91 protein-coding genes, 1 tRNA gene and 1 other RNA gene (2 of these 93 only partly in view) are annotated in these 115,110 nt (G+C 72.4%); 50 read left to right on the forward strand and 43 right to left on the reverse strand.

Going from position 1 to position 115,110, the window contains the following annotated elements; translation table 11 throughout:
- Positions 1-344, forward strand: the end of a protein-coding gene (locus Bra3105_RS08565) for a low temperature requirement protein A (protein WP_228359457.1). 832 nt of this gene lie to the left of the window's left edge; 344 of the gene's 1,176 nt are visible here — the last part of the coding sequence; its start codon lies off the left edge, out of view; the stop codon is at positions 342-344.
- Between the two features lie 101 nt (positions 345-445).
- Here Bra3105_RS08565 and Bra3105_RS08570 read toward each other — a convergent pair whose 3' ends face one another.
- The gene (locus tag Bra3105_RS08570) at positions 446-2,041 is read right to left on the reverse strand and encodes a mannitol dehydrogenase family protein (RefSeq protein WP_228359458.1); all 1,596 of its coding nucleotides are present in this window, start codon (positions 2,039-2,041) and stop codon (positions 446-448) included.
- Positions 2,042-2,131: 90 nt separating this feature from the next.
- A complete protein-coding gene (locus Bra3105_RS08575; protein WP_228359459.1) occupies positions 2,132-3,061 on the reverse strand; it encodes a sugar-binding transcriptional regulator in 930 nt (309 codons plus the stop codon).
- Positions 3,062-3,447: 386 nt separating this feature from the next.
- Between Bra3105_RS08575 and Bra3105_RS08580 the strand changes: the two genes are divergently transcribed.
- From Bra3105_RS08580 to Bra3105_RS08595, 4 genes are all read left to right on the forward strand, one after another.
- A complete protein-coding gene (locus tag Bra3105_RS08580; RefSeq protein ID WP_228359460.1) occupies positions 3,448-4,881 on the forward strand; it encodes an ABC transporter substrate-binding protein in 1,434 nt (477 codons plus the stop codon).
- Between the two features lie 3 nt (positions 4,882-4,884).
- A complete protein-coding gene (locus Bra3105_RS08585) occupies positions 4,885-5,850 on the forward strand; it encodes a carbohydrate ABC transporter permease (protein WP_228359461.1) in 966 nt (321 codons plus the stop codon).
- Positions 5,847-6,773: a carbohydrate ABC transporter permease gene (locus tag Bra3105_RS08590; RefSeq protein WP_152352502.1), complete on the forward strand. Its 927-nt coding sequence runs from the start codon at positions 5,847-5,849 to the stop codon at positions 6,771-6,773. The genes Bra3105_RS08585 and Bra3105_RS08590 overlap by 4 nt, the downstream gene beginning before the upstream one ends.
- 201 nt (positions 6,774-6,974) lie before the next feature.
- Positions 6,975-7,898 carry a hypothetical protein gene (locus Bra3105_RS08595; RefSeq protein ID WP_228359462.1) on the forward strand — a complete coding sequence of 308 codons (924 nt, stop codon included), beginning with the start codon at positions 6,975-6,977 and terminating at the stop codon, positions 7,896-7,898.
- A 290-nt stretch (positions 7,899-8,188) separates the two neighbouring features.
- Here Bra3105_RS08595 and Bra3105_RS08600 read toward each other — a convergent pair whose 3' ends face one another.
- The 3 genes from Bra3105_RS08600 to Bra3105_RS08610 form a co-directional block, all read right to left on the reverse strand.
- The gene (locus tag Bra3105_RS08600) at positions 8,189-8,728 is read right to left on the reverse strand and encodes a type 1 glutamine amidotransferase domain-containing protein (RefSeq protein ID WP_228359463.1); all 540 of its coding nucleotides are present in this window, start codon (positions 8,726-8,728) and stop codon (positions 8,189-8,191) included.
- Between the two features lie 215 nt (positions 8,729-8,943).
- Positions 8,944-11,406 (reverse strand): heavy metal translocating P-type ATPase, encoded by a 2,463-nt coding sequence (locus Bra3105_RS08605; RefSeq protein WP_228359464.1) that lies wholly within the window; start codon positions 11,404-11,406, stop codon positions 8,944-8,946.
- 144 nt (positions 11,407-11,550) lie between these two features.
- Entirely contained in the window at positions 11,551-11,763 is a 213-nt protein-coding gene (locus Bra3105_RS08610; RefSeq protein WP_200501594.1) for a heavy-metal-associated domain-containing protein, read from the reverse strand.
- A 210-nt stretch (positions 11,764-11,973) separates the two neighbouring features.
- Between Bra3105_RS08610 and Bra3105_RS08615 the strand changes: the two genes are divergently transcribed.
- Complete coding sequence (locus Bra3105_RS08615) at positions 11,974-13,059, forward strand: LacI family DNA-binding transcriptional regulator (RefSeq protein ID WP_228359465.1); 1,086 nt, start codon at positions 11,974-11,976, stop codon at positions 13,057-13,059.
- Between the two features lie 74 nt (positions 13,060-13,133).
- Here Bra3105_RS08615 and Bra3105_RS08620 read toward each other — a convergent pair whose 3' ends face one another.
- Together Bra3105_RS08620 and Bra3105_RS08625 are read right to left on the reverse strand one after the other, a co-directional pair.
- Positions 13,134-13,817, reverse strand: coding sequence for a metal-dependent transcriptional regulator (locus Bra3105_RS08620; RefSeq protein ID WP_200501596.1), 684 nt, complete (start codon positions 13,815-13,817; stop codon positions 13,134-13,136).
- 49 nt (positions 13,818-13,866) lie between these two features.
- Positions 13,867-15,195 carry an Nramp family divalent metal transporter gene (locus tag Bra3105_RS08625; RefSeq protein ID WP_228359466.1) on the reverse strand — a complete coding sequence of 443 codons (1,329 nt, stop codon included), beginning with the start codon at positions 15,193-15,195 and terminating at the stop codon, positions 13,867-13,869.
- Between the two features lie 421 nt (positions 15,196-15,616).
- Between Bra3105_RS08625 and Bra3105_RS08630 the strand changes: the two genes are divergently transcribed.
- The 5 genes from Bra3105_RS08630 to Bra3105_RS08650 are packed head-to-tail and all read left to right on the forward strand — an operon-like array spanning position 15,617 to position 22,261.
- The gene (locus Bra3105_RS08630) at positions 15,617-17,290 is read left to right on the forward strand and encodes an ABC transporter substrate-binding protein (RefSeq protein ID WP_228359467.1); all 1,674 of its coding nucleotides are present in this window, start codon (positions 15,617-15,619) and stop codon (positions 17,288-17,290) included.
- The gene (locus Bra3105_RS08635; RefSeq protein ID WP_228359468.1) at positions 17,287-18,267 is read left to right on the forward strand and encodes an ABC transporter permease; all 981 of its coding nucleotides are present in this window, start codon (positions 17,287-17,289) and stop codon (positions 18,265-18,267) included. Before Bra3105_RS08630 ends, Bra3105_RS08635 begins: the two co-directional genes overlap by 4 nt.
- Complete coding sequence (locus Bra3105_RS08640; protein WP_228359469.1) at positions 18,264-19,235, forward strand: ABC transporter permease; 972 nt, start codon at positions 18,264-18,266, stop codon at positions 19,233-19,235. Before Bra3105_RS08635 ends, Bra3105_RS08640 begins: the two co-directional genes overlap by 4 nt.
- Positions 19,232-21,037: an ABC transporter ATP-binding protein gene (locus tag Bra3105_RS08645; protein WP_228359470.1), complete on the forward strand. Its 1,806-nt coding sequence runs from the start codon at positions 19,232-19,234 to the stop codon at positions 21,035-21,037. Before Bra3105_RS08640 ends, Bra3105_RS08645 begins: the two co-directional genes overlap by 4 nt.
- A 24-nt stretch (positions 21,038-21,061) precedes the next feature.
- The gene (locus Bra3105_RS08650; RefSeq protein WP_228359471.1) at positions 21,062-22,261 is read left to right on the forward strand and encodes a glycoside hydrolase family 1 protein; all 1,200 of its coding nucleotides are present in this window, start codon (positions 21,062-21,064) and stop codon (positions 22,259-22,261) included.
- 72 nt (positions 22,262-22,333) lie between these two features.
- Here Bra3105_RS08650 and Bra3105_RS08655 read toward each other — a convergent pair whose 3' ends face one another.
- Positions 22,334-23,014 (reverse strand): DedA family protein, encoded by a 681-nt coding sequence (locus tag Bra3105_RS08655; protein ID WP_228359472.1) that lies wholly within the window; start codon positions 23,012-23,014, stop codon positions 22,334-22,336.
- A 436-nt stretch (positions 23,015-23,450) separates the two neighbouring features.
- On the opposite strand from Bra3105_RS08655, the gene map reads away from it, so the two are divergent.
- Both map and Bra3105_RS08665 read left to right on the forward strand, forming a co-directional pair.
- Positions 23,451-24,236, forward strand: a complete 786-nt coding sequence (gene map, locus Bra3105_RS08660) for a type I methionyl aminopeptidase (RefSeq protein WP_228359473.1) — start codon at positions 23,451-23,453, stop codon at positions 24,234-24,236.
- A 74-nt stretch (positions 24,237-24,310) separates the two neighbouring features.
- Positions 24,311-26,863 (forward strand): family 78 glycoside hydrolase catalytic domain, encoded by a 2,553-nt coding sequence (locus tag Bra3105_RS08665; protein WP_228359622.1) that lies wholly within the window; start codon positions 24,311-24,313, stop codon positions 26,861-26,863.
- A 208-nt stretch (positions 26,864-27,071) separates the two neighbouring features.
- On the opposite strand, the gene Bra3105_RS08670 is transcribed toward Bra3105_RS08665, so the two are convergent.
- The 4 genes from Bra3105_RS08670 to Bra3105_RS08685 form a co-directional block, all read right to left on the reverse strand.
- On the reverse strand, positions 27,072-27,923 hold the full coding sequence (locus Bra3105_RS08670) for a metal ABC transporter permease (protein WP_228359474.1): 852 nt from the start codon (positions 27,921-27,923) through the stop codon (positions 27,072-27,074).
- A complete protein-coding gene (locus Bra3105_RS08675) occupies positions 27,920-28,783 on the reverse strand; it encodes a metal ABC transporter ATP-binding protein (protein WP_228359475.1) in 864 nt (287 codons plus the stop codon). Before Bra3105_RS08675 ends, Bra3105_RS08670 begins: the two co-directional genes overlap by 4 nt.
- Positions 28,780-29,718: a metal ABC transporter solute-binding protein, Zn/Mn family gene (locus Bra3105_RS08680; protein WP_228359476.1), complete on the reverse strand. Its 939-nt coding sequence runs from the start codon at positions 29,716-29,718 to the stop codon at positions 28,780-28,782. The genes Bra3105_RS08675 and Bra3105_RS08680 overlap by 4 nt, the downstream gene beginning before the upstream one ends.
- Positions 29,719-29,858: 140 nt before the next feature.
- Positions 29,859-32,012 carry an NAD(+) synthase gene (locus Bra3105_RS08685; protein WP_228359623.1) on the reverse strand — a complete coding sequence of 718 codons (2,154 nt, stop codon included), beginning with the start codon at positions 32,010-32,012 and terminating at the stop codon, positions 29,859-29,861.
- 522 nt (positions 32,013-32,534) lie between these two features.
- Here Bra3105_RS08685 and Bra3105_RS08690 point away from each other — a divergent pair.
- The gene (locus Bra3105_RS08690; protein ID WP_228359477.1) at positions 32,535-33,692 is read left to right on the forward strand and encodes an ATP-binding cassette domain-containing protein; all 1,158 of its coding nucleotides are present in this window, start codon (positions 32,535-32,537) and stop codon (positions 33,690-33,692) included.
- Entirely contained in the window at positions 33,689-34,876 is a 1,188-nt protein-coding gene (locus Bra3105_RS08695; protein WP_228359478.1) for an ABC transporter permease, read from the forward strand. The genes Bra3105_RS08690 and Bra3105_RS08695 overlap by 4 nt, the downstream gene beginning before the upstream one ends.
- 51 nt (positions 34,877-34,927) lie before the next feature.
- Here the strand turns inward: Bra3105_RS08695 and Bra3105_RS08700 are convergent, their stop codons facing one another.
- Positions 34,928-36,733, reverse strand: coding sequence for a hypothetical protein (locus Bra3105_RS08700; RefSeq protein WP_228359479.1), 1,806 nt, complete (start codon positions 36,731-36,733; stop codon positions 34,928-34,930).
- Between the two features lie 10 nt (positions 36,734-36,743).
- Positions 36,744-37,337, reverse strand: a complete 594-nt coding sequence (gene recR / locus Bra3105_RS08705) for a recombination mediator RecR (RefSeq protein ID WP_228359480.1) — start codon at positions 37,335-37,337, stop codon at positions 36,744-36,746.
- A gap of 108 nt (positions 37,338-37,445) precedes the next feature.
- Between recR and Bra3105_RS08710 the strand changes: the two genes are divergently transcribed.
- Entirely contained in the window at positions 37,446-37,964 is a 519-nt protein-coding gene (locus Bra3105_RS08710) for a GyrI-like domain-containing protein (RefSeq protein ID WP_228359481.1), read from the forward strand.
- Between the two features lie 9 nt (positions 37,965-37,973).
- On the opposite strand, the gene Bra3105_RS08715 is transcribed toward Bra3105_RS08710, so the two are convergent.
- Entirely contained in the window at positions 37,974-41,477 is a 3,504-nt protein-coding gene (locus Bra3105_RS08715; RefSeq protein WP_228359482.1) for a DNA polymerase III subunit gamma and tau, read from the reverse strand.
- A 94-nt stretch (positions 41,478-41,571) separates the two neighbouring features.
- Positions 41,572-42,273 carry a TetR/AcrR family transcriptional regulator C-terminal domain-containing protein gene (locus Bra3105_RS08720; RefSeq protein WP_228359483.1) on the reverse strand — a complete coding sequence of 234 codons (702 nt, stop codon included), beginning with the start codon at positions 42,271-42,273 and terminating at the stop codon, positions 41,572-41,574.
- A 129-nt stretch (positions 42,274-42,402) separates the two neighbouring features.
- On the opposite strand from Bra3105_RS08720, the gene Bra3105_RS08725 reads away from it, so the two are divergent.
- Both Bra3105_RS08725 and Bra3105_RS08730 read left to right on the forward strand, forming a co-directional pair.
- The gene (locus tag Bra3105_RS08725; RefSeq protein ID WP_228359484.1) at positions 42,403-43,872 is read left to right on the forward strand and encodes an MFS transporter; all 1,470 of its coding nucleotides are present in this window, start codon (positions 42,403-42,405) and stop codon (positions 43,870-43,872) included.
- A gap of 101 nt (positions 43,873-43,973) precedes the next feature.
- Positions 43,974-45,824, forward strand: coding sequence for a Na+/H+ antiporter (locus Bra3105_RS08730; protein ID WP_228359485.1), 1,851 nt, complete (start codon positions 43,974-43,976; stop codon positions 45,822-45,824).
- Between the two features lie 52 nt (positions 45,825-45,876).
- Here Bra3105_RS08730 and Bra3105_RS08735 read toward each other — a convergent pair whose 3' ends face one another.
- From Bra3105_RS08735 to ffs, 5 genes are all read right to left on the reverse strand, one after another.
- Positions 45,877-46,998 (reverse strand): hypothetical protein, encoded by a 1,122-nt coding sequence (locus Bra3105_RS08735; RefSeq protein WP_228359486.1) that lies wholly within the window; start codon positions 46,996-46,998, stop codon positions 45,877-45,879.
- Between the two features lie 38 nt (positions 46,999-47,036).
- Positions 47,037-48,518 carry a TIGR01777 family oxidoreductase gene (locus tag Bra3105_RS08740; protein ID WP_228359487.1) on the reverse strand — a complete coding sequence of 494 codons (1,482 nt, stop codon included), beginning with the start codon at positions 48,516-48,518 and terminating at the stop codon, positions 47,037-47,039.
- A 194-nt stretch (positions 48,519-48,712) separates the two neighbouring features.
- Positions 48,713-50,263, reverse strand: a complete 1,551-nt coding sequence (locus tag Bra3105_RS08745; RefSeq protein WP_228359488.1) for an alanine/glycine:cation symporter family protein — start codon at positions 50,261-50,263, stop codon at positions 48,713-48,715.
- A 144-nt stretch (positions 50,264-50,407) separates the two neighbouring features.
- Positions 50,408-51,556 (reverse strand): FAD-dependent monooxygenase, encoded by a 1,149-nt coding sequence (locus Bra3105_RS08750; RefSeq protein ID WP_228359489.1) that lies wholly within the window; start codon positions 51,554-51,556, stop codon positions 50,408-50,410.
- 27 nt (positions 51,557-51,583) lie between these two features.
- An RNA gene (gene ffs / locus Bra3105_RS08755) (signal recognition particle sRNA small type) lies at positions 51,584-51,680 on the reverse strand.
- 227 nt (positions 51,681-51,907) lie between these two features.
- Here ffs and exaC point away from each other — a divergent pair.
- Together exaC and Bra3105_RS08765 are read left to right on the forward strand one after the other, a co-directional pair.
- The gene (gene exaC / locus Bra3105_RS08760) at positions 51,908-53,431 is read left to right on the forward strand and encodes an acetaldehyde dehydrogenase ExaC (RefSeq protein ID WP_228359490.1); all 1,524 of its coding nucleotides are present in this window, start codon (positions 51,908-51,910) and stop codon (positions 53,429-53,431) included.
- Between the two features lie 187 nt (positions 53,432-53,618).
- Entirely contained in the window at positions 53,619-54,188 is a 570-nt protein-coding gene (locus tag Bra3105_RS08765; RefSeq protein WP_407650905.1) for a DUF779 domain-containing protein, read from the forward strand.
- A 71-nt stretch (positions 54,189-54,259) separates the two neighbouring features.
- Here the strand turns inward: Bra3105_RS08765 and Bra3105_RS08770 are convergent, their stop codons facing one another.
- The 5 genes from Bra3105_RS08770 to Bra3105_RS08790 form a co-directional block, all read right to left on the reverse strand.
- Positions 54,260-54,925 (reverse strand): MerR family transcriptional regulator, encoded by a 666-nt coding sequence (locus Bra3105_RS08770; protein ID WP_228359491.1) that lies wholly within the window; start codon positions 54,923-54,925, stop codon positions 54,260-54,262.
- Positions 54,926-55,010: 85 nt separating this feature from the next.
- Entirely contained in the window at positions 55,011-55,721 is a 711-nt protein-coding gene (locus Bra3105_RS08775; protein WP_228359492.1) for an LrgB family protein, read from the reverse strand.
- Positions 55,718-56,233: a CidA/LrgA family protein gene (locus Bra3105_RS08780; protein WP_228359493.1), complete on the reverse strand. Its 516-nt coding sequence runs from the start codon at positions 56,231-56,233 to the stop codon at positions 55,718-55,720. Before Bra3105_RS08780 ends, Bra3105_RS08775 begins: the two co-directional genes overlap by 4 nt.
- A 4-nt stretch (positions 56,234-56,237) precedes the next feature.
- Positions 56,238-57,881, reverse strand: coding sequence for an AbgT family transporter (locus Bra3105_RS08785; protein ID WP_228359494.1), 1,644 nt, complete (start codon positions 57,879-57,881; stop codon positions 56,238-56,240).
- 107 nt (positions 57,882-57,988) lie between these two features.
- Complete coding sequence (locus tag Bra3105_RS08790; protein WP_228359495.1) at positions 57,989-59,425, reverse strand: amidohydrolase; 1,437 nt, start codon at positions 59,423-59,425, stop codon at positions 57,989-57,991.
- Between the two features lie 235 nt (positions 59,426-59,660).
- Here Bra3105_RS08790 and Bra3105_RS08795 point away from each other — a divergent pair, with 235 nt between their 5' ends.
- From Bra3105_RS08795 to Bra3105_RS08815, 5 genes are all read left to right on the forward strand, one after another.
- On the forward strand, positions 59,661-61,517 hold the full coding sequence (locus tag Bra3105_RS08795; protein WP_228359496.1) for a sodium-dependent transporter: 1,857 nt from the start codon (positions 59,661-59,663) through the stop codon (positions 61,515-61,517).
- The gene (locus Bra3105_RS08800; RefSeq protein WP_200501628.1) at positions 61,517-61,636 is read left to right on the forward strand and encodes a methionine/alanine import family NSS transporter small subunit; all 120 of its coding nucleotides are present in this window, start codon (positions 61,517-61,519) and stop codon (positions 61,634-61,636) included. Before Bra3105_RS08795 ends, Bra3105_RS08800 begins: the two co-directional genes overlap by 1 nt.
- Before the next feature lie 132 nt (positions 61,637-61,768).
- Positions 61,769-61,853 (forward strand) — tRNA-Ser (locus Bra3105_RS08805).
- 69 nt (positions 61,854-61,922) lie between these two features.
- Complete coding sequence (locus Bra3105_RS08810; protein WP_228359497.1) at positions 61,923-62,357, forward strand: HEAT repeat domain-containing protein; 435 nt, start codon at positions 61,923-61,925, stop codon at positions 62,355-62,357.
- A 100-nt stretch (positions 62,358-62,457) separates the two neighbouring features.
- Positions 62,458-62,676, forward strand: coding sequence for a hypothetical protein (locus tag Bra3105_RS08815; protein WP_228359498.1), 219 nt, complete (start codon positions 62,458-62,460; stop codon positions 62,674-62,676).
- A gap of 43 nt (positions 62,677-62,719) precedes the next feature.
- Here Bra3105_RS08815 and Bra3105_RS08820 read toward each other — a convergent pair whose 3' ends face one another.
- A complete protein-coding gene (locus tag Bra3105_RS08820; RefSeq protein WP_228359499.1) occupies positions 62,720-63,355 on the reverse strand; it encodes a cysteine dioxygenase family protein in 636 nt (211 codons plus the stop codon).
- A gap of 168 nt (positions 63,356-63,523) precedes the next feature.
- Between Bra3105_RS08820 and Bra3105_RS08825 the strand changes: the two genes are divergently transcribed.
- Positions 63,524-64,027, forward strand: a complete 504-nt coding sequence (locus tag Bra3105_RS08825) for an OsmC family protein (protein WP_228359500.1) — start codon at positions 63,524-63,526, stop codon at positions 64,025-64,027.
- Positions 64,028-64,079: 52 nt separating this feature from the next.
- On the opposite strand, the gene Bra3105_RS08830 is transcribed toward Bra3105_RS08825, so the two are convergent.
- A complete protein-coding gene (locus tag Bra3105_RS08830) occupies positions 64,080-64,961 on the reverse strand; it encodes a sugar phosphate isomerase/epimerase family protein (protein WP_228359501.1) in 882 nt (293 codons plus the stop codon).
- 332 nt (positions 64,962-65,293) lie between these two features.
- Positions 65,294-67,390: a S9 family peptidase gene (locus Bra3105_RS08835; RefSeq protein WP_228359502.1), complete on the reverse strand. Its 2,097-nt coding sequence runs from the start codon at positions 67,388-67,390 to the stop codon at positions 65,294-65,296.
- A gap of 127 nt (positions 67,391-67,517) precedes the next feature.
- Between Bra3105_RS08835 and Bra3105_RS08840 the strand changes: the two genes are divergently transcribed.
- The 9 genes from Bra3105_RS08840 (at position 67,518) to Bra3105_RS08880 (ending at position 76,218) form a co-directional block, all read left to right on the forward strand.
- Positions 67,518-68,612 (forward strand): hypothetical protein, encoded by a 1,095-nt coding sequence (locus tag Bra3105_RS08840; protein ID WP_228359503.1) that lies wholly within the window; start codon positions 67,518-67,520, stop codon positions 68,610-68,612.
- Positions 68,613-68,759: 147 nt separating this feature from the next.
- Positions 68,760-69,914 (forward strand): LLM class flavin-dependent oxidoreductase, encoded by a 1,155-nt coding sequence (locus Bra3105_RS08845; RefSeq protein WP_228359504.1) that lies wholly within the window; start codon positions 68,760-68,762, stop codon positions 69,912-69,914.
- Positions 69,915-70,002: 88 nt separating this feature from the next.
- Complete coding sequence (locus Bra3105_RS08850; RefSeq protein ID WP_228359505.1) at positions 70,003-70,716, forward strand: CE1759 family FMN reductase; 714 nt, start codon at positions 70,003-70,005, stop codon at positions 70,714-70,716.
- Positions 70,717-70,831: 115 nt separating this feature from the next.
- Entirely contained in the window at positions 70,832-71,695 is an 864-nt protein-coding gene (locus Bra3105_RS08855; RefSeq protein WP_228359506.1) for an SMP-30/gluconolactonase/LRE family protein, read from the forward strand.
- Positions 71,688-72,794, forward strand: coding sequence for a hypothetical protein (locus Bra3105_RS08860; protein WP_228359507.1), 1,107 nt, complete (start codon positions 71,688-71,690; stop codon positions 72,792-72,794). Before Bra3105_RS08855 ends, Bra3105_RS08860 begins: the two co-directional genes overlap by 8 nt.
- Positions 72,791-73,963 carry a hypothetical protein gene (locus Bra3105_RS08865; protein ID WP_228359508.1) on the forward strand — a complete coding sequence of 391 codons (1,173 nt, stop codon included), beginning with the start codon at positions 72,791-72,793 and terminating at the stop codon, positions 73,961-73,963. Before Bra3105_RS08860 ends, Bra3105_RS08865 begins: the two co-directional genes overlap by 4 nt.
- A complete protein-coding gene (locus Bra3105_RS08870) occupies positions 73,960-75,000 on the forward strand; it encodes a Sir2 family NAD-dependent protein deacetylase (RefSeq protein ID WP_228359509.1) in 1,041 nt (346 codons plus the stop codon). The genes Bra3105_RS08865 and Bra3105_RS08870 overlap by 4 nt, the downstream gene beginning before the upstream one ends.
- Positions 75,001-75,013: 13 nt before the next feature.
- Complete coding sequence (locus Bra3105_RS08875; protein ID WP_228359510.1) at positions 75,014-75,439, forward strand: VOC family protein; 426 nt, start codon at positions 75,014-75,016, stop codon at positions 75,437-75,439.
- Positions 75,436-76,218 carry a sugar phosphate isomerase/epimerase family protein gene (locus Bra3105_RS08880; protein WP_228359511.1) on the forward strand — a complete coding sequence of 261 codons (783 nt, stop codon included), beginning with the start codon at positions 75,436-75,438 and terminating at the stop codon, positions 76,216-76,218. Before Bra3105_RS08875 ends, Bra3105_RS08880 begins: the two co-directional genes overlap by 4 nt.
- Positions 76,219-76,240: 22 nt before the next feature.
- Here the strand turns inward: Bra3105_RS08880 and Bra3105_RS08885 are convergent, their stop codons facing one another.
- Positions 76,241-77,668 (reverse strand): MFS transporter, encoded by a 1,428-nt coding sequence (locus Bra3105_RS08885; RefSeq protein ID WP_228359512.1) that lies wholly within the window; start codon positions 77,666-77,668, stop codon positions 76,241-76,243.
- A gap of 183 nt (positions 77,669-77,851) precedes the next feature.
- Here Bra3105_RS08885 and Bra3105_RS08890 point away from each other — a divergent pair, with 183 nt between their 5' ends.
- Positions 77,852-78,844 (forward strand): hydroxyacid dehydrogenase, encoded by a 993-nt coding sequence (locus Bra3105_RS08890; protein ID WP_228359513.1) that lies wholly within the window; start codon positions 77,852-77,854, stop codon positions 78,842-78,844.
- Positions 78,845-78,901: 57 nt separating this feature from the next.
- Here Bra3105_RS08890 and Bra3105_RS08895 read toward each other — a convergent pair whose 3' ends face one another.
- On the reverse strand, positions 78,902-81,271 hold the full coding sequence (locus tag Bra3105_RS08895; RefSeq protein WP_228359514.1) for a glycoside hydrolase family 3 C-terminal domain-containing protein: 2,370 nt from the start codon (positions 81,269-81,271) through the stop codon (positions 78,902-78,904).
- On the opposite strand from Bra3105_RS08895, the gene Bra3105_RS08900 reads away from it, so the two are divergent.
- Positions 81,270-81,491, forward strand: a complete 222-nt coding sequence (locus tag Bra3105_RS08900; protein ID WP_228359515.1) for a hypothetical protein — start codon at positions 81,270-81,272, stop codon at positions 81,489-81,491. The two genes, Bra3105_RS08895 and Bra3105_RS08900, sit on opposite strands and share 2 nt — an antisense overlap.
- The gene (locus Bra3105_RS08905; RefSeq protein ID WP_228359516.1) at positions 81,484-82,911 is read left to right on the forward strand and encodes an APC family permease; all 1,428 of its coding nucleotides are present in this window, start codon (positions 81,484-81,486) and stop codon (positions 82,909-82,911) included. The genes Bra3105_RS08900 and Bra3105_RS08905 overlap by 8 nt, the downstream gene beginning before the upstream one ends.
- On the opposite strand, the gene Bra3105_RS08910 is transcribed toward Bra3105_RS08905, so the two are convergent.
- Positions 82,823-83,674, reverse strand: coding sequence for a sugar phosphate isomerase/epimerase family protein (locus Bra3105_RS08910; RefSeq protein ID WP_228359517.1), 852 nt, complete (start codon positions 83,672-83,674; stop codon positions 82,823-82,825). The genes Bra3105_RS08905 and Bra3105_RS08910 overlap by 89 nt on opposite strands.
- Before the next feature lie 288 nt (positions 83,675-83,962).
- Between Bra3105_RS08910 and Bra3105_RS08915 the strand changes: the two genes are divergently transcribed.
- Genes Bra3105_RS08915 through Bra3105_RS08930 form a run of 4 tightly spaced genes read left to right on the forward strand, consistent with a single transcriptional unit; the run spans position 83,963 to position 87,791 of the window.
- Positions 83,963-85,267 carry an extracellular solute-binding protein gene (locus tag Bra3105_RS08915; protein WP_228359518.1) on the forward strand — a complete coding sequence of 435 codons (1,305 nt, stop codon included), beginning with the start codon at positions 83,963-83,965 and terminating at the stop codon, positions 85,265-85,267.
- A 10-nt stretch (positions 85,268-85,277) separates the two neighbouring features.
- Positions 85,278-86,234, forward strand: coding sequence for a carbohydrate ABC transporter permease (locus tag Bra3105_RS08920; protein WP_228359519.1), 957 nt, complete (start codon positions 85,278-85,280; stop codon positions 86,232-86,234).
- Positions 86,224-87,159: a carbohydrate ABC transporter permease gene (locus tag Bra3105_RS08925; RefSeq protein ID WP_228359520.1), complete on the forward strand. Its 936-nt coding sequence runs from the start codon at positions 86,224-86,226 to the stop codon at positions 87,157-87,159. The genes Bra3105_RS08920 and Bra3105_RS08925 overlap by 11 nt, the downstream gene beginning before the upstream one ends.
- Complete coding sequence (locus Bra3105_RS08930; protein ID WP_228359521.1) at positions 87,156-87,791, forward strand: hypothetical protein; 636 nt, start codon at positions 87,156-87,158, stop codon at positions 87,789-87,791. Before Bra3105_RS08925 ends, Bra3105_RS08930 begins: the two co-directional genes overlap by 4 nt.
- A 42-nt stretch (positions 87,792-87,833) precedes the next feature.
- Here the strand turns inward: Bra3105_RS08930 and Bra3105_RS08935 are convergent, their stop codons facing one another.
- Together Bra3105_RS08935 and Bra3105_RS08940 are read right to left on the reverse strand one after the other, a co-directional pair.
- Positions 87,834-88,808 carry an alpha/beta hydrolase gene (locus Bra3105_RS08935; RefSeq protein ID WP_228359522.1) on the reverse strand — a complete coding sequence of 325 codons (975 nt, stop codon included), beginning with the start codon at positions 88,806-88,808 and terminating at the stop codon, positions 87,834-87,836.
- A gap of 200 nt (positions 88,809-89,008) precedes the next feature.
- Positions 89,009-89,989: a dienelactone hydrolase family protein gene (locus Bra3105_RS08940; protein ID WP_228359523.1), complete on the reverse strand. Its 981-nt coding sequence runs from the start codon at positions 89,987-89,989 to the stop codon at positions 89,009-89,011.
- Between the two features lie 197 nt (positions 89,990-90,186).
- Between Bra3105_RS08940 and Bra3105_RS08945 the strand changes: the two genes are divergently transcribed.
- From Bra3105_RS08945 to Bra3105_RS08965, 5 genes are all read left to right on the forward strand, one after another.
- Positions 90,187-91,527: an MFS transporter gene (locus Bra3105_RS08945; RefSeq protein WP_228359524.1), complete on the forward strand. Its 1,341-nt coding sequence runs from the start codon at positions 90,187-90,189 to the stop codon at positions 91,525-91,527.
- A 43-nt stretch (positions 91,528-91,570) separates the two neighbouring features.
- On the forward strand, positions 91,571-92,923 hold the full coding sequence (locus Bra3105_RS08950; protein ID WP_228359525.1) for an MFS transporter: 1,353 nt from the start codon (positions 91,571-91,573) through the stop codon (positions 92,921-92,923).
- 113 nt (positions 92,924-93,036) lie between these two features.
- Complete coding sequence (gene rhaI, locus Bra3105_RS08955; protein WP_228359526.1) at positions 93,037-94,215, forward strand: L-rhamnose isomerase; 1,179 nt, start codon at positions 93,037-93,039, stop codon at positions 94,213-94,215.
- Positions 94,216-94,273: 58 nt separating this feature from the next.
- The gene (locus Bra3105_RS08960) at positions 94,274-96,316 is read left to right on the forward strand and encodes a bifunctional aldolase/short-chain dehydrogenase (RefSeq protein ID WP_228359527.1); all 2,043 of its coding nucleotides are present in this window, start codon (positions 94,274-94,276) and stop codon (positions 96,314-96,316) included.
- Complete coding sequence (locus Bra3105_RS08965) at positions 96,313-97,962, forward strand: rhamnulokinase (protein WP_228359528.1); 1,650 nt, start codon at positions 96,313-96,315, stop codon at positions 97,960-97,962. The genes Bra3105_RS08960 and Bra3105_RS08965 overlap by 4 nt, the downstream gene beginning before the upstream one ends.
- A 7-nt stretch (positions 97,963-97,969) precedes the next feature.
- Here the strand turns inward: Bra3105_RS08965 and Bra3105_RS08970 are convergent, their stop codons facing one another.
- Both Bra3105_RS08970 and Bra3105_RS08975 read right to left on the reverse strand, forming a co-directional pair.
- Positions 97,970-98,542, reverse strand: coding sequence for a hypothetical protein (locus Bra3105_RS08970; protein WP_228359529.1), 573 nt, complete (start codon positions 98,540-98,542; stop codon positions 97,970-97,972).
- A gap of 94 nt (positions 98,543-98,636) precedes the next feature.
- On the reverse strand, positions 98,637-99,680 hold the full coding sequence (locus tag Bra3105_RS08975) for a LacI family DNA-binding transcriptional regulator (RefSeq protein ID WP_228359530.1): 1,044 nt from the start codon (positions 99,678-99,680) through the stop codon (positions 98,637-98,639).
- A 272-nt stretch (positions 99,681-99,952) separates the two neighbouring features.
- On the opposite strand from Bra3105_RS08975, the gene Bra3105_RS08980 reads away from it, so the two are divergent.
- Positions 99,953-102,268, forward strand: a complete 2,316-nt coding sequence (locus Bra3105_RS08980; protein ID WP_228359531.1) for an alpha-L-rhamnosidase — start codon at positions 99,953-99,955, stop codon at positions 102,266-102,268.
- Here Bra3105_RS08980 and Bra3105_RS08985 read toward each other — a convergent pair.
- Positions 102,256-103,293, reverse strand: a complete 1,038-nt coding sequence (locus tag Bra3105_RS08985; RefSeq protein WP_228359532.1) for a LacI family DNA-binding transcriptional regulator — start codon at positions 103,291-103,293, stop codon at positions 102,256-102,258. The genes Bra3105_RS08980 and Bra3105_RS08985 overlap by 13 nt on opposite strands.
- A gap of 263 nt (positions 103,294-103,556) precedes the next feature.
- On the opposite strand from Bra3105_RS08985, the gene uxaC reads away from it, so the two are divergent.
- Both uxaC and Bra3105_RS08995 read left to right on the forward strand, forming a co-directional pair.
- Positions 103,557-104,984, forward strand: coding sequence for a glucuronate isomerase (gene uxaC, locus Bra3105_RS08990; RefSeq protein WP_228359533.1), 1,428 nt, complete (start codon positions 103,557-103,559; stop codon positions 104,982-104,984).
- 80 nt (positions 104,985-105,064) lie between these two features.
- Positions 105,065-106,387 carry a mannitol dehydrogenase family protein gene (locus Bra3105_RS08995; RefSeq protein ID WP_228359534.1) on the forward strand — a complete coding sequence of 441 codons (1,323 nt, stop codon included), beginning with the start codon at positions 105,065-105,067 and terminating at the stop codon, positions 106,385-106,387.
- Between the two features lie 50 nt (positions 106,388-106,437).
- Here Bra3105_RS08995 and Bra3105_RS09000 read toward each other — a convergent pair whose 3' ends face one another.
- The 6 genes in view from Bra3105_RS09000 to Bra3105_RS09025 are tightly spaced (at most 58 nt apart) and all read right to left on the reverse strand, a layout consistent with a single transcriptional unit that may run on beyond the window.
- A complete protein-coding gene (locus tag Bra3105_RS09000) occupies positions 106,438-109,188 on the reverse strand; it encodes a glycosyl hydrolase (protein WP_228359535.1) in 2,751 nt (916 codons plus the stop codon).
- Positions 109,189-109,199: 11 nt separating this feature from the next.
- Positions 109,200-110,675 carry a tagaturonate epimerase family protein gene (locus Bra3105_RS09005; RefSeq protein WP_228359536.1) on the reverse strand — a complete coding sequence of 492 codons (1,476 nt, stop codon included), beginning with the start codon at positions 110,673-110,675 and terminating at the stop codon, positions 109,200-109,202.
- Positions 110,672-111,955 carry a Gfo/Idh/MocA family protein gene (locus Bra3105_RS09010; RefSeq protein WP_228359537.1) on the reverse strand — a complete coding sequence of 428 codons (1,284 nt, stop codon included), beginning with the start codon at positions 111,953-111,955 and terminating at the stop codon, positions 110,672-110,674. The genes Bra3105_RS09005 and Bra3105_RS09010 overlap by 4 nt, the downstream gene beginning before the upstream one ends.
- On the reverse strand, positions 111,952-113,310 hold the full coding sequence (locus tag Bra3105_RS09015) for a Gfo/Idh/MocA family oxidoreductase (RefSeq protein WP_228359538.1): 1,359 nt from the start codon (positions 113,308-113,310) through the stop codon (positions 111,952-111,954). Before Bra3105_RS09015 ends, Bra3105_RS09010 begins: the two co-directional genes overlap by 4 nt.
- Before the next feature lie 58 nt (positions 113,311-113,368).
- Entirely contained in the window at positions 113,369-114,313 is a 945-nt protein-coding gene (locus Bra3105_RS09020) for a carbohydrate ABC transporter permease (RefSeq protein ID WP_228359539.1), read from the reverse strand.
- On the reverse strand, positions 114,306-115,110 hold the 3' portion of the coding sequence (locus tag Bra3105_RS09025) for a carbohydrate ABC transporter permease (protein ID WP_228359540.1). 134 nt of this gene lie beyond the right edge of the window; 805 of the gene's 939 nt are visible here — the last part of the coding sequence; the start codon falls outside the window, past its right edge; it ends in the stop codon at positions 114,306-114,308. Before Bra3105_RS09025 ends, Bra3105_RS09020 begins: the two co-directional genes overlap by 8 nt.

The raw sequence follows: 115,110 nt of genomic DNA on the forward strand, positions 1-115,110 counted from the left end.
GCTCCCTGCTCTATGGATACGGCCACTACGTGATCTTCGCGGCCGCCGGCGCGTTCTCCGTGGGCATCGAGCTCGAGGTCGACGTCGCCATGGGCGAGTCGGAGATCGGTCCGACGGCCGCCGCATACGCGGTCTCACTGCCGATCGCGATCTTCCTGGTGGGCATGTGGCGCGTAGTCATCCGACGCTCGGCCGACGCCGTGGTGAGCGCTTCGATCGCGCTCGCGGTGCTCGTGGTGCTGGTCGATCCGCTGGTGCCCCTGCCGATCGCCCTCACGACGATCGTGATGGCGCTGCTCGTCGCGGTGATGGTCTGGCGCAGGCCGCGGGCCTCGGTCCGCTGACCCGTCGGCCCGCGGACCCACTGACCCACGGACCCACGGACCCACGGACCAGCTGACTCGCTCTCACCTCAGGACGTTCCCGTCGAGCGGCCCCACCGCACTCACGCCTGCGCGTGCAGCTCCTGGAGCAGCGCCCGGGCGCCGCGGGTGCGCAGCACCTCGAGCGCGTGGAGATACGGCGTCGTGAAGGCCTCGTGCTCGACGAGGTCGCCGAACAGCTCCGCGTCGCGCAGGAACGCGAGGGGGTCCTCGTCGTGCTTCGCGGCGGCGGCCATGACGCGGTCGTGCAGGCGGTCGACGACGGGCCACTCCTCGCCGTTCTCCCCCCTGCCCTCGGCGTAGCGGGCCCAGGAGGCGACGATCGCCGCGCATGCGCTCACGTCGCGCCCGGCCTCGAGGTTCTCCTGGATCACGGGCACCATCCAGGTGGGGATGCGGTCGCTGGACTCGGCGGCGAGGCGGGCGAGGGTGTCGCGCACGTGCGCGTTGGAGAAGCGCGCCATGAGCTCGTCCTTGTAGGCGTCGAGGTCGATGCCGGGGACGTCGGGGACCGTGGGCGTCCCCTCCCGGTCCATGTACAGGGTGCGGGTGAAGGGGGCGAGGTCCTCGTCCTGCGCGGCCTCGTGGGCGAAGGTCTGCCCGAGCAGCAGCCCGAAGTAGGCGATCGCCTGGTGGGAGCAGTTCAGAAGGCGCAGCTTCATGAGCTCGTAGGGCTCCACGTCCTCGACCATCTGCACGCCCACCTCCTCCCAGGCCGGGCGCCCCAGCGGGAAGGAGTCCTCGAGCACCCACTGCACGAAGTCTTCGCTGACCACGGGCCAGGCGTCCTGGACGTCGTACTCGCGCGAGATTATCTCGATGTCGGACTCGGCGGTGACCGGGGTGATGCGGTCGACCATGCAATTGGGGAAGGCGACGTGCTCGTCGATCCACGGGGCCATGGGCGCATCGCCGTGCAGACCGGCCTCGTCGCGCAGCTGCGCGTAGGCGAGGATCATGCGCTTGGCGAGGTCGCCATTGCCGCGCACGTTGTCGCAGGACATCAACGTGAACGGGGCCGTGCCGGCCTCGCGGCGGCGACGCAGCGCCTCGACGACGAAGCCGAACATCGTCTGCGGGTGGCCGACGGGCGCGTCCCCGCCGTCGGCCGCTCCGTCGGCCCCATCCCCGGCCCCGCCGGTTCCGCCGGCCCCGCTCCCCTCGCCGCCGAAGGCGGTGCGCAGGTCCTCGGCGACGGCGGGCGTCTCGCGCTGGAACTCGCCGGTCGAGGGGTTGTAGTTGTAGCCGCCCTCGGTGACGGTGAGGGAGACGATGCGGGTGCTCGCCTCGCTCATGCGCGCGAGCACGGCCTCCGGGTCGTCGGGCGCGAAGAGGTACTCGGCGATCGAGCCGATCACCCGCGGGTCCTGGGTGCCGTCGGGCGCCTTCGTGACCAGGGTGTACAACCCGTCCTGCGCGCCGAGGGCGTCGCGCATGCGCGCGTCGCCGGGCAGCAGGCCCACGCCGCACAGCGCCCAGTCGCGGGCGCGCCCGGCGCGCATGAGGCGGTCCAGGAACATCGCCTGGTGGGCGCGGTGGAAGCCGCCGACGCCGAAGTGGACGATGCCGACGGACCTCTCCTCGAGCGGGAAGCCAGGGACCGGGATCTGGCCGGCGGCCGCGATCTGGGGCAGGGCGGCGGCGTTCAGGGATGTCATGACGCATCCTTCGTCATCGGCGGATGGAGACGGGGTCGACGATACCAGCGCCCGGATCAGATGAGCAGCCCCCGCTCTCAGCCGAGCGGATCAGCCGAGCAGATCAGCGACCTGGGCCGCGAGCTCGGCGGAGAGCACGAGGTCGTCGACGAGCCCCGCACGGGCGGCCGCGACCACGGCCTCGGGGTGGCCCACGGCCGGGGCCACCGCGACCACGTGGGCCCGCCTCAGCTGCTCGGCGCCCACCCCGATCACGCGCTCCTCGATGCCGGCCCGCGCGACCCGCCCCTCGGCGTCCACGAGGACGCCCGCGCACTCGGCGACCACGCCCGCCTCGCGCGCCCGCCCGCGCTCGCCATCGGAGAGCCGACTCCACAGGGTCGAGGCGCCGGGCCACCAGGCACCGATCGAGACGGTCGCGACGTCGATCTCCTCGGCCGCCTCGAGAGCGGAGCGCACCTCGTCCATGCCGCGCAGCGAGGCCGCGACCTCGGGCGAGTCGACGATCAGCGGAGTCGGCAGCGCCCAGATGCCGCCGCCCGCGAAGGATCCGAGCGTGTGGATGAGGGCCGAGGAGTGCGCGCTCGAGTAGCCGGGGGCGCTGAGGGGGCCGACGAGCTGGACGACATCGACCCTGGGCAGGGCGTCGAGCGAGTCGGGAAGGTGCATGAGCGTGCGCGACCAGGCGACCCCGAGGCGCCCGCCGTCGTGCAGGAGGTCCGGCAGCAGCCGTCCGACCTGCCGGGCCAGCGCCGCGCGCATGGTCTCGTCCACGCGCGGCGAGGCGACGACGACGCGGGAGATGCCGAGCTTCTCGGCGAGCGGAGCGAGATCTCGGCCCGACTCGGCGGGGTCGTGGATCTGGATCCGCACGATGCCCTGCGCACGCGCCTCCTCGAGCATCCGCGCAACCTGGAAGCGCGAGAGCCCGTGCTCCTTGGCGATGTCCACCTTCGAGCGGTTCTGGAGGTAGTACTCGGTCGCCAGATGCGCCTTGAGGGAGCCGTCGTCCGCGGGCATGGAAGCTCCTGTGGGTGGTCGAGGGGGCGTGATGGTCGTGGCAGTCGTGATGGTCATGGTGGGCGACGTCGTGTCGCGCCGGATCGGCGCGGCTGGTTCCGGGGAGGCCGGCCGACGCCGGGCGCCGCGCCCTCGTCCCGATTCCGTTCCGCCTGTTGCTCCGCGAAGCGTATATGACTACGCTCACGAATCAGATGAGCGCGGCCGCCCATCAGATGTGCGGCCGCTCGCGACGGCCCATCGACCGCACCGACCACCTGCGGGTCCGACTCCGACGTCGGCCCGCGACCCCGGACCCGGACCCGGACCCGGACCCGGACCCGGACCGACGTTCCAACGCGAGACCCGTCGACACCGACGCCGACACCGCCCAGAGGGGACAGCCCATGCCGCACCTCCGATCCCGCACCTCACAACCGCCGCCGTCGGCCGACCCGGCCCCGTCGGCCCTCCGCACCACCTCCTCCCGTCCGAGCCGGCGCACGGTCCTGGGCGCGGGCGCGCTCGGCGCCGGCGCGGCGAGCCTGGGCCTGGCCGGCTGCGGCTCGGGCAGCAGCGGCGGCAAGCAGTCCATCGTCGTCGCGATCGTCTCGAACCCGCAGATGCAGGACGCGATCGGGCTCGTCGACCACTTCCGGGCCGACCACCCCGACGTGGACGTGCGCTTCGTGTCCCTCCCGGAGAACGAGGCCCGCGCGAAGATCACCGCGTCGGTGGCCTCGGGCGGCGGCGAGTTCGACGTCGTGATGATCTCCAACTACGAGACCCCGCTGTGGGCGAAGAACGGCTGGCTCACCGACCTGCAGCCCTTCATCGACAAGACCGAGGGCTACGAGCCCGAGGACTTCATCCCCACCATCCGCGAGGCCCTCACCTCCGGGAAGTCCATGTACTCGGTGCCGTTCTACGGCGAGAGCGCGTTCCTCGTCTACCGCAAGGACCTCTTCGACGAGGCCGGGCTGACGATGCCCGGCCACCCCAGCTGGGACGACATCCGCTCCTTCGCGAAGACCCTGCACGACCCCGAGAACGGCATGTCCGGCATCGCCCTGCGCGGACTCGCCGGCTGGGGCGAGAACCTCGCGCCCATCAACACCGCCATCAACACCTTCGGCGGCTGCTGGTTCGACATGGACTGGGCGCCGCGGCTGGACTCCGAGGAGGTCCACGAGGCCGTCTCCACCTACGTCGACACCGTGCGCACCTGGGGCCAGCCGGGCGCGGCGACCTCCGGCTTCGGCGAGTGCCTCACCCAGTTCGCCCAGGGCAACGCCGCCATGTGGTTCGACGCCTCCTCGATGGTCTCCGGGATCGAGAACCCCGACTCCTCGACCGTGGTCGGCAAGACCGACTACACGCTGGGGCCGACGGTCGACACCGAGTCCACCGGCTGGCTCTACTCGTGGGCGCTCGCGATCCCCGAGACCTCCACGAAGAAGCAGGCCGCCTGGGACTTCATCGCCTGGATGACCCACCCCGACTACTTCCAGCTGGTCGGGAAGGAGGTGGGCTGGGAGGCGCTTCCCCCGGGCTCCCGCAGCTCGACCTACGAGATCCCCGAGTACAAGAAGCTCGCCGCCCACTACGCGACCCCCACCCTCGACTCCATGGACAACGCGACGCAGGAGAAGGCCATGACCCAGGAGGTCCCCTACCCCGGACTGCAGTTCGTGGGCATCCCCGAGTTCCAGGACCTGGGCACCCGGGTGGGCCAGCAGCTCTCGGCCGCGATCGCCGGCGGGCAGAGCGTCGAGGACGCCCTCTCCCAGGCGCAGACCTTCGCCGCGTCCGTCGCTCGCACCTACGGATGGGAGGGCTGAACGATGACGACCGCCGCCGCAACCGGGACCCCGCAGTCCCGCGGGAGCTCGCAGCCCCGTCGCACCGCGCCGCCGCGAGGCGCCGCGCAGTCCCGGGCCGACGGGTGGAGCCGGCGCCTGCCGCTCCTGCCCGCCTTCGTGTTCGTGGTGATCTGCACGCAGATCCCGTTCCTGCTGACCATCTGGTACTCGCTGCGCTCGCGGAACCTCCTGCGCCCCGAGGGCGAGGAGTTCGTGGGCCTGCAGAACTTCCTCGACATCTTCCGCGACTCCACCTTCCGCGGCGCCGCCCTGAACTCGATCCTCATCACGCTCGCCTGCGTGGCCGTCGCCCTGCTGCTGGGGCTCGGGCTCGCCCTGCTTCTGGACCGCAAGTTCCTGGGCCGCGGGATCGTGCGCACCCTGCTCATCACGCCGTTCCTCATCATGCCGGTCGCCGGCGCGATGCTCTGGTCGATCTCGATGTTCGACCCCACCTACGGGCTCGTGAACTGGCTGATCTCCCTCGTGGGCGTCGACCCCGTGGACTGGACCAGCCAGCTGCCGGTGTTCTCCATCGTGGTGGCGCTGGTGTGGCAGTGGACGCCGTTCATGATGCTCCTGCTGCTCGCGGGCCTGCAGTCCCAGACCGGCGACGTGCTCGAGGCCGCTTCGATGGACGGCGCCTCCCCGTGGCAGACGTTCCGCCACATCACGCTCCCCCACCTGCACTTCTACATCGAGCTGTCGGTGCTGCTGGGCGCGATCTACGTGGTCAACACCTTCGACCAGATCTACCTGATGACCGCGGGCGGACCGGGCACGGCGAGCGCGAACCTGCCGTTCTACATCTACCAGCGCGCGTTCCTCGGCTTCGACATCGGCCAGTCCGCCGCGATGGGCGTGGTCACCGTCGTCGCCACCATCATCATCTCGACGCTCGCGCTGCGCCTGATCTTCCGCAGCATCAACGCCAAGGAGCAGTCATGAGCACCGTCGCCGACGCCTCCCCCGCCCCGTCGCCGCGGCCCTCGCCCGCGGGGTCCGCAGCCACCCGCACGTCGGCCCCCGGCGCCCCCGCGATCCGACCCAAGCGCGCCCGCGGCACCACGACCGGACGCCTGCTGGGCATCCTCGCCTGGATCGTCGGGCTGATCTTCTTCGCGCCGGTCGCCTGGATGGTGCTCACGAGCTTCAAGCAGGAGTCGCAGGCCGCCTCGAACCCGCCCACCTTCCTGTTCACCCCGACCCTCGACCAGTACAAGGCGGTGCTCGCCTCCGGCGCGGGCAGCTACCTGCTGAACTCGGTGATCGCGACGGCCTGCTCGACGCTGCTGGTGCTCGTGCTCGCCATCCCCGCCGCCTACGCGCTCAGCATCCGGCCGGTGAAGAAGACCCAGGACGTGCTGTTCTTCTTCATCTCCACCAAGATGCTTCCGGTGGTCGCGGTGATCATGCCGATCTACGTGATCGCCGGACAGCTGCGGATGCTCGACAACCTGCTCACGCTGATCGTGCTCTACACGGCGATGAACCTGCCGATTGCGGTGTGGATGATGCGCTCGTTCTTCCTCGAGGTGCCCGGCGAGGTGCTCGAGGCCGCCTCGATCGACGGCGCCTCCCTCGTGCGCACGATGCGCACCGTGCTGCTGCCGATGGTGGCGCCCGGCGTCGCGGCGACCGCGCTGATCTGCGTGATCTTCGCGTGGAACGAGTTCTTCTTCGCCCTGAACCTCACCGCCGCCAACGCCGCCACGGTGCCGATCTACCTCATGAGCACGATGACCTCCGAGGGCCTGTTCCTCGCGCGGCTCTCCGCCGCCTCGGTCATCGCCTCCCTGCCCGTGGTGCTCGCCGGCTGGATCGCCCAGAAGCAGCTGGTGCGCGGCCTCTCGATGGGCGCGGTGAAGTAAGGGGGCGTTGAGGGGCTGCATTTCGGTCGGGGCTCTCTCACGCGGAGGACGTCCGTCGCGTGTCGGGTGCGGCGCGTGTCGGGTGCGGCGCAAGGGCGGCCGCGGAACCCGGTCGGGTAGGACCAGAGGCGCGACCCGGTCTGACCAGGGGAATGTGGATGATCGGCCGACGCTCCGCCCCGCCGCGTGCACCCTGGGGCGATGACACGGACCCCGGAACCGCTGCCGAGCAGCCTCGGGCCCGTGTTCACCGCTGCCGAGGCGTTCGCGGCCGGCGTCAGCGCTCGCCGGCTGCGGGCGCCCGACCTGGGACGGGTGCAGCGTGGCCTCTACCGGCGGGGTCGACGGTTCACTGCCGAGGACGTCGCGCGGGCACTGCGCTGGTCGGACGCGAGCGTGATGCTGTGCGGCCCCACCGCCGCGCAGGTCCTCGGCATGCCGCTCCCCTCAGCCCTCGATATCGCAAACACACAGCAGATCCACCTCACCAGCGTCCATGCACGGCGCAGCTCGAGGATGCTGGTCTGGCACCGCTTCACGATCGACCGTGACGATGTCTTCGACGCGCAGGGATGCCGCCTCACCGGTCGGGTCCGCACGGCGATGGACCTCGTCGAGCATCTGACGCCCGACGACCTCGTCTCCGTGCTCGATCACCTGATCCGCCACCCGCGCCCCCGCTTCGAGGGCCGCTCTGCTCCGTACGCGACCCCCGAAGATCTGCGCCTCGCGATCGACTCCTCCCGACGCACCGGGCGGGCTCCCCTGCGCGCAGCGCTCGCGCGAGCCCGGGTCGGCAGCGACTCCCCGGCCGAGACGTCGCTGAGGCTGTCGCTCGTGCGCGCCGGCATCCCCGATCCCCAGCTCAACGTCAGGGTCTGGGAGAGCGGCGTCGACCTGGGGGAACCAAATCTGAGCTGGCCGGAGTGGAAGGTCTGCGTCGAGCACGAGGGGCCCAGCCACCTCACGCCCGAGCAGCTGGCGAAGGACATCTGTCGCGCCAAGCGGCGCGCGGCCCACGGGTGGCTCGAGATCCGCACCGTCGCCGAGCACCTCCGCGCCGGCGGACGGCTCGCAGTGCACGAGGTGCGAGGCGCCCTCCGCTCGCGCGGCTGGGAAGGCTGAGCTTGGGGTGTGGAAATTGGGCCTTGGCCCCTGGGTCCTGGCTCCTGGCTCCTGGTTCGACGCGAACAGTGCTGCGCAACGGTCGTTATGAGCCTCCAAAACGACCACTACGCAGCACTCAAACTCCGAGCGCCACCCCGGAGCACCCCAAAACAGGGTCCACACACGAACAGTGCTGCGAAACGGTCGTTATGAGCCTCCAGAACGACCGTTACGCAGCACTCAAACGCAACGCGCAGTGGGAGGCACGGTGCGCTCCGCGCCCCGCGCCCTGAGCCCCGGGGCCCACCTCAGCCGGCGAGGCGCGCGATGACCTCGGCGTTGAAGGCGTCGAGGTCGCCGGGGTTGCGGCTCGTGGTGATGCCGCGGTCGGTGACGACCTGCTCGTCGACCCAGTCGGCCCCCGCATTGCGCAGGTCGGTCGCGACCGAGGCGAAGCTGGTCATCCGCAGACCGTCGACGAGGCCCGCCTCGATGAGGATCCAGGGGGCGTGGCAGATCGCGGCGATGGGCTTGCCCGCAGCGGCGAAGGCCTTCACGAGGCCCACGGCGTCCTCGTCGATCCGCAGGGAATCGGCGTTCAGGGTGCCGCCGGGCAGGACCAGGGCGTCGAAGTCGTCGGCGCTCGCGCCCTTGATGGGGCCGTCGACGGGGAACTCCTTGCCGCGGTCCCAGTCGCCGTTCAGGGCGACGACCGTTGCGTCCTCGGCGGAGAGCAGGACGGTCTTCGCGCCGGCCTCCTGGAAGGCGGCGAGGGGCTTGGCGAGCTCGGGCTCCTCGACGCCGCGGTTCGCGATGAGTGCGATGGTGCGTCCGGTCAGGTCGGTCATGATGCTTCCCTTCGCTCGGGGGTTCCCGCGAGGCGGGACTCGACGTCCACGTTATGCCCGGCGGGGGCGGTCGTGAAGTGGTCGCGCCAGGAGCGAACAGGGCGCCGCATTCCGGAAGCCGCCCCTTCGCCATGCGCCCCGGGAGCGAACAGGCGCACCACCGGCACTGCGCACGCCTTGCACGCCTCGCACTCCCCGCACCCCGACCCGACCTCTCAGCGCGCGTCGGCGCGGAAGGTGCGCAGGCGCAGGCTGTTGAGCACCACGAACACGCTCGAGAAAGCCATGGCCGCGCCGGCGAGCATGGGGTTCAGCAGGCCGAGTGCGGCCAACGGGATCGCGGCGACGTTGTAGGCGAAGGCCCAGAACAGGTTCCCGCGGATCGTGCGCAGGGTGCGGCGTGCGAGGCGGACAGCGTCGGCCGCGGAGCGCAGGTCGCTGCGCACCAGGGTGATGTCGGCGGCCTGGATCGCCGCGTCGGTGCCGCCGCCCATGGCCAGGCCCAGGTCGGCCTGGGCGAGGGCGGCCGCGTCGTTCACGCCGTCGCCGACCATCGCGACCTTCCGCCCCTCGCCCTGCAGGCGGGCGATCACGGAGACCTTGTCCTCGGGCATGACCTCGGCGATCACCTCGTCGATGCCGACCTCGGAGGCGACGCGCTCGGCGACGGTGCGGCCGTCGCCGGTCAGCAGCACGGGGCGCAGTCCCAGCTCGCGCAGTCGCGAGATGGCGTCGGCGCTCGAGGGTCGCAGGGCATCGGCGACCGTGAGGACGCCGCGCGCCTGGCCGTCCCAGGCGACGAGCACGGCGGTGCGCCCCGCGTCCTGCGCGCTCTCCTGGAACGCGGCGAGCTCGGAGGGCACGCGGATCGCGTCGGCCCCGTCGGCCCCGTCGGCCCCGTCGACCCCGTCGACCCCGTCGACCCCGTCGGCCCCGACCACTCGTCCCACGCTCACGAGCACGCCGTCGACGATCCCGCGAGCGCCGCGGCCGGGCAGGGCCTCGAAACCGGTCGCCTCAGGGATGTTCCCGATGTGCTCGCCGGCGCCGCGGGCGATGGCCTGGGCGATCGGGTGCTCGGAGGAGTCCTCGACGGCGCCCGCGCGTCGCAGCAGCGTCTCTGTGTCGACACCGTCGGCCGGATGGACGTCGACCAGGGTCATCCTCCCCGTGGTCACGGTGCCGGTCTTGTCCAGGACCACCGTGTCGAGGTCGCCGGTGCTCTCGAGCACCTCGGGACCCTTGATGAGGATGCCCAGCTGGGCGCCGCGGCCGGTGCCCACCAGCAGAGCCGTGGGGGTCGCGAGGCCCAGCGCGCAGGGGCAGGCGATGATGAGGACGGCCACGGCCGCGGTGAACGCGGCCTCCGCTCCGTGCCCGGTGAGCAGCCAGACGACGAGCGTAACCAGCGCGATCCCCAGCACGATCGGCACGAACACGCCGGAGATCCGGTCCGCCAGGCGCTGCACCCGCGCCTTGCCGGACTGGGCGTCCTTGACGAGCTGCGCCATCTGGGCGAGCTGGGTGTCGGCGCCCACGCGGGTCGCGCGCACCACGAGCCGTCCGCCGCTGTTGACGGTCGCGCCGGTGACCGCGTCGCCCGCGGCGACCTCCTGGGGCACCGACTCGCCGGTGAGCATGGAGGCGTCCACGGCGCTGTGCCCGGAGACGACCTCGCCGTCGGTCGCGATCTTCTCGCCGGGCCGCACCACGAACTCGTCGCCCACCGCGAGGTCACCGATCGGCATGCGCACCTCGGTGCCGCCGCGCAGCACGGCCACGTCCTTCGCGCCCAGATGGAGGAGCGCCCGCAGGGCGGCCCCGGCCTCGCGCTTCGAGCGCTTCTCGATGTACCGGCCGGCGAGGATGAACAGGATGACCCCGGCGGCGACCTCGAGGTAGATCGTGGACGCACCATCGGACCGGGCGATGGTGAGGTCGAAGCCGTGGTGCATGCCCGGCATGCCGGCGTCCCCGAGGAACAGGGCGTACAGCGACCACAGGAACGCGGCCGTGGTGCCCATCGAGATCAGGGTGTCCATCGTCGCCGCGCCGTGGCGCGCGTTGATGAGCGCCGCGCGGTGGAAAGGCCAGCCGGCCCAGACGATCACCGGCGCGGCGAGCGCGAGCGAGGCCCACTGCCAGTACGTGAACTGCAGCGCCGGGATCATGGCCAGGGCGATCACGGGGATCCCGAGCACGGCCGCGCCGATCAGGCGCTGGCGCAGGGTGACGAGCTCAGGGTCGACGGGTTCGGCATCGGAAGGTTCGGGATCGGCGGGACCCTCGCCGGCGGAACCGGTCGAAGATCCCGGGGTGCCCGACGGACCGGCTGCGCCGGATCCCGCAGGGGCCGACGGCGCGCGGCTCGAGACCTCCCCGCCCGATGGCGCTGCGCCCGCCACACCCGCCGCGCCCGCGGGCACAGTGGCCGTGTATCCGGCCTTGGCCACGGTCCCCACCAGCACCTTGGGGTCGAGGTCCACGGGGGCGGTGACCCTCGCGGACTCGGTCGCGAAGTTGACGCTCGCCTCCACGCCGTCGAGCTTGTTGAGCTTGCGCTCAATGCGGTTCGCACAGGAGGCGCAGGTCATCCCGCCGATGTCGAGGTCGATCCCGCGCAGCGGACCGACGGCGCCGCTCGGCGTGCTGCGCGCATCGGAGTCGGCGGATGTCATCGAAGCTCCTTCGGGGCGGAATCGATTCGGGGCGGGATCGATTCGGGATGGGATCCGTTCGGGACGGGATCGGAGGGGGCGGGCAGCGGCGCGGGCCGGGCCGGACCGGACGACCGGCTCGGGGCGCCGCCTCAGGTCGCCGCGTCAGCCGACGCGGCTGGCCTCGTACCCGGCCTCCTCGACGGCGGCGAGCACGGCGGTCTCGTCGATCGACTCGGGGCCGGTCACGACCAGACGGCCGGTCTCGTGGCTGACCTCGATGCCCTCGACACCGGGGACCTCGCCGACCTCCTCGCGCACGGACATCTCGCAGTGCCCGCAGGTCATCCCGGTCACCTGGAACTCGGTCGTGGTCATGGGCTCCTCCTCGGTACGTGGGTGCCCGCTCGGGCACATCCCGAATCTATACCCCTAGGGGGTATAGGTGTCAACGGGCCCGAGAGGCCGTACCGCCTCGGTCCGACCCCGCTCTCGGGTACCCTGCGGACACCCGTCCCCATCGACCCCGTCACGTCCGCCCCGTCCCCGACCCCGTCGAGCCCTCCGCCCGACGCCTGGAGGTTCCCCGTGCCACCCAGGAAGCCGCCGACCGTCTACGACGTCGCGACGCGCGCAGGGGTCTCGATCGCGACGGTCTCGCGCGTGCTCCGCAGCCCGCAGAAGGTCACCGAGTCCACGCGCGAGCGGGTGCTCGCCGCGATCGACGAGCTCGGCTACGTCCCCAATGCGAGCGCCCGGGGGCTCGCCGGTCGGCGCACCGGCGTGCTGGGCCTGCTGATCCCCGGCCACGACGCCCCGCCGATCGCGCCGCCGGGCTCCGCGGAGGAGCACGCCGTGGAGTTCATCGACGACATGGACCGCAGCTTCGTCGACCCCGAGCGCAACCACTACTTCGAGCAGCTCGTGCGCGGCTGCGAGATCAGCGCCTGGAGCAGCGGCTACGCGCTCCTGGTCGCCTCCGGCCCCGACCTCAGCCGGAGCGTGGTGCTCGACGACCTCGAGGGCCGGGTCGACGGGATCATCGTCATCTCCCGCACCGTGCCCGACGACCTCATCGCCCGCTCGGCGCGGCGCGTGCCGCTCGTGGTGGTCGCGGGCCGCGCCGCCGGGACGGCCGATTCGGTGCGCGTGGACAACGCGGGCGGGATGGCGGCGGTGACCCGCCATGTGCTCGCGCGCAAGCCGTCGGGCCCCGTGCTCTATCTGGGCGGGCCCGCAGATTCGCCCGACGGGGTCGAGCGTGAGGAGGGCTTCCGCCGAGAGGTCGACGGCAGCGGCGAGTCCTGGCGCATCGCGTCCACCGACTTCACGACCGAGGGCGGGGCGCGCGAGATGCGCCGAGCCCTCGCGGAGATCCGCCCGGGCGCGGTGATCGCCGCGAACGATCAGAGCGCGCTCGGGGCGCTCACGGCGCTGTCGGAAGCAGGCATCGGGGTCCCGGACGACTGCGTGGTCACCGGGTTCGACGGCATCGAGGACGCGCGCTGGTCGCAGCCGGCGCTCACCACCGTGCGCCAGCCGATGACGGACGTCGGCGTCCAGGCGGTCCAGATGCTGCTGCGCCGGATGGCCGATGCGGACGCGCCCGGCCAGGACCTGCAGCTCCCCGTCGACGTGCTGCTGCGCGAGAGCTGCGGGCCGCTCGGGCACTGAGCGCCCGGCGGGCCCGTCGGCCCGTCGTCCCCTCGAGCCGAGGCGCCTCCGACGCCCTCGCCGACCCCGCGTCCTCAGACGATCGGCCGCACGAGCATGCCCTCGGCGACGCTGCCGGGCACCTCGACGCCCTCGCGCCCGAGCACCCGCACCAGCGGACCCGCGCCCGCCGCGCCGCTCTCCCCCGCGTCGACGTCGAGCTCCACGCCCGGCACGAGCCCCAACTCGCGGGCGGTGCGCAGCACCTCGGGGTCGGCGTCGGACACCACGAGGACGCGGAAGCGGCCGCTGCCGGTGACGCTCGCGAGGCGCCGCGCGTCCTCGGGGTGGGCCCAGCGGTGGTCGGCATCGGGGATGGGGTCGCCGTGGGGGTCCGCCGTCGGATGCTCGAGGATCGCGTCGATGCGGGCGATGAAGGTGTCGCTGACGGCGTGCTCGAGGCGCTCGGCCTCGTCGTGCACCTCGTCCCAGTCGTAGCCGAGGGCCTCCACGAGGTAGGTCTCCAGCAGGCGGTGACGGCGCACCATCGCGATCGCGCACTGCGCGCCGGCCTCGGTGAGCTCGACGGGCTTGTAGGGGATGCGGGCCACGAGGCCCTGGGCATCCAGGCGCTTGAGGGTCTCGGTGACGTTGGCGGCGGAGGTCCCGAAGCGCTGGGCGAGCTCGCCGGTGGTGATCGGCGGAGCGCCCCATTCGGTGCGCGACCAGATCACCTTGAGGTAGTCCTGGGCCACGGGACTGAGCTCGTCGGGATTCACCCAGGCATCGTATCGCCGAGGACGCCCGCGACCATGGGGACGTCCCTGCTCACCCGCCCGCGAAGGACATCGGGACGAGCGCGAGGTTCAGGGCGATGATGAGCGCGACGACGATCCAGGCGATCACGGTGACCGGCCGCGAGTTCGCGAAGCTCCCCATCAGGGCGCGCCTGCCGGTGAGAGTCACGAGCGGCACCAGCGCGAAGGGCAGGCAGAGGCTGAGCACGACCTGGCTGAGCACGAGGGCCGCGGTGGGCTCGGCGCCGATCGCGAGGACGAGCAGCGCCGGCAGCAGCGTGAGCAGGCGGGAGAGCACGAGCGGGATCCGCCGGTGCAGCAGGCCGCGCATGATCTCGCTGCCCGCGTAGGCGCCCACGGAGGAGGAGGCGAGGCCGGAGGCGAGCAGGCCGATCCCGAAGAGCACGCCGACCACGGGCCCGGAGGCGGCGGAGATCGCGGCCTGCGCGCCCTCGATGGTGTCGGTGCCGGGGATCCCGGGGAGCGCCTCGGCGGCCAGGACCAGCATCGCGATGTTCACGGTGCCCGCGAGGCACAGAGAGAGCACCACGTCCCAGCGCGAGGCGCGGACCACGCGGGCGATCCGCCCCGGAGAGCGATCGGTGCCGTGACGGTCGCGCACGAGCCCGGCGTGCAGGTAGATCGCGTGCGGCATGACGGTCGCGCCCAGCATGGAGGCCGCGAGCAGCACGGTGCCGCCGCCGTCGAAGCGCGGGATCAGCCCGTCGGCCAGGGCGACCGGATCGGGCGGGGCGACGACGAGCCCGGCGAGGAATCCGATGGTGATCACCCCCAGCAGCCCGATGATCACGTGCTCGAAGGGCCGCTGGCCGAAGCGGGACTGCACGGCGAGCAGGGCCATGGAGACGGCGCCGACGATGACGCCGCCCACCAGCAGCGGGAGTCCGAAGAGGATGCGCAGGGCGATCGCCCCGCCGACGACCTCGGCGATGTCGGTGGCGATCGCCATGGCCTGCGCCTGCAGCCAGAACAGCAGGCGCGAGCGCCGCCCCAGGGTCGCCCCGAGGTGGTCGGCGAGGGTGCGGCCGGTGACCGCGCCGAGCTTCGCCGAGAGGTACTGGACGAGCATCGCCATGAGGTTCGCGACCACGAGCACCCACAGCAGCAGGTAACCGTGGCGGGCGCCGGCGGTGACGTTCGCGGCGATGTTCCCCGGGTCCACGTAGGCGACCGCGGCGACGAAGGCCGGGCCCAGCAGGCGCAGGGTGCGCCAGGGGCCGCGGGGCCGACGGGCGGGGCCGGCCCCGCGCGATCCGCCAGCGCGCGCGCCGTCCGGACGCCCTTCCCCTGTCCGAGGAACGGGTGCCTGGGTGCGCTGATCGACCACGGGTTCCGCCATGGATTTAACGTACCTTAAACCAGTCCGCGACGCACACCCGTCGAGCGCGCGTCGCGACCCCCGCGCCCCGTCCGCCCGCTCGAGCGTCGACGCTCACCGGGGGTCGAGCACCCGCGCCAAACCCGCGGCAGAGCCGCGCCGGGCCCGCGTCGAATCCGTGCCGGATCCGCGCCGAACACGTGCTCGAACACCTCTTGCGCCCACCGATGTATGCGCATACACTCACAATCCTCCGGCCGCCCGAGCCTGCGCACCCGTCGCGCTCCCCCGGGCGATCGACCCCGAGCGAGACCCCTGCGCAGGACCCCTGGACTAGCCCCCTGCGCAGAACCCCTGGGCGACCCCCATAGGCGACCGCCCCAGCGGACCCGCACGGATCGGGCCGCAGACCTCTTGCACAACGACGTCAGGATCGAGTCCCGTGCCTTCCACGAAAACCCCGCGCGTCGGTCGGCGCACCCTGCTGACCGGGGCCTCCGCCGCGCTCCTCGCGGGCGCCGCCTCGGGCTGCAGCCTGCAGGTGCGCAGCCGCCCGGACCCGACCATCGGCGCGGACACCCTGCAGATCGCGGGCGACAAGGGCAACCCGACGTTCACCGCGAACTTCAACCCGTACCAGGCGAACGCCCGCACGAGCGTCGGCCTGATCTACGAGCCGCTGATCCTGCTGAACCCGCTCGACGGCTCGATGGACCCGTGGCTCGCCGCCGACTGGGAGCAGAGCGACCCGTCGTCGGTGACGATGACGCTTCGCAAGGGCGCGACGTGGTCCGACGGCACTCCGCTCACGGCCGACGACGTCCTGTTCACCTTCCATATGCTCAAGGAGTTCCCCGCCAACGACCTCAAGGGCGTCTGGGGGCACCTCGACTCCCTGGAGGCCGACGGCCAGCGGATCCGCTTCACCCTGAAGGGCGCGGACTCCCCTGCGGTCGGCATCCTCGGCGCGACCCTCATCGTGCCCGAGCACATCTGGGCTGACGTCAAGGACCCCACCACCTGGCGCAACGAGCAGCCCGTCGGATCCGGCCCCTTCACCCTCGCGAGCTTCACCCCGCTCCAGTACTCGATGGACCGCTTCGCGGGCCACTGGGCGGCCGACGACGTGGACGTCGAGCACATCGTGTTCCCCGCCGCGACCGGCGAGCTCGACGTGGTCACCAAGGGCTACGACTGGTGCTACTCGTTCATGAGCGACGTGGACGCCACCTGGGGCGCGGCCAACGCGCACAACCGGCACTGGTTCCCGCCGGGCGGGATCATCGGGCTGCACCCGAACCACGACAAGGCGCCGTTCGACGACCTCGACGTGCGCCGCGGACTCGCGCTCGCGATCGACGGCGACGCCGTGGGCCAGGCGGCCGCGGAGGGCTACATGGACGAGGCCGGCCAGACCGGCCTGCTGCTGCCCAACCAGGAGGACCTCCTGGACCCGTTGATCCCTGCCAAGGGGATCATCGCCCAGGACGCGAAGGCCGCGATCGCCTCCTTCGAGAAGGCAGGCTTCCGGCACGACGGGTCCGTCATGCGCACGAAGGACGGCGACCCGTTCACCATCGCGATCACCACCGCCAACGGATACACCGACTGGTTGCGGGCGGTCCAGGAGGTGCAGCGCCAGCTGGGGAAGATCGGCATCGAGGTCACCATCTCCGCGCCGCAGGCCGCCGCCTACGAGGCCGCGCTCTCCGACGGCGACTTCACTCTCGCGGTCGGCTCCTCGAACAGCTCGGACGCCTACCAGGGGTACGCGAACCTGCTCTCGAGCGAGTACTACCAGTCCGTCGGGAAGACCAGCCAGAACAACCGCATCCGCTTCCGCGACGACGAGGTCGACGACCTGCTGCGCCGCTACCGCGAGAGCGTCGACGAGGACGAGCAGACCCAGATCATCCACGGCCTCGAGCAGGCCTTCTACGAGAAGATCCCGATCATCTCCCTCTACTACGGCGGTCTCTGGGGGCTGTACAACGACGGCCGGTTCACCGGCTGGCCCGATGCCGAGGACCCGTACACCGCGCCGCAGACGTACGGCTCCTCGCCGCTGAAGGTCCTCACCCGGCTGCGCCGCGCGGGGAAGGAGAGCGCGTCATGAGATACGTGCTGAACAAGCTCGGACTGTTCGCCCTCACCCTGTGGGCCGCGGTCACGCTGAACTTCCTGCTGCCGCGACTGATGCCCGGCTCCCCGGCCGACGCCGCGATCGCCCGGCTCGCGCAGAACGGCCCGGTCTCCGAGGAGACCCGAGCGGCCGTCGAGGCCCAGCTGGGAGTGCCGGACGGCAGCCTGCTCGCCCAGTACTGGGCGTACCTGGGGCAGGTCGTGCACCTCGACTTCGGCGTGTCCTACGCGTTCTACCCGGAGCCGGTGAGCGGGCTCATCGGCCGCGCCCTGCCCTACACGCTGATCCTGGTGGGCGCGGTGACCGTGCTGGCCTTCGTGCTGGGCACGCTGCTGGGCGTGATGGCCGCGTGGAAGCGGGGCACCTGGATGGACGCCCTGCCCACCGTGGGCGGCAGCTTCATCAACACCTTCCCCTACTTCTGGACCTCGCTGCTGCTGCTGTTCTTCCTCGGGTACATCGCCCATCTGTTCCCGACCTCGGGCGCGTACTCGGCGACCACCACCCCGCAGCTGACCGGCTCCTTCGTCGTCGACGCGCTCTACCACGCGGCGCTGCCGGCGCTCACCCTGCTGGTGACGTCGCTGGGCGGCTGGATCATCGGCATGCGCAACGCCATGATCAACACGCTCGGCGAGGACTACGTGACGTTCGCCGAGGCCAACGGCATCGGCGGGCGCACCGTCGCCCTGCGCTACGCCGCCCGCAACGCGATCCTGCCCAACCTCACGGGCTTCGGGATGGCGCTGGGCGGGGTCGTCGGCGGCTCGATCCTCGTCGAGCAGGTCTTCGGCTACCCCGGCATCGGGTTCCTGCTGTTCAACGCCGTGATCGGCCAGGACTACCCGCTCATGCAGGCGCTCTTCCTCATGATCACCGTGAGCGTGCTGGTGGCGAACCTGCTCGTGGACATCCTCTACGGCGCCCTCGACCCAAGGACCAGGCGATGAACCGCAGACCAGAGACCGCACCAGGCGCAGCCCCCGTGACCGGCGCGCCCCGCAACGGTGCTCCCGGGACCGACGCAACCGGGACCGAGCGGCGGATCCACCCGGGACTGCGCGCCCTGGCGTCGTCGGCCCGCACGGTGTGGGGCAACCGCAAGGCCCGCATCGGCCTGGTCGTCATCGGCCTGCTGCTGCTGATGGCGCTGCTCGCGCCCCTGCTCGCCCCCTACGGCCCCACCGACAACTCCTTCGACCGCAGCCAGGACGCCTCGCTCCAGCACTGGCTGGGCACCACGGCCGCCGGGGAGGACGTGCTCAGCCAGCTGATCTTCGGCGCGCGCATCAGCGTGCTGGTGGGCTTCGGCGCCGGCTTCATCTCCACCCTGATCGCCGTGATCGTGGGTCTCACCTGGGGATACCTGACGGGCTTCGCGGCCGACGCGATCAACTTCCTCGTCAACCTGTTCCTGGTGATCCCCGGGATGCCGCTGATGATCGTGGTCGCGACCTATCTCAGCAACGGCGGCATCTCGGTGATCATCGTGGTCATCGCGATCACCGGCTGGGCCTGGGGCGCGCGCGTGCTGCGCAGCCAGACCGCGACCCTGCGCTCGCGGGACTTCGTGCAGTCCGCGCGGTTCTCCGGCGAGCGGGCGGGCCGGATCATCTTCCGCGAGATCCTGCCCAACATGACGTCCCTGATCACGGGCTCCTTCTTCGGGGCGGCGACCGCCGCGATCCTCGCCGAGGCCGGGCTCGAGTTCCTGGGTCTCGGGGACTCCTCGGTGGTCAGCTGGGGAACGATGATCTATTGGGCGCAGAACTCCAACGCGCTGCTCACGGGGCAGTGGGCGCTGCTGTTCGCCCCCGGTCTGTGCATCGCCCTCATGGCCACCTCGCTCACGCTCATCAACTTCGGCGTGGACGGCATCAGCAACCCGCGGCTGCGGGAAGGGAGCACCGGACGATGACCAGCACCCAGACCTCCCCCGCACAGGACCCCGCGGCCGGCGAGCCGATCCTCGCGGTCCAGGACCTCTCCGTCGTCTACGAGCCCGTCGGCGCCGCCCCCACCCACGCGGTGCGCGAGGTGAGCCTCGAGGTCGCCCGCGGGGAGTTCGTCGGGCTCGTCGGCGAGTCCGGCTCGGGCAAGTCCACGCTCGGCTTCGCGATCACGGGGCTCGCCTCGGCGCCCGCGCGGGTCGAGGGCGGACGCATCCTCTTCGCTGGCCGCGACATCGCCACCATGGACCATGAGTCGCTGCGCGCCCAGCGCCAGGGCGGCTTCGCGATGGTGCTGCAGTCCGGCATGAACGCGCTGAACCCGGTGCGCACGATCCGCAAGCACTTCCACGACATCTTCGCCGCCCACGGGCACGTGCCCCGGGCACGGCGCGACGCCCGCGCCGCCGAGCTCGTGGGCAAGGTGTCCCTGGGGCCCGACGTGCTCGACCGCTATCCCGACCAGCTCTCCGGCGGCATGCGCCAGCGCGTGACGATCGCGCTCGCGCTCTCGCTGGAACCGCAGCTGATGGTGTTCGACGAGCCCACGACGGCGCTCGACGTGCTGGTCCAGCACGCCGTCATGGACACCATCCGCGAGCTGCAGGCCAGCGAGGGCTTCACGGCGATCCTCATCAGCCACGACCTGGGCGTGGTGCTCGAGTCGGCGCACCGCGTGCTCGTCATGCACGACGGCCGGATCGTGGAGGACGCCTCGAGCACGGACATCCTCACCCGCCCCCAGCACGACTACACGCGGATGCTGCTCTCCCACTACGCGGACCCGCGCGCCGAGGTCGTGAGCGTGCCCGGGCTCGAGGACCGCGCGGTGCTGCCCGGGGAGCCGGGCGGCGCCTCCGCAGCCCCCGTCGGCCCCTCGGAACGGCCCCACCCCGCACGCGCGACACACCGCTCTCCCGCCGCGGCGGCAGGACCGGGCCCGTCGGCGGCATCGGCCCCGTCGGCAGCAGCAGCAGGGCCCGAGCTGCGCGTGCGCGGCGTGAGCAAGTCCTATGCGCCTCCTCGCCGCGGCCTGCCGCCCGTGCGGGCCGTCCAGGACGTCTCCTTCACGCTCGCACCGGGCGGGGCGACCGCGCTCGTCGGCCAGTCCGGCAGCGGCAAGTCCACCCTCGCGAAGCTCATCACCGGCATCGAGCGCCCCACCGCGGGCACGATCGAGATCGGCGACGTGTCCGTGGGAGACCTGCCCAGGCGCAGGCTGCGGGACCTCCGCCGCACCGTGCAGATGGTCTTCCAGGATCCGTACGCGGCCCTGAACCCGCTGAGCACGGTCGAGTACACGCTCTCGCGGGCCGTCGCGAACCTCACCGACGTGCGCCGCGACGGCGTGCGGCGCCGGGTGCGCGAGCTGCTGGAGACGGTGGGTCTGACGCCGGTCGAACAGTACCTTTCCAAGCTCCCCCACCAGCTCTCGGGCGGGCAGCGCCAGCGGGTCGTGATCGCCCGGGCGCTCGCCTGCGACCCCCGCGTGATCATCGCCGACGAGCCCGTCTCGATGCTCGACGTGTCCCTGCGCGCCGGGGTGCTCTCGCTGCTGCGGGAGCTGCGGGAGTCCACCGGCGTCTCCCTGCTGTACATCACGCACGACCTGCTCAGCGCCCGCCTCGTGACCGACGAGATCATCGTGCTGCACGAGGGCCGGATCGCCGAGGACGGCCCGACGGCCCAGGTCATGCGGGCCCCGCGCGACGAGTACACGATCCGTCTGCTCGACGCGATCCCCGATCCCCGCCGGGCGCTCAGCGCCTGAGACGACTCACCACGAAGGAGCCCCATGTCCACCCTCCGCTTCCCCGACGGCTTCCGCTGGGGCGCCGCGACCGCCGCCCACCAGATCGAGGGCAACAACGTGAACTCGAACTGGTGGGAGCTCGAGCACCGGCCCGGCTCACCGGTCGTGGAGCCCAGCAACGACGCGGCGGACAGCTACCACCGCTTCGCCGAGGACATCGCGCTGCTCGCGGACGCGGGACTGAACGCCTACCGGTTCAGCATCGAGTGGGCCCGCATCGAGCCCGAGCGCGGCGTGGTCTCCCGGGCCGAGCTCGCCCACTACCGGCGGATGATCCAGACCTGCCTCGACCACGGCGTCGACCCCATCGTCACCCTCATGCACTTCACGGTGCCGCGCTGGTTCGAGCGCGACGGCTTCTGGCGGGCCGACGACGCCCCCGACCTGTTCGCCCGCTACACGGAGAGCGTGCTCGGGATCCTCGACGGGGTGCGCGTGGTGTGCACGATCAACGAGCCGAACATCGCGGCCATGCTCGCGGGCGGCGAGGACGCGAAGAACCTCGTCGCGCACGGCCTGCCCTTCCCCGACCTGCACGTGGCCGATCAGCTGCTGGCCTCCCACCGCCGCTCCCGCGAGGTGCTCTCCGCGCTGCCGGGCGTGCAGTCCGGCTGGACGATCGCCACCCAGGCCTTCCACGCGAGCGACGAGGAGGGCAGCGCGCAGGCCCTGCAGGAGTACGGGCATCCGCGCGACTTCTGGTACCTCGAGAACTCCGCGGGAGACGACTTCCTGGGCGTGCAGGCCTACACCCGCACCTTCATCGGCCCGGAGGGTCCGCTCCCGGTCGCGGACGGGGTCGAGACCACGCTGACCGGTTGGGAGTACTTCCCGCCGGCGGCGGAGCTGGGGCTGCGCAGCGCCTGGGAGCTCAGCGGCCACGTGCCGCTGATGATCACCGAGAACGGCATCGCGACCGCCGATGACGCCCGCCGCATCGACTACACGCGCTGCGCGCTCGAGGGCGTGCACCGGGCGATCGCCGACGGCATCGACGTGCGCGGCTACCTGCACTGGTCACTGCTGGACAACTACGAGTGGGCGAGCGGGTATCGGCCGACGTTCGGGCTGGTCGGCTGGGATCCGCAGACCTTCGAACGCCGGCCCAAGCCGAGCCTCGCGTGGCTCGGCGAGGTCGCGCGGCGCGGCGCGCTGGAGACGGGGGCATCCGTCGAGGAGTGACCGTCGGACCGGCCGGCCCGCGACGCCCGGACCGGCTGATCCTCAGCCCTCGGACCAGCCGGCCCGCGGCCCTCAGACCAGCTGGTCCTCGCCCGGGCGGTCGGGCGACTGCGCCGACGCCGAGGCGGCAGCGGTCCTCTTGCCCTTGGCCCTCTTGCGCAGAGCCTCGATGAGCATCGGCACCACGGAGATGAACACGAGGGCCAGCACGGCGACCTCGAGGTTCTCGCGGATGAAGGTCACGCTGCCCAGCGCGTAGCCGAGCATCGTGATGAGCACGACCCAGAGCACGGCGCCGACGGCGGACCAGGTGTAGAAGATGCGCCGCTGCATCTGGCCGACGCCCGCGACGACGGTGATGAAGGTGCGCACGATCGGCACGAAGCGGCCCAGCACGAGGGCGCGTCGGCCGTAGCGGTCGAAGAACTCGATGGTGCGGTCGAAGTAGCGGCGCTTGAGGAAGCGGCCATCGCGCTCGTAGAGCTTCCCGCCCAGGCCGCGGCCGATCTCGTATCCCACGACGTTGCCGGCGAATGCGGCGACGCACAGGGTCAGCAGGGACAGCGCGAGCGGGACGCCGAGGCCGCCGCCGTGGGAGAACATGCCGACGGCGAAGAGCAGGGAGTCGCCGGGCAGGATCGGGAAGAACAGGCCGCACTCGATGAAGACGATCGCGTGGGCGACCCACCAGAAGGCGGCGCCGAAGCGCTCCAGCAGCTGCGTGGGGTCCATCAGCATGTGCAGCAGGTCCATGGGGCCTCTTCCGTGGTCACGTCTCGTGGTCGCGTCGATGTCGGGGCGCTGTGCGCAGGATGCCGGTGAGCCCGGCGCGGGCGTCGCTCACCGCGCGGGACGGGTCGCGCGGCGGGACGCGCGCGGGCGCCACGTCCATCTTCCGCCACGGTGTCCGATTCTGCGAGTGCTCGTGGTGCAGGCGTCATGCGAGGACTGTGCAGAACCTGTGGGGGCGGGCCCGCGCGCTCCGCGGAAGAGCCCCGCACGTGGCCCGACTCGCACGGCCTCGCCCTGATGGACGGGCCGCCGGACGGATAGATTGTTGCCGCTCCGCGTCGCCCGGCATCGCCCCGTCGTCGCCCCGCCGCCGCCCGGCACACAGCAGGCTGCGGGCCGTCGGCCCTGCATCGCCCCGCGCCGCCGCACCGCACCCGCCCCGCCCAGGAAGGCCCCCATGATCGAGATCCTCAGCCCCTCCGAGATCACCCGCGCCCGCGCGACGGGGGCCCTCGTCGGCCGCATCCTCCAGACCATGCGCGAGCGCACCCAGGTGGGGACGAACCTGCTGGAGATCGACGAGTGGACGAAGGAGATGATCCTCGAGGCCGGCGCGAAGTCCTGCTACGTCGACTACGCGCCCTCCTTCGGCGACGGCCCCTTCGGCCACTGGATCTGCACCTCGGTGAACGACGCCGTGCTGCACGGGATGCCCCGCGACCAGGTCCTCGCCGACGGCGACCTGCTCACCCTCGACCTCGCCGTGATCCTCGACGGCATCGCGTCCGACGCCGCGATCAGCTTCGTGGTCGGCCAGGAGCGCGACCCGGAGGACACCGCCCTCATCGAGACCACCCGGCGGGCCCTCGCGGCCGGCATCGAGGCGGCCGGCCCGGATGCGCGGCTGGGCGACGTCTCGCACGCCATCGGCCAGGTGCTCTCGGGCGCCGGATACCCGATCAACATGGACTTCGGCGGCCACGGCATCGGCACCACGATGCACCAGGACCCGCACGTCGCCAACGACGGACGCCCCGGTCGCGGACTGCGCCTGCGCCCCGGCATGCTGCTCGCGCTCGAGCCCTGGATCATGGTCGACACCGCCGAGCTGGTCACCGACCCCGAGGACGGCTGGACCCTGCGCAGCGTGACGGGCGCGCGCACCGCCCACACCGAGCACACGATCGCGATCACCGCGGACGGCGCCGAGATCATGACCCTCGCCCCCGGCGCCGGCAGCTGACCTGCTCGCAGGCCGATGTCCCTGGAGGGCGGCGGCTCCGCTGCACGGCGGCGCGCACTACGCTGAAGCGCGTGATGACGACGCCGTCCCCACCGACCTCCCCACCGCCCGCCGAGCACGATCCCGGTCGTGGTCCGGGCCCCGCTCGCGGCCTCAAGACCCTCCGCCCGCGGATCCCGCTGCCGGACGTCTGGCGGGCCGCCTGGATCACCGCCTCTCCGGGGGTCGCGGATCCGCACGCGGCCCCGATCTTCCGCCGCGCATGGGACCTGCCCTCCCCCGTCGCCCGGGCGACGCTGCACATCTCCGGGCTCGGCACCGTGCTGGCCTGGGTGAACGGCCATCCGGCGAGCGAGCAGCGTCTCGCCCCGGGGCTCACGAACGCCTCCATCGCCGCCCGCGCGGTGAGCTGGGACGTGACCGCGCAGACGGCGGGGTCGATGCGCGTCTGCCTCGCCGCGGAACTCGGGCGGGGCTTCTTCGACCTGCATTCGCCCGAGGTCTGGATGTGGTCGGAGGCGCCCTGGCGCGCCGCCCCGCGCCTGACCGCCGAGCTCCACGTGACCTGCGAGGACGGCAGCGCGCACGTGCTGCCCACCGACGAGAGCTGGCGCTGCGCGACCGGCGGGCTGCGCTTCGACAGCCTGTACGAGGGCGAGACCTGGGACGAGGCCCTCGAGCCCCATGGCTGGCGGGAGCCCGCCTTCGAGGACTCCGAGGACTCCGACGATTCCGAGGAACGCGAGAACTCCGAGGACTCCGACTCCCCCGACACCCAAGGCACCGGCAGGTGGGCACCCGTCACGGTGCTCGCCCCCGATCCCGGCTCGTCGGCCGCGCTGCCCCGTCCGCGCGCCGCCCGCGAGATCCCGACCACCGGGCTGCCTCTGCGCGAGGCCATGGCCGAGCCGATCCTCGTGCAGGAGACCCTGCTGCCCACGTGGACGGACCTCGGCGACGGACGCTTCGTCGGCGACCTGGGGCGCGTCGTCGCCGGCTGGACCCGTCTCGAGCCGCTCACGGACGAGCGCCTCGAGGTCACCCTCGTCCACGGCGAGCGCCTCGCGGACGACGGCTTCGTGATCGCCGAGAACGCCTTCATCCCCACCGGCCGCTTCCAGCGCGACGACGTGGCGCTCGAGGGCCGACCCTTCGAGTCCCACCACACGTACAAGGGCTTCCGGTACGTCGGGGTGCGGGGCGCCGTGCCGGGCCGGGACGCCGAGATCTTGGGCCGCGCCGCCTGGGCCGACGTGCCGCGCGTCGGCGGGACGGAGAGCTCTGACCCGACCCTCGCGTGGCTCGAGGAGGCCTTCGTCGCGACCGTGCGCGCGAACCTGCACTGGGTGCTCACCGACACCCCGACCTACGAGAAGAACGGCTGGACGGGCGATGCGCAGGTGGCTCTGCCGGCGCTGCTCACCCGCTTCGACCTGCGACGCTTCCTCACCAGCTGGCTCGACGACTTCCTCGACGCGCAGCGTGAGGACGGCTCTCTGCCCGTGATCGTGCCGTCGGCCGGATGGGGCTACGGCGACGGCCAGTGCGCGCCCGCGCCCGAGTGGACGACGCTGTACCCGGTGCTCGTGGACGCGCTCGAGGGCGAGTACGGCCTGGACCTGTGGCCGATCCACGGCGAGGCCGTCGAGGACTATCTGGACTTCGAGCTGGGACGGCTCGACGCGGACGGCCTCGCGGTCGGGATCCTGGGCGACTACCTCTCCCCCGGGGCCGACGGCCCGCCGCCCGAGGACGTGCGCCTGGAGTCCTCCCTGCTGCTGCACCGGGCCCTGGACGTGATCGCGCGCGCGGGCCGCAGCATCCATCGCGAGCGCTATGCGCGCGCCCGCGACGAGCTCGCCGCCCACGTGCTGCGCGTCTTCTTCGACGCCGAGCGCTCGCTGTTCGCCTCGGCGCCGCTGCACGGGCACCTCGCCGACGACAGCGCCGGGACCTCGGCCCCGTCGGACCCCGGTGCCCCCACGGTCCCGGGTGCCTCCACGGACCCGGGGTTCCGCCAGACCCCGCAGATCCTGGCCCTGGCCTCCGGGATCGTCCCCGCCGGCCACGTCGACGCGGTCCGCGCGCATCTGATCGAGGACATCCGCGCGCGCGGCGACCACCACGACGCCGGCTGCCTGGGCATGGCCCACCTGGGCGGTGTCCTCGTGCAGGCAGGTCGCGCGGACCTGGCGCTCGCGGTCGCCCGCAACCCCGCGCCGCCCAGCTGGGAGAGCTGGCGCCTCGCGGGCCATCGCACCCTGCTGGAGATGTGGGTCGAGCCTGTGCGCTCGCGTGCGCACTACTTCATGGGCGCCGGCGTGGATTTCGTGGCCCGCGACCTGGTGGGCCTGCGCCGGACCGCCCCGAACTGGGCGGCCTTCGAGCTGCGGCCCGTCCTCGTCCCTGAGATCCCGCGCCTCGCGATCGAGCACCGCGGGATCCGAGCGGGCTGGGAACAGGAGGCCGACGAGGATCAGTGCGATGACGCGGATGGGGCCTCCGACCTGCACATCCCCCGTTCGACGGTCCACCTCACGGTGCCCGACGGCTCCCGGACGCTCGTGCATCTGCCGGACGGCCGCCGCCTCGAGGTCGGGCCGGGCGAGCACCACTGGGAGCTGTGAGGGGCCCGGCCCCGGCGGGCGGAGGTCCGCGCGGATCCCGTGCACTTCGCGTAGCAGGAGGTCGGGTGACGTGTCATATATGAGGTGACACGACGTATGACTACGCGAAGTGCACGCGCGCATCGAAGACCCCGGAGATCGCGCGGCTGGATGCCTGCGATCTCCACCTCCCTCCTCCGCCGTCGCCCAGCCCCAGGACCGAGCGCCCTCACACCCTTCCGCGCGCCCCGGACACCAGGCGGCACACCCCGTAGATCACGAAGGAGATCGTGGTGATGAAGGGGCTGATCGGCACAGAGCTGCCCGCGGCCAGCAGCACGCCGCCCACGGAGGCGGCGAGCGCGAAGGCGACCGACAGCAGCGTGACCCGCACCGGCGAGGCGCTCAGACGCATCGCGGCCGCCGCCGGGGTGACCAGCAGCGAGAGCACGAGCAGCGCGCCGACGATCTGCACGGAGACGGCGACGGCCGCACCCAGCAGCACCATGAACACGACCGAGAGCGCGCGCGTGGGCACGCCGCGGGCCTGGGCGGTGACGGGGTCCGTGGAGGCGAACAGCAGCGGCCGCCAGATCACCAGCAGCCCCGCGGCGACGAGCGCGCAGATCACCAGCAGCGAGGTGATCTGCGGGTTGTCGATCGCCACGATCTGCCCGGTGAGCAGGCCGAACTTATTCGAGGCGCGCCCGGAGTAGAGGGAGAGGCTGAGGATGCCGAGTCCCAGCCCGAAGGGCATGAGCACGGCGGTCGCGGAGTTGCGGTCGCGTGCCCGGGATCCCAGCACTCCGATCACGAGCGCGGCGAGCATCGAGCCGATGAGCGAGCCGGGCACCACGCCCGCGCCGAGCAGCAGCTCCACGGAGGCACCGGCGAAGGACAGCTCGCTGATGCCGTGGACGGCGAAGGCCATGTCCCGCATCATCACGAACACGCCGATCAGACCGCCCACCACCCCGAGGGCGACGCACGCGATGATCGTGTTGCGCAGCAGCGGCAGCAGCTCCGCGTAGTCGGAGAAGTCGACGACCTCGGAGAGGACCTGGGAGAGCTGGTCGCTCATCGGGCGCCTCCCGCCTGTGCGTGGTCGTCGGCCGCGCGCGGGGCGAGCACGGCGTCGTCGTCATGGTGCTGGTGGTCGGGGACGCCCGCGACGAGGACGCGGCCGTGCAGGCGCAGCACGTCGACCTGGACGCCGTAGAGATCGCTGAGGACGTCCGAGCGCAGCACCTCGTCGGGCGTGCCGATGCGGAAGCGCGACCCGGCGATGTAGAGGACGCGGTCCACGATGTCCAGGATCGGGTTCACGTCGTGGGTCACGAAGAGGACCCCCAGGTCGAGGCGGGTGCGGGCGTCGTCGACGAGACGGGCGACCATCCGCTGGTGCGGGAGGTCGAGGGAGAGCAGCGGTTCGTCGCACAGCAGCAGGTCGGGGTCGGCCGCGAGGGCCTGCGCGATCCGCAGCCGCTGCTGCTCGCCGCCGGAGAGACGGGAGACGGGGGCGTCGGCATAGTGGCTCGCGCCGACCGCGGCGAGCAGCTCGTCGACTCTCTCGCGGGCCGCACGGCGCGGCAGGGGCAGACCCCAGCGATCGCCGTCGAGCCCCAGGCGCACCAGGTCACGGCCGCGCAGAGGGAGCCCGTCGTCGGCCAGGCGCTGCTGCGGCACGAGCCCGATGCGTCGGCTCCCGCGCCCCACCTCGCGGCCGAGCAGTCGGATACTGCCCGCGCTCAGCGGCTCGAGACCGAGGATCGCGCGCAGCAGCGTGGACTTGCCCGAGCCGTTCGCGCCGAGCACGGCGATGACCTCGCCGCGGCGCACGTCGAGGTCGACGTCCTGCCACAGCACGCGGTCGCCGAATCGCTTGGTCGCCCCGCGCAGGGTGAGCAGGGGCGGCGCGACGGGGTCGTCGCCGTCGGTCACTTGCCCAGCGCGTCCTCGAGCGCGTCGAGGTTCGAGCTCATCCAGGCGACGTAGTCCTTGCCGTCGGGCAGGGTCTCGGTGACACCGACGACGGGCACGTCCGCGTCCTCGGCGGCCTTCTTGACCTGCTCGGTCTGCGGTCCCGCGGTCTGCTCGTTGTAGGCGAGGAGGTCGACCTCGTGGTCGGCGAACAGGTCGAGGGTCTCCTTGAGCACCGAGGCGGAGACGTCGTCGCCCTCTTCGATGGCCTCGCTGAACTCCTCCGGGGTGCGGTTGGTGAGGCCAACGGCCTCGAGCATGTACAGCGGGACCGGCTCGGTGATGGCGACGCCCTTGCCCTTCGCGCTCGCGGAGAGGTCCTTCTCGCGGCCCTCGAGGTCCTCGATCGCGCTCGCGAGCTTCGTGCCGTTGGCCTCGAACTCGGCCTTGCCCTCGGGGTGGGCGCTGCTGAGTGCGGTGACGAGCTCGTCGATGACCTTGCGGACGGTCGGGAAGTCGTACCAGACGTGCTCGTTGAGCTCCTCGCCCTTCTCGGCCTTGTAGCCGGAGATGGTGACGGCGTCGAGCACGGTGGCCGACGAGTTCCCGGCGGAGGAGAGCATGCGCGCGACGAAGTCGTCGTAGCCGCCGCCGTTCTCGAGGACGATCCGGGCCTTCTTCAGGGCGAGCTGGTTGCGGGTCGAGGCCTCGTACTCGTGGGGGTCGGCCTCGGGGTCGGTGATCAGGGACGTCACCTCGACGAGGTCCCCGCCGACCTGCGAGGCGATGTCTCCCCAGACATTCGTCGAGGCGACGAGCGCGACCGCGGCGCCGCTGCCGCCCCCGTCGGACCCCGATCCCGAGTCGGTGCCGGAGTCGTTCCCGCTCGAGCAGGCGGCGAGGGTGGTCGCGGCCAGGGCCGCGGGGAGGGCGAGGAGCAGGGAGCGACGCTTCATGGGGTGTCCTTCTCAGGGGCGAGGGCGGTGCGCGCGGCACCGGCTGACACGCTCACGATAATCGTTCGCATTAAAGCGGGACGACGAGAGGCACTGAATGTGGCGCACAGAACGCGACGACCCGGCCGGGCCGCCCGCCGTCAGTCCCCGGGGACGTCCCGCTCGAGCTCGGCGAGCCAGGCGCGGCCGCTCACGTCCGAGGGCATCCGCCAGTCGCCGCGCGGGGACAGCGAGCCGCCCGCGAGGACCTTCGGGCCGTTGGGCACCGCGGAGCGCTTGAACTGGTTGCTGAAGAAGCGGCGGACGAACACCGTCAGCCAGTGCTTGATCTCCGCCCGCGTATAGGCGCGGCGGTCCTCCTCGGGATAGCCGACCGGCCACTCGCCCGCCTCCACGTCCCCCCAGGCCTGGTGGGCCAGGTAGGCGATCTTCCCGGGGCCGTAACCGCGACGCAGCATGTGGTAGAGCGTGAAGTCGTGGAGGGCGTAGGGGCCGATGGAGTCCTCGGTGGACTGCGCCTTCTGGCCCTCCGCGTGCGGGATCAGCTCGGGGGTGATCTCGGTGTCGAGCACCGCCTGCAGGACCTCGCCGGTGTGCTCGTCGAAGATGCCCTCGCGGATGACCCAGCGGATGAGGTGCTGCATGAGGGTCTTGGGGACGCCCGAGTTCACCGTGTAGTGGCTCATCTGGTCGCCCACCCCGTAGGTGCACCAGCCCAGGGCCAGCTCCGAGAGGTCGCCGGTGCCCACCACGATCCCGCCGTGGTGGTTGGCCAGGCGGAACAGGTAGTCGTAGCGCATGCCGGCCTGGACGTTCTCGAAGGTCACGTCGTACACGGGCTCGCCGTCGCCCGCGGGATGGCCCATGTCCTTGAGCATCTGGGTGCACGCGGGGCGGATGTCGATCGTCTCGAAGCTCGCGCCGAGGGCCTCGGCCAGCAGCTCGGCGTTGGAGCGGGTGCGCTCGGTGGTCGCGAAGCCCGGCATGGTGTACGCGAGGATCTCGGAGCGGTCGCGGCCCAGCAGGTCCATCGCCCGCGCGCACACGATGAGCGCGTGCGTGGAGTCCAGGCCGCCGGAGACGCCGATGACCGGCTTGGTGCCGCCGGCCTTGTCGCCGCCGATCGCGCGCAGGCGCTGGACGAGCCCCGCGACCTGGATGCTGTAGGCCTCGTAGCAGTCCTGCGCGAGGCGCGAGGGGTCATCAGGCACGAAGGGGAAGCGGTGCAGGGGCCGACGGACGGGGCCGGTGGCGGGTCGCTCGGGGCGGGAGACCCGTCCGTCGCCGGGGTCGCCCCCGACCGAGTTCCAGACCAGCTGCTGGCCGGGACCGCACGCCCGCGGGTCGTCGTCGGGGAAACCGACGAGGGTGCCGAACAGCGAGAAGTCGTACCTGTCGTAGGCGGGAAGGCTCTCCTCGAGGGTCCGACGATTGTCGTCGAAGGTCCCCTGGCGTCGGCGCTCGGCGATGATCCGGTCGAGGTCGACGTCCACGATCGTGGCGCTCGTGCCCTGCGGGAAGCGCTCGGACTCCCCCAGCAGATCACCGCACTCGTAGACGAACGTCTGCCCGTCCCACGCGAGGTCCGTCGTGGACTCCCCTTCTCCGGCGGCCGCGTAGACGTAGGCGGCCTGGCAGCGGGCCGAGGCGCTGCGGGCGAGGAGCTTGCGGTCCTCGGCGCGACCGATGGTGATCGGCGACCCCGAGAGGTTCACGAGCACCGTGGCTCCCTCGAGCGCTGCCATCGAGGACGGAGGGACCGGCACCCACATGTCCTCGCAGATCTCCACGTGGATCGTGAGCCCGCGGATGTCGTCCGCCGGGTAGATCCGGTGCGGGGTCACGCTGAACACGTGGCGACCGGCCACGGTGATCATCTCGTCGACGTCATCACCGGGAGCGAACCATCGCCGCTCGTAGAACTCCCGATAGGTGGGGAGGTTCGACTTCGGCGCCGCCCCGAGGACCTCGCCGTGGTGGATGACGACGGCGCAGTTCATGACACGCGAGCGCACGCGCAGCGGGGCGCCGACGATGATCACCGGCAGAAGATCCTCGCTCGCGCGGACCAGGGTGTCGATGGCCTCCTCCACCGCGTCCAGCAGCGGATCCTGCAGCACCAGGTCGTCGAGCGAGTAGCCGGTGAGGCTCAGCTCGGGGAACACCGCCACCGCGACCTTCTGCTCGTCGAGATCCGGGAGCGCCTCCAGGTGACGCCGGGCGTTGGTCGCGGGATCCGCGAGCGCGACCGGCAGCGTCACCGCCGCGACCCGCGCGAAGCCGTGGTCGTAGATCGAGGTCGGCTGGCGGGTCGACGAGCCTGCCGGGCTGGTCGAGGCGGCGTCCGACGGGGTGCTGGCGCTGGTCTGCGAGGTCACGCGCCCAGCGTACCCAGGCCCCGTGCCGGGTGCCGCTGCCACCGACTGGCCGGACTGCACGGCCGAGGGGCTCACGGCGGACGGAACTCGGCGAACGGCTCACGGCTCACGGGACGTCTGTCCTGGACGGGCTGATGGTGAAGAGCCGTGGCGATATCGCCATGGCCCCTCACCATCAGCCCGTGCGCGACACGGACCGCCCGCATCGCCTGCCGCAGCGGCGCCAGCGGAGGACGACGACGGCGGCGACGACGACGACGGCCCACCGTCCACCGCCAGCCCGCCGGCCCGCCAACCCACCGGACCCCCGGACCGCCGCCGCCGGGCGCGTCCGCCGGGCCTCCTTCACGCTTCCTCCCCAGCTCCTCCCCTGCTCGTGCCCTCCGAATTCGCAGGATCCCCGTGACGGCGGTCTCCCCACCTGCTTGGATCGAAGGCGTGAGCACCTCATTGCCCTCGTTCGAGCCGCCGACCGGCGACTCCCCGCCGCCGACCGGTGATCCCGGCGGCCAGACGTCGCCCCCCGGCGCCATCCCGTCGGGCCCCGACGGCGCCGTCCCGTCGGCCTACGACGGCTCCCGTCCCCCGTATCCGCAGCACCCTGCCGCGCCGAGGTTGCCGCAGCAGCCGGGCGACGGCTCGGCCGTCCCGCCGGCGATCATCGCGGCGGGCGTCTCGCGGTCCTTCGGGGCCGTGCACGCGGTGCGCGGGCTGAGCTTCACCGCGCAGGCGGGATCGGTGACCGCGCTGGTCGGGCCCAACGGGTGCGGGAAGTCCACGCTCATGCTCATGCTCGCGGCGCTGCTCGCGCCCGACGCCGGCCACATCCGCATCGGCGGCGTCGACCCGGCGCAGAACCCGACGGCCGTGAAGGCGATGGTGGGCTGGATGCCCGACCAGTTCGGCGCCTGGGACTCGTTGCGCGTGCGGGAGGTCCTCGAGGTCATCGCCTCCTCGTACTTCCTGCCGCGCGAGGTCGCCCGCGGGCGCATCGAGCGCCTGCTGGACGAGCTCGACCTGCGGTCCCTGGCCGAGCAGCGCGCCCATGTGCTGTCCCGCGGGCAGAAGCAGCGCCTGGGACTGGCCCGGGCGCTCATCCACGAGCCGCGCGTGCTGATCCTCGACGAGCCGGCATCGGGGCTCGACCCGGCCGCCCGGCGCCGCCTGCGCGACGTGCTGCGCTCGCGTGCGGAGGCCGGGGCGTGCGTGCTGATCTCGAGCCACATCCTCTCCGAGCTCGAGGAGATGGCCGACTCCGTGGTGCTCATGGACCGCGGGGAGGTCGTGGACTCCTCGAGCCTGCGCGATCTCGCCCACCGGCCCCGCACCTGGCGCATCGAGGGGCTCTCGGCCGGTGCGCTGCGCGCGGCGCTGACGGCCCTGAACGTCCACGGCACCGAGGTGCGCGAGGGCGAGCGGACCACGAGCGGCCACGCCGAGGCGCTCATGGCCCTGCCCGACGAGGCGACCGCCGCGCGGCTGCTGCGCGACCTGGTCGCCCAGGACGCGCAGGTCGTCGGCTTCTCCCCCACCACCGGCCGTCTCGAGGCCGCGTATCTGCGCACAGACGCCGCACGACGGGAAGGATCCCTGTGAGCACCACGGCCCCGCCTCCCGCGCACCAGCCCTCCTCCCAGCCGCCGTCCCGGTCCTCGGCCCAGCCGTCGTCGGTCCCTCCGCTCGATCCCGGTGTGTGGCCGCGCCGCTCCGCCTGGGCGGCCACCCCGCGCGGCGTCGTGCTGATGGCCGGGCTCGAGCTGCGCCAGAAGGTGCGCTCCGTGCGCTGGTACGTCGCGCTCGCGGTGTGGTTCGTGGTGCTCACCGGCACGAGCGCGCTCGTGCTGGGCGCGTTCTGGCTGAACACGCAGGCCTTCGGGGACATGGCCGGGGTCTCGCGGGTCGTCTACTCGCTGATCGTGCTGTTCCTCGTGTTCGCGATGATGCTCGTGCTGCCCGCGCTGAGCGCCGGCGCGATCAACGGCGAGCGCAGCACCGGGACCCTCGCGATCCTGCAGGTCTCGCTGCTCACGCCCATGGAGATCGCGCTGGGCAAGCTCGCGGCCGGCTGGGTGACGGGCCTGGCCTTCGTCGCCGCCGCGCTGCCGGCCCTGCTGCCCGCGGCGCTGATCGGCCAGATCTCCCCGCTGTACGTGCTGCGCGTGCTCGCGATGATCGCGGCGATCGCCCTGTGCATCACCGCCGTCGGCATCGGGTTGTCCGCGCTCGCCTCGAGGCAGCTGGGCTCCGTGGTCCTCGCCTATCTGGTGGTGCTCGGCACCACCTTCGTGCTGCCGATCATCTGGGGCGCGAGCTCGGTGCTGCTCGTCCAGCATCGCGAGGTCACCATCTACGAGCAGTCCTACGACGCCGAGAGCGACCAGGTCGGCCAGTGCGTCACCCGCCAGCAGCAGCGCGACGTGGTGCGCACGGACATCCCGCTCGTCCTCATGTGGCCGAACCCGATGGTGCTCGTCGCGGACATGGCGCCGTCGCTCGACCTCGACCGCTCGGGCATGGCCCCCGCGTCGTTCGACATGCTGAGCACGATCTCGCTGGGCATCCGCTACGCCGCCGATCCCACGCATCCCTCGAACTTCAACGAGTGCTACGACGACGAGTCGCCCGGCTACCCGGCGGATCTGGGCAGCCCGCAGGATCATCCCGTCTGGCCGATGGGCCTGGGCATGTGGGTGCTCGCCGGAGCCGGCGGACTCGCCTTCACGGTGCGGCGCCTGGCGACGCCCCAGCGCCGCATGGGTCGCGGCGAGCGCATCGCCTGATCGGCAGGTCGGGCGGTCGGGCCGACGTCGCTGCCCGCACTCGACCCTCCCTCAGCGCTCGCGCAGCTCGGTGGTCGAGCCCGGGATGGCGTGTCCGGGGGCCTGCCTCCTGCCGCCACCGGGGGTCGGTGCACCGTCCTCGGCCCCGAAGTCCGGGAGGCCGACGGGCTCATCGCCCACTCCCGGTGCGCCGTGCGCGCCGGAGCCCGTCGGCCCCGCGCTCCCAGCACCACCGGGCCCGCCCGACCCGGCGTGTCCCGCCGCCCCGTCCGGATCGGGGCCGACGGGCTCGAGGCCGTACTCGCCGACCTCGGCGCGCCGACGTCGACGGATCTCGGCGATCACCACGGGGTCGTCCGCCCGGTCGGCGCGGGTGCCGAACAGCGGGGCGACCATCGCCCACGGGGTGCGCCGGCGCATGTACGCCCCGGCCCGCCCGTAGACCACGTAGCGCAGGTGGCGGCGCATGGCCCAGGTGCCCGCGACGCCGACGAACGGGACCAGCACGAGCACGTCGAGCACCAGCCACACCCATCCCACGGCGGTGAGCGCGCCCGCGAGGGCCAGCGTCATGCCCAGCACGACCACCGCGATCAGCACCACCCCTGCCTGCGCGAGGCCCGTGCGGGTCGCGACGGCGCCCTCCCACGGGTTCACGGCCACCCGGTCCGACCAGACCGGATGGGTGCGCAGGTCGGTGACGCGACCGCGCAGGGAACGGCTGGTGCGGATCGCCGCGAACGGGGCGAGGCCCAGTCCCAGCGCGGTGAGGGCTCCCAGCGGGACGGAGATCACGAGCAGCTGCCAGGGAAGCTGCGCGGGCGCCTGCTGCTGCCAGCTGCTGACCGAGCTCAGGCGGGAGAACAGCACGACCACATCGGTGATCGCGAAGACGATCCACGCGAGCCCGAGCCCGGCGGGGGCCACCCACAGGCACCAGCCGCGCGCGGTCACGCGCAGGGCGCGCAGCACCGATGCGGGCCCGAACTCCTCGCGATGGGGCGGGAGATGGCGGCGATCCTGCGCGCGCAGGCGCCCGGCGGCCTCGCGTCGCTCCTCGTGCGGCCCGATCATGACCGTGCGCTCGAGCTCGCCGGGCGATGGCACGCCCAGCAGACGGGGCGCGGAGAGCACGCGCCGCAGGATGGTCTGGGCGATCATGCACAGGCCGATCCCCATGGCCAGCGAGCTGAGGGCGCCCGCGCTGAGTCCTCTCCACTGCAGCGGCGCCTGCACCATCACGGCGAGGACCAGCAGGGCGATCACCGCGTAGGCGGGGGCGATCAGCGGCAGCGCGGCGCGCAGGGAGACCGCCCGCTGGAAGGCCGTCTCGTCCAGCAGCTCGCGGGGACGGATCCTGCCCGCCCATGCCGCGGAGGCCGAGAGCAGCAGCAGGGAGAGCGCGGTCGCCAGCAGCGGCAGTCCGACGAAGCCGAACAGGAGCCCGCCTCCGCTGAAGCCCATCATCACGGTGGTCTGGCGCAGCAGGGAGGAGTCCGCGATCGCGGCGAACAGCGAGAGCAGCCAGAAGGTGGGCGAGGTGCCCAGCACGTAGAGCGCGACCAGGCACAGCCACAGGGGCCAGAGCACGAGGGCCGCCGCCCAGCTGCGCCGGATCAGGCGCCGCAGCAGGTCGCGCCGGGAGTCCAGCAGGTACTCCTCGGGCAGCACGGACGCGGGGTCCGTCGGCGGCACGCGGCGCGGCTCGGGCAGGCGCAGCAGCGGCGGACGGCCACCGTCCAAGGAGGACCAGGAGGCGCTCGGGAGATCAGGGGAGGCGGGCGCGGGGCCCGAGGCAGGGTGCGGTGCAGGCGGCGAGTACGAGGGGTGCGGGGGATGCGAGGGCGGCTGGGTCATCGCTGCGCCCTCACACGCTCTGGCGCCCCAGGAAGGCGCGCCCCAGGGTGAGCTCGTCGGCGTAGTCGAGGTCGCCGCCGACGGGAAGCCCGGAGGCGAGGCGGGTGACGGTGATGTCCATGGAGCCGAGCAGGCGCGAGAGGTAGGCACTGGTGGCCTCGCCCTCCACGTTCGGGTCCAGGGCGAGGATGACCTCCTCGGTCTCGCCGCTGCCCAGGCGCTTCATGAGCTCGGCGATGCGCAGGTCGTTGGGGCCGACGCCGCCGATCGGGTCGATCGCGCCGCCGAGCACGTGGTAGCGGCCCTTGAACTCGCGGATCCGCTCGATGGCGACGATGTCCTTGGACTCCTCGACCACGCAGATCACGGCGTCGCTGCGGCGCGGGTCGGTGCAGATCCGGCAGCGGTCCTCGGCCGAGACGTTGCCGCAGATCTCGCAGAAGCGCACGGTCTCCTTCACGCGGATGAGCACGTCGGCGAGCGCGCGCACGGACTGCTCGTCGGCGTCCAGGAGATGGAACGCGATGCGCTGCGCGGATTTGGGACCGATCCCGGGCAGCTTGCCGAGCTGGTCGATCAGGTCCTGGACGATGCCTTCGTACACCCTGCCACTCTAGGCGAGGGGGCCGACGTCCCAGGACATGCGCGCCCCGCGTTCGCGAGGGGCCGATCACGCGGCTACGGTGGGCGCAGGATCGACGAAGGAGCCGCGATGTCCCTGCCCGCCCCGTACGACGCCGACGCCCCGGTGACCGAGCTGCGCATCGCGGAAGCACCCGTGGTGCGCACCGTGGTGGTCGCTCGCGAGGACTTCCCCGTGTTCAAGCTGCCCCAGCTGATGGACGGCGTGTTCTCGCATCTCGCGGGCGCGCTCGGGGAGCGCGGGATCCACCCGACGGGCGCCGCGTTCGCCCTGCACCACCGCTTCCCCGTGGACACGGCCGATCTCGAGGTCGGCTTCCCAGTCGACGGCCTGCTCGAGGGCCCGCTCGAGCTGCCGAGCGGCTTCACCGCACAGGCCTCGAGCCTGCCCACGGGCCGCGTGGCGATGCTCAGCCATCTGGGCGGCTACGGCGCGCTGGGCGATGCGTGGGGCGCGTTCATGGAGGCTGTCGGCGAGGCGGGCGAGCAGTCGCGCTTCCCGATCTGGGAGCTCTACGTGTCCAACCCCGCGGAGACGAAGGACCCGTCCACCCTGCGCACGGACCTGTTCTCGCTGCTCGAGGAGTAGCGGCGCGCCTCACCGGGTCTCGTCGATGATCTCCAGGACTTTCCCGCCCAGCACGGTCTCGGCGATCTCGCGTCCGCTGCGCGTGGCGACCTGTCCGGCGTCCACGTCCTCGTCGTACCAGGTGGCGCCGCCCGTGGGGTCCTCGTCCTGCGCATCGGGCTCGGGCGGTGCCTCGGCGGCCGAGCCGCGGCGCTGCACGGGCTGGCTGCGGGAGGCGAGCACGGCTTCGCGCGCGAGCGCGGCGCCCGTCGAGCGGGTCGCCGGGGCGGGAGCTGCCGAGGACGCCGATGCGGCCGACTGTGCCGACGGGGCGGGGGCCGACGGCGCGGAGGCCGGTGCAGCCGACGCCGCGGACGGCGGGGCGGAGGCCGAGACGGCAGACGCCGCCGAAGGAGCCGGGGCCGCGGAGGTCGCGGACCCGGCGGGAGGGGCGACCGAGGACAGGGCCGACGACCAGTCCGCGTCGTACGATGCCGAGGGCGCAGACGGTGCAGCGACCGGATCGGGTTCCGGAGCGGAAGCCTCACCCACCACTGGGGGCTGCGCGTCGTCTCCGCTGTCACTGATGCCGCTGTCGCTGATGCCGCCGGCGCCGTCGTCGCCACCGATGTTGTCGCCACCGCTGCCATCGCTCGCGCTGTCGCCCTGCCCGTCGACGGGCGGGAGGGAGCGGACGGGGCGCCCGGACTCGATCGCCTTCTTCAGCGCGGCCTGCCCGTGGGTGCGCGGGACATCACCGGAGAGCGTGTCACGGCCCTCGTCATGGACCTCGAGCACCTCACCGGTCTGCGCGGGGCTGGTCTCCGCGGCGTCTTGCGCGGTCGCGTCCGGCACCGATGCATCCTGCGCGTCAGCGCTCCCCTGCGCAGGGGAACCGTTCGACGGGGCTGGTGACGTCCTCGTGGTCTCGGGCCCCGGCGTCCCGGGCGCCGCGGTCCCCCGTGCCGAGGCGGGCCGCGCCACAGGTCGATCGGCAGGGCCGGGTGCGAAGGAGTCCCGCGGGTCCGGCGGGTAGGAGTCCTCGGGCTCGGGCGGATAGGGGTCGTCGTCGGGCTCCGGCGGGAAGTCGTCATGCGGCGCCGCGTCGCCCCACGGGGCGGTTCCGCCACGCGGCGCCCGGCCACCGGCTTCGGCGGCGGGACGATTCTGCGGCGCGGCCTGCGGCGAGGACTGGGCGGAAGGCTGCGATGACGCCTGCGGGCGCGCCGGGGACCCCTGCGATCGCGGATCCTGCCGGCCGGGCGCATCCGTGCCGCGAGGAGCGTTCTGCCCCTCGCCCTGCGCACCCCGCGGAGCCGGGGCGGCGGGTGCGCCCGACGCTCCCCCGCCGGGACCACTGGCTGCGCCGCCCGGTCCGCTGCCACCGGTGGGACCGTTGCCGCTGGCAGGGCCGTTGCCACCGGCGGGGCCGCTGCCGCCGCCCGAGCCGCCGGCGGGGCCATCGTCCGAGGGGTTCTCGTCGAGAACCGCCTCCACGGTGACGTCCTGGTGCATGATCTTCCGCACCGCCTGCGCGAGGTTCTCCGCACCGGTGCCGCGCCCGAAGGCGCTCAGCAGGCCGCCGGAACGGAAGGAGATCGTCAGCCTCCCGCCGCTCAGGTCGGCGACGTGCGCGTGCTGGGAGACGAGCGCCCACGAGGGCCGACGGATCTGCTGCAGCGCCTCGAGGATCGCCGACCAGTGCTCGCGGACCTCCTGCGCACCACCGCCGGATGCGGGCTGCGCCGCCTGGTCGGGCTGGCCGTCAGCGCCCTGGGCAGGAGCGGACGGCTGCGCGGGCGCCGCCTCCGGCTGCGGTGCGTCCGATCCGGGCGCCTCGGCGGGTCGGGTGCCTGTCGTCGCGCTCCCGGGGATCGCCGCGACCGGGCCCCAGTCGTCGTCGGCCGCGGGCGCGGACTGCTCGCCGACAGCACCGGCGGATGCGCCGGACTCGGGCTGGGGCTTCTCCGCCTCCTGGTCGGTCGGCGCGGCCGCGGGCGCGGGCTGTGCGGAGCGTGCGGACGACGGCTCGTCCACCGCCGGGCGCGGAGGCTGCTCCGCGGCCGGGCGCGAGGACTCAGGTCCCGGAGCAGGGGCAGCGGCCGGAGCAGGCGCGGCCGACGCCGCGCTCGCGCTGCGGCTCTGCCCCGAGGCGGAGTGCTGCTGGGCGATCCTGCGGGCCTCCTCGCGGCCGGACCCGGCCTGCGCTCCGCCGCCCTGCGCGGTGCGGCCCTGTCCCTCACCGGACTGCGCGCTACCGCCCGCGTTCGGCAGCGCGGCGCGCGCCGCGGCGGCCCCGCTGCGGCCCGCGGGCGCTCCGCCGGCCGCTCCCGCACCGGCAGCACCCGCCCCGGAGGCCCCGGGGGCGGAAGCTGCGGCTCCGCTCGGCGCACCGCCAGGGGCGGCACCGGCGACGGGGGCCGCGGCGACCTGCTGGCCGCGCAGCAGCAGCCGCGCCGCGAGCAGCTCGAGGTGCAGACGCGGACTGGTCGCACCGGACATGGTGCTGAGCGCCTGGTTCACGAGATCGCCGCTGAGGGAGAGGTCGGCGACGGGGAACCAGCCGACCTGCTCGCGCATGCGCTCGAGCTCGGCGTCGGGGACCTCGGGCAGCAGCTCGTGGCCGCGCTCCGGGACCGCCGCGAGCACGATGAGGTCGCGCAGGCGCTCCAGCAGATCCTCGACGAAGCGGCGCGGCTCGTGGCCGGTCTCCAGGACCCGCTCGATCGCCCGGTAGAGGGTCCCGGCGTCGCGCTGGCCGATCGCGGTGATCGCCTCGTCCAGCAGGGAGGTGTCGGTGAAGCCGAGCAGGCTGATCGCCGTCTCGTAGTCCACGCCGTCCTCGCCGGCGCCGGCCATCAGCTGGTCGAGCACCGACATGGTGTCGCGCGCGGACCCGCCGCCCGCGCGCACCACGAGCGGCAGCACGCCCTCGCCGACCTGCACGCCCTCGGCCGCGCAGACCTGCTCGAGGTACGGGGTGAGGATCTGCGGCGGGATCAGCCGGAACGGGTAGTGGTGGGTGCGCGAGCGGATGGTGCCGATGACCTTGTCCGGCTCGGTGGTCGCGAACACGAACTTCACGTGCTCGGGCGGCTCCTCGACGAGCTTCAGCAGCGCGTTGAACCCGGCCGAGGTCACCATGTGCGCCTCGTCGATGATGAAGACCTTGTACCGATCGCGCGCGGGCGCGAAGGTCGCGCGCTCGCGCAGCTCGCGGGCGTCGTCCACGCCGCCGTGGCTCGCGGCGTCGATCTCGACCACGTCGAGGCTGCCGGGGCCGTTGCGCGCGAGGTCGCGGCACGAGTCGCACTCGCCGCACGGGGTGTCCGTCGGCCCCTGCTCGCAGTTCAGGCAGCGCGCGAGGATGCGGGCCGACGTCGTCTTGCCGCAGCCGCGCGGGCCCGAGAACAGATAGGCATGGCCCACCCGGCCGTTGCGCAGGGCGCGCATGAGCGGCACGGTGACGTGGTCCTGGCCGATGACCTCGGCGAAGGACTCAGGGCGGTAGCGACGGTACAGAGCGGTGACCACCCGACAAGGCTAACGGGGCGGTGGGACCCACGGGACCGCTGTGGGCGACGGCGCCATGGGGAGGACCCGCGGGCCCCGGCCGTCGGCCCCGGCACTACGGCAGCAGACCCTCCAGCAGGAGGTCGAGGCCCAGCAGGTAGCGCTCCTCGACGTCCCCCTCGGCCATCGTCCCCATCAGGGAGGTGACGCGCGGGAACGGGTTCTCCCCGCCGCTCTCCAGGTGCGCGCGGACGCGTGTGGTCCAGGCCTCCATCTCGGGCGCTGTGCGGGTGCGGAAGAGCCAGTTCTCGTAGACGTCGGCCGCGGTGTAGAGGAGCAGGCGGTCCACCGCCCACATCGCCCGACGGGACCCGATCCCCGCGTCGAGCAGCCGTCCCAGCAGCACCTCGAGGTCCTCGAAGTCGCCCATCCCCGAGGGCACCGCCGCGAAGTCCAGGCGCGCGATGTCCCCGTGGGCGGTGAGCACCCGGTGCATGCGCAGATAGTGCTCGTGGAGGTCCGCGCGGAGATCACCGGTGTCGGGCACGGGCCCCAACTCGTCGCTGACCCGGCCGTGGGCGAGGGCCAGCAGGCCCTCCCGGCTGCGCACGTGCTGGTAGAGGCTCGAAGCGGTCACGCCCAGGTCGGAGGCGAGACGGCGCATGGTCACCGCGTCGGTCCCGTCCACGTCGATGATGCGCAGGGTCACATCGATGATCTGCTCGGCGTCCAGGACCCGCCGCGACCTGGGCGGACGCGGCGGCCTCGGCGGCGGGCCGGGGGTCCGCGGCGGGAGCGGGAACTGACGACGATCCATGGGCCGACCCTACCCCTTGCGCCGAACGCTGTTCAGGAGTAGAACACTGTTCGCCTCTTCCGAACAGTGTTCGGCTACGGAAAAACAGTGTTCTCCAACGGCCGATCCCACCCCGCCCAGGAGCCCCTCATGACCACTTCGCCCCTCACCGACTCCGCGGTCGCCGCACCGCCCTCCACCGCTCCGCCGATCCCCCGCTCGTCCTGGCTCGCCCTCGTCGTGATCCTGGTGGCGGAGATGCTCGACGGGCTCGACGCCCTCATCACGTCCATCGGCGGCCCGGCGCTGCTGGCCGACCTCGACGGCGGCCCCGCCCTGCTGCAGTGGACGGCCGCCGCCTACACCCTGTCCATGGCCTCCGGACTGCTGATCGGCGGGCGCCTCGGCGACATGTTCGGCAAGCGCCGCCTGTTCCTGATCGGCATGGTCGGCTTCACGCTCGGCTCGCTGCTGTCGGCCTGCGCTCCCGTCGCCTGGGTGCTCATCCTGGGGCGCGTGCTCCAGGGCCTGCTCGGCGCGCTCATGCTCCCGCAGGGCATGGGCATGATCCGCACCCTGTTCCCCGGGGAGCACGCGGCGAAGGCCTTCGGCCTGTTCGGCCCGATGATGATGGTCGCCGGCATCGGCGGCCCGATCCTCGCGGGCGTCCTCATGGACCTCGATCCCTTCGGCCTCAGCTGGCGCTCCCTGTTCGCGGTCAACGTGATCCCCTGCGTGCTCGCGATCGTCGCGGGCCTGCGCCTGCTCCCGCGCGAGTCCTCCACCCGCTCCCTCAGCCTGGACTGGACGGGCGCCGTGCTCAGCGCGGCCGGGATGGCCGCGATCGTCTACCCGCTGGTCGAGGGCCGCGAGCTCGGATGGCCGGCCTGGACCCTCGTCGTGCTCGCGGGCGGCGTGGCGCTGCTCGGCGTCTTCCTCGTCCAGCAGCGTCGGCGCTCGCGCGCCGGCCGCGACGCCCTGGTCGAGCCCAGCCTGTTCCGCAACCGCACCTTCCTCGCCGGCCTCGCGATCATGCTCGTGTTCTTCGGCGGCACGGGGGCGATCGGCATGATCACGGCCCTGTTCCTGCAGATGGGGCTCGGGATGAGCCCGCTGCTCACCTCGATCGTCACCATCTCCGAGGCGCTCGGGATGATGCTGGGCATGGCCGCAGCGGCGAAGCTCGGCGGCACGCGCCGCACGATGGCGATCGGCATGGTGATCGCGGCGCTCGGCCAGCTGCTCACGCTGCTCGGCATCGCGGCCCAGGGCGCGGCGGTCGACGCCTGGCTGCTGACGCCGATGATGCTGATCGCCGGGATCGGCATCGGCATCGCGATGGGGCCGACGTTCTCCATCATCATCACCGGCGTCTCCGATGCCGAGGCCGGCTCGGCCTCCGGCGCCCTGACCTCGGTGCAGCAGATCTCCACCGCCCTGGGCGTCTCGACGCTGGGCTCGCTCTTCTTCGCGATCGCCTCCGGCTCCGCCTCCCCGGTGCTGGGCTTCGCCCACGGCCTCGAGGCCGCGCTCGCGATCAACGTGTTGCTGATCGTGCTGGCGATGGGCCTGCTGCGCTTCCTCCCGCAGCGCGCCGCGGAGGACGCCGAGGACATCTGAGCCCGAGGAACCGCCCCGGGGCGCCGGGCCGACGCGCCGGGCCGATGCGTCGGCCCGGCGCCCCGTCGTCGTGCGCGCAGTCCCTGGAGGAGAATGCGCACGTGCACATCGTCCTGTTCATCGTCCTGCTGGTGGTGACCGTCCTGGCGGGCTCCGCGATCGCGGACCGCCTGCGGCTGCCCGCGCCGATGGTCCTCATCGTCATCGGCGTGATCGCCTCCTACCTCCCCTTCGTGCCGGCCGTGCGCCTGACCCCCGAGCTCGTGCTGCTGGGTCTGCTGCCGCCGCTGCTCTACTCCTCGGCGCTGAAGACCTCCCTCGTGGACATCCGGGCGAACCTGCGCACCGTCGCCATGCTGTCGATCGCCCTGGTGGTGGTCACGACCGTGACCGTGGGCGCGACCGTGCACCTGCTCATGCCCGACGTCCCCTGGCCGGTCGCCCTCGCCGTCGGCGCCGTCGTCGCCCCGCCCGACGCGGTCTCGGCGAGCGCGGTGGCGCGGCGCATCGGCCTGCCGCGGCAGATCGTCACCGTGCTCGAGGGCGAGTCCCTGCTCAACGACGCCACCGCCCTGGTGGCGCTGCGGGCCGCAGTCGCGGCGATCGCCGGCACGGTCGCGGTCGGCTCGATCGGCCTGGACTTCCTGATCGCCGCGGGAGGCGGCGTGATCGTCGGCCTCGCCGTGGCGTTCGCGGTGCTCACCGTGCGGCGCTGGGTGCACGACCCGGCCGTGGACACCGGCATCTCCTTCGTCGTCCCCTTCGCCGCGTACCTGCTGGGCGAGGAGCTGCACGCCTCCGGCGTGATCGCCGTGGTCGTCGCCGGTCTGCTCATCGGCCACAAGGCGCCGCTCGTGCAGACCTCGACCTCGCGCCTCACGGAGAACGCCACCTGGACCTCGATCGCGTTCCTCCTCGAGCACGCGGTGTTCCTGCTCATCGGTCTGCAGTTCTCACAGATCATCGCGGGCGTCAGCCACTCCCTGAGCTGGGGCTTCGTGCTGGGCGTGTGCGCGGCAGCCCTCGCGGTCGTGATCCTCACCCGGCTCGCCTGGATGTGCGCGAGCCGCCTGGTGATGACGCTGTGGGTGCCCGCAGACCGCAGGCCGCCCTGGCCGAACGTGGTGGTGACGGGCTGGGCCGGCATGCGCGGCGTCGTCACCATCGCCGCCGTGTTCGTGATCCCCGCGTCCGTGCCGCACCACGACGTGCTCGTGCTGATCGCGCTCGTGGCCGTGCTGGGCACGCTCTACCTGCAGGGCCTGACCCTGCCGTGGCTCACCCGCGTGCTGCGCGTGGTCCCGAACGATCCGGCGGCCGACGCCCTCGCCCGCGCGACCCTGCTGCAGAAGGCGGCCGACGCCGGCAATACCGTGCTCGCCTCCTGCGAGGAGCAGGACGATCCCGCGGTCGTGCAGATGATCCGCGACCGGCAGGACCAGCGCACCTTCGCCGCCTGGGAGCGACTGTCCACGCAGGTGGGCCAGGAGAGCCCGAGCGACGCGTTCACCCGCATCCGCACCCGGATGCTCGCGGCCGAGAGAGCGCGGGTGCTCGAGATCCGCTCGAAGGGCAAGGTGCCCTCGCACGTGGTCCGCGAGGTGCTGGGCATGCTCGACTTCGAGGAGTCGCTGCTGGACTCCGGCACCGAGGCCCGCGAGGACATCGTCGCGACCGGCAGCGGCGAGGGCGGATGGTGCGAGGACCTGCGACGCTATCCCGCCGTCGGCACGCCCGAGCCGGAGCGCGCCTTCTGCCGGCGCTGCCGCGAGGAGGGCACCACCACCGTGGCCCTGCGCCAGTGCCTGGAGTGCGGGGAGGTCGGCTGCTGCGACAGCTCCCCCGGCCAGCACGCGACCGCGCACTTCCACGACACGAGCCACCCGGTCATGCAGTCCGCCGAGCCCGGCGAGACCTGGCGCTGGTGCTACGTGCACCAGGCGACGGCCTGACCCCCGCCGAACCGCCCGGCTCCTGCCCGGCCGCCGTCCCGACGAGGCGCCCTCAGCGGCGAACCTCGTCGTCGCGCACGTCGCGCTCGCGATCCCCGTCGACGTCGGCACCGTCGGCGTCGGGATCGTCGTCCTCGTCGCGCCCCTCGGCCCTGCCATCGCCGGCGTCCTCCGACTCCGGCCGCGTCGGATCCTCTCCGCGCCGCGCCTTCTCCAGGCGCTCCCTGCGATCGCGGATCGTGCCGATCGTGACCACGAAGGCGACCACGACGACGAGGACGGGCACCAGGTAGTCGACGATCCAGTCCGGCACGTCGATGCCCAGATGGATGTCCGGGATCCATCCGAACAGCAGGTTCCAGAGCCAGCCGAGGAACCGACGGATCGGCTCGAGGAGCGCGTCGACGAGCTCGCGCACGGGACGCGTGACCTCGCCGATCCAGGTGCGGATGCCGCGGGTCGCCTCGTCGACCCAGGTGACGACGGGCTCGACGAGTCGGCCGATCCAGCGCTTGACCGGATCGAGCAGTCCCGACAGCAGCGCGCCGAGCCCCAGCAGGGGCACCAGGAAGCGCGCCGCCTGGGCTCCCGCGGCGATCAGGCCGAAGCGCACGGGATGATCCGCCTTGCGGGCCTCGCGGGCGGCGGAGGGCGACCCCTCGGCGGGCACCAGCGGCGCGCCGACGAGCTCGTCCGCGCGGACCACGTCCACCTCACCGGCGCCGCCGAGCGTCGTGGTGCGCACGACGAGCTTCTCGCGGTCCTTCATGGTCCCGCTCGCCGTGGGCCTGCGCACGGTGATCGTGGTGCGGAAGAAGCCGTCGTCGAGCTTCAGCGCGAGGCCGTCCGCCGTGGTGACGTCCTCCGCGCGGTCGGCCTTCGCGAGCGCCTTCTCGGCCTTCGGGTCGTGACGCACGCCGTCGATAAGGATGACGGCCTCGGTGTCCAGGGTGCGGTGGCGCACCTCCGCGACGTACTCGTGGTCGTCGCGCCGACCCTCGTAGCGCACGTCGGCGCCGAAGCGCGTGGCGCGGTGCGCGCCGAACTCCTCGTCGCCCACGGTCGCGTCGCTCTCCGTCGCGCCGTCCGTCCCCTCGAGGTCCGGCTCCCTGTTCCTGGTCCCCTCGTCCTGCATGCCCTCCATCGTGCCGGGCCGCGCGGGGCCGCGGATCATGCGGAAGCATGGGCCAGGAGACGACGACGGCCTCTTCCTCAGACCATCGGCCGACGCAGCACGTGCCGCAGAGCCTGCTCGAGCTCCGTGTGGGCGGGCTCGAACCCGCTTCCCAGCAGGCGCGACGCGTCGACATCCTGGTCGGCCCGCACGAGCTCCTTCGCCCCCTCGCTCCCGAGCAGCAGGGCGGGCCCGAAGCCGGGGACCGGCACGAGCGCGGGCCGGTGCAGCACGCGTCCGAGCGTCCGGGCGAACTCCCGCGAGGTGACGGGCGCGGGGGCGACCGCGTTCACGGGCCCCTCGAGATGTTCCGTGCACAGTGCGTGGGCGTAGGCGCGGGTCATGTCGTCCAGGGTGATCCAGGAGAGCACGGCGTCCGGCGTCGCGAGCCGTCCGCCGATCCCGGCGAGGAACATGGGGATCTGCGGGAGCAGGGCCCCTCCCCCGTCGGAGAGCACGATGCCCGTGCGCAGGTGCACCACGCGCACGCCCGCCCGCACGGCGGGGGCGCTGCTGGCCTCCCATTCTTCGCAGACGCGGGCGAGGACGTCGTCGCCGAAGGCGTCGTCCTCGGTGAGCACCTCGCCCGGCCGCTGGGCACCGTAGGCGCCGATCGCGCTGGCCTGCACGAGGACCCTGGGACCGGCCGACGCGCCGTCCGCTCCGTCCTTCATGCGCGCGAGCGTGCGCGCGATGAGGTCGCCGCCGCGGACGCGGGACGTGAGGATCTCGCGCTCGGCGCGCGCGGTGAAGCGCGTGGAGATGGGCCGGCCGGCGAGGTTCACGACCGCGTCGACGCCCTCGAGGTCGGCCGGGTCGAGCTCCCCGCGCTCGGGGTCCCAGGGGATCTCGTCGGGCCCCTCGGCGCGGCCGCGGACCATGCGGATCACCCGGTGGCCGCCGGTGCGCAGCAGCGCGACGAGCTGCGTGCCGATCAGCCCGGAGGCCCCGGCGATCGCGACCACCAGCCGCGGGGAGCCGGCATGGCGGGCGTGGAAGGCGAGATCGTCGCGCAGCTGCGCGCCGCGAAAGGCGAGCATGCGCTCGATCGTCCGACGGGCCTCGCGCGCCGGGAGGCCGCCGATGCCGCCCGTCAGGTCGGCACTGCCGCCTCCGGCCGCCTCGCCGGTGCTGCCGATACCGCCCGGCAGCTCGAGGTCGATGCGGTCGCGGATCTCCGAGCTCCCGGGCCCGGTCCCGGCGATCTCGTGCTGGTGCCGCCACGTGCGGAAGGGGCCGGTGACCTGGGCATCAACGAAGGAGTGGACGGACGTCACGCCGCTCCCACGATCCTCGCGAGAGGCGTGCCGCAGCTCCCAGCGAGGGCTGAGCCCCGTCGGCAGCAGCGGAGGGCCGAGCCGCACGGCGACCCGTCGGCCGACCTCGAGCCCGCCCGCGTCCGGGTCCTCGATCCTAGCCATGCCGGGCGGCGTGAGCCGGACCAGGGCGCCGGGCCGTTCGTGCCAGGCGAGGACCTCGTCGACGCCGTGGTCCAGTGGGGTGCGTGCCTCGATGCGCATCGGTGCCTCCCGGCGTCGGTCGCGGGTGTTCGCGGTGATGCGCCACGGTACGCGCCCTCCCTCTCCGGCGCCTGCGGCCCCGCATGCGCGAGGCGGCATGCGAACGGCCCCGCCCGGAGAGGCGGGGCCGTTCGAGATCGGAGGGCGCCGGCCGCTGGGCCGGAGGGCGCCGCCCCTCCCGCAGCGGGAGGGGGTCAGTCCAGCGCGTCGACCTTGGGCCGACCGCCGTCGCCGCCCGCGGCACGGGCGTCGGCCCGCTCCTCCCAGAACTCGGCGTTGCGGATGCCCAGTGGTCGCGGATCGAACTGCGGATCCAGGCCCTCGCGCTTCTGGCGCCGGTAGTCCTTGAGCGCCTTCATCGCGGGCACCTGCAGCACCAGGATCGCGATGATGTTCAGCCAGGCCATCGCGCCCACGCCGATGTCGCCGAGCGCCCACGCGTTGCCGGTGGTCGTGGCCAGGCCGCCGATCGCCACGGCGATGATCATGAGGACGCGGAGCACCCACACCAGCGCGCGGCGCACCTGGTGGCTCGGCACCCAGCGCATGAGGTAGGTCAGGTTGGTCTCGGCCATGTAGTAGTACGCCACGATCGTGGTGAAGGCGAAGAAGAACAGCGACAGCGCGATGAACGAGGCGCCGACGCCCGGCAGGAAGGTGTCGAAGCCCGCCTGCGCGAAGCCGGGACCCACGGGAACGTCGTCGGCCAGGCCGCCGGGACCCTGGGTGAGGATCTGCGAGGGATCCTCGACCGCGTCGGAGTACACGCGGTACATGCCGGTGGACAGGATCATGAAGGCGGTCGCGGAGCACACGAACAGGGTGTCGACGTAGACGGCGAAGGCCTGCACAAAGCCCTGCTTGGCGGGGTGGGAGACCTCCGCGGCGGCAGCGGCGTGCGGGCCCGTCCCCTGGCCGGCCTCGTTCGAGTACAGGCCGCGCTTGACGCCCCACTGGACGGCGAGGCCCACGATCGCGCCGTAGACCGAGTCCATGCCGAAGGCGGAGGAGAAGATCTCGGAGAAGACGGGCACGATCTGGTCGGCGTTCACGAACATCACGACGATCGCCGCGAGGATGTAGATGACCGCCATCACGGGCACCACGAGGCCCGCGAAGGTGGCGATGCGCTTGACGCCGCCGACCACGATGAGCATCAGCAGCACCAGGATCACGACGGTCGAGATCCACTGCGGGAGACCCCAGGCGCCGAAGGCGGAGACGGAGATGCCGTTGGCCTGCACGCCCGGGAGGAAGAAGCTCATGGCCAGCACGGTGACGAGCGAGAAGACGATCGCGTAGACCAGGGAGATGCCCTTGGCGCCGGTGTGCCTGTAGGCCTTCTCGATGTAGAACGCGGGGCCGCCGCGGTACTCGCCGGTGTCGCGGTCACGCTCCTTGAAGATCTGGCCGAGCGTGCACTCGATGAAGGAGGTCGCCGACCCCAGGAAGGCCATCGCCCACATCCAGAACACCGCGCCCGGCCCGCCGAAGGCGATGGCCGTCGCGACGCCCGCGATGTTGCCGGTGCCCACGCGGCCGGCGAGAGAGATCATCAGCGACTGGAAGGAGGAGACGCCGCTCTCCGACTTCTCGCCCCTGATGATCTGCCGCAGCATGTCGGGGATGTTGACGACCTGGAGGAGCAGGGTCCTCGCGGTGAAGTAGAGACCTGCACCCAGGCACAGGATGATGAACGGCGTGCCCTGGATGTTTCCGGACAGCCAGGAGATGAAATCACTCATGCGAGGAGGCTCCTGAGGAGGGGGCAGGGGATGTGCAGCACGCACGAGTGTGACGCACGACTCCCGCTTTCCGGGCCATTTCGGGTCATGTTGCGAAATCGAGACCTCGGCCGACGGGCGCTGCGCGCGACGCCCTCGGGCCCCTCAGGCGACGAGGCGTCGGGCGATGACCCTGGTCAGCGGGCGCACGCCCAGAAGTCGACGCCCCGCACGGTGCACGAGACGCTCGGCCGCGCTGCGGGAGATGAAGGTCCCCGCACTGCGCCGGCCGCTGCGCTGTGCGCGTTCGGCCACTGGGCGCATCCTGCGCTCGTACTCCGCGAGACCGGCGTCCCGGTGCGGGCCCGCGTGGCGCAGGGAGACGGCGAGCGCCTCCGCCCCGGCGATCGCGAGCGAGGTGCCCTGCCCGGCGAGGAGGGAGACGGCGTGCGCGGCGTCGCCGGCGAGGGTCACCCCGCCTCGGCTCCACCCGGGCGCGGAGGACTGGGCGACGAGGTCCTCGTAGTACTGCGCGGGGGCGTGCTCGAGGGCACGGTCGGCGAGGGGGTGCAGTCCCGAGAACCGCGCGCGCAGCTGCTCGGGGTCGGGGGTCGGCCGGGCGGTGACGGCGGGGTCTTCCCTCTCCATCAGCAGCAGCGCCGCGCTGCGGTCGTCGCACGCGTAGAGCCCTGCCGTGCGCTCGAGGGAATCGGTGAGCATCGCCCAGTCGCCGAGCTCGGCGGCGATCTGCGGATCCTCGAACAGGAAGCTCGAGGCGCGGTACCCCATCGGCATCACCTCGGCGTGCGCCGGCGAGATCGCCGCGCGCACCCGCGAGCGCACCCCGTCGCAGCCGACGACGAGGTCGGCGGTCAGCTCCTCGCCGCTCTCGAGCACGACCCTCGGCCGCTCCCCCGACCGCTCGCCCGCGTGCACCTCGTCGACACGGGCGGAATAGCGCAGGTCGACGGCGTCGGGGAGGGCGGCGAGCAGGGCGAGCTCGACCTGCGGCCGCAGGATCGAGAAGTAGTCGGTGCCCAGCACCTCGATCAGCGGCGCGACCTCGATGCGCCCATGCTCGCGATCCGCGGCGTCGACGTATCGCACGCCCTCGAAGACCCTCGAGCGCGCACGCATCTCTCCGAGCACGCCCAGCCGTCTCGCGGCGCCGACGCCGGGTCCGAAGAAGTCGATCATGTATCCGCCGCCGCGCGGACCGGGAGAGGCCTCCAGGACCGTGACGTCGTGCGCGGGGGCGAGGCCGCGGGCGAGTGCGAGTCCGCAGACTCCGCCGCCCACGATCAGGACCTCCATGGGGCGAGCGTACGCGGCACCCGGGCATGAGAGGACCCCTCGCGCACCTGCCAGAGCCCACCTGCCCTTGCTGCCGTCAAGCCCTGGGGGAGTTCAGTGAGGTGACACCGCACGAGGGGTCGCGCACGAGTCTAGCGATCCTGCGCCGCGCGTGCACACCCGCCGCCGCGCGGCGTGACGCGGCTCCCTTCGTCCGCCGCGGACGTGCGGTCCCTGTGCTCTCGCCTGGCGAGAATCCGCCTCCCCACCAGCCCCCCGGGGCCGTAGAGTGGTGATGCCGGTCACGTCCCGAGGATGCGATGTGCTCCCCGGGCGCGACCACCGATGGAACCGATCTCGACGAGGAGAGTCATGACCGTCTACGCACGACCCGGGACCGACGGGGCGAAGGTCTCCTTCGCCTCCCGCTACGACAACTACATCGGCGGCACGTGGGTGCCCCCGGTCAAGGGCGAGTACTTCGAGAACCCGACCCCGGTGACGGGCGAGGTGTTCTGCGAGGTGGCCCGCTCGACCGCCGAGGACGTCGAGCTCGCGCTCGACGCGGCGCACAAGGCCGCCCCCGCCTGGGGGAAGACGTCGGTCGCCGAGCGCGCCGTCATCCTCAACAGGATCGCCGATCGCATCGAGGAGAACCTCGAGACCCTCGCGGTCGCCGAGACCTGGGACAACGGCAAGCCCATCCGGGAGTGCCTGAACGCGGACCTCCCGCTCGCGGTCGATCACTTCCGCTACTTCGCGGGCGCGATCCGCGCCCAGGAGGGCACGCTCTCCCAGATCGACGACGACACCGTCGCGTACCACTTCCACGAGCCGCTGGGCGTGGTCGGCCAGATCATCCCCTGGAACTTCCCGCTGCTCATGGCGACGTGGAAGCTCGCCCCGGCCCTCGCGGCCGGCAACTGCATCGTCCTCAAGCCCGCCGAGCAGACCCCGGCCTCGATCATGGTGCTCATCGACCTCATCGGGGACCTGCTGCCCGAGGGCGTCCTGAACATCATCAACGGCTTCGGCGCCGAGGCGGGCAAGCCGCTCGCCTCCAACAGCCGGATCGCGAAGATCGCGTTCACGGGCGAGACCACCACCGGGCGTCTGATCATGCAGTACGCCTCGCAGAACCTCATCCCGGTGACTCTCGAGCTGGGCGGCAAGAGCCCGAACCTGTTCTTCGACGATGTCGCGAACGAGAAGGACGCCTACTACTCGAAGGCACTCGAGGGCTTCGCGATGTTCTCGCTGAACCAGGGCGAGGTCTGCACCTGCCCGTCGCGCGCGCTCGTGCAGAAGGGCATCTACGACTCGTTCGTGGCCGACGGCCTCGAGCGCGTGAAGGCCACGAAGCAGGGGAACCCGCTGGACACGGACACCCAGATCGGCGCGCAGGCCAGCAACGATCAGCTCGAGAAGATCCTGTCCTACATCGACATCGGGAAGCAGGAGGGCGCGAAGATCCTCACCGGCGGCGAGCGCGCCGACCTCGGCGGGGACCTGTCCGGCGGCTACTACGTGACGCCGACGGTCTTCGAGGGCGACAACTCGATGCGCATCTTCCAGGAGGAGATCTTCGGCCCCGTGCTGGCCCTGACCTCGTTCACGGACTACGACGACGCGATCTCGATCGCCAACGACACCCTCTACGGGCTAGGGGCGGGTCTCTGGTCGCGCAGCCAGAACATCGTCTACCGGGCGGGCCGCGCCATCCAGGCCGGTCGCGTGTGGGTGAACAACTACCACAGCTATCCCGCGCACAGCGCCTTCGGCGGGTACAAGTCCTCGGGCATCGGCCGCGAGAACCACCTGATGATGCTCGACCACTACCAGCAGACCAAGAACCTCCTGGTCTCCTACTCCGAGACCGAGCTCGGCTTCTTCTGATCCCGTCGGGTCTCCATCGCTCGCGAGAGGTGAGTTGTCGTCGTCAAGAGCCCCTCTTGAGGACGACGACTCACCTCTCGCGAGATCGTGGCGCTGCAGCCGCACCGGCTGCCGCGCACCACGCGCCGCGCACCATGACCACGCGCAGCGGCCTCCCCAGGAGGCCGCACATCGGAAGGAGCGCATCATGACGGATTCCTCCGCCGAGAACTCGACCCCCGCACCCGACACCTCGTCGGCCGCGGGCCCCGCGCCCACACCCGCGTCCGCACCCGCACCCCAGCCGGACCAGCCGCCCGCTCCCCCACTGCCCGACCCCACACCGTCCGACGACGTGCTCGAGGCGGACCCCACGATCGAGGGAGAGGACTTCTCCCGGGTGGCCTTCACGCAGGCGGCGGTGGCGCAGATCCAGCGGCTCATCGACCGCAACGGGCCGCTCATGTTCCACCAGTCCGGAGGCTGCTGCGACGGCTCCTCCCCCATGTGCTACCCGGCCGGCGACTTCCTCACCGGCGACGCGGACGTGCGCATGGGACATGTGGAGGTGCCACTGCCCGACGGCACCACGAGCCCGCTCGACTTCTGGATGAGCCGCGAGCAGTTCGCCTACTGGCGCCACACCCACCTCACGATCGACCTCGTCGACGGGCGCGGCGGCGGCTTCAGCCTCGAGACGCCCGACGGCAAACGGTTCCTCACCCGTTCCCGGATGCTCCCGGAGGACGCGCAGGTCAGGGAGCGCCTGGAGCTCTGAGCCGCCCGGGCCCCGCCAGGAGACCCGGCCCCGCCGACCTCGCCCCGGGGCCGGGGCCGGGGCCTCTGGGACTACTCCGCCCCGCGTCCCTTCGCGTGCGCGATCGCGGACTCGCGCTGCTCGATCATGCGCAGCACGTCCAGCAGGCCGCGGCTCATGACGGTGCCCACCACGACCATGCGCATGGCCTCGGCGGTGCTGCGGGGCATGTGGGCGATGTCGGCGCCGGCCACGAGGGACATGGCCTCCGCGTAGGCGTCGATGTGGTCGTCGCCCGTCGGCACGCGCGCCTGGTCGCAGGCGGCCCAGGCCTGCTCGAGGCGGGCCATGAGGGGGTCGGAGCGCTCCAGGACGGTCCAGCCGCGGCGCTCGGCCAGCGACCGCACGCGGGGCGAGATCTTCCCGGGCGCGAAGCGCGCGGCGTCCTCGTCGACGGCCGCCGTCTCGGCGTCCTCCGCGGTCTCGCCCGCGAGGGTGCGCTGGGCGATGCCGAGCATGTCGATCTGCTCCTGGTGCGGGGAGTCCAGCGCGTCGACGATGCGGCGCACGGCCGCGATGTTCAGCCCGCCCGCATCGGTGAGCGCGCGGATCAGGCGCACCCGGTCCACGTGGCCCTCGTCGTAGACCGCGCTCGTGCGGGAGGTGAGCCGGCCGGGCGGCAGCAGCTTCTCGCGCAGGTAGAACTTGATGGTCGCCACGGGCACGCCGGCGGTGTCGGCAAGCTCGGAGATCCTCATGTCACGTCCTCGTCCGGCGGTCTGGGTTCCTGGATATTACCCACCGGGAACCATAGGTATGCGCACGAGGTGCCCGTGTGACCGCTCACCCGGACACCAGCGGCGCGAGCAGGGGCAGGACGAGCGTCATGGCCAGCGCGTTGAGAACCATGGCGGCGCTCGACCAGCCGCCGGTGACGGGCGACTCGTCGAGCGCGCGGGAGGTGCCGATCCCGTGGGAGGTGAGCCCGATGGCGAAACCGCGCGCCCGCGGGTCCTGGACGCGGGCGAGGCTCAGCAGCACGGGCGCGAACACGGCACCGAGGATCCCCGAGAGGATCGTGAGCACCACGGCCAGCGGCGGCGAGGCCTGCAGCGACTCGGCGAGGGTCAGCGCGACGGGGCTGGTCACCGAGCGCGGCAGCACCGAGCGCAGGATCTCCGGGTCGGTGCCGAAGGCGCGCAGCACGCCCACGGTCACCCCGAGGCTCACCACGGCGCCCACCATCAGCGCGATCACCACGGAGGCGGCCGAGCGTGCCAGCGCCCGCCCGTTCGCCAGCAGCGGCAGCGCGAGCGCCACCGTCGCCGGGCCCAGCAGCAGCGTGAGCACCGTGACCTGCTCCAGATACTCCGCATAGGGCAGGCCGACGAGCTCGAGCACCGCGGCGACCACCACCACGGTGACGAAGACCGGCGCCAGCAGCGCCGGCCTGCCCGTGCGGCGGTGCAGCCAGAGGGACCCGAGGTAGACGGCGAGCGTGAGCACGAGACCGAAGATCGGCAGGTGGACGACGGTCTGGACGGCGCCGCTCATGCGCCGCTCCCCTCGAGCCGCTGATGGCCGTCGTCACCGCGGCGTCGGTCCTGCCGGTGCAGCAGGGCCTGCAGCACGCGGCCGACGACGAGCAGGGCCAGCAGGAACGATCCGCCCACGGCGAGAGCGATCGGCAGGGCGTTGCGGGCGAGCGCACCCATCTCGACGACCACGCCGACGCCCGGCGGGACGAACAGCAGCTGCAGGTGCGCGAGCAGCGGTGTGCCCGCGGGCTCGGCGACGCGCAGGATGCCGCGGGTGCGCGGCACGAGCCCCAGGATCACCAGCAGCACGAGTCCGAGCACCACTCCGGGGATCGGCAGGTGGAGGAGGGCGGCGAGCGCGAGGCCGATCATCTGCAGCACCAGCAGCACCGCGAGGCCCAGCAGCACGGGCGGAAGGAGCGCGGTCAGCGGCCTCCGCCCGTCGTCGGTCGCCCCGTCCCCCGTCGGCCCGTCGTCGGTCGCCCCGTCCCCCGTCGGCCCGTCCTCGCTCGGCTCCCGCGTGCTCATCGTCTCACTGCCCCAGGTGGATCCCGTTGCCCGGGCCCAGCGGCAGGTCGAAGGCGAAGAACACGGCGAGGATCAGCGTCCAGGCGATCCAGAAGGGGACCACGAAGGGGAGCATGCGTGCGAAGAGGCTGCCCAGTCCGGCGGCCGGCTCGTACTTCCGCAGCATGCCCAGCAGCACCACCATGTACGGGTTCATGGGCGTGATCACCTGGGTCGCGGAGTCGCCCACCCGGAAGGCGGCCTGCGTGAAGGCGGGCTCGTAGCCGAGCAGGGCGAACATCGGCACGAACACGGCGGCCATGATCGTCCACATGCCCGAGCCGGAGATGATGAACAGGTTCAGCACGCTCGCCAGCAGGATGAAGCCGATGACGGCGCCGAAACCGGTGAGGCCGATGTGCTCGAGGCCCTCGGCTCCGGTCACGGCGATCCAGGAGCCGATGCCGGACCAGTTGAACAGTGCGATGAAGTTGCCCAGGATGAACGCGAGGACGATGAACGGGAGCATCTCCTTGAGCGCCTCGGTCATCATCCGCACGGCGTCGCGCGTGGAGCGCAGGGTGCCGGTCGCCATCCCGTACACGCTGCCCAGGACCACGAAGTAGAGGAACACCAGGAACACGATCGAGTCCAGCAGCGGGGATGACAGCAGGAAGCCGCCGTCCTCGTTGCGCCACGGGGAGCCGGGCACGAGCGCGCCGAGCAGCACGATCGCGGTGAGCACGAGGCCGGCGAGGACCGTGAGCAGCAGGCCCCGCTTCTCCGGCCGTGAGAGCGAGGCGCGCATCTGCTCGGAGGACTCGCCCGAGGTCTCCGGGGCCTGTCCGTCGGCGTCCTCCTCGATGGTCTCGTCGCGCGGGATGTCCTGGCGCACCAGGCGCGGCTCGATGACGCGGTCGATGATGAAACCGGCGATCAGGGCCAGCACGATCGAGGAGGCGATGTTGAACCACCAGTTCGACACCGGGTTCACCGTGGTCGCGCCGAGCCCGGAGACGGTCTCGATCACGGAGTTCGTGATGCCCGCGAACAGGGCATCCAGGCTCGTGGGCACGAGGTTCGTGGAGTAGCCGGCACCGGCCGCCGCGAAGCCGCCCAGGAGTCCCGCGACGGGGTGCCGACCGGCGGCCTTGAACACGAGCGCGGCCAGCGGCGGCACCACCACGAAGGCCGAGTCGGACATGATCGAGGCGATCACGCCCACGATGCCCACCACGTAGGGCAGGAGCCACGCCGGCGAGGAGCCGAACATCGCGCGGATCCCGGCGGCGAGCAGCCCGGAGTGCTGGGCGATGCCGATGCCCAGCAGGATCGGCATCACGGTGACCAGCGGCGGGAAGCCCAGATAGTTCTCGCCCAGGCTCGTGGTCAGCCAGGCCATCCCCTCCCCGGTGAACAGGCCCTTGATGACGGTGACCTCGTCGGATCCGGGCACGCTCACCTTCACCCCGGCCAGCGCCATCGCGGTGGAGACGATCCCGGTGACCGCGAAGAGGATCAGGAACAGCATGAACGGCTCGGGCAGCTTGTTGCCCAGCCGCTCGACCACGTTCAGCAGGCGATCGGTGCGGGTCAGCCGCGCGGCGGAGCCGTCAGGGGCGGGTCCGTCGGGGGCGGGGCCGACGGGGCGCGGGGAAGGGCTGCTCATCGTCTCTCATCGGGGCGGGACGGTCGGTCGACGGGGTCGGCCGACGGGTCTGTCTGCGGGGTCGGTCGACGGGGTTTATCGGCGGGATCGGTCGACGGGGTGCGGGGTCAGTCGAAGTAGTGGGGCACGTCGATGGCGCCGCCGGCGGCCTCGAACTCCTCGCGCACGGCGGCGGCGAGCTCGGCGTCGTGGAGCATGTCGAGCACTGTCGCGGCGAGGCCGTAGGCGCCGTCGGCCGCGGAGGCCCGGGCCAGGTCACCGGTGGCGGCCGCGGCGAACTCGCGCGTGTGCAGCGCGGTGTCGGCGTCGGCGACGTGGATGACCGGGTGCATGCCGGGCACGCGGAAGCTCACGTTGCCGAAATCGGTGGAGGCGGCGAGGGTCTCGGAGACCACGCCGCGGGGCAGCGGGTCCCGACCGCGTCGGCGCTGCGCCTCGACCCAGCGCCCGGTGAGGGCCTCGTTCGTGCGCACGGGCAGCGAGGGTGGGTGCTCGTCCCAGCTGATCTCGACGCCGCAGCCGGTCATCAGCGCGGCGCCCCGGGCCACGTCCTCCACGCGGCGCGAGAGGTCCCGCAGGGTGGAGGGCGCCAGCGAGCGCACGTAGAGGTCCAGACGGGCGGTGTCGGGGATGACGCTGGCCCGCTCCCCGCCCTCGCGGATGACGGCGTGGATCCGGTCCGACGGCGGGGTCTGCTGACGCATCAGCCCGATCCCCTGGTACATGAGGCTCGCGGCGTCCAGGGCGTTGCGCCCCATGAACGGCTGCGCGGAGGCATGGGCCGTGTGGCCGCGGAAGACGACGGTGAGGGTGCGCCGGCCCAGCCATGCCTGGTCGGCGAGGTCGTAGCCGGGGTACGGGTGGGCCATGACGGCGGCGTCGAGGCCGTCGAAGGCGCCCTCGCGGGCCATGTACTCCTTGCCGGTGTGGCCCTCCTCGGCGGGCGTGCCCAGCAGCACGACCCGGCCGGGCACGGCCGACGGGTCCGTGGCCGCGAGCCGTGCGAGGGCGAGGAACGCGCCCACGCCCATCGCGGCGATCACGTTGTGGCCGCAGCCGTGGCCCACGCCCGGCAGGGCGTCGTACTCGGCGCAGATCGCGATCGTGGGCCACTCCGCGGTCGCGGCGCCGCTGATCTCCGCGCGGATCGCGGTCTCGAGCCCGTGGACGCCGACCTCGGGGTCCAGCGCACGCTCCTCGAGCACGGCGGCGATCGCGGCGGCCGCGCGGCGCTCCTCGAAGGCGGTCTCCGGGTGCGCGGCGAGATCCAGGAGCAGGTCGACCATGGCGTCGGCGTCGGCCGCGACCGCCTCCTCGAGCCGGGTGTGCAGCTCCTCCCCCGCGCCCGCGAACGCGGAGCCGGGGTGGGAGGTGGTGCGCATCGCCTGCTCGCGCGCCGCGTCCAGCTCCTCGAGGTGCGCACCCGACGCGGGGACCGGGCTCTCGGTGGGGACCCTGCTCTCGGTGGGGACGCCGGGGACGGACGCGTCGGCCGCGCCGGGCTCCCCGATGCGGCCGTGGGACTGCGGGTCGACATCGCTCATGGTCAGACCCTAATGGACCTCCCCGTCCCGCGGCGCCGGGCTCCGGCCCCGCCCGTCGGCCCTGACCGGCCAGTGACCCCCGCGTGCCCGGAACGCCCCATATCCCTTACAGTGCACGCTCAACGTGCACCGCGGATCCGCTCCGCCGCGCGCGGGCGCAGAGCCCGTCGCGCGTCCGGGCCGCACCTGCCCGGAGCACTCGTCGTCCTCCACTCCTCCATGCGGAAGGCATCGCATGATCTCCTCCCCAGCCACTGCCCCGAGCGGCGAGGCGCCGCAGCGCGAACGCGCGAACCGCGGCGCCTTCAGCGGACGCTCGGCCTTCATCTTCGCGGCGATCGGCAGCGCCGTCGGCCTCGGCAACATCTGGCGCTTCCCGGCCGCCGCCTACGAGGGCGGCGGCGGGGCGTTCATGATCCCCTACCTGGTCGCGCTGCTCACCGCCGGGATCCCGCTCCTGTTCGTCGACTACGCGATCGGCCACCGCTGGCGCGGCTCGGCCCCTCTGGCCTGGCGGCGCCTGAAGCGCTGGACCGAGTTCATCGGCTGGTGGCAGGTGCTGATCTGCGTGATCATCGGCGCCTACTACGCCCTGATCATCGCCTGGTCCTTGAACTACATGGTGTTCTCCGTGGGCCAGAAGTGGGGCGACGACGCGGAGGGCTACTTCTTCGGCCAGTTCACCCATTCGCTGATGGGGGCCGACGCGGGCATCTCCTTCGACTACGTGGGCCCCGTGCTCGTCACGATCCTGCTGGTGTGGGTCGCCGTGATCATCACGCTCGCCCTCGGCGTGGAGAGCGGCATCGCGAAGACCTCGATGATCTTCATCCCGCTGCTCGTGGTCATGTTCGTGATCCTCGTGGTGCGCGCCCTCTTCCTGCCGGGCGCGATGACGGGCCTGAACGCGCTGTTCCAGCCGAACTGGGCGGCACTCGCCGACCCGGCCGTGTGGATCGCCGCCTACGGGCAGATCTTCTTCTCGCTGTCGGTCGCGTTCGGCATCATGCTCACCTACTCCTCGTACCTCAAGAAGAAGACGGACCTCACGGGCTCGGGCCTCGTGGTGGGCTTCGCGAACTCGAGCTTCGAGATCCTCGCGGGCATCGGCGTGTTCTCGGCGCTGGGCTTCATGGCTCAGGCGCAGGGAGTGCAGGTCCAGGACGTCGTCACCGACGGCATCGGGCTCGCGTTCATCGCCTTCCCGACGATCATCTCCCAGGCCCCCGGCGGCGCCCTGATCGGCGTGCTGTTCTTCGGGTCGCTGGTGCTCGCGGGCTTCACCTCGCTGGTCTCGATCATCGAGGTGATCGTCTCCGCCGTGCAGGACAAGTTCGGGCTCTCGCGCGTGCCCGGCACGCTCGTGGTGCTGCTGCCGATGGCCATCGGCTCCACGCTGCTGTTCCCGACCACGATGGGCCTCGCGCTGCTGGACACGCTCGACAACTTCGTGAACTCCTACGGGATCGTCGGCGCCGCGCTGGTCTCGACGATCGCGCTCGGCTACATCGTGCGCGGCCTGCCCACACTGCGCGACCACCTGAACTTCAAGGGCACCTTCCGCCTCGGCATCGGCTGGGAGACGTGCGTGAAGGTGATCGCGCCGCTGGTCCTGGGCGTGACGATGGTGCTCTCGGCGGTGCAGCTGCTGACGGCCGATAAGCCCTACTCGGAGTACCCGGCCTGGTTCGTGAACGTCTTCGGGTGGGGTATGGCGATCGCCCTCGTGGTGATCGCGATCGTGCTCTCGCTGGCGCCCTGGCCCGCGGGCTCCAACAAGGACCGCCCCGATTCCGACGGCGACCCGATCGCTCCGCCCGTGGTCGCCGACAGCGTGCTCGCGGCAGCCGGCACCCGCGTCGTGATCGACGAGGCCGCCACGCCCCGCACCCCGCAGGAGCTGCGGCCGCCCCAGGTCTCCGGTGCCGGTGGCGTGCGCGGGACGGGCGGCGCCGACGGCGCCCAGGAGATCGCCTCGAGCGCGATCGCGACCGTCCGCAGCGGCGCCGCGGCGCCCACGGACGCAGAGGGCTCCCGGGGTTCCCGCGGCTCCGCGCCCACCCACCGCGCCGAGCAGGGAGGAGGGAACTGATGTCGGCATCGGCCATCGTCATGCTGTGCGTCGCGATCGTCACCGTCTGGGGCGGCCTCGCCGCCGCGATCGTGAACATCGTGCGTCATCCGGAGGAGCCGGAGGATCCGGAGGACTGAGCCCTGCGGGGCCGATCCGGCCTCGTCGCCGCCTCGTCGGCCCGACCGGGTGTGACATGCACCCGACCCGGCCGGGGCCGGCTCGCACCGTCGAGGGTCCTCCGGTAGTGTGTCTCCTGCTCTACGAGCAATGGAGGATTCGCATAGCGGCCTAGTGCGCACGCCTGGAACGCGTGTTGGGTGAAAGCCCTCGGGGGTTCAAATCCCCCATCCTCCGCCCAGGGAACGCCCCTGATCCGCGCTTCGCGGGTCAGGGGCGTTCTGCATCCGCCGGGCCGGTGGCACGATGAGCGCCATGGTGCAGGAGTCCACCCCCCGTCGGCGCATCGGCGCCGCTGTCTCGCGCGAGGGCGAGGAGGCGTTCGTCGGCCGATGCCTGTCGATCCTCCGGGACGGCGAGGTCGACGCGGAGCTCATCGAGGTGCTCGGCGGGAACTCCGCAGGCCCCGTCCTCGCCGGCAGGTCCGACGGCCCACACGGGTACTGGGTGCGCACCTGGGCGCTGCGGGCCTTCCTCTACGCCTGGTCCGCTGCCGCCGAGCCGGCCGTGGTCGCGGCGACCGACGACCCGCACTGGCGGGTGCGGGAGATGGCCGCGAAGGTCCTCGCCGCCCGGGCGTCCGCGCGCTGCGGCGCCGAGCCGGCGCTCGAGCGGCTCCGACAGGACGGGCATCCTCGCGTGCGCGCCGCGGCGCGACGAGCGCTGGGCCGGCCCGGCTGATCGGTTCGGAGCGACGCTCCGTCCTCCCGGGAGACGGAGCATCACACGCCACGGATGGGATGAGATCGCAGTCGACGCAGGAACGTGGAGGTGCTGGAGGATGACAGACGGAGCGGGGGCCTTCTCGATCGTCACCCCGGAGAGGGAGCTCGAGTTCATAGGAACGGGCGCCACCGCGAGCTTCCTGCTGGACAACGGTTTCGCGAACGCCGACCGTGAACCGCATTGGCATCTGCGGTGGTGCCTGGATCGGATGGAGGTCGGAGAGGCCATGGACGTCGGCTCCGCACGAGTCGTCCGCGAGGCGCCCTACGACTGAGCGGCATCGTCGTCGATGTCGGCCGTGCCGTGCTGCCCGCCTCTCAGCGCTCCGGCAGGTCGTAGGTGCGCCGGATGCTCGAGCCGAGCTCGCGGATGTCGGCGCCGTAGACATGGATCGAGATCGCGGTGCCCTCCCCCGCGTTCCAGACCCGATGGAGATCCCCGGGCGGGGCGAAGCCGTCGGCGCTGCCGTTCGGGTTGGTCACCTCTGCGGTGCGCACGAGGCGCAGGCCGTCCTCCGGGTCCGGCATCTGCCCGTCGGCGAGGTGCACCTCGCTCCCCTCGGCGTCCTCGACGCGGTACCGGATCTCGGCCTCCTCGCCCTCGTAGACGCCCACCACGCACCAGGAGATGTGATCGTGCACGGGCGTCTGCTGCCCGGGGAGCCACACCAGCGCGACGATCGAGAAGCTGCCGTCGGGCTCGACGTGGACGATGTTCTGCCGGTAGCGCTCGGGGTCCGCCACCCGCGCCTCCGCGGGCAGCAGATCCGGCACGGCGAGGTGATGCTCCAGGGCCCGCGTGACGCGGCGCGAGGTCTGGGCGGCGTCGCCGCCGGGTGCGACCGCCTCGCGGATCTCGTCGATCAGGCGCCGAAGGGAGGGCGGGACATCCTGCGGCGCGCGATCGTGCCGGGCGCTCTCCGGCCGGACCGCCGAGGTCTCCTGCGCACTCATCGGCCCGTCCCTTCTCCGAGTGCGCCCCTGAGAGCAGGCGACGCACGTCCATCAGCGGTCTTCGGCCAGGCTATCGAGCACCCGGCGTCGACCGCACGCTCGACGAACCTCCGATGTCGAGGGGGTGACGAGCGCGTGGACGACGCAGGCCGCGTCTACCCTGGGGCCATGGCGGAACCATCCGGACACTCCCCGATCGAGACGGCCGCCGCGGGGTCGTCCGCGGCCACGGCGCCCGACGCCCTCCCCGAGAAGTACACGCGCACCCTCTACACCGCGCGCGTGGAGAACGTCGGCGGGACGGCGGGCGAGGTCCGCGTCGAGAACGGGCCCACGCTGCCCACGGGCGGTCCATCGGCCGACGCCACGGGCTCGAATCCCGAGCAGTTCCTCGCGATGGCGTGGAGCACGTGCCTGGGCGAGACGCTCAAAGCGGTGCTGCGCGAACGGGGCATCGACGCCGCGACCCATGTGCACGTCGAGGTCAGCCTGCACTTCGACCCCGCGGGCGGCTACCGCTTCGCGCCGCGCGCCCTGGTGAGCGTCGAGGACGTGGGCGAGGACGAGGCCCGTCGCCTCGCGGAGGCCGCGCACGCGCGCTGCCCCGTCTCACGGATCCTCGGCCGCGCCGATTCGGGAGCTCTCGAGGTCGTGCCGCCGCCCCGGGGATGACCCGCGCGGCGGCAGCCGCGCATGCACGGGCCGCCGCCTGATCAGCCGGATCTCAGGGGCGGGCGTCCAGGATCTCCTGGGCGCGCGCGAGGGCGGCGTCGACCCCCGCGCGCACCTCGGAGAGTCCCTGTGCGACGGGCAGCGCGCGCAGCTCGTCGGCGATGATCTCGACTCCCCAGAAGCCGTCCCATCCCGCGTCGATCATCGCCACCACGAAATCCGCCATGTCGAGATCCCCGCGGCCCGGGAGGCAGCGCGGAGCGACGCCGTCGGCGCCCACGGGCGCGTCCCCGAGCTCGACCACCGCGACCGGGACGTCCTCCAGGAGCGCGGGCAGGAGCGCGACGTCGTCGTCGCCGGATCTCGCGAGCTGATAGATGTCCACGGCGAGCCCGGCGCACGGATGGTCCACGGCGCGGACGAGGCCGACCGCGTCGCCGAAGGTCGGCAGGTTTGTGTCCGCCATCGCCTCGAGGGCCAGGGTGAGGTCGAAGGCGTCGGCGCGCTCGGCGATCCGGTGCAGATCCCCGGCGAAGGCCGCGGGCTCCGGCGCTTCGGAGCGGCCGGCGCCGAGGTGGCATGCGCCGATCTTGAGGGCAGTGGCTCCGAGCTGCGCCGCGGCGTCGAGGAAGTCGTCGAGCTGACGGTCCGAGGCCGCGCGCGCCGTGCCGCGTTCCCACCAGTCGCTGAGGAACTCGAGCTCGATGCGCTCGATGCCGGCGTCCTCGAGCCGCTCGCGCAGTCGGGGAAGACCGATCGTGTCGCGCAGCTCCACGAGGTCGGCGTGCTGGATCCCCACTCCCCGCCAGCCCGAGGCGGCGAGCGCCTCGATCCTCTCCGGGAGAGGCACGGGGCTGCGCTGGTCCGCGTCGCGGGGGCCGACGTCCCCTGCCCAGGTCCAGCAGGAGGCCAGCAGGTCGTGGTGGGTGCTCATGGTCATCGCCTCTCCGCGGCGGCAGCGCTGCGGTGCGCACTGCCATGGATGCGTACGAGTGTACGAAGGGCGGGTCCGCCACCGCCCTGCCGCGCGCATAGGGAACCGACAGCTCGCGTTCAGCGCCTGCCAGGCTGGAACCGGTTATGTGTATCCCAGGTGCTGACGGAGCGGCGAGCCACTGAGGAGAGGCTCCCCGCCTGACCCGCAGCACCGGGGAAAGGGATGGCCCCGGCCCGTGGGGACGGGCCGGGGCGCTTTCTGTTCCGGGGCCCCGATGCCGGGCAGGCCCCGTCGGCCGCAGCCGTTCCGCCGGGAGATCGGCCGACCGTTCAGCCCAGCGTCGCGGGGCGGTCCCAGGCGATGCCGCGCACGTGCTCGTCGAGGAACCCGAGGAACGTCTCGTACCAGACCTGCGCATTGCCGCGACCGGTGATCCAGTGGCCCTCGTCGGGGAAGTAGAGGAAGCGGTGGCGGGTGCGGCCCTGCTCGTCGCGCGGCGTGGCGGAGAACTCGTGCAGGTCGTACCAGAGCGCGTGGCCCTGCGCGATCGGCACCCGGTAGTCCTTGTCGCCGTGGATCACGAGCATCGGCGCATGGATCTCGGCGACCGAGTCCTTGGGGTTGAAGCGGCTGTTCTGCTCGCGCATCGACCGCTCCCAGCCGGCGTTGTCGGTGGTGCGACCCATCGAGGCCGTGTCCCACAGCGAGGCATGGGTGACCACGCAGCGGAAACGGTCGCCGGTGTGCCCGGCCACCCAGTTCGCCATGTACCCGCCGTACGAACCGCCCGCGAAGGCGGTGTGCTCGGCGTCGATGTCCGCGCGGGCGACCGTCGCGTCCGCGAGCGCCATGATGTCGGTGAAGGGGGCGCCGCCGAGCTCGTGCTGGCCGCGGTCGATCATCTCCTGCCCGTAGCCGGTGGAGATGGCCGGGTCCGGCAGCAGCACGGCGTAGCCCGCGTCGACGAAGGGACCGGGATTCCAGCGATAGGTCCAGGCGTTCCACGACCCCCAGGGGCCGCCGTGCGCGAAGACGACCAGCGGGTGCGGGCCCTCTCCCGCGGGCAGACGCAGCCAGGCGCGCAGCGCCGTGCCGTCCTGGGCGGTGGCGGACACCTCGGTGAGGGTGCCTGGCTGCTCGACGGCGTCGGCGGGGTTCGGAAGATCCGCGACCTCGCCGCTCGCCAGATCGATGCGCACGGGGTGCGGGGCGACGGCGATCCCGGAGGCGGAGGCGACCGCCGTGCCGCCCGCGACGGTCAGCTGCGCGAAGGAGAGCTCCTGGTCCGGTCCGCCGGCGAGCCGGCGCCCGGCGGCGTCGCCGAGGCCGCCGATCCACACGGATCCGCGTCCCTCGTCATCGCCCGCGCCCACGAGGGTGTCTGCGTCGACCCAGGTGAGGTGGGGGTCCCGGTCCAGCTCGGGCCAGATCTCCTGGCTCTCCCCGGTGGCGAGGTCGAGCACCTCTGTGCGCGAGCGGGCGGAGGCCGTCTGCGTCCAGGTGCGCTCGCGCGAGATCAGCGCGTGCGTCCCGTCGGGGCTGAACTCGCCGGGCCAGAACTCGACCTCGTTCGTGGCGTCGCGCAGCAGCTGCGGGGCATGCGTCCCCGTGAGGTCGAGCAGGTAGAGGCGGCCGACGCCCAGGCGGTCGTCGAGCGAGTCGGTCATCGCGACGAGCGCGCGGCGGCCCTGCCGGTCCGCGCTCCATGCGCTCAGCCGCCCCGGCGGCATCTCCAGGTGCCGGAAGTGGAGGACCTGGCGACGAGGGGCGTCGTCGTCATCGGCCGACGCGGGCTGATCGGCCGACGGGGACTGGTCGGTCGAGGCGGACTGGTCGGGCGACACGGACTGGTCGGGCGCGGCGGTGGCCTCGGCGGTGAAGAGGTCCTCGGGGAGGGCCGCCACGGCGAGCACGCTGCGGGCGGGGCCCAGGTCGTGGTCCCAGTGGCGGGTCGGGAAGCCGTCGTGGAGGGCGGCGCTGACCACTGCCTTCGAGCGCTCCCGGGAGAGGCGGGCATGCTCTGCCTCGTCGGACGCCTGCGAGTGGACGTCGATCTCGGCGACGAGCAGCCCGTCGGCGAGGTGCAGCCCGCCGAAGCCGCCGGGACGGGAGGCGATCTCCCGAGCCTCTCCGCGCGGGGGCAGGGCCCAGAGCTGAGCGTCGTCGGCCTCCTCGCCGTCCTCCCCCACGCGCCGGGCGGTGAACAGGGTGGTGCCGTCCTCGGCGAGCGCCACGGAGCCCACGGGCGCGCTGCCGCGGGTCAGGGGGAGCAGGGAGTCCCCGAGGATCTCCACGAGCGAGCTGCGATAGGACGAGCCCTTCGCGTCGGGGGCCGAGACCTTGGCGACGATCCTCCCGCCCGGCGTCGTCTCCAGTCCCGCGAGGCGGCGGGCGTCCAGCAGTGCAGTGATGCTCCGATGCGTCATGACCAGCAATCCTGCCAGAACGAGTCCGGGCGCGTGGTCGCCTCGCCCCGGTGAGTACGCTCTGTGCTGACGCGGCGCCTGGGTACGCTCTGGACCGGAGTGCCGCACGCGCCACGAGGGGGGAACCATGACGCAGGGACCGGGATCGCCGTACGGACAGCAGTCGCCGCCCGGGCCACCGCAGCAGTCCGGGCAGCCCGGACAGCAGGGCCAGCAGGGCCAGCAGGGCCAGCCCGGCCAGCCCGGCCAGCCCGGCCAGCCTGCTCCGCCCCGCCGCCCCGTCGGCCCCTGGATCGTGGGGGTCTGCGGATGCCTCGTGCTGCTGCTCATCGCGATCGGCGGCGGCGCGCTCGCCGTGATCCTCAGTCAGCGCGGCGATGACGAGGCGTCGGCGGGCCCCGCGGCGACGTCCTCCTCCGACTCCTCCTCGAAGCCGCCGGAGACGCCTCCGCCGTTCACCCCGGCCGACCCCTACGAGAAGCTCACGCTGAGCGAGCAGGAGACGCGCGAGGTCCTGCAGACGAACCCGCTCACGCGCGGCACCCTGCCGACCGCGGACGAGTGCGACCTCCCGAAGCTCGCGGCGAAGCACAGCGACGAGGAGCTCGAGGCCTTCCTCAACGCCGGCGAGTCGTGCCTGACGCAGGTGTGGTCGACCGCGAGCTCCGACCGCTCGATGCCGTGGGCGACGCCGAGCATCGTGGTCTACAGCTGGCCCGACGTGCCGAAGTCCAGCTGCGAGAAGGACACCTTCGAGCGCGACTACCCGCGCGTGTGCAACCTCGACAACACCATCTACTGGCCCGCCGACTACGACGCCTCCGACGCAGAGGACCCCGCCGCGGACTACCCGGCCCACCTGCTGTGGGGGCTCGCCCTCGTGCAGCAGACGACGGTCATGTGGCAGTCCAGCATCGGCCTCTACTACCAGCACCTGGACGACGAGGTCAGTGACGACGAGAAGGCGCAGGACGAGGCGCACCGTCGCTACGTCCTGCAGAACCAGTGCATGGCGGCGGCGACCGTGATGCAGCTTCCCGACGGGGCCCGCCCGTCGGCCGCCCTCCAGAAGTCCGTGCTCGACGCCCCGGCGCGCAAGGACAACACCGATCCCACGATCTCCGAGGACTCGCAGGACGCCTGGATCCGCGCGGGCCTGGAGAGCGAGGGCGACCTCGGCGCGTGCAACGCCTGGACGGCGGAGACCTCCGACGTGAGCTGAGCCCGTCGGCCGTGCCGCCGACCCGATGGCCGATCTGAACCCGCAGGTCAGCGGCCCCAGTGTGTCCCACGACCCGCTGCGCTTGCCGCCGCCCTCAAAGTAGTTTAATATTGAACCATCTTCAGACGCAGAGCCCAGGAGGCCGTCATGCAGTTCGGAATCTTCACCATCGCGGACATCACCCCCGACCCCACGACGGGACGCGTGCCGACCGAGCACGAGCGCCTCGAGCTCATGGTCGAGGAGGCGAAGCTCGCCGAGCAGGTGGGCTTGGACGTCTTCGCGATCGGCGAGCACCACAACCCGCCGTTCGTCACCTCCTCCCCCACCACGACCCTCGCGTACATCGGCGCGCAGACGAAGGACCTCATCCTCTCGACCGCGACCACGCTGATCACCACGAACGACCCGGTGAAGATCGCCGAGGACTACGCGATGCTCCAGCACCTCACGAACGGCCGCGTGGACCTGGTGATGGGACGCGGCAACACGGGCCCCGTCTACCCCTGGTTCGGCAAGGACATCCGCAAGGGCCTCGAGCTCGCGATCGAGAACTACGACCTGCTGCACCGCCTGTGGCGCGAGGACGTCGTGGACTGGCAGGGCGAGTTCCGCACCCCGCTGCAGCAGTTCACCTCGACCCCTCGCCCGCTCGACGGCGTGGCGCCCTTCGTGTGGCACGGGTCGATCCGCTCCCCGCAGATCGCCGAGCAGGCCGCCTACTACGGCGACGGATTCCTGCACAACAACATCTTCTGGCCCATGAGCCACACCAAGCAGATGGTGCAGCTGTACCGCGAGCGCTATGAGCACTACGGCCACGGCAAGGCCTCGCAGGCGATCGTCGGGCTGGGCGGCCAGGCCTACATGCGCAAGAACTCCCAGGACGCGATCGCCGAGTTCCGCCCGTACTTCGACAACGCCCCGGTCTACGGCGGCGGCCCCACGATGGAGGACTTCACGAAGCAGACGCCGCTGACCGTCGGCTCGCCCGAGCAGGTCGTCGAGCGCTACCTGGGCATGGCCGACGCCGTCGGCGACTACCAGCGTCAGCTGTTCCTCATGGACCACGCGGGCCTTCCCCGCCAGACCGTCCTCGAGCAGATCGAGCTGCTGGGCACCGAGGTCGTCCCCGTGCTGCGCCGCGAGCTCGAGGCGCGCCGCCCGGCCGACGTCCCCGAGGGGCCGACGCATGCCGCGATGGTCGCGGCGCGAGACGCCGAGAAGGGCGCGTTCGATGCGTCGTACCGTTTCGAGACGGGCGACAACTGGACCCGTCTGCGCGCCGAGGACCGCGGCTGACGCGGACGAGCCCCTGTCCCCCGCGCCGGCCGCCGCGCCTGCCCGCCCGTCCATCCCGTCGCTCCGCCACCTCGTCGAAGGAGTCCCCGTGCCCCGCACCTACCGCGTCCTGACCCTCACCGCGGGCCTGTCGACCCCGAGCTCGACCCGCATGCTCGCCGACCAGCTCACGGCCGCCGCGCGCACCGCCCTCGAGGCCACGGGGGCCGAGGTCGAGGCCTCCACGATCGAGCTGCGCGAGCATGCCCACGACCTCACCGATGCCCTGCTCTCGCACTTCCCCGGCGAGCGCCTGCGCCCCGTGGTCGACGCGATCCGGGAGGCCGACGCGGTGATCGCGGTGACCCCGATCTTCAACGTCGGCCCGTCGGGCCTGTTCAAGCTGCTCATCGACGCCCTCGACAAGGACCTGTGGCGCGGCAAGCCCGTGCTGCTCGGCGCGACCGCCGGGACGGCCCGCCACTCCCTGGCGCTCGACTTCGCGATCCGGCCGATGTTCTCGTACCTCCGTGCGGAGCTGGTCCCGACGGCCGTGTTCGCGGCATCGGCCGACTTCGGCGGCGCCTCGGCCGCCGAGGCCTCGCAGGATCCGCTGGTCGAGAGGGCGCACCGAGCGGGCGGGGAGCTCGCGGCGATGCTGAGCGCGGGTGTCGGGCGGGCGGACGGTTCCGGGCAGACCGACGACGGTTCTGAGGGCGCCGATAGGGACGACGACGCCGACGACGCCTCCGTCGGCACCTCCCCTGCGCTCGACGCGGAGTTCTCGGACTTCGTCCCGATGGGACGCCTCCTCGGGCACTGACCGCGCCGGGTTCCGGGCATTCCGCCCGCGCTGCGGAGCTCGGCGCCGCGCATCCTCCGCGGCGCCTCCTCACGCCCGGTAGCGTGGGCGGCGACCGCCGCAGCCAGGAGGACCCATGCACGCAGCCCGCCTCACCGATTCCCTCTGCTACCACGGCGAGGGCCCGATCTGGTCGGCGAGCTGGGGCGAGGGCGGGGCGCTGCGCTTCGTCGACATGCTCGCCGGGTCCTTCCTCGAGCTCGACCCCGCGAGCGGCGGCATCACCCGCACCGAGGTGCCGAGCCCTGTGGTCGCCTGCGTGCGCCCGCGTCGCGGCGGCGGCGCCGTGCTCGCCCTCGAGAAGGGCTTCGGCCTCCAGGACCCCGACGGCACGATCACCGCCCTGCCCGCGCTGTGGGACGAGCCCGTGCGGATGAACGAGGGGGCCGCCGCGCCCGACGGCACCTTCTGGTGCGGCTCCATGGCCTACGACCGCACCGAGGGAGCGGCCTCGATGTGGCGGCTCGGCACCGACGGCACGGCGATCCGCGCATGGGGCGACGTCACGATCTCCAACGGGCTGGCGATGTCCCCCGACCACGCGCACGGGTACTACGTGGACACTCCCACCGGCCGCGTCGACGTCCTGGACTGGGACGAGACCGCGGGGTTCGTGGGCCGACGCACCTTCCGCGACCTGGGCGACGAGGACGGCCACCCCGACGGCCTCACGGTCGACGCCGAGGGCCGCGTGTGGGTCGCGATGAACGGCGCCGGCAGGGCCCTGTGCCTCGAGTCCGACGGCACCGTGGCCGAGCGCGTCGAGGTGGACGCCCGCCAGGTCACCGCCTGCACCTTCGGCGGCGAGGTCCTCACGACCCTGTACCTCACCACCAGCAGGGAGAACCTGCCCGAGGGCGAGGACCCCGCCGCGGGCTCACTGTTCGCGGTAGAGCCGGGCGTCAGCGGCATCGCCGAGGAGCTGGTGTTCGGTGGGTGAGGGCGGTGTCGCCGCCGCTCTCACCCGCGGCCCGCGCGGGCTGCGGATGCTCCTGGAGTTCGCAGCGCTGAGCGACGCGTCGCGCCAGCCGGGCAATGCCCGGGGCTCTCTGGGCACGCAGCTGTTCCGTGCAGATTCGCGCGGCGGGAACGCCGTGACGTACGCCCGCGAAGGTCGGGCGCTCGGGCGTCGGACCCGCAGATCCAGCAGTCCGCGCGCCGTCCAGAAACTCGCTGATCCCCTCGTCCAGATCCCGCGTCTGATCGACGAGCTCGAGCTGATCGAGCCCGACGAGCACGTGCTGCGGGCGTGCGTCGCCGAGTCGGTCGAAGCGGCCCGCTACTGGGAAGGGCCTGATGCGCTGGACCTGGTGACCCTGACGCCGGAGGTCAGGAGAGCGCTCGAGAGGGTCGCCGCGCACGTGTCCCCTGCGATCTGCGCACTCTCGTGGTGGTCGGACGCCGTGCCCGACTCGCAGTGCACCGTGCAGTGGGAGGACGACTCACCCTGGTCATCGACCGCCCCCGGCGCGCGCGACCGCGCGTTCCGAACCTGGCGATCACAGACCTCCTCGGAGCATGGCCCCTGGTGGTCGACCCCGCCCCTCGAGAGCGAGCACTCCACGGGCCGATTCGCCGACGGGTCGCCGATCCGTCTGTGGCTCGAGGAGGACGCCTTCGGGAGGGACAAGGCACGGGTCCACCCTCTCGTCCCCATCGTTGGACAGAAGATCCTCGAGATCCGTGAGGAGCAGGACTGGGTGCGACTGTGCCGGGAGCATCCGCTGGACGTCACCGAGAGCCGGGGGATCCTCTGGGGATCGGCGACCGGTCGCGACGGCGCATGGACGCTGCCGGATTGGACCACCGTCGTCGAGGAGTACGACGGCGTCCATCTCAGCCTGGGCGCCTACCTCGACCTCGCGGGCTGCGCGCTCGACATCGACGGACGCACAGCGACACTGATCGCCGGGTGGCATCCCGATGCGACCTTCTGGCTGACCCCGATGCCTGAGCCCGCAGGCGCAGCTGAGCATTGGGCCGCCCGTCACACCCTGACCGCGGCGATCGAGCTTCGATGGTCCAAGGAGGACGCGTGAACACGGAGTCCTATCACCTGCGCAGCACCGCCGCCGCGGACGACGAACCCCCGGCCGCCGAACTCGCCGCCGCCCTCACCCGCGGCCCGCGCGGGCTCCGCACCCTGCTCGAGTTCGCGCTGCGCAGCGAGGACGCGGCGATGGGCGATGACGTCGGCGCGCTCGCGGTGCTGGTGAACGACGCGGCGCATCATCGGGACGATTCGAGCTTCGCCATGATGATCACCGAGGACGGCCGCGTGGTCCCGGATCTCGAGGTGCCCGATCCGGGGATGGACGAGGTGGCCGACACACTCGACTCCGTGGTGCTGCTGGAGCCGTCGCATGAGCTTCTGCTTCGCTGCGTCGCCGATGCCGTGGCCGAGGCCCGCTACTGGCAGGCGCCGGCGGGCCCCGACGCGGTCGCGATGACCGCCCCCGTGCGCCGTGCGCTCAGACGCGTCGCCGATCACCTGGCGCGCTCGCCGTCCGTGCGGTCCTGGTGGTCGGACATGGATGCCGATCATCAGGTCCAGGTGCTGTGGATCGACCCCGACGTGCCCGAGAGCCTCGTCGGCCGCGCGCCGCGCCCTTCGGTCGAGGATCTCCGTGCGGACGCTCCCCGCGACGGCGGCACGACCATGTGGGAATCAGCGCCCACCTCCTTTCGTGCGATGAGCACCGGCCGGTGGCCTGACGGGACGCCCACGCATCTCTGGTTCGTCGAGGACGAGCAGGGCTGGACCGAGGCGTTCGTCGACCCGGTCGGATCTGCCGCCGGACGCGACGTGCTCGAGATCCGTTCGGCACATGACTGGCTCGAGCTGTGCCGCCGCCACCCGCAGGACGTCACGCGGATGTGCCGCGAGCCCTGGGGAGAGGCGACCGGGCGCGAGGGGGCATGGGTGCAGCCGAGCTGGGCCGCGGTCTCGCGGACGCATGACGCCGTCCACCTCGGCCTGGGCGCCTACCTCGATCTCGCCGGGCGCGCCATCGACGTCGACGGCCGTTCCGCCACGATCGTCGCCGGTTGGCATCCGGACGCGACGTACTGGTTCCGCGAGCCGCCGGCCCCGATCGGCACGCCCGAGCCATGGCGCTTCGTCGACACGGAGGTCGGCACAGGAGGCGACGATCTCGCGTGGATGCGCGCCGAACAGGCCGCCCGCTTCCGGACGGCGGGCGCATGAGCGCGGGCCGCGCCGGCCCCGCCGCGGACGTCGGCCGCTGGTTCTCGACGGGCGCGCAGACCGCGAGCGTCGGTGCGCCCGACAGCCCGAACGCTCCCTCGCCGAACGCACCTCGCACCCACGCCCGAGACCATCCCTGGGGCCCCGCGGATCCCTCGCTCTACGGCCGGCTGAGCACTCCCGAGGAGGTGCTCGGAGCGCTCGACGTGCTGCGGGGCGGCCCGGTCACCGTGCTGACCGGGGCGGGACTGTCCACGGAGTCGGGGCTTCCCGACTATCGCGGTCCGCGCGCGGTGCCGCGCACGCCGATGACCTACCAGGAGTTCGTCCGCTCCGATCTGTCGCGGCGCCGGTATTGGGCGCGCTCGACGGTCGGTTGGACCCAGTTCGGCGCCGCCCGGCCGAACCGCGGGCACCGCCTGCTCGCCGCGCTCGCCGTGCCCCTCGAGATCAGGGGCGTGATCACCCAGAACGTGGACCGGCTGCACGAGGAGGCGGGCTCGGAACCGGTCGTCGACCTGCACGGGCGCCTCGACGTGGTGCGCTGCCTGGACTGCGACGCGACCGTCTCCCGCGACTCCCTGCACTCACGCCTGCTGGGGATGAACCCCGACATCGCCGCGCGCCTCGAGGACCTCGCCCGGGACGCCGCCCAGGCGCCCGACGGGGACGCCGAGGTCGACCGCACGAGCCGGTTCCGCTACCCGCCGTGCGCTGTGTGCGGCGGGATGCTGAAGCCCGACGTGGTGTTCTTCGGGGAGAGCGCGCGGCGCGAGATGGTGGCCGACGCCTTCGCGCTGCTCGAGCGCTCGCGCGCCCTGCTCGTGCTCGGCTCGAGCCTCACCGTCATGTCGGGTCTGCGATTCGCCCGCCAGGCCCTCGCCGACGGCAAGCCCGTGGTGATCGTCAACGACGGCCCGACCCGGGCCGACGACCGCGCGACCGTGCGCGTCCACGGCCGCGTCGCCGATGTGCTGGGCGCCTGGGCGTTGGAGCTCGGCGTACGGGATCACCCCGGGCGCCATCGGAGCCGATGAGACCATGACGCCCATGCACGATCTCTCGTCCGCGCCGCTTCGCATCGCCCGTCCGACCGGCGATCTGGCCGCCGCAGAGCGCTTCTGGGTCGACGGCGTCGGGCTCGAGGTCCAGTGGCGCACGGACGCTTCGGCCGAGGGTGGGCATCGTCTGACCATGGTCGGTCCCGCCGGGGGAAGCTGGCATCTCGAGCTCGTGGACGATCCGCAGAGCGCGGCCGAGGCCCGTCCCACGGACGAGGACCTGCTCGTCGTCTATCTCGGCGAGCCGGCGTCGGACGCGTGGATCTCCCGCATCGAGAGCGCCGGCGGCGTCCGCGTCGCCGCTCGCAACCCCTACTGGGACACGTGGGGCGTGACCCTGCGCGACCCCGACGGATACCTGTTCGTTCTCTGCTGCCGGGACTGGGACCCGGCGGAAAGGACCGGCGCACGATGATCCGTCCCGGCCTCTGCTCCATCACCTTCCGCGACCTGACGGCCGAGCAGCTGATCGACCTCGCCCGACGCGCCGGCCTCGCCTGCATCGAATGGGGCGGGGACGTGCACGTCCCGCCCGGAGACACGGAGAGCGCCGAGCGCGTCCGCCTCCTCACCGAGCAGGCGGGGCTCTCCGTCGCGTCCTACGGCTCCTACCTGCGGTTCACCGGCGACGACGCCGCACATCGCGCGGACGCGGACGCGGTGCTCGCCTCCGCCCGCGCCCTGTACGCCCCGAGGATCCGCGTGTGGGCGGGCAGCACGGGCTCCCGTCGGACCCCGACACCGCAGCGGGCACAGACCGCCCGGCGCATCCGCGAGTTCGCGACGCGCGCGGGCGAGCACGGGATCGACCTCGGCCTCGAGTTCCACGGCGGGACGCTCACCGACGAGATCGGGTCGACCATGCGCCTGCTCGACGAGGTCGCCGCGGACAACGTGCGCACCTACTGGCAGCCGCACCAGGACATGCCGGACGGCGAGGCCCTGCAGACGCTGCGCACCGCGCTGCCGCGCACATCGACCATCCACGTGTTCTCGTGGTGGCCCGGCGCCGCGCGCCTGCCGCTCGCGGAGCGCGCGGACCTGTGGCGCGCGGCGTTCTCGACCCTGCAGGCCGAGGGCTCGGACCGCGACGCCCTGCTCGAGTTCGTCCCGGACGATGACCCCGCGGTGCTCGACCGCGAGGCGGCGACGCTCCGCGCACTGATCGAGGAGGGGCGCCCCTCCGCGCGGTGAGGAGCGGCGGGGCATTCGTCCTTCAGTGCGAGATCTCCTCGAGGACGCGGTCCTTGGTCTCGGTCGCCCACTTCGCCACGACGACGGCGGCGATCGCCGCGATCGCGGCGAAGATCCCGCAGACGAGCCCGAGGCCGCTCGTGACCAGTGATCCGACCATGACGGGGCCGATCATGGAGGCGATCCGCAGCCAGGACGTCGCCGCGCCGACTCCCACGGCACGGATCCTCGTCGGGTAGATCTCCGGCGTGTAGAGGTACAGGCCGATGCTCGCTGCCCCCGCGGCGAGATAGGCGAGAGACCCGAAGACGAGCACCTGCCACGGCTGCTGGGCGCCGAGGAGCGCGAGGACGCCCATCATCACGGCGGAGCCGGCGAGCGAGAGGATGAAGATCCTGCGCCGCCCCAGCAGGTCGATCGTGAACGCGCAGATCGCTGCGCCCAGGAATGCGCCGAGGTTGCCGATCAGGGCGTAGTTCAGCGAGGTCTCGAGCGGCAGCCCGAAGTGCCCGCGGTACAGCGACGGCAGCCACGTCCCGATCCCGTAGTAGACGATGTAGGTGGCGAACCAGATCAGCCAGACCGTCAGGGTGCGACGGCGGTAGTCGGGTCCCAGGAGCTCACGCATCCGTCCTCGGGCCTCACGGATGCCGATGCCCAGCGGCTCCGGATCATCCAGGGTCCGACCGGCCCGCACCACGGCGTTCTCGATCCGGAGCATCTGCGCGTCGGCGGCCTCCTCGCGACCGCGGGCGGCGAGCCAGCGCGGGGATTCTGGCACCACCCGGAGGATCGGCAGGATGAGCAGGACCGGCAGCGCGCCGACCAGGAACATGCCCTGCCATCCGAAGGCCGGCACCACGAACCTGCCCACGACCGCGCAGAGCACGACTCCCACGGAGAAGATCAGCTCGAACAGCAGCACGAAGCGACCGCGGCCCTTCGCCTTGGTGATCTCGTTGATGTAGACAGCGCCGATGGGGACCTGCCCGCCCAGGCCGACCCCCTGCAGGAGCCGCATGAGCAGCAGCATCCAGAAGCCCGTCGACAGTGCGCACAGCACGGAGAAGACCGAGAACACGCCGATGGCCAGGGCCATCGCCCGCGTACGTCCGAAGCGCTCGGCAACGCCCGAGATCAGCAGTGCACCGATCAGCTGGCCGAGGTATCCGATCGAGATGAGCGCCGCGATCTGCGTCCCCGTGAGTCCCCACATCGGGGTGAGCACGGGCAGCACCTGTGCGATCGCCAGGGCGTCGAAGGCGTCGAAGAAGGTTCCGGTGCCGATGAGCAGACGGATCTTCACCTGCCACCGGCTGAGCGGAAGGCGCTCGAGCCTGCTGGCGACGTTCGATGGCGTCCCTGCACTGCGCCATGGCGCGTCGCCCGCTGCGTCCTCGCTGCGGGAGGCGTGTCCACAGGCCCCGCCCTCCGTGGAATCGATCGTCATGCGAGCCTCCATCGCCTCGTCATCCCATAGCGCCCGCCAGACCGTGCATCTCACGGAGACACCCGACGGAAGGCGCTTTCCGCTGGAGTGGGACACTACTCCCACGGCACAGCGGCCGTCCACCGGAGGGCAACGGCCGCCACGACCCGGGTCCCTACGTCTCCAGGAACGAGCTTCCACCTCATGAAAGTCCTGCTCGCGATGCCCGACGGGCTGCAGCACCGCATGTTCGACCGCGACCAGCTGGAGCGCCTGGCCGCGCTCGCGGACGTCGATGTCGAGCGCACCGCGCCCGATCTCTCCGAGCTCGAGGACGACGAGCTCTCCGCCGTCGACGTGCTCCTCACCGGCTGGGGCTCGCCGCTCGTCGATGCGGCGGCCCTCGCGCGCATGCCGAGGCTGCGCGCGATCGTGCACACCGCGGGCACCATCCGCTTCGTCGTCTCTCCGGCCGTGTGGGAGCGCGGCGACATCGTCGTCACCTCCGCGACCGAGGCGAACGCCGTGCCCGTCGCCGAGTTCGCCCTCGCGCAGATCCTTCTGGCCGGCAAGCGCACGCTGGCGCAGGCGGCCCGCCACCGAGAGGTGCGCGATCGCCGCCGAGAGCCTCCGGTGGGCGAGCGCGCGGGGAACTTCCGCTCCGTCGTGGGTCTCATCGGCGCCTCGCGCATCGGCCGCCTCGTCGCCGAGCACCTGCGTCGCTTCGACCTCGAGGTGCTCATCAGCGACCCCTTCGTGAGCGCCGAGGAGATCACGGCGCTGGGCGGCCGCAAGGTCGAGCTCGACGACCTGTTCGCGGGCAGCGACGTGGTGAGCCTCCACGCCCCGGACGTCCCCTCCACCCAGGGCATGGTCACGGCGCGGCTTCTCGCCTCGATGCCCGACGGCGCGACCTTCCTGAACACGGCGCGGCCCGCCCTCGTGGATCGCGACGCGCTGCGCGCCGAGCTGCTCAGCGGACGGATCAGCGCCGTGCTCGATGTCGAGGACGAACTTCCGGCCGACGACCCGCTGTGGGACGTGCCGACGGTGCTGATCACCCCGCACATCGCCGGTTCGCAGGGCAACGAGCTGCACCGCATGGGCGAGTCCGCGCTCGAGGAGGTGCGCCGTCTCGCGGTGCACGAGCCGCCGCGGTTCCCCGTGGACCCGCGGCGGCTCTCTGTCAGCGCCTGAGAATGCTCATTCGCTGGCCGTGCTCAGTCGCTGACCGTGCTCAGTCGCTGACCGTGCTCAGCCCCTGTTCACGCGGTCGAGCATCTCCTGGAGCTGCTCGCGGCTGAACCCTCCGAGGCCGGTGAAGCGGCCGACGGGGATCTGCTCGGCCATCTTCAGCATCTCGGGGTCCGCGAACAGGCCGCTGTCGCCGAGGAGCGAGCCGAGCGCCTCCTCCCCGCCGGGGAGGGCACGGATCTCGAGCGGCGTCGAGGTCATCGTCATCACCGGGCGGGGCTCGTCGCCCGCGATCTCGACGTCGGCCGATGCGCGCAGGTCCCGGCTCGAGGCCCCCACCTCGACGCGGTAGGTGCCGCCCTCGACGACCCAGCCGCCGGCCGCGGGGCTCCAGATCTGCAGGTCCTCCACGGGGATCGAGATCCCCACGCGCCGGGACTCACCAGGCGCGAGCTCGACCTCGGCGAAGCCCTTGAGCTCACGCGGGGCGCGCGTCACGCGGGAACCGGGCAGGGAGACATAGGCCTGGACGATCTCGCGGCCCGCGCGGTCGCCGGTGTTCTCGACCGTCACCTCGACCTCGATGCCGTCCGCGGCCGAGGCGGTCACCGCCAGATCGCTCTGCGCGAAGGTCGTGAAGCTGAGTCCGTGACCGAAGGGGTAGGCGACCTCCGCGTCCACGGCGTCGAAGCCGCGGTACCCCACGAACAGGCCCTCGCCGTAGCGCACGCGCGAGTCCTCGCCCGGGAAGTGCAGGTACGAGGGGGTGTCCTCGAGGCGCAGGGGGATGGTCTCGGCGAGGCGGCCCGAGGGGTTCGCGCGGCCGAAGAGCACGTCGGCCGTGGCCTCGCCGCCGCCCTGGCCCAGCAGCCAGCCCTCGAGCAGGGCGTTGACGCCGCGCAGGGATGCGGGCAGGCGCACCACGGAGCCGTTCGAGAGGACCACGACCACGCGCTCGGCGACCTCGCGGACCTCCTCGAGGAGCTGCAGCTGCACGGCGGGCAGCTCGATGTCGGCGCGGTCGAAGCCCTCGGACTCGACGTCCTCGCCGAGCCCCAGGAAGAGCACGGCGGTGCGGGCGCCGCGGGCGAGCTCGACGGCCTCGGCGCGCAGGGATTCGGAGCTCGGGGCCGCGTCCGTCTCCCCGTCGGTGGTCCCCGGGGCGAACCCGCGGGCGAAGGGCACGTCCTCGCCGGCGATCGCGCGGATCGCGCCGAGCGCGTCGGTGAGTCGCGTCGGGTTCACGTGGGAGGAGCCGGCTCCCTGGTACCGCGGGGTCTGCGCGAAGTCGCCGATGACCACGAGCCCCTCGGCGTCGGCGTCGGCCCCTGCCTCTGTACCTGCGCCGGCGCCTACCGCCGCGCCCGCGGGGTCCCCCGGCTCGGCGAGGGGCAGCGTGCCGTCGTTCTCGAGGAGCACGAGCGCGCGGCGGGCCGCCTCGACGGCGATGCGATGGTGCGCCTCGGCGTCGTAGGCCGCGTCGGGGTCGGCCGCGGCGAGCCCGCGGCGCAGGAGGGCGACGGCCTTCCCCGCGGCGCGGTCCAGCGCCTCCTGGTCCACGTCCCCGCGCGCGACGGCCTCGCGCAGGTCCTGCTCGCCGAAGGGGTCGGCGGGCATCTGCAGGTCCAGGCCGGCCTGCACGGAGGCGGGTCGGTCCTCGACAGCTCCCCAGTCGGAGACCACGAGTCCCTCGAAGCCCCACTGCTCGCGCAGGATCTCGGTGAGCAGGCGGCGGTTCCGGGCGACAGGGGTGCCGTCCACGCTGTTGTAGGAGCACATGACGGTCCACGGCTGGGCCCGCGTGACCACCGTGCGGAAGGCGCGCAGGTAGATCTCGTGCATGGTGCGCTCGTCCACGTCGACGTCCACGCGCATGCGGTCGGTCTCCTGGTTGTTCAGCGCGAAGTGCTTGACCGAGGTGCCGACGCCGCGCTGCTGCATGCCGTCCACGAAGGCGGCCGCGAGCTCGCCCGCCAGGTGCGGGTCCTCGGAGAAGTACTCGAAGTTGCGTCCGCACAGCGGCGAGCGCTTGATGTTCATGCCCGGGCCCAGCACCACGGAGACGCCGCCGGCGAGGGCCTCCTCGGCGATGGCCCCGGCGACGGCGGCCGCGCTCGAGCGGCTCCAGGTCGAGGCGAGGCCGACGGCGGGCGGGAAGCAGGTGGCCTCGACGGAGTCGTTGAGGCCCAGGTTGTCGGCCGCGCCGGACTGCTGGCGCAGTCCGTGCGGTCCGTCGCTCACCTGGATCTGCCCGAGCCCCAGGGACGGGGCGGCGTGGAGGTGCCAGAAGTCGGCGCCGCCGGTCAGGGCGATCTTCTCCTCCTGGCTGAGCGCGGAGACGTCGGCCGAGGGGTCGGCAGACCGGGCGGAGGGGTTCCTCCGGGGGCCGGAGGGTGTGCTCTGGGGGTCGGAGGGGGTGCTCGGGGTCATGGCGGTCCTTCCTGCGGCGGGACGACGCGGGCCGACGGCGCGCTGCGCGCGGCTCCTGCGGATCGTGGTGATCGCACAGTACGTCCTGCGGGCTCGTCGGACCCTGAGCACTCGTAGCATGGCCGGACTCGTCGACCCCGACCCGCACCCCGCGCCCGACCCGGACCCGGACCTCGACCCCGATCCCGTCCCCGACTCCCCCGGAGGCCACCTTGGCTGAACTGAAGAAGTCCCTCGGCCTGCCCTCGCTGATCGCCCTCGGCGTCGCCGGGGTCGTCGGATCCAGCTGGATCTACACGTCGTCCTCGTTCTTCGCCGACCTCGGCGCGGGTGGCATGATCATCGGCCTGCTGATCGGCGCGGCCCTCGCCGCCTGCGTGGCCCTCGCCTACGGCGAGATGACCAGCGCCGTGCCGCGCGCGGGCGGTGAGGTCGTGTGGGGATACACCTCGCTCGGACGCTCGGCGGGCTTCGCGACCGGCTGGTTCCACATCGGCGCCTACATCTCCTCCCTCGCCTTCTACGTCACCGCGTTCGGGACGCTGCTGGCGAAGTACATCCCGGCGATGGACGCGATCCCCCTGTACTCGGTGGGCGGCGCGCCCGTGACGCTGCCGGTGCTCGCCGCAGGTCTCGCCCTGACCCTGGTGATCTTCGGACTCAACTGGTTCGGGGTCTCGCTCGGCGCGCAGATCCAGGTGGTGCTGTTCGGGGCGATGCTGCTGATCGGCGCGGCGCTCGTGATCGGCGCCCTGGTGGCCGGGTCCCCCGCCAACCTGTGGCCGATGTGGACCTCGCAGCAGCCGCCGGTCACCTCGACCCTGCGAATGGTGGTCCCCGGCATCACCTACGTGGTCGGCTTCTCCCTGGTGGCCGTGCTCGCCGAGGAGTCGAGCCTGTCCCCGCGCCGCGTGGGCCGGGCGGTCGTCGCCACGGTCGCCTGCGCCGCCGCGTTCTACACCGCGGTGCTGCTCGCGACGGCGTACGTGGTCCCGTGGGAGGACGTCGCCGGCATGGACCTCGGGACGATCGACGCCTTCACCGCGGCCGGGCTGCCGCTGCTGGGCCTCGGCGCCTTCCTCATCGCCGTGCTGGGGCTGATCACGAGCTTCCTGGGGCTGTTCGTCGCCTCCAGTCGCGTGGTGCTCGCGCTCGCCCGCTCGCGCCTGCTCCCCCACGGCCTCGCGAAGGTCGACGAGCGCTCGGGCGTGCCGCGGCGGGCGCTGCTGTTCATCCTCGTGGTCACCGTGGTGCTCGGCCTGCTGGGTCCGGGCGCGATCATCTGGTTCCTCGATGCCGGCGGCGTGTTCCTGGGCGTCGTGTGGTTCCTCGTGGTGCTCGCGAAGTACCGTCTGCCGCGCGTCTACCCGGGCCTGGACCGCCCCTACCGGGCCCGGCCAGCGTTCCTGCCGGCTGTCGGCGCGCTCGGCGCCGTGCTCGTCATCGTGTTCACCCTGGTGCCGGTGCCGGGCATGGAGATGTCCCTGCAGTGGCCGCAGGAGTACCTGATCCTCGCCGCCTGGGTGGTGCTGGGCGCGGTCCTGTTCGTCCTCACCCCGCGGCCGACGGACCCCGAGCGGGCGTTCGACGAGATGGTCGGCCCTCTGGCGGGGACCCTGCGGGAGGCGAAGCGGGACTGAGGGGATCGGCCGCGCGCACCACGGCGAGCGCGGCCGGCAGCTCCTCGGAGAGGTCGTCCCACGAGCACTCGATCGTCACGTCGGCCGTGCAGCCTCCGCGGCGCAGGGCGTCGAGGAAGGCGGCGATCGGCCAGTCGCCCCGCCCCGGCGGGGTGCGGCCGCTGTCGGCGACGTGGATGTGGCCGACCCGGGAGGCGTGGGCCTCGACCGTGCCCAGTGACTCGCGCTCGTGCTGGACGTGGAAGAGGTCGGCGACGACGCGCATGTGCTCGAGGCCGTGGGCGTCGAGGAAGCGGGCGGCCTCGGCGATCGTGTGGATCAGGTCGGTCTCCTCCCGGCGGAGGGGCTCGAGGATGATCTCGAGGCCCCTCTGCTCCGCGAGCTCCCGCGCGAGGCGAAGGACCTCCGCGAAGCGGGCCTCGCCGTCCTCGCGCGGCACGTCGGCCCCGATCGTCCGGGCGGCGCCGCTGCCCAGCACCACCTTCGCGCCGGGGCGGGCGATCGCCGCGACGGCGTCCAGCGCCGTGGCGAGGTACGCGCGGATCACCGCGAGCGGCACCGAGGGATCGGAGACCCGCAGGGTCGAGGGCACCAGCACGGCGCACGAGCCGATGGGCTCCACGGGAACGACCTGCGCGGCGCGCCACTCACCGGGAGAGGCCTCGACGACGAGCCCGCCGACGACGGTCGGCTCGAGGTGATCGGCCCCGGCGCGCAGGGCCGCGGACTGCTGGGAGATGTCTGCGATGACTCCGTGGGGCACGGGGACTCCTCGTCGATCGTGCGTGCCGGGATGCATGGATCCTGACACGTTTCAACCCTCACGGCCAGCGTCTCGGCGACATCCGGAGCATCCGGCGCTCCGCCGACGACAACACCGTGCAACCGCTTTCCAGCCCAGGTGAGCGTGATCACACTCGTGCGGCATCAGTGCACTTGCACGCATCGAGCGCCGACCCCGCACCGGAGCGGGCGGGCGCGATGCCGCCCCGCAGGCCGCACGACAGCCCGGACGGCGCGAGGACGCGCCCGTCGCACAGCGAGGAGCCGCATGTCCCTCACCCGCCGCACCCTGCTCGCCGCCTCCGGCGCCGGTGCCGTCGCCGTCGGCGGCGCCGCCTGCGGATCCGCTGGGGCGATGGATCCTTCCGTCCCCCTCGACATCGACGTCGCCGACGCCGACCTCTCCGGGTCGATCGCCCTGCTCACCCCGGACTTCGTGGGCGATGACCGCGCCGCGCTCGACGACGACGTCATCGCCCCCTTCACGAAGCGGACCGGCGTCGACGTCTCCGTCGACCAGGTCGACTGGAACAAGCTCAACGAGAAGATCTCCACCGGCATCGCCGGCGGCATCATCGCCGACGTGATCATGACCGGTGTCGGCTGGACCCAGCCCTTCGCCGAGAAGGGCATCTTCGCCGAGATCCCCGCCGACTTCATCGAGAACCTCGGGTACGACGAGAGCGTGCTCGTGTCCACCCGCTACGACGGCCGGTACTACTCCCTCCCGCAGGCCCTGGACCTGCGCTTCATCGGCTTCCATCCCGAGCTGCTCGAGAAGAGGGGCATCGACTCCGCGCCCGAGTCCCTCGACGAGCTCGCCCAGGCGGCCGCGGAGCTCACGGGGGACGGCGTGGTGGGCCTGGACTTCCTCTCCGGCAGCGCCGGCAGCGCACGGCAGGCCTTCGTGTTCCTCCTCTACGCCTTCGGCGGCACCATGTTCAGCGACGACGGGCTGGCGCCCCGGCTGCACGAGGAGCCCGGGCGGCTCGCCCTGCAGTGGATGCTCGACTGCATGGACACCGGCGCGATCGACTACTCGATCCAGGCCGCGGAGGGGCAGCCCTCGCCCTTCCAGCAGAAGACGGCCGCCATGTCGCTGGTCTCGACCGGGAACTGGCCCACCTGGCAGACCATGACGCCGGACCTGTGCGAGAAGGGCGCCGTGGGGACGTTCCTGCTGCCCAGCGGCGTCGACGCCGACCCGGTGATGTTCCAGGGCGGCACCTTCATCTCGATCTCGAGCCTGTCGAAGAACAAGGACGCCGCGGCCGCCTTCATGAAGCACATGCTCGACCCCGACATCCTCGGGAAGGCGAGCGCCGCGACCGGCAAGGTGCCGCCCACGCCCGACATCCCCGAGACCGAGGGCATCCGCAGCAATCTGCTGATGACCTTCGGCCTCGAGAACCTCCCCTACGCGGGGGCTACCGAGGGCGGCTCCGCCGCCTACATGGAGGTCCGGAGCAATCTCGACGGCATCGTCGAGACCTGCCTGACCGGCAGGGCCACGGTCGACCAGACCCTGGCCGACATGAAGAAGCTGTGCGACGGCGCGATCAGCAGGATCTGAGGACCGGACCATGACGACCACCGCCCCCACCGCGGCCACGGGCCTCACGGCCGCCGCCGCGGGTCCCCCTGCTCCCGAGCCGCGGCGACGCCGCTCCGTGCGCACCGCCGAGAAGCGCTGGGGGCTGCTGCTCGCGGCCCCGGCGACCCTGCACACGCTGATCTGGATCGGTGCGCCGATCGTCGTCGCGATCGTCCTCAGCTTCACCGCCTACGACATCATCCACGCCCCGGAATTCTCCGGGCTCGAGAACTACGCGACGATCTTCACCGACGGACTGTTCTGGCTCTCCGTGCTGCACAACGTGATCATCGCGGCCGTCGGGATCCCCATCTCGATGTTCCTCGCGCTCGTGTTCGCCACGATGCTCAACCGGGCCCTGCCCGGCCGCGGCGTGTTCCGGGTGATGATCTTCCTGCCCCACATCACCGCCACCGTGGCCGTCGCGATGATCTGGCTGTGGATCTACAGCCCGTCGCAGAGCGGCCTGATGAACGTGGTGCTGGGCCTCGTCGGGATCAAGCCGCTGCCCTTCCTCACCGATCCCGACCTGGCGCTGGGCAGCGTCATCCTGGTGACGATCTGGCAGGGCATCGGGCTGAAGATGCTCATCTACCTGGCGGCGCTGCAGGGCGTCGACGAGCAGATGTACGAGGCGGCGGACCTGGACGGCGCGAACTTCGTGCAGAAGTTCTTCCGCATCACCGTGCCGATGCTGAAGCCGGCGACCTTCTTCATCCTGGTCACCTCGCTGATCTCGAACTTCCAGACCTTCGACCTCATCTACATCCTCACCGAGGGCGGTCCCGCGAACTCGACCTCTGTGGTCACCTACCGCATCTACCAGACGGCATTCCAGGAGTTCCGCGTGGGGCTCGCCAACGCCCAGTCGGTGATCCTGCTGCTGATCCTGGTGGTGCTCGCGTTCCTGTCCCGCCGCATCGTCGGAGGCACCGATGACGACTGACCACGCCCCGAGCATCAGCGGCACCGCCCCGTCCGCGACGCGCGCACGGGACCACAGCCTGCGACGGCGCAAGCGCACCTCGAACGCGCTGGTCCTGGCGTTCCTCATCGCCGCCTCGGTGATCATGGCCGCGCCGTTCCTGTGGATGGCGGTCTCCTCGATCCGCGATCCCACGGAGCTCGCCCAGGTGCCGATGCCGCTGATCCCGAAGGATCTGCGGCTCGAGAACTACAGCGAGGCCCTGGGTCGGGCGCCGTTCGCGACCTATGCGCGCAACAGCCTGATCCTCGCGACCGCGGCCGCAGCGCTCAACGTGGTCTTCGCGTCCGCTTGCGGATACGCGCTGGCCAAGCTGAGGTTCCGTCTCGCGCCGGCCGTGTTCGGCTGGATGGTCGCGTGCATCATGATCCCGTTCTACGCGACGGTGATCCCGGTCTTCCTCATGGTGCGCCACATGCCGCTGTTCGGCGGGAACACCCTCATGGGCGTGGGCGGTACCGGCTGGATCGACACCTGGTGGGCGCTCATCGTCCCCGGGGCCGTCTCCCCGTTCATGGTGTTCCTCTTCCGCCAGTTCTACGTCTCCACGCCCTCGGAGCTCATCGAGGCCGCGCGACTGGACGGGGTGAGCGAGTTCGGGATCTTCACGCGGATCATCACCCCGCTGATCCGGCCCGGGCTGCTGACCGTGGCCCTGCTGAGCTTCGAGGCCGGCTGGAACAACTTCCTGTGGCCGCTGCTGGTGACGACCTCCGACGACCTGCGCGTCATCCAGGTCGGCATCGCCTCCTTCAGGCAGGAGGCATCGACGGACTGGCACCTGCTGATGGCGGGGACGACGCTCGCGGCGGTGCCGATGATCGTGCTGTTCCTGATCTTCCAGCGGTACTTCGTGCAGGGCTTCGCCTCCTCGGGGATCAAGTGACGTCGGCACCGGCGGACGAGGCCCGGGGACTGCTGCGGTTCTTCGTGGTCCCGGGCGCGCTGATCGCGACGAACTGGGCGGCGCTGCTCGGTGCGCTCACCGTGATCGGCCTGGTGCCGGCGCTGGCGGCGGCGACGCGCACGACGAGCCGCCTGCGTGAGCAGCCCGACGTCGCCTTCCGATCGACGCTCTCCCGCGCCCTCGGCACCCTGCGGCGGGACGCCCCGACATCGGTGCTCACCGTGCTGGTGATCCTCGCGATCGGCTTCGACGCGCTGTTCGTCGCATCCCTTCCCAGCCCGTCCCGGGTGTTCGTGACGGGGATCCTGATCCCGCCCGCCTGGGCGACGATCGCGTGGATCTCCGCCTACGTCCGGGTGGCGGCCGAGACCGGGACGGCGAGCTGGTTCGAGGTCGCGCGCGAGGCGATGGGGATGTGCGTCTCCCGTCCTCTGCGCGCGGCGCTGGCCCCCGCGGCGGTCATCGCCCTGTCTCCGCTCTGGCTGCTGGCGCCGCTCACGATCGCGTGCGGTTTCTCGGTCCCGCCTCTGGTCGTCGGGGCTCTGTGGGGAGCGTGGGGTGCGGACGCTCGAGAGCCGCGGACGCCTGCCCGCGCACACCGCACGAGCTGAGGTGTTCTCAGGGTCCGTTCCGACCCCGGGATCACGCCCGGCTCACAGCTCCCGCATGATCTGGGCCATCCGGTCCATCGACTCCCCCGCCTCGCGCAGGCCCACACGGTTCAGGTGCCCGTGGCTCACGCCGCGGCGCACCACGTGCTCGACGTCGACGTCGGCCTGCGCGAGCTGGTCGGCGTAGGCGCGGGAGCTGACCCGCAGGTCGTCGAACTCGTCGGACTCGATGAACGTGCGGGGCAGGGCCGCGAGGCGCTCGGCGGAGGCGAAGGCGGGGAACACTGTGGCGCCGGCCTCCTCGGGGTCCCCGCCCACGTAGGCCGTGCGCATGATCTGCATCGTCTCCGGCGGGAAGCGCAGCACGGGCGGGGTGACGGAGAGCGCGGCCTCCTCCTCGGCCGTGGGCTCCGGGAGCGAGGCGTGGGCGACGGGATACATGAGCAGGGACGCGGCGAGCGGGATGCCCTCCTCCGTGAGGCGCAGGGTCGTGGCCGCCGCGAGGTTCCCTCCCGCGCTCGCTCCGCCCAGGGCGATCCTCAGCGGATCGGCGCCCAGCTCGTCGGCGCTCTCGCGGGCCCAGTGCACCACGGCGCACACGTCGTCGCCGGGGATCGGGGCGTGCACCCCGCCCCGCGATCCGCCGACGCTGCGGGCGGGATTCCCGCCCATCTCCGGGGGTTCGTCGCACAGGCGGTAGTCGACGGACACCACGACGGCGTCGGCCCTGCCGGCGACGCCGCGCGCGACCTGATCGGCTTCGGGCATCTCGAGGTCGCCGTGCATGAAGGAGCCGCCGTGGCACCACACCAGCAGCGGGCGCGCCGAGAACGACGGCCCCTGCGGGGTGTACACGCGCACCGGCACGGGACCGTGCGGTCCCGGGACCTCGCGATCGAGCGTCCCGACCGCCCATTCCTCCGCCTCGCCGTAGGGGGCGTCCCACGCCTCACGGACCTCCTCGTCCACCTCCTCCCAACCGGCCGCGTCGCCGAGGTCGCGCATGCGCCGTGCCATCTCTCCGTGAGGAGGCTGCGTGGGCGACGGGGAGGGGGTCTCGGACGGTAGGTCGGCGGGCATCAGTGCTCCGATCGGTCGGGGGAAGCGCTCGCGCAGGCCGACGGACGGGCACCGCTGCGAACCCAGGAGGAGCTCCGATCCTTTCACATCGAGGACTCCGCCCGGGGTCGACGGCGAGGCGGCGGACGGTGCGGGGATCAGCCCAGCGCGTCCATCAGGAGGTCGACGGACTCCTCCCCCACGAGGCGGTGACCTGCATCGGTGACCACGAGCCGGGCTCCGTGGCCGACGTCGCGGGCACCCTCCCTATCCGCCTCGAGCCGCGCGAACGAGGCCCGGGCGGCGGCGATCGGGAACAGCGGGTCCGCCTCCCCCGCTTCGAGGACCAGGGACCGCGGCGCGACGAGCGCGGCGATCTCGGCCATCTCGAACGCGGGCAGCAGCCCCGGCACGACATTGCACGGGCAGTGCGGGAGCGCGGCGATGCTCGCGGCGAAGGACGAGAAGAAGTTCGCGACCAGGGCCGCGCGAAGTCGGGTGTCGAGCGCCGCGAGGAGCAGAGCGACGGCGCCTCCGCCGGAGCCGCCGACGATCCCGACCCGGTCCGCGTCGACATCGGCCCGCGATCGCAGCGCCGAGACCGCGGCCGAGGCGTCCGCGACCCGTGCGCCGAGCACGGGACTGCCGTGCAGGAGATACCGGGCGGCGTCGACCGCGCAGCTGCTCTCGGCAGGGCCGTACGGGGCGGCGCCCGGCGCGGGCGGCGTGCGCCGCTGTCCGAAGGAGATCATCTCCGGCACGAGCACGGCGACGCCCCGGTCGACGAGACGCCGGGCGATCGCCCCGTGGTACGCATCGCCGTCGCCGACGAGCGCGCGCATCCCCGCCCCGTGCCCCGGGACGAGCACGACGGCCGCTCCGCTAGCGCGCCCGGGGGCGGGGCGCTGCAGGAGAGCGGGGAACGGGTCCCTGCCCTCGGGCGCCACCTGCACGGCCGCGGGTTCGCCGGGTGCCGGCGCCGCCGGGCGGGCGTCGGGGCCCGGGACCGGCGACGCGGGGCCGACGAGGCGCGCGGCGGGGGCGAGCGCGTCGGGGCCATCGCATCCGAGCAGGGCGCGAAGACGGGCGCGCGCGGCCTCGCGCGGATCCGGGGGCGGCGCCTGGTCGGTCTGCGTCATCACCGCCCCATCTTCCCGCCACAGACCGGCCCCGGGCGCCGCTCTGGGCAGTGCGGCCGCATCCGCTTGACGAATGAATCGTTTCAGTTCTACGGTGTGCATCGCCGGCCCACCACGGCCCCGCCCGCAGCACGGAGATCGCGCCGCGGACCGCACCCCTCGACCGGCCCCGCAGCACGACGAAGGAGTCAGCGCTCATGCCCATCGGCCGACCCAAGCCACTGACCGGCTGGAAGGCGACCGCGGCCGTCTCGATGTCCAACTACATCGATTCCGGCTCGATCATCGCGATCGCCACGTCCCTGGGGTTCTGGGGCGCCGCCTACTTCCCCGACGACAGCGGACGCATCGCCGGGCTGCTCGCCGCCTTCAGCTCGAACGCCTTCGGCGCCGCCGTCGGCGCGCTCATCGGCGGTCCGCTCTGCGACAAGTACGGCCGCAAGTTCATCTACACCTACGACCTGCTGCTGTACGCGGTCGGCGGTCTGATCGCGACGTTCGCGATGAACCTGCCGATGCTCTTCGTCGGCTTCATCGTCATCGGCCTCGCGGTGGGCGCATCGGTGCCCGCGGGCTGGACGTACATCGCGGAGTCCGCGCCGACGCATCAGCGCGGGCGCCACATCGGCGCCACCCAGCTGGCATGGTCCGTCGGCCCGTTCATCGGCTTCGGCCTCGCCGCCCTGCTCTCGCCCCTGGGGCTGGTGGGCAGCCGGATCATCTTCGCGCACCTCGTGGTGATCGCCCTGGTCACCTGGTACATCCGGCAGGGTCTCTACGAATCCGAGGCGTGGCAGAAGTCGAAGGGCGGGCAGCAGGCCAAGGCCCCGTCGATCTGGACCTCGCTGCGCGGCCTGTTCAGCCGGAAGGCCAACATCACGGCGCTGCTGTTCCTGGTGGCGATCTACACCTTCTGGAACCAGGCGGCGAGCCAGAACGGGATCTTCCTGCCCACGATCCTGTCGTCGATGGGCTTCGGGACGCTCGCCTCGGATCTCTTCTCGATGCTCACCTGGGCGTTCGTCATCATCGGCACGATCGTGTTCATGGTCTTCGTCGACAAGGTGTCCTACCGCTGGTTCTTCCTCGTCGGCGGGGCGATGGCCGTGGTCTCGTGGGTCGTCCTCGTGTTCGGTCCGTCCACCGCGGCGGCCACGGCCTTCGGCTACGCGATCCTGTGGGGACTCTCCTCCGGCCCGTCGGCCCAGGCCTTCTACTCGGTGTGGTCCCCCGAGCTGTTCGCGACGCCGTACCGCGCCGGGGCCCAGGGACTGGTCTTCTTCACCGTCCGCGTCGCCTCGGGGATCATCTCGCTGGTCTTCCCCGTGATCCTGATGGGCGCGAACGGTCTGCTCATCGACGGCCTGATCCTCATCGCCTTCCTGCTCGCCTCGACGCTGATCGGCACGATCTTCGCCCCGCGCACCCAGGGCAAGGAGCTGCGCGAGATCGAGATCGAGCGCTACGGCGAGGTCGTCTCGGCCGGACTGCTCGATGCCGAGGCGGGACGCTCCCGGACCGACGACGAGGGGCGCTGACCATGCACCACGACGACCTCCGTACGATCCCAGGAGCCCGGTCATGACCACGGACGCCGCGGCCGCGCGCGCTCCCCATCCGTGGCACGTCGCGATCGTCTGCGGCATGGCCTCCTACATCGACGCCGCCGCGATCGTGAGCTCCGGGATCGCGCTGGTGATCTACCAGCAGGCGATCGGCCTGACGAACGGCCAGGTGGGGATCCTCTCCGGACTGCTCACCTTCTGCATCGCGATCGGCGCGATCACGGGCGGGCGACTGGGCGACCGGCTCGGCCGACGCCACGTCTTCATCGCGACGATGGCGATGGTGGTCCTCGGGGCCGTGCTCCTCGTCCTCGCGGGCACCTTCACCAGCCTGCTGCTGGGCACGGTGCTCGTGGGACTCGGCACCGGCGCCGACCTGCCGGTCTCGCTCGCCACGATCTCCGAGGCCGCGACCGACGCGAACCGCGGGAAGCTGCTCGGCTTCTCCCAGGTCCTGTGGACCGCGGGCATCCTGGGGACGACGGCCACCTCCGCCGTGGTGGGAGGAATGGGGCACCTGGGCGGGCAGATCATGTTCGCCATGATCGGGGTGATCGCGCTCGTGGTCCTCGCGCTGCGGCTGACGATCCCGGAGTCCCGCTCGTGGCAGGACGCCCACGCCGAGCGACTCGCCGGGGCCGACACCGTCCGCGCCCAGCGCACCGGCCTGAAGGACCTGCTGACCGAGCGCCTTTATCTCGTGCCCTTCGCCGCGATCCTGGTGTTCTACTCGCTCACCAACATCGGCGCGAACACGGGCGGCCAGTTCGGCACCTGGATCGCGGTGAACGTCGTGGGCGTCTCGGTGCAGCTGAACTCCCTGATCAGCCTGGTGCTGTTCCCCGCCGGGTTCCTGTGGGCGTTCCTGTTCATGCGGATCGTGGACACGCCGCACCGCATGACCTGGTTCCTCGTGGGCGCCGTGGCGCTGGTGGTCTCCTACCTGCTGCCCGCCGTGCTGGGCTTCTCCCTGCCGGTCTGGATCATCATGCAGATCGTCAACGGCTTCGGCGGCGGCTTCGCCTTCGAGGCCATCATGAAGGTCTGGTCCCAGGAGTCCTTCCCCACGCTCATGCGCTCGAGCGCGCAGGGCACCACGATCGCCGTGGCCCGCGTGATCGCGGCCGTCGCCGGCATCCTCACCCCCTCCCTGCTGTACGCGAACCCTCGTGCCTTCTACGCGGGGATCGCCGCAGTGGTGCTGATCGGCGTGGTCGTCGGCCATCTCGTCTTCCGATCCCGCCGCGCGAACCTCTTCGACGTCGAGGCGAAGGACCTCGGCGAGGCGCAGGAGGAGCTGATGGAGCAGGGGCTCCGCGCCGATGCTCCCGCCGGGCCGTCCGCCGGGATCCGCCCCGGGCCGCCCTGACCGCCGCTCCTCCCGCAGGCCCGGAACATCATCCCGATCCATCGTCCCCACCCACCCGCTCGATCCACCCGTTCACCCCGCCCGACCGCTCCACCCGCGAAGGAGACCTCCCCATGACCCAGCTGACCGCCCTCCCCGACCCGATCGCCCGCGACCTCGCCGACTTCTCGATCGAGGTGCCCAGCTGGGGCTACGGGAACTCCGGCACCCGCTTCAAGGTGTTCACGACGCCCGGCACTCCGCGCGACCCGTACGAGAAGATCGCCGACGCCGCCCAGACGCACGCCTTCACCGGCGCCGCCCCGCGGGTATCGCTGCACTACCCGTGGGACCGGGTCGAGGACTTCGGGGCACTGGCCGACTACGCCCGCGAGCAGGGCGTCACCGTCGGCATGATCAACTCGAACACCTTCCAGGACGACACCTACAAGTTCGGCTCCCTCACCCACGGCGACAAGGCCGTGCGCCGCCAGGCGATCGACCACCACCTCGAGTGCATCGACGTCATGCGGGCGACCGGTTCGAAGGAGCTGAAGATCTGGCTGGCCGACGGCACGAACTACGCCGGCCAGGACTCGATCCGCGAGCGCCAGGACCGCCTCGCCGAGTCCCTCCAGGAGGTCTACGGGGGCCTCGCGGACGACGAGCGCCTCGTGCTCGAGTACAAGTTCTTCGAGCCGGCGTTCTACCACACGGACGTCCCGGACTGGGGCACGAGCCTGCTGCACTGCCTCGCCCTCGGCGAGAAGGCGATGGTGGTGCTCGACACCGGCCACCACGCGCCCGGCACCAACATCGAGTTCATCGTGGCCCAGCTGCTGCGCCAGCAGCGCCTGGGCGCCTTCGACTTCAACTCCCGCAACTACGCGGACGACGACCTCATCGTGGGGGCCGCCGATCCGTTCCAGCTGGTGCGGATCCTCTTCGAGATCGTGCAGCAGGGCGCACACCGGCCGGAGTCGGGCGTGAACTTCATGCTCGACCAGTGCCACAACCTGGAGTCGAAGATCCAGGGCCAGATCCGCTCCGTGATGAACGTGCAGGAGGCCCTGGCCAAGGCGCTGCTCGTGGACCGCGAGGCCCTCGCCGACGCCCAGCGCCGCAACGACGTGCTCGAGGCGAACGGCATCCTCATGGACGCCTTCTGGACCGACGTCCGCCCGGCGCTCGCGGCCTTCCGCGAGGAGCGCGGCCTGCCCGCCGATCCCTTCGCGGCGTTCCGCGCGAGCGGCTACGAGGAGAAGGTCGCCGCCGAGCGCGTGGGCGGCGACCAGATGGGCTGGGGCGCCTGACCCCTCGCCCGTCGGCCGGACCCCGTCTCCCCTCCGCATCCTCGACAGGAGAATCTTCATGACCACTGCCCGCGAGACCATCGACGCGCTCCTGGAGCGCTCCCACCAGCTGGGCGCGGACCCGCGCACCACGAACTTCGCCGGCGGCAACACGTCGGCCAAGGGCACCGACACCGACCCCGTGACCGGCCAGGACGTCGACCTGCTGTGGGTCAAGGGCTCCGGCGGCGACCTCGGCACCCTGCAGGAGAAGGGCCTCGCGGTGCTGCGCCTGGACCGCGTGCGCGCGCTGCGCGACGTCTACCCCGGCGTGGAGCGCGAGGACGAGATGGTCGCGGCCTTCGACCACTGCCTGTTCGGGAAGGGCGGCGCCGCACCCAGCATCGACACCGCGATGCACGCCCTCGTCGACGCCGCGCACGTGGACCACCTCCATCCCGACGCGGGCATCGCGATCGCGACCGCGGCCGACGGCGAGCGCCTGACCCGCGAGATCTTCGGCGACGACGTGGTGTGGGTGCCGTGGCGTCGGCCCGGCTTCCAGTTGGGCCTCGACATCGCGGCCATCAAGGAGGCGAACCCGCAGGCCATCGGCTGCATCCTGGGCGGCCACGGCATCACCGCCTGGGGAGAGACCTCGCAGGCGGCCCAGCAGCGCTCCGAGCGGATCATCCGCGATGCCCAGTCATATCTCGACGCCCACGGCGCCGCCGATCCCTTCGGCGCGCACGATGCGTCCCGCGAGGCGCTGCCCGAGGACGAGCGCCGCGCGAGGGCCTCAGCGCTGCTCCCGGTGATCCGCGGGCTCGCCTCGACCGATGCGCCGATGATCGGCCACTGGACCGACACCGAGGACGTCCACGAGCTCCTGGCCGGGGAGAAGCTCGCGGCCCTCGCCGAGCTCGGCACGTCGTGCCCCGATCACTTCCTGCGCACGAAGGTCAAGCCGCTGGTCCTCGACCTGCCATCGGACGCCTCGACCGAGGAGCAGGTGGCGCGCCTGCGTGAGCTGCACGAGGCCTACCGCGCGGACTACGCCGCCTACTACGCGCGCCACGCCTCACAGGACTCCCCCGCCATGCGCGGCGCGGACCCGGCGATCGTGCTGGTCCCGGGGGTGGGCATGTTCTCCTTCGGGGCCGACGCGCAGACCGCACGCGTGGCCGGCGAGTTCTACGTCAACGCGATCCGGGTGATGCGCGGCGCCGAGTCCGTCTCGACCTACGCTCCGATCGACGAGGCGGAGAAGTTCCGCATCGAGTACTGGGCGCTCGAGGAGGCGAAGCTCCAGCGCCGCCCGAAGCCCAAGCCGCTCGCGACCCGCGTCGCGCTCGTGACCGGCGCCGGATCCGGGATCGGGAAGGCGACCGCCGAGCGGCTCGTCGCCGAGGGCGCCTGCGTGGTCATCGCCGACCTGAACCTGGAGAACGCACAGGCGGTCGCCGAGGAGCTCGGCGGACCGGACCGCGCCGTGGCCCTGCGGGCCGACGTCTCGGACGAGGCGTCCGTGGTCCAGATGGTGGCCGACGCGGTGCTCCCCTTCGGCGGCATCGACCTGATCGTCAACAACGCCGGGCTCTCCCTCTCCAAGCCGCTGCTCGAGACGACGGCGAAGGACTGGGACCTCCAGCACGACGTGATGGCGCGCGGCAGCTTCCTGGTCTCCCGCGAGGCGGCCCGGGTGATGATCGACCAGGCCATGGGCGGGGACATCATCTACATCTCCTCGAAGAACTCCGTGTTCGCGGGGCCCAACAACATCGCCTACTCGGCGACCAAGGCCGATCAGGCCCACCAGGTGCGCCTGCTCGCCGCCGAGCTCGGCGGCCACCAGATCCGCGTCAACGGCATCAACCCCGACGGGGTCGTGCGCGGCTCCGGCATCTTCGCGGGCGGCTGGGGCGCGAGCCGCGCGAAGGTCTACGGGGTCAAGGAGGAGGAGCTGGGCGAGTTCTACGCCCAGCGCACCCTGCTCAAGCGCGAGGTGCTCCCCGCGAACGTCGCGAACGCCGTGTTCGTGCTGACCGCGGGCGACCTCGCCCACACCACCGGTCTGCACATCCCCGTCGACGCGGGGGTCGCGGCCGCGTTCCTGCGATGAGCCCGGGACCGGCGTCCGACGGGGCGCGCGCGCAGGCGGACGGGGCCGACGGGGCGCGACTGCAGGCAGCAGGGGCGGACGGGGCGCGCCCACGGGCCGACGATCGGCCGCTCGCCCTGGCCGCGATCGACCTGGGCGCGACCTCGGGACGCGTGATGGTCGGTCTTCTGCACCCGTCGCCCTCCGCCGCGACCGACGACGGCGGCCGCGGCGACGGCGGCCGCGGCGACGACCACAACGACGACCAGACCGGTCGCCTCGACCTGCACGCCGCGCACCGCTTCGAGAACAGCCTCGAACGACGCGATGGTCATCTGAGCTGGGACATCGATGCCCTGTGGGAGCAGGTGCGGCAGGGGCTCACGGCCGCCGAGCGTCTCGCACGGGACCTCGGCGCGGACGGGATCGCCTCGATCGGCGTGGACTCGTGGGCCGTCGACTACGCCCTCGTCGGCCCCGACGGCGAGCGGATCGGCGAGGTGATCGCCTACCGCGACGATCGCATCGATGGCGCCGCGGAGAGCGTCGCCCACCGCGTCAACGTCGGGCGGCAGTTCGCGCTGACCGGCATCGCTCAGCAGCCCTTCAACACCCTCTACCAGCTCGCCGTCGACGATCGCCTCGCGAATGCCCCCGACGGCTCGCAGGCGCTGCTGGTCCCGGATCTGCTCGCCCTCCTGCTCACCGGCGAGCGCCGCACGGAGCTCACGAACGCCTCGACGACCGGGATGCTCGCGGCAGGTGAGAACGCCTGGTCCCCCGACCTGCTGGGGGCCGCGGGCATCACGGAGGAGCAGTTCGCGCCGCTCGTCCGGCCCGGAGAGCGCGTCGGCACGGTCCTCAGCGACCTCGCGCGCGAGCTGGGCATCGGTGAGGTGCCGGTGATCGCCGTCGGCTCCCATGACACGGCCTCGGCCGTGCTCGCCGTCCCCGCCGCGGAGGACGACCCCGTCGCCTTCATCTCCTCCGGCACCTGGTCGCTCATCGGCCTCGAGCTCAAGTCGCCCGTCCTCACCGAGGCGGCCCGCGGGGCCGGTTTCACGAACGAGCGCGGCGTCGACTCCACGTTCCGCTTCCTCAAGAACGTGGCGGGGATGTGGTTGGTCAGCGAGTCGATCGCGCAGTGGGAGGAGTCCGGGGCGCGCATCGACCTCGACGACCTGCTCGCCGCCGCGGCCGCGATCCCCGGCGACAGGTTCCGGATCGACCCGACGGACCCGTGCTTCCTCGCCCCGGGCCGGATGGCCGACCGCGTGGCCGATGCCGCCCGCGTGATCGGCGGCGACGAGGAGCGCCCGCGCACCCCGGCCCAGCTGGTGCGCTGCATCCTCGAATCCCTCGCCGAGACCTATCGGGACGAGCTGCACGCGGCGTGCCGTCTGGCGCGCCGCCCGCTGCCGGAGCGCCTGCACGTGGTGGGCGGCGGCAGCCGGAACCGCCTGCTCAACCAGCTGACCGCGGACGCCCTGGGCATCGAGGTCGTCGCGGGGCCGATGGAGGCGACCGCACTGGGGAACCTCACGCTGCAGGCCCGGGCCCTCGGCGCGATCTCCCACCGCCGCGGCTCGATCCGCGAGCTGGTCCGCGCGAGCGTGGAGCTGGAGGTGTTCGCGCCCGGAGGGACCTCGGTATCGAGCGCTCGGTGAGGACCGCTCAGGCCCTCCGCCACGTCTGACGGGCGAACACCGACGCGTAGGCGGCCGTGCAGGCGGCGAGGGTGAGACCGGCGAGGGCGCGTCCGGCGGCCGGGTCGAGATCCCCGCGCAGGACGAGCACGATCGCCGCATCCGCCCCCAGGCAGCCGACCAGCGCGGCGGCGACGTGCAGCATGTGGGCCTGGACCAGGCGGAACAGGGCGAAGTGCGCCGCGACGATGAAGGCGACCGCCGGCACGACCAGGGCGCCGTGCCCTGTCCTGCCCAGCAGGACGCAGACGAGCGGGATCACGAGCACCTCGATGCCGGCGAAGATCCCGGCCGCCCGGCCGGAGACGAGCCCTCCGCGCTCCCTGTCGCGCCGTGCGGACCGGGGTCGGCCGCCCCCGCTCCGGGGAGCCCGTCGGCCGCGCACCAGGGCGACCGCGCCCATGATGACGGCGAGCCCTCCGAGCACCATGCCGATGACGGCGATGACGGGGAGCGTTTCCAGGGCGTTGGAGGACCAGGCGGTCGTCATGAGTCCCATGAAGACGGTGAGGCCGGCGAAGACGCGTCGTTCGGTGGTCATGGGTCGATCCTGCCGATCCGGCGGGCGCGCCGGATCCGTTCCCTGTCACTCCCGGCCCATGGCAACCGTCATCGAGGTGCGACGGGGACCGTGCTCATCCGCGCGAGGACCCGCGCCGCACCAGCTCCGGGCTGAAGCGCACGTGCCGGTCCACGGCGTCGGCCCCGGCGCCGATCTTCTCCTCGAGCAGGGCGAGGGCCGTGCGGCCCATGAGCTCGGAGGGCTGGGCGATGGAGGTCAGCGGGACCACGGTGCTGCGGGCGAAGGCGATGTCGTCGTAGCCGACCATCGCGATCTCATCGGGCACGGCGATCCCGGCCTCGTAGGCGAAGGCCTGCATCATGCCGACGGCCACGAGGTCGTTCACGCAGAACACACCGTCGGGCCGGTCCCCAGGTGAGCGCTCGGCGATCTCGGAGCCGGCGGCGCGCCCGGCGAGGACGCTGAGGTCGTCGGCCTCGATGAGCTCGAGCTCGAGCCCGGCCTCCGCGGCGGCGGCCTCGGCGCCCTCGATGCGGGCGGAGACCTGATGGAGGTCCCCGCGGGCGAAGACCATGGCGGGGCGCCGCGCACCGCCCTCGACGAGGTGGGCGACGGCCAGGCGTCCTCCCTCGACGTCGTCCACGGAGACGGTCGAGCCGCCGGCGCCCCCGCCCGAGCGTCCGCCCGAGCCTCGTTCCCCCTCGTCCTCGACCATCACCACGGGGGTGCCGCGGTCGACGATCGAGCGGACCAGCTCGCGGTCGGTGCCCGCGGAGGCGAGGAGGATGCCGCGCACGCGCTGCTCCTCGAAGAGGGAGAGGTAGAGCTTCTCGCGCTCGGCGCTGTTGCCCGAGCTGCCCACGATCACGGCGAGCCCGGAGTCCTCGGCGGCGGCCTCCATGCCGTGCACGAGGTCGGCATAGAAGGGGTTCGTCGAGTCCAGGACGATCGCGCCGACGGTCCGCGAACGCCCCATCTTCAGCAGGCGCGCGGCGTCGTTGCGCACGTAGCCGAGCTCGGCGATGGCCTGCTCGACGCGGGCCCGACGGTCCGCGGAGACGATGTCGGGACGGTTCAGCACGTTCGAGACGGTGCCCACGGACACCCCGGCCGCACGGGCCACGTCCTTCATGCCGACCGGTCGCGAGTTCCCCACGGGGCCGACGCTACCCCACGACGCACCCATGACCGGCGGGATCCCGGCGAGGAGCCCTGCGGTCCCGCCCACGCAGCCGAACGCGGTCCCGCCCGCGGGCACACCCCCGGTCCCGCACGCGCACGAAGGCACGCGCCCATCGACCCACATGCCGCACCACTCTTGCAACGTTTCATCAACCGTGGTGGACTGACACCGCACCGCGTCCCGCACGGCACCGCGCCGGGCACGCCGCGGCCCCGACACCGTCGTCCTCCGCAGGAGCAGCCCTCATGTCCTCCGCCACCACTCCCGCAGATCTCCTCGCGGACTCGCTCGCGATCACCGCGCCCGTGGACACCGGCCGCCTGCCGGTCCTGAGCGGTGCCTTGACCCTCGCGCAGGATGCCGATCAGGTCACCCGTGCCACCCTCCATGCGACCTCCCACGGCGTCTTCGAGGCCGCGCTGAACGGGCTCCCCGTGACGGACTCGCTGCTCAACCCGGGATGGACGGTCTACGAGCGGCGCCTCCAAGTGCCCGCCTTCGATGTCACGGACCTCGTCCACGAGGCCCCGATCGAGGACCCGGACGCCCCGGCGCTGCGCCTGGACGTGACCCTCGCGGGCGGCTGGTGGCGCGGCGACCTGGGCTTCGAGAACGCCCATGCGAACTACGGGGACGATCTCGCCCTGCTCGCGGTCCTCGAGGTCGTCTTCGCCGACGGCACGGTCCAGTACCTGCGCACCGACGAGTCCTGGACGTCGCGCCTGACGGGCATCGAGCTCGCGAACATCTACCAGGGCCAGCGCGAGGACCGCCGCGTCGCCCCGTCGGCCCCCGAGCCGGTGCGGGTCGTCGAGATCGATCGCGCGACCCTGATACCGCAGACCTCGCCGCTGATCATCCGCCACGAGACACTCGCGCCGCAACGCATCTGGACCTCGCCGTCGGGCCGGACGCTGCTGGACTTCGGGCAGAACCTCGTGGGCTTCCTCCGCTTCTCGGTCACCGGCCCCGCCGGCACCGAGATCACGCTGCGCCATGCGGAGGTCCTCGAGCACGAGGAGCTCGGCACCCGTCCCCTGCGCGGCGCCGAGGCGACCGACCGCATCGTCCTGGCCGGGGATCCCGAGGGCGAGTTCTTCGAGCCCACCCTCACCTTCCACGGCTTCCGCTACGCGGAGGTCACCGGCTGGCCCGGCGAGCTCGCCGCGGAGGACATCGAGGCCGTCGTCGTCGGCTCCGACATCACCCGCACCGGCTGGTTCGAGAGCTCCCATCCGGGGGTGAACCAGCTGGTGAGCAACTCGGTCTGGTCGCAGCGCGGGAACTTCCTCGCCGTCCCCACGGACTGCCCGCAGCGCGACGAGCGCCTGGGCTGGACCGGAGACATCGCCGCCTTCGCCGCGACCGCCGCCTTCCAGTTCGACGTCGCGGACTTCCTGCACGCCTGGCTGCTGGATCTCGCCGCGGAGACCGCGGCGAACCCCGACGGCTGGGTCCCGTTCGTGATCCCCGACCTGCTCAAGCTCGCCCACCACGACCCCGAGGTCGAGGCCGCCGGATGGGCCGGGGCGACCGCGATCTGGGGCGATGCCGCGGTCTGGGTGCCCGAGGCCCTCTGGAACGCCTACGGCGACCTCGAGCGCCTGCGCGAGGAGTACCCGGGGATGGTGCTGCATCTGCGCAGCGTCGAGAAGGCCCTCTCCCCGAGCGGGCTGTGGGACACGGGGTTCCAGTTCGGCGACTGGCTGGATCCGGACGCCTCCCCGCACGCCCCCGCCGACGCGAAGGCCGACAAGGGCGTGGTCGCGGCGGCGTGCCTGGTGCGCTCCGCGCGCTTCGCGAGCCGCGCCGCCCATCTCATCGGCCGCGAGGAGGACGCCGCCTCCTGGCAGGATCTCGCCGATCGCGTCCTCACCGCGTTCACCGGCGCGTACGTGCACGAGGACGGCACGATCACCTCGGACTGCGCGACGGTCTACGCGCTCGCGATCTCCTTCGACCTGCTCGAGCCGCAGACCCGCGAGAAGGCCGGCGCGCGCCTGGCCGAGGTGGTGCGCGCGGCCGACTACCGCGTCTCCACCGGCTTCGCCGGCACCCCCTTCGTCACCTGGGCTCTCTCGGAGACCGGGCACGTCGAGGACGCCTACCGCCTGCTGCTCGAGGAGCAGTGCCCCTCGTGGCTCTACCCCGTCTCGATGGGCGCGACCACGATCTGGGAGCGCTGGGACTCGATGCTCCCCGACGGCTCCATCAACCCCGGCGAGATGACGAGCTTCAACCACTACGCCCTGGGCGCGGTCGCCGACTGGATCTACCAGGTCGTCCTCGGCATCCGCGCCGCGGAGCCCGGCTACCGCCGGATCCGCATCCAGCCGACCCCCGGCCCGGGCCTCGACCGGGCGCGCGGGGCGCTGGACTCACCGGTCGGCCGCATCGAGGTCTTCTGGAGCACCGAGGGGGCCGACGGTCCAGCGCACGACGGCCCGGCGGCCGACGAGGGGTTCCGGCTCGAGGTCACGATCCCCGAGGGGATCCTCGCCCAGATCGTCCTGCCCGACGGCCGGGTCGAGGAGGTCGTGGGCGGCTCTCACGCGTTCTGAGACGGCGCGGCGGACGTCGCCGGCGGGGGCGCTGCACCCCGCTCGGACGGCGCAGGCGGCGCGGTCGTCCCGCGCAGCACGAGCTCGGTGGGCAGAAGGCGGTGCAGCGGCACCACGTCGTCGCCCGCTCCGCGGTCGAGCAGCGCGTCGATCGCGGCCTCGCCGATCTCGGCGCGCGGCACGCGCACGGTGGTCAGCCCGGGTGCGAGCATGCCCGCGAACTCGATGTCGTCCCAGCCGATCACGCTGAGCGCGCCCGGGACGTCGACGCCCCGGCTGCGCAGGTGGTCGACGAGCCCGAGCGCCATCACGTCGTTGTAGACGAGCACCGCGCCCACGCCCGAGGCGAGCACGGCCTCGGCGGCCTGCGCCCCGCCGTCGGCCGTCGGCGGGAAGCGCCCCAGGTCCACCTGCTCCATGCCTGCCCCGCAGGCCAGTGCGATCGCCCGACGCCGATCGGCGTCCGAGCGGCTCGCCTCGGGGCCGCCCACGTAGCCGATGCGCGTGTGCCCGAGCTCCGCGAGGTGCCGCACGGCCTCGCCCACGCCGGGCTCGGGATCCGCGAGCACCCCCGGGAGGCCCGGATCGGTGCGGTTGACCAGGGCGAGGCGGGTGAGGCCCGCAGCCTCGCGCAGGCTCGCCTCGTCCATGCGGCTCGAGCACAGCACGATCCCGTCGACCTGCTGGGCGAGCGTCCGCACGAGCGGCAGCTCGCCCTCGGGCTCCTCCTCGGCGTCGGCCAGCAGCAGCTGCACGCGGCGCGCGCGGGCGCGTGCCCGGGCCCCCTTGAGCACCGCCGGGTAGAAGGGGTTCAGCAGGTCGGGGACGACCACCCCCACCACGTCGCGCCTGCCCGTGACCAGCGCGCGAGCGGTGGAGTTCGCGACGTAGCCGAGCTCCTGGGCGGCCTCGAGGATCCGCGTGCGGGTCGCCGCTCCCACCATGTCGGGGCGCTGGAAGGCGCGGGAGGCGGTCGCGACCGAGACCTGCGCCCGCGCGGCGACCTCCCGCAGCGTCGCGACCATCGGCTCCCCCTTCGTGCTCGCCCGCTCTCGTGCCCCCTCGAAGCGTCGCGGCCTCGACGTCGAAGCGGCGGCATCACCGTGCAACCGTTTCGAGGGCGGTGGGCGCACGGTCACTATATAGTCGTTCGAGCCCCGCGTTGCAAACGATTGCATCCCGGTGGGCCGCACGCCCCGGCACCCGTCCGGAACCGCCTCGGAGGCGGAGCCGGATCGCAGCCCGAGCCCCTGCGCCCCCGTCGTCGCCATCTCGAGGAGGAGACCCCATGACCACGTCGCTCACCCTGCACCCCCATCGCGCGCTGCCCGCGGATCCGGCGGTGCGGGACATCGCCGTGCGGATCTACGAGCAGGTCGCGAACCTTCCGCTGATCTCGATGCACGGGCACGTGGAGGCGCAGGCCTTCGCGGAGAACACGCCGTTCGCCGATCCCGCGCAGCTGCTGATCGTGCCCGACCACTACGTGACCCGCATGCTCGCCTCCCAGGGCATCTCCTACGACGCGCTGGGCCTCGCGCGCAGCGACGGCGGCGCGGTCGAGTCCGACTCCCGGAAGATCTGGCGCACCTTCTGCGAGAACTGGAAGCTCTACCGGGGCACCCCGTCGCGCTACTGGATCGAGCACGAGCTGGTCGAGGTCTTCGACGTCCACGAGATGCCGTCGGCCGAGTCCGCGGACCGCATCTACGACCAGATCGCCGCGGTCGTCGCGAGCGACGACTTCCGTCCCCAGCAGCTCCTGGACCGCTTCGACATCGAGATCATCTCGACCACGGACCCCGCGACCTCCGACCTCGCCTTCCACGCGAGCATCGCGGAGCAGGGCCTCGGCGAGCGCGTGGTCCCGACCTTCCGTCCGGACGCGGTCTTCCAGATCGGAGGCCCCGCATGGACGCGGGAGGTCGACGACCTCGCCGCGGTCTCCGGCATCGACACGGGCGACTTCTCGGGCTTCCTCGACGCGATCCGCGAGCGCCGCAGGGCCTTCGTCGCCGCCGGCGCGCGCGCCTCGGACCACGGGCACCTGCGGGCCGACACGACGCCGATGGATCCGGCCGACGCCGCTGCGCTCTATGCCCGCGTGCGCGCCGGGGAGCGGCCCAGCCGCGAGGAGGCCTTCGCCTTCGAGGCCCACATGCTGTTCATGACCGCCGAGATGTCCTGCGAGGACGGCCTGGTCATGCAGATCCACCCCGGGGTGCTGCGCGATCACCACTCGGGCGTGCTGGAGACCTACGGCAAGGACAAGGGCTACGACATCCCCGTGCCCGTGGACTATGCGCGCGGCGTGCAGCCCATGCTCGACCGCTTCGGCCGCGACCCGCGCTTCCACTGCATCCTGTTCACGATCGACGAGACCGTCTACTCGCGCGAGCTCGCCCCGATCGCCGGCACCTACCCCTCGGTGCGCCTCGGCGCCCCGTGGTGGTTCCTCGACTCGCCCGACGGCATGCGCCGCTTCCGCGAGCTCGCCACGGAGACCGCCGGGTTCTTCAACATGTCGGGCTTCGTCGACGACACCCGCGCCTTCGCCTCCATCCCCGCGCGCCACGACCTCTCGCGCCGCGTGGACGCCGGCTACCTCGCGAACCTGGTCGCCGAGCATCGCCTGGGCGAGGACGAGGCGACCGAGGTCGCGATCGACCTCTCGACCACCCTCCCCCGCGCGGCCTACCCGCCCATCGCCCGCTGAGTCGGCGCCGCCCGCACGGGCGTCCGCACCGCAGCCCGCCCGCACCCTCGCCACCGCACCGCTTCCTGGAGGTCAGCACCGTGAGCACCCCGTCCACCCCTGACGCCGCGGCATCCGCCGCCGGCGCCGCCCCGTCCGCGGGCGGCCGCCTCGTCCACCTGGGCATCGGCAACTTCTCCCGCGCCCACACGCTGCCGTACACGGCGGACGCCGGCGCGGGCGAGGACGCGTGGCGCGTGAGCGCCTTCACCGGCCGCTCCCCCGCGATCGCCGAGACGCTCGAGGCGCAGGGGAACCGCTACGGCCTCGTCGTCCGCGGGGCCGAGGGCGACCAGGTGCGCCTTCTGGACGTCCTCGACGAGGTCCGCCCCGCGTCCGACCTCGAGGCCCTGCAGCGCCTGAGCGCGGATCCCGAGGTGTCCGTGGTGACGCTGACGATCACCGAGAAGGGGTACGCGGCGGGCGACGACCCCGCCGTCTCCGCCCCCGCGCGCCTCGCGCTCGGCCTGCGCGCGCGCCGCGAGGCCGGCGTCGAGGAGCCGATCGCGCTGGTCTCGTGCGACAACCTGCCGGGCAACGGGGAGGTGCTGCGCGAGGCGGTGCTCTCCGCGGCCGACGCGGACACCCGCGACTGGTTCGACGACCACGTGGACGTCATCTCCACGATGGTCGACCGGATCACCCCGGCCGCGAGCGCCGAGGACCAGCGGGTCGTCGAGGAGGCCACGGGCTTCGCCGACCGCGCGACCGTGGTCACCGAGCCCTTCACCGAGTGGGTCGTCCAGGACGCGTTCCGTGGTCGGCGCCCGGCCTGGGAGACGGCGGGCGCGCAGCTCGTCGAGGACGTCGAGGTGCACGAGAAGCGCAAGCTGCGTCTGCTCAACGGCGCCCACTCCCTCATGGCCTACGCGGGCCAGCTCGCCGGTCACGAGCGCGTGGACCAGGCGATCTCCGACCCGGCCGTGCGTGCTCTGGTCGACGCCCTCTGGGCCGACGCCCGCGCGACCCTGCCCCTGCCCGCCGCGGAGCTCGACGCCTACACGGCCGCGCTCGTCGAGCGCTTCGAGAACCCGCGCATGGCAGACGCCCTGGACCGGATAGCGGCCGACGGCTCGGTGAAGCTCACGGTGCGCGCTCTGCCCGTGATCGCCGACCGCGGCGGCCCCGCGCAGGCGTCCGGCGCCCTCGCGCTCGTCGCGGCCTGGACCGTCTTCGTCACCTGGCGCGTCGCCAGGGGCACGGCGTTCTCGGATCCGCGGGCCGACGAGATCTCCGGGGCCGCCCGCCTCGAGGATCCGACGGCGCGCGTGCAGGCCCTGCTCGACATGGTCATCGACGGCGGCGCCCCGCAGGATCTCGTGGACGCGGTCGTCGCCGCCGAGGGGACGCTGCCCCGGGCCTGAGGCCCGGGGTCCGGGGCCCGGACGTGAGGCACGGGGTCCGGGGCCCGGCCTCAGCCCCTCAGGACCCGCAGCACCGGCACCTCGTGCAGGCCGCGGTGGACGTCCTCGAGGGTGCGATCGAGGTCCTGGAGGGCGAACCGGTCGCCGTACAGCCTCCGGGACTCCTCGACCATCGGGCCCGCATGCGGGTCGACGGCCGAGGCCCCGGCCGCGGTGGTCAGCACCGTCAGCCGCAGCCGGTGCGTCCCCGGGCGCAGACGGTCGGTGAGATCGAGGCGGTGCGGTGCCCGCCAGATGATCCCGGCCCGCTCGCTGTCGACCTCGACCACGGCGATCTCCCCCACGGGCGGTCGCACCTCGGCGCGGAAGCCCTGCGCGCCGTCCGGCCGAGGCATCGGGGTGCACGGCCCCAGGTCGAGCTCGACGCGTGCGCCGGCCGGCACCTGCTCCGCCCCGATCCGGACTTCGATCTCGTAGTCGCCGCGCGAGCGCTCCGGCGGGAGCTCCCCCTCCCAGCTGTGCGGCAGGGTCACTTCGCGCTCCGCGTCCCCCGCGCTGGTGAAGGTCCACGGCCCCGTGAGGGCGAGCTGCGCGTGCGGCTCCGCCCGTGACGCGACGCCGTCGACCGACGCCGCGTCACCGTGCGCGTCGGTCCGGTCCGGCTCGTCGTCGCTCCCGATCAGCACGAGCGCCTGGTACGGGTGCAGTTCGAGGGTGATCGTCCCGTCGTCGACGCCGCCCTCGTCCCCGGCCTCGTCCTTGCCAACGTCCTCGCCCTCCGCGCCCTCCGCCTCGGCCGAGGACCGATCCGCGAGTGCGCGGCGTCCGCCGTCGTCCGGGTCGAGGAGCTCCCAGCGCGCCCGGGACGTGCGCGGGATGATCGCGACGCGGCGCACCTCGCCGCCGGTGTTCGCCACCAGGTACAGGTCCCCGCCGTCCAGCCTGCGGTGCACCGTGCCGATCTCCCCGCCGTCGCCGCGGAGGGCGACATCGGGCGGGAGCGCGGAACGCAGGGCCGCGCCGAGGTCCGTCTCGGAGACCTGCTCCCGCGCAGGGCACGCCGGTGCCTCGACGGCGAGCACGGTGCCGCCCGCCGCACGCACCGCGTCGAGCCACGCGCGCGTCCGCTCCGGCATCCGCGTCGCCCGGGCGACCACGACCACGGGATATGCGTCCGGTGCGAGGGTCTCGAGCGCGGGGTCGTCCACGAGGTCGAAGTCCCAGCCTCCCGTGCGGATCGCCGCCGGGATCCGAGGGCCGATGAGGTCGCGCGCGGCCTTGAACAGGTCGAAGCCGCCGGCGTGGGCGGCGCGGGCGTCGTCGGCGGGCACCAGCACGGCCACGTCGGCGACCCGCTCCCCGCGGCGCAGCGCCCCGCAGAGCCGGGCGAGCGAGGTGGTGAGCTCCGGCATCGCCGGCCACCACGGATTCCTGTCGTCCAGCGCTCCGGCGGCGTAGAAGCGCCACCCCAGTCCCGGCGCCTCGGGCGGCGAGTACGGCCAGCCGTGGCCGACGAACCGGGTGATGCCCGAGAGCAGGTGGTCGTGCGCCTCGGCCCGCAGGTCCAGCGGCGTCGCGCGGAAGGAGGGCGAGTGCACCCACGTCCACACCTCGCTCGAGACCACGCCGTGCCCCAGCAGGTGCGCGGCGGAGGACGCCCAGCGGCAGGCCGTGATCTCCTTCCAGCCCGCCCCCTCCCCCTCGACGAGGTCGGCCGAGCGGTAGGCGCTGAGCGTCACCGGCGGCTCGCCGTAGGCCTGGACGCGGAAGGGGACGCCGTGGCCTGCGGCCCAGTCGCGGCACACGGCCAGGAAGTTCTCCTCGACGAGCTCGCCGAGGGTGCGGCCCATGTCGATCCGCAGCTGCGCGGTGTCCGGCCCTTCGCCGTCCGCCTCCTCGGTGACGAGGCGGTGCAGCACGGGCACGGGGTCGTAGCCGCGGCGCCGCGCGAACTCCTCGGGCAGCCGCGGCGTCCAGCCCGCCTCGTACACCTCGAGGCTGTCGCAGAACACCGAGCCCAGCAGCGCGGCGGGCACGGCGCCGAGCAGCGCCTCGCCCACGACGTCGAGATGGTGCCGGGTCGCGTCGGCGTTGAGGTGGTCGAGCACGGGTCCCTCGGCCCCGGCCGACGACCGTTTGACCTGCTGCCTGGTCACCTCCGACCAGGCCAGCAGCACGGTGCGGGGCCCGAGCCCGGCGGGGATCCGCAGCACCTCGGCACCCTGCGTGGCAGGCACGTGCGTCCACTGCGCCGGTGCCGTGCCCTCCCCGACATAGGCGCCCACGAGGTCGTCGCCCGGCCAGGTGCCCCGGGCCGGGACGTCCAGCGGCGCCGGGGAGATCTCGCGGCGCTCCCAGCGCAGGCGCCGCGAGGCGTGCTCGGGCCCGATGTGGGGTCCGCCGAACGACCAGCCGCTGCCGAGCGTCACGTCCAGCCGCAGGCCGAGCTCCCGCGCCCGCTCGGCGGCGTGGCGCAGGGCCGCGAGCATCCGCGGCGAGCCGAAGCGGTCCGTCGTCTCCCGCAGCGGGTGGACGAAGGCGACCTCGGCGCCGCCGAGGCCGGCGGCGGCCATGGCCTCGAGCTCGCGGTCGATCTCCCCGAGCTCCTGGTCGGGCCCGAACCACCACCAGCGCATCATCGGCCGGTCGACCGGATCCGGGTCCTGCCACCCGCTGCGCAGTGCGGAGATGGTGCGGGCTTCCGCGTCCGCCGTGCCCGCTCCGTCTGCCGCCTCTGCTCCGCCGCCCGTGCCTGCTCCGTCACCCGTGCCTGCTCCGCCTCCCGCCCGGATCCCGCTCATCGCGCGCTCGGTCAGCGCGCCGGCACGGCGGCGAAGGAGGCGAGGTGGCGCGAGATGTGCGGGACGAGCACCCCGGTGTACCGGTCGTGGTGGGCGCGCAGATCCGCCGCGAAACGCTCGCGCAGCGCGGTCCCGTCGGCAAGGACCGCGGTGAGGGAGTCGCCGTAGCCGACGTGCAGGATCTGCCGGGCGTCGTCGCTGTCCCGCACGAGCTGCACGAGGTCGTCCGCGCCCTGGCCGGAGAGCTCGCTCGGGGTGCGGTCCTCGTGCGCGGAGACCTGGTAGGAGGCCTTCGCCCGCGCGTAGGCCTCCCGCGAGATGCCCCAGACGGCGGCGAACAGCTCGGGGTTCGCCGCGGCCACGACCTCGAGGGCGCACAGGTACGAGGTGCCGGAGGTCTTCAGGTGGACGAGCCCGTCGGTGGCCTCGAGGGCGAGCGGGTAGATCGCGAACTTGTCGGACCCGGAGTGCAGCGAGATCTTGTAGCCGCCGTGCAGCTCGCCGATCGCGTGGTGGACCTCGAGGTTGCGTCGCAGCTCCTCCCGGTCGCCGCGGAACTCGAGGCCCTTCTCGAAGCCGTCGACGTAGCGGGGGGCGAAGGAGAACCAGCTGACGCCGAGCCTCTCGAGCTCGGTCGCGAGGTAGTGGTGCTCGAAGAAGGTGGTCTGCCAGGCCGTCTCGTCAACCGCGATCTCGACCTCCACGGCGGGCTCGCCCCCGTGCGCGCCGGGCGCGCCCTCGGGTGCGTGCGCGAGCAGGTGGCGGTGCAGGCGCGCGGCCTCGGCGACCGCCCCGCCGTACTTCACGGCGGCGGTGAGGATCTCCGCGTCCGACGGCGCGATCCGCTCCCCCGCGGCCTCGATGTCGAGGCCCCGGTAGCGGGCGAGGAGATCGGTCCGGGTGTCCTCGAGCGCCTCCCAGGGCAGGTCGTCGATCTGCTGATCGGTGATGCCGCCGGTGACGTCCTGGACCATGTCGCCGGGGTCGAGGGTGAACATGCGGAACCCGGCATCGAGCCCGCGGTCGATGCCCTCGGTGGTCTTGATGTGGTCGCAGTCCGCCCCGTATCCGCGCTCCCATCCGGCTTCGACCAGGCCGAACACCGCGTCGTCGAGGACCTCGCGCGCGCTGCGCCCGAGCCGGTCCATCTCGCGGATCGACTGCTGGGCCAGCACGGGGAAGACTCCTCCGCCGGATTCTGCGAAGGCGCGCGACTGCCCGGCGGTCGCGAGGCCGGTGCGGTCGCCGGTGCCCACCGAGGTGCGGTGCCCGCTCACGAGCCGCGGACGCAGCGCCGGCACCGCCGCACGCAGGGCGAGCGCGTTGGCGTGGCTCGCCGGCCCCTCGAGGACCGCCCCGTCGGCCGTCTCGGAGACGGTCCCTTCGAACGCGGCCAGGTCCGCTTGGCGGGCGGCGCGCAGCAGCAGGCTGCTCCGCTCGCGGGTGCGGACCACGTCGGCCTGCAGGGTGTCGGTGCTCAGGGTCATCGGGATTCTCCTCCGGTGGGGTCGGATGCGCGGCGGTACTGGGGCGCGAGGGCCGACGCGGTGGTCTCGTGGACCGCGTCCGGATCGGCGAAGGGGGCGCCGATGCGGCTGAACGGCGCGCCGGCGTGGAGCGCCCGGCCCATCCAGTCCTCGATGTCGCGGACGACGGGGTGGGCGGCTTGGCCCTCTCCGTCCCAGGTGATGTGCTCGGGGCCGATGGGCCGCGGGTCGGGACCGCTCTGGGTGGCTTCGAGGACGGTGGTGAAGGCCTCGGTGCGCTCGAGCGAGGAGAGCAGCGGCGCGGACGAGTCCTCGCCGTCGTCGAGATGATCGCGGCGGTCGGGACGATAGAGGCGGTCGGGATGATCGAGGTGATCGAGGAGGTCGACGAGCAGATCCCTGCGTCCGAGGGACTCCTGCGTGCGCACCTCGGAGGCGTCGACGAGCTCGAGATGATCCGTCGTGTACTCGAGGCGGGCGCGCCCCTTCTCCCCGCGGATCTCGATCCAGGGGTCGCTCTGCGAGGGCGCGGTGGTCACGAGCGCCGCCTGGACGAAGGGTCCGGGGCCCGCGGGATCCACCCGCAGGTAGGTGGTGTCATCGGCCTCGATGTCGTGGGCGCGGCGCAGCTCGGTGGTGATCCGCGCGATGTCGCCCCGGCGGGAGATGCCCGCGATCTGCAGGGCGAGGTCGACGGCGTGGGCGAGGGGGTTGGTGGCGACGCCGTCGGCCACTCGTCGGCCGTCCATGCGTCGCCTGCCCGCCCAGGGGCTGCGCGCGTAGTAGGCGCGGTCGCGCATCCAGGCGCCGAAGGCGTCGACGCTGCGCACCTCGCCCAGCGCGCCGGAGGCGAGCAGCTTTCGCATCCGCGCGGCTCCGCCTCCGCCGCGTGCCTGGAAGCCGACCTGGACCGCGCGTCCTGCCTCGCTCGCCGCGCGCAGCAGGTCCTCGTGATCGGCGAGGGAGGGCACGGGCGGCTTCTCGAGGTAGAGGTGGCAGCCGGCGGCGAGGCCCTCTCGGGCCAGGTCGGCGTGGGTGGTGATGGGCGTGGCGATGATCAGCACCTCGGGCGCCTCGTCGGCTCCCTCGAGCAGTGCTGCGAGGCTCGGGAACCACGGGGCGCCGATCCCCGGCTCGGGCTCGGCGACGTCGACGACACCCACCAGGCGGATCCGCCCGCTCTCGCGCAGCGGCGCCATCTGCCGCAGGTGCACGGCGCCGAAGCCCCGCGTGCCGATGAGCGCGATGGGCCGCGCCGCACCCGCCTGTCCCGCGCTCATCGACCGATCCCCATGAACTCCTCGACGTCGACGGCCTGCCCGGTCTCGATCGAGGCGTTGCCGCAGATGCCGATGGAGATCGCGCGCAGGCCGTCGTGCCAGTCGGCCGCGCGGGCCAGCGGATCCGCCCCCTCACCGCGAGCGCGCCCGCGGAAGACCTCGGCGAGCATGAGCGCGTCGCCGCCGCCGTGCGCCCCCTCTCCCTGCGGGATCTCGATCTCCTGGGCGGTCTCGAAATGACGCTGCAGGACGAGTCTCTCGCCGGCGCGGCGAGCCCCCTCGCCCTCGTCGTCCACCCGCACGGCGCTCGGGTCGACCACCGCGTCGCGCTCGGGCCTGCCGTCCTCCTCGCCCCGCTGCCGGGGGTTCGTGAGCACGGCCGTGCGCTCGACGACCTCGAGCTCGACGCGCCCCTCGGTGCCGTTGACGGCGACCCGGTAGCCCTCCCAGGGGCTGTGGGCGTTCAGCGCGTAGGTCAGGGTGAGGCCGCTGTCGAAGTCGACGATCGCCGTGAGGTTGTCCTCCGTGGTGACGCCGGGCGCGAAGACGTCCTGATCGCGGCGGTAGCCGTCGTGCTGCTCCTGGTCGAGGTAGAGCTCCTTCAGGCGGGGATCGCTGCGCAGGTCGAGCTCGAAGGGACCGTGCGGACCGTCGTGCGTGCCGCGCTCGGCGGCCGGCCCCTCTCCCCTCTCCTGCGCCGCCCGATCGCCGTAGAAGCGCACGCCGCCGCGCGCAGAGACGGTCCGGGGGTGGGCGTCGATCCACCAGGAGGCGAGGTCGAAGTGGTGGGAGGCCTTGTGGACGAACAGCCCGCCCGAGTTCGCCTTGTCGCGGTGCCAGCGCCGGAAGTAATCGGCGCCGTGCGCGGTGTCCAGCACCCACTCGAAGACCATCGAGACCGGCGTGCCGATCCGGCCGTCGGCGATCACCTTGCGCAGGGCGCTGTTGCGCGGCGAGTAGCGGTAGTTGAAGGTGACGGTCACGCTGCGGCCGGTGCGGCGCACGGCCTCCTCGATCATCCGCGCCTTCTCCGCGTCGATCGTCAGCGGCTTCTCGACGACGACGTCGGCCCCGGCCTCGAGGCTGCGCACGATGTGCTCGGCATGGAACCGGTCCATGGAGGTCACGATCATGCGCTCGATGCCCTGCTCGGCGATCACGTCCTCGAGGTGCTCGGGGCCGACGGCGGGGACGCCCTCGAGCGCCGCGTAGTGCTCGCGATACCACTGCATGCGCCCGGGATTCGTGTCGAACAGGGCGACGAGCTCGGCGACGTCGGCATGGGGGCCGGTGATCGCGTCGATGTACATCTGGCTGCGATGACCGGTGCCGATCAGGCCGTAGCGGGTGCTCATGCGGTCTCCTTCGGGACGTCTGGAACGGAACAGGCCTCGCGCGGCCGACGCATCCCGCTCATTTGATCCCCGTCGTCGCGAATCCTCGGATCACGAACCTCTGGCCGAGGAGGAAGACGATGAAGAGGGGGACGAGCGACAGGACGGACATGGCGAACATGGCGCCCCAGTCGGAGGTGCCCTGGGAGTCGAGGAAGGCTCGCAGAGCCAGCGGGACGGTGAAGTTGTCCGGCGTGGTGAGGTAGATGAGGGAGCCGAAGAAGTCGTTCCACATCCACATGAACGTGAAGATCACCGTGGTCGCGATCGCGGGCGTCATCAGCGGCAGGATCACGCGGAAGAAGATGCGGAAATGTCCGCAGCCGTCGATGCGGGCGGCCTCGTCGAGCTCCCGGGGAATGCCCCGGATGAACTGCACCATGAGGAACACGAAGAACGCATCGGTCGCGAGGAATTTCGGGAGGATGAGCGGGAGCATCGTGTTCACCCACCCGGTCTGGGAGAACATGATGTATTGCGGGACGATGACCACGTGGATGGGGAGCATCAGCGTCATCAGCATGACCGCGAACGCGATGTTCCGGCCCCAGAACTTGAGGCGGGCGAAGGCGTAGGCGGTGAGGGAGCAGGCGATGACGTTCCCGATCACGCAGCCCAGGACCAGCAGGGTCGAGTTGATGAGGTAGTGGGAGAACGGCTGGGACAGAGCGTTCCATCCGTTGACGTAGTTCTCGGTGTTGAAGCTGATCGGGAGCAGACCGGGATTGCGGAAGATCTCGGTGTTGGGGCGCAGGGAGCTGACGATCATCCACAGCAGCGGATAGATCATGACCAGCGAGGCGATGATGAGGATCGCGTGGCGGACGATCGGCCCTACGCGCCGGGTGCGGCGGGGACGGGTCTTCGCCTGGTCGTCCGTGCGGTGCCCGCGGCCGACGGGCGCGGCGGCGGCGTCGGCGCCTGCGGGGCGGAAGGGGCCGCTGGTGGTGAGTTGATCAGTCATCGTAGAACACCCAGAACTTGGAGACGAAGAAGTTGATGGCGGTGAAGATCGCGACGATGATCAGGAGCAGCCAGGCCATCGCGGAGGCGTAACCCATGTCGAACTGGGTGAAGCCCTTCTGGTAGAGGTACAGCGTGTAGAAGAGGGTGGAGTCGGAGGGGCCGCCGGTGCCCCCGGAGACGACGAACGCCTGGGTGAACGACTGGAAGGCGTTGATCACCTGCAGGACCAGGTTGAAGAAGATGATCGGGGTCAGCAGGGGCAGGGTGATCGCGGTGAAGCGCCGCCAGCGTCCGGCGCCGTCGACCTCGGCGGCCTCGTAGTACATCTGGGGGATCTGGCGCAGGCCCGCGAGGAAGATGATCATCGGGGAGCCGAACGTCCACACGTGCAGCAGGATGATCGTGCCCAGCGCGGTGGACGGGTCGGAGATCCAGCCGGGCAGGTTCGTGAAGCCGAGCATGCCCGCGATCTGGTTGACCAGGCCGCCGGTGCCGAACATCTGGCGCCACAGGATCGCGATCGCGACCGACCCGCCCAGCAGGGAGGGCAGGTAGAAGATCGAGCGGTAGAACGAGAGCCCCTTGATGCCCTCGTTGAGCAGGACCGCGAGGGCGAGGGCGAGGGCGAGCTGGAGAGGAACCCCCACGATCACGTAGATCAGGGTGACCTTGAGCGAAGTCATCAGCCGGGCGTCGTGGAACATGTCCACGAAGTTCTGCAGGCCGATCCACTTGGGGGCGGCCAGCAGGCTGTAGTCCGTGAACGAGAGGTACAGCGAGGCGATCATCGGGATC

The organism is Brachybacterium halotolerans subsp. kimchii, assembly GCF_020792675.1.
In the GTDB taxonomy this organism is placed as follows: domain Bacteria; phylum Actinomycetota; class Actinomycetes; order Actinomycetales; family Dermabacteraceae; genus Brachybacterium; species Brachybacterium halotolerans.

Excerpts from the sequence above, each read along its gene's own strand:
- Bra3105_RS08570 (WP_228359458.1), bottom strand. The coding sequence starts at position 2,041 with ATGACATCCCTGAACGCCGCCGCCCTGCCCCAGATCGCGGCCGCCGGC.
- Bra3105_RS08575 (WP_228359459.1), bottom strand. The coding sequence starts at position 3,061 with ATGCCCGCGGACGACGGCTCCCTCAAGGCGCATCTGGCGACCGAGTAC.
- Bra3105_RS08580 (WP_228359460.1), top strand. The coding sequence starts at position 3,448 with ATGCCGCACCTCCGATCCCGCACCTCACAACCGCCGCCGTCGGCCGAC.
- Bra3105_RS08585 (WP_228359461.1), top strand. The coding sequence starts at position 4,885 with ATGACGACCGCCGCCGCAACCGGGACCCCGCAGTCCCGCGGGAGCTCG.
- Bra3105_RS08590 (WP_152352502.1), top strand. The coding sequence starts at position 5,847 with ATGAGCACCGTCGCCGACGCCTCCCCCGCCCCGTCGCCGCGGCCCTCG.
- Bra3105_RS08595 (WP_228359462.1), top strand. The coding sequence starts at position 6,975 with ATGACACGGACCCCGGAACCGCTGCCGAGCAGCCTCGGGCCCGTGTTC.
- Bra3105_RS08600 (WP_228359463.1), bottom strand. The coding sequence starts at position 8,728 with ATGACCGACCTGACCGGACGCACCATCGCACTCATCGCGAACCGCGGC.
- Bra3105_RS08605 (WP_228359464.1), bottom strand. The coding sequence starts at position 11,406 with ATGACATCCGCCGACTCCGATGCGCGCAGCACGCCGAGCGGCGCCGTC.
- Bra3105_RS08610 (WP_200501594.1), bottom strand. The coding sequence starts at position 11,763 with ATGACCACGACCGAGTTCCAGGTGACCGGGATGACCTGCGGGCACTGC.
- Bra3105_RS08625 (WP_228359466.1), bottom strand. The coding sequence starts at position 15,195 with ATGGCGGAACCCGTGGTCGATCAGCGCACCCAGGCACCCGTTCCTCGG.
- Bra3105_RS08635 (WP_228359468.1), top strand. The coding sequence starts at position 17,287 with ATGAGATACGTGCTGAACAAGCTCGGACTGTTCGCCCTCACCCTGTGG.
- Bra3105_RS08640 (WP_228359469.1), top strand. The coding sequence starts at position 18,264 with ATGAACCGCAGACCAGAGACCGCACCAGGCGCAGCCCCCGTGACCGGC.
- Bra3105_RS08645 (WP_228359470.1), top strand. The coding sequence starts at position 19,232 with ATGACCAGCACCCAGACCTCCCCCGCACAGGACCCCGCGGCCGGCGAG.
- Bra3105_RS08650 (WP_228359471.1), top strand. The coding sequence starts at position 21,062 with ATGTCCACCCTCCGCTTCCCCGACGGCTTCCGCTGGGGCGCCGCGACC.
- Bra3105_RS08655 (WP_228359472.1), bottom strand. The coding sequence starts at position 23,014 with ATGGACCTGCTGCACATGCTGATGGACCCCACGCAGCTGCTGGAGCGC.
- map (WP_228359473.1), top strand. The coding sequence starts at position 23,451 with ATGATCGAGATCCTCAGCCCCTCCGAGATCACCCGCGCCCGCGCGACG.
- Bra3105_RS08665 (WP_228359622.1), top strand. The coding sequence starts at position 24,311 with ATGACGACGCCGTCCCCACCGACCTCCCCACCGCCCGCCGAGCACGAT.
- Bra3105_RS08670 (WP_228359474.1), bottom strand. The coding sequence starts at position 27,923 with ATGAGCGACCAGCTCTCCCAGGTCCTCTCCGAGGTCGTCGACTTCTCC.
- Bra3105_RS08680 (WP_228359476.1), bottom strand. The coding sequence starts at position 29,718 with ATGAAGCGTCGCTCCCTGCTCCTCGCCCTCCCCGCGGCCCTGGCCGCG.
- Bra3105_RS08700 (WP_228359479.1), bottom strand. The coding sequence starts at position 36,733 with ATGACCCAGCCGCCCTCGCATCCCCCGCACCCCTCGTACTCGCCGCCT.
- Bra3105_RS08710 (WP_228359481.1), top strand. The coding sequence starts at position 37,446 with ATGTCCCTGCCCGCCCCGTACGACGCCGACGCCCCGGTGACCGAGCTG.
- Bra3105_RS08720 (WP_228359483.1), bottom strand. The coding sequence starts at position 42,273 with ATGGATCGTCGTCAGTTCCCGCTCCCGCCGCGGACCCCCGGCCCGCCG.
- Bra3105_RS08725 (WP_228359484.1), top strand. The coding sequence starts at position 42,403 with ATGACCACTTCGCCCCTCACCGACTCCGCGGTCGCCGCACCGCCCTCC.
- Bra3105_RS08735 (WP_228359486.1), bottom strand. The coding sequence starts at position 46,998 with ATGATCCGCGGCCCCGCGCGGCCCGGCACGATGGAGGGCATGCAGGAC.
- Bra3105_RS08740 (WP_228359487.1), bottom strand. The coding sequence starts at position 48,518 with ATGCGCATCGAGGCACGCACCCCACTGGACCACGGCGTCGACGAGGTC.
- Bra3105_RS08745 (WP_228359488.1), bottom strand. The coding sequence starts at position 50,263 with ATGAGTGATTTCATCTCCTGGCTGTCCGGAAACATCCAGGGCACGCCG.
- Bra3105_RS08750 (WP_228359489.1), bottom strand. The coding sequence starts at position 51,556 with ATGGAGGTCCTGATCGTGGGCGGCGGAGTCTGCGGACTCGCACTCGCC.
- exaC (WP_228359490.1), top strand. The coding sequence starts at position 51,908 with ATGACCGTCTACGCACGACCCGGGACCGACGGGGCGAAGGTCTCCTTC.
- Bra3105_RS08765 (WP_407650905.1), top strand. The coding sequence starts at position 53,619 with ATGACGGATTCCTCCGCCGAGAACTCGACCCCCGCACCCGACACCTCG.
- Bra3105_RS08770 (WP_228359491.1), bottom strand. The coding sequence starts at position 54,925 with ATGAGGATCTCCGAGCTTGCCGACACCGCCGGCGTGCCCGTGGCGACC.
- Bra3105_RS08775 (WP_228359492.1), bottom strand. The coding sequence starts at position 55,721 with ATGAGCGGCGCCGTCCAGACCGTCGTCCACCTGCCGATCTTCGGTCTC.
- Bra3105_RS08780 (WP_228359493.1), bottom strand. The coding sequence starts at position 56,233 with ATGAGCACGCGGGAGCCGAGCGAGGACGGGCCGACGGGGGACGGGGCG.
- Bra3105_RS08785 (WP_228359494.1), bottom strand. The coding sequence starts at position 57,881 with ATGAGCAGCCCTTCCCCGCGCCCCGTCGGCCCCGCCCCCGACGGACCC.
- Bra3105_RS08790 (WP_228359495.1), bottom strand. The coding sequence starts at position 59,425 with ATGAGCGATGTCGACCCGCAGTCCCACGGCCGCATCGGGGAGCCCGGC.
- Bra3105_RS08795 (WP_228359496.1), top strand. The coding sequence starts at position 59,661 with ATGATCTCCTCCCCAGCCACTGCCCCGAGCGGCGAGGCGCCGCAGCGC.
- Bra3105_RS08800 (WP_200501628.1), top strand. The coding sequence starts at position 61,517 with ATGTCGGCATCGGCCATCGTCATGCTGTGCGTCGCGATCGTCACCGTC.
- Bra3105_RS08810 (WP_228359497.1), top strand. The coding sequence starts at position 61,923 with ATGAGCGCCATGGTGCAGGAGTCCACCCCCCGTCGGCGCATCGGCGCC.
- Bra3105_RS08815 (WP_228359498.1), top strand. The coding sequence starts at position 62,458 with ATGACAGACGGAGCGGGGGCCTTCTCGATCGTCACCCCGGAGAGGGAG.
- Bra3105_RS08820 (WP_228359499.1), bottom strand. The coding sequence starts at position 63,355 with ATGAGTGCGCAGGAGACCTCGGCGGTCCGGCCGGAGAGCGCCCGGCAC.
- Bra3105_RS08825 (WP_228359500.1), top strand. The coding sequence starts at position 63,524 with ATGGCGGAACCATCCGGACACTCCCCGATCGAGACGGCCGCCGCGGGG.
- Bra3105_RS08830 (WP_228359501.1), bottom strand. The coding sequence starts at position 64,961 with ATGAGCACCCACCACGACCTGCTGGCCTCCTGCTGGACCTGGGCAGGG.
- Bra3105_RS08835 (WP_228359502.1), bottom strand. The coding sequence starts at position 67,390 with ATGACGCATCGGAGCATCACTGCACTGCTGGACGCCCGCCGCCTCGCG.
- Bra3105_RS08840 (WP_228359503.1), top strand. The coding sequence starts at position 67,518 with ATGACGCAGGGACCGGGATCGCCGTACGGACAGCAGTCGCCGCCCGGG.
- Bra3105_RS08845 (WP_228359504.1), top strand. The coding sequence starts at position 68,760 with ATGCAGTTCGGAATCTTCACCATCGCGGACATCACCCCCGACCCCACG.
- Bra3105_RS08855 (WP_228359506.1), top strand. The coding sequence starts at position 70,832 with ATGCACGCAGCCCGCCTCACCGATTCCCTCTGCTACCACGGCGAGGGC.
- Bra3105_RS08870 (WP_228359509.1), top strand. The coding sequence starts at position 73,960 with ATGAGCGCGGGCCGCGCCGGCCCCGCCGCGGACGTCGGCCGCTGGTTC.
- Bra3105_RS08875 (WP_228359510.1), top strand. The coding sequence starts at position 75,014 with ATGCACGATCTCTCGTCCGCGCCGCTTCGCATCGCCCGTCCGACCGGC.
- Bra3105_RS08880 (WP_228359511.1), top strand. The coding sequence starts at position 75,436 with ATGATCCGTCCCGGCCTCTGCTCCATCACCTTCCGCGACCTGACGGCC.
- Bra3105_RS08885 (WP_228359512.1), bottom strand. The coding sequence starts at position 77,668 with ATGACGATCGATTCCACGGAGGGCGGGGCCTGTGGACACGCCTCCCGC.
- Bra3105_RS08890 (WP_228359513.1), top strand. The coding sequence starts at position 77,852 with ATGAAAGTCCTGCTCGCGATGCCCGACGGGCTGCAGCACCGCATGTTC.
- Bra3105_RS08900 (WP_228359515.1), top strand. The coding sequence starts at position 81,270 with ATGGCGGTCCTTCCTGCGGCGGGACGACGCGGGCCGACGGCGCGCTGC.
- Bra3105_RS08895 (WP_228359514.1), bottom strand. The coding sequence starts at position 81,271 with ATGACCCCGAGCACCCCCTCCGACCCCCAGAGCACACCCTCCGGCCCC.
- Bra3105_RS08915 (WP_228359518.1), top strand. The coding sequence starts at position 83,963 with ATGTCCCTCACCCGCCGCACCCTGCTCGCCGCCTCCGGCGCCGGTGCC.
- Bra3105_RS08920 (WP_228359519.1), top strand. The coding sequence starts at position 85,278 with ATGACGACCACCGCCCCCACCGCGGCCACGGGCCTCACGGCCGCCGCC.
- Bra3105_RS08925 (WP_228359520.1), top strand. The coding sequence starts at position 86,224 with ATGACGACTGACCACGCCCCGAGCATCAGCGGCACCGCCCCGTCCGCG.
- Bra3105_RS08935 (WP_228359522.1), bottom strand. The coding sequence starts at position 88,808 with ATGGCACGGCGCATGCGCGACCTCGGCGACGCGGCCGGTTGGGAGGAG.
- Bra3105_RS08940 (WP_228359523.1), bottom strand. The coding sequence starts at position 89,989 with ATGACGCAGACCGACCAGGCGCCGCCCCCGGATCCGCGCGAGGCCGCG.
- Bra3105_RS08945 (WP_228359524.1), top strand. The coding sequence starts at position 90,187 with ATGCCCATCGGCCGACCCAAGCCACTGACCGGCTGGAAGGCGACCGCG.
- Bra3105_RS08950 (WP_228359525.1), top strand. The coding sequence starts at position 91,571 with ATGACCACGGACGCCGCGGCCGCGCGCGCTCCCCATCCGTGGCACGTC.
- rhaI (WP_228359526.1), top strand. The coding sequence starts at position 93,037 with ATGACCCAGCTGACCGCCCTCCCCGACCCGATCGCCCGCGACCTCGCC.
- Bra3105_RS08960 (WP_228359527.1), top strand. The coding sequence starts at position 94,274 with ATGACCACTGCCCGCGAGACCATCGACGCGCTCCTGGAGCGCTCCCAC.
- Bra3105_RS08965 (WP_228359528.1), top strand. The coding sequence starts at position 96,313 with ATGAGCCCGGGACCGGCGTCCGACGGGGCGCGCGCGCAGGCGGACGGG.
- Bra3105_RS08970 (WP_228359529.1), bottom strand. The coding sequence starts at position 98,542 with ATGACCACCGAACGACGCGTCTTCGCCGGCCTCACCGTCTTCATGGGA.
- Bra3105_RS08980 (WP_228359531.1), top strand. The coding sequence starts at position 99,953 with ATGTCCTCCGCCACCACTCCCGCAGATCTCCTCGCGGACTCGCTCGCG.
- Bra3105_RS08985 (WP_228359532.1), bottom strand. The coding sequence starts at position 103,293 with ATGGTCGCGACGCTGCGGGAGGTCGCCGCGCGGGCGCAGGTCTCGGTC.
- uxaC (WP_228359533.1), top strand. The coding sequence starts at position 103,557 with ATGACCACGTCGCTCACCCTGCACCCCCATCGCGCGCTGCCCGCGGAT.
- Bra3105_RS09000 (WP_228359535.1), bottom strand. The coding sequence starts at position 109,188 with ATGAGCGGGATCCGGGCGGGAGGCGGAGCAGGCACGGGTGACGGAGCA.
- Bra3105_RS09005 (WP_228359536.1), bottom strand. The coding sequence starts at position 110,675 with ATGACCCTGAGCACCGACACCCTGCAGGCCGACGTGGTCCGCACCCGC.
- Bra3105_RS09010 (WP_228359537.1), bottom strand. The coding sequence starts at position 111,955 with ATGAGCGCGGGACAGGCGGGTGCGGCGCGGCCCATCGCGCTCATCGGC.
- Bra3105_RS09015 (WP_228359538.1), bottom strand. The coding sequence starts at position 113,310 with ATGAGCACCCGCTACGGCCTGATCGGCACCGGTCATCGCAGCCAGATG.
- Bra3105_RS09020 (WP_228359539.1), bottom strand. The coding sequence starts at position 114,313 with ATGACTGATCAACTCACCACCAGCGGCCCCTTCCGCCCCGCAGGCGCC.